This is a genomic window from Arthrobacter crusticola (assembly GCF_004357995.1).
Taxonomy (GTDB): domain Bacteria; phylum Actinomycetota; class Actinomycetes; order Actinomycetales; family Micrococcaceae; genus Arthrobacter_D; species Arthrobacter_D crusticola.
The window spans coordinates 224,508-336,954 of the sequence record NZ_SMTK01000003.1 but is presented as its reverse complement, the minus strand read 5'-3'; the positions used below and the strand labels follow the sequence as shown (position 1 = coordinate 336,954).

Annotated in this window: 105 protein-coding genes, 2 tRNA genes and 2 riboswitches (2 of these 109 only partly in view); of the genes, 51 read left to right on the top strand and 56 right to left on the bottom strand. The window is 69.5% G+C overall.

Annotation, left to right across the window (positions count from 1 at the left end; all coding sequences use genetic code 11):
* The 6 genes from E2F48_RS09310 to E2F48_RS09285 form a co-directional block, all read left to right on the top strand.
* Positions 1-954 carry the 3' portion of a transglycosylase domain-containing protein gene (locus E2F48_RS09310; RefSeq protein WP_246018734.1) on the top strand. It extends 1,344 nt beyond the left edge of the window, so the window shows 954 of its 2,298 coding nt (coding positions 1,345-2,298); its start codon lies beyond the left edge, outside the window; its stop codon occupies positions 952-954.
* Positions 951-1,901: a metallophosphoesterase gene (locus E2F48_RS09305; RefSeq protein ID WP_133403718.1), complete on the top strand. Its 951-nt coding sequence runs from the start codon at positions 951-953 to the stop codon at positions 1,899-1,901. Before E2F48_RS09310 ends, E2F48_RS09305 begins: the two co-directional genes overlap by 4 nt.
* Positions 1,902-2,012: 111 nt before the next feature.
* Positions 2,013-3,824: an ABC transporter ATP-binding protein gene (locus E2F48_RS09300; protein WP_133403717.1), complete on the top strand. Its 1,812-nt coding sequence runs from the start codon at positions 2,013-2,015 to the stop codon at positions 3,822-3,824.
* Positions 3,821-5,695, top strand: a complete 1,875-nt coding sequence (locus tag E2F48_RS09295; RefSeq protein ID WP_133403716.1) for an ABC transporter ATP-binding protein — start codon at positions 3,821-3,823, stop codon at positions 5,693-5,695. The genes E2F48_RS09300 and E2F48_RS09295 overlap by 4 nt, the downstream gene beginning before the upstream one ends.
* Positions 5,696-5,796: 101 nt before the next feature.
* A tRNA-Pro gene (locus E2F48_RS09290) sits at positions 5,797-5,870 on the top strand.
* A 211-nt stretch (positions 5,871-6,081) separates the two neighbouring features.
* Positions 6,082-6,702, top strand: coding sequence for a hypothetical protein (locus tag E2F48_RS09285; protein ID WP_133403715.1), 621 nt, complete (start codon positions 6,082-6,084; stop codon positions 6,700-6,702).
* 54 nt (positions 6,703-6,756) lie between these two features.
* Here E2F48_RS09285 and E2F48_RS09280 read toward each other — a convergent pair whose 3' ends face one another.
* From E2F48_RS09280 to purD, 3 genes are all read right to left on the bottom strand, one after another.
* Complete coding sequence (locus tag E2F48_RS09280; protein ID WP_133403714.1) at positions 6,757-7,059, bottom strand: EthD domain-containing protein; 303 nt, start codon at positions 7,057-7,059, stop codon at positions 6,757-6,759.
* Positions 7,060-7,260: 201 nt separating this feature from the next.
* A complete protein-coding gene (locus E2F48_RS09275) occupies positions 7,261-8,160 on the bottom strand; it encodes a phosphoribosylaminoimidazolesuccinocarboxamide synthase (RefSeq protein ID WP_133403713.1) in 900 nt (299 codons plus the stop codon).
* Complete coding sequence (gene purD, locus E2F48_RS09270; RefSeq protein WP_133403712.1) at positions 8,157-9,455, bottom strand: phosphoribosylamine--glycine ligase; 1,299 nt, start codon at positions 9,453-9,455, stop codon at positions 8,157-8,159. The genes E2F48_RS09275 and purD overlap by 4 nt, the downstream gene beginning before the upstream one ends.
* Positions 9,456-9,559: 104 nt before the next feature.
* Here purD and E2F48_RS09265 point away from each other — a divergent pair, with 104 nt between their 5' ends.
* The 6 genes from E2F48_RS09265 (at position 9,560) to E2F48_RS09240 (ending at position 15,404) form a co-directional block, all read left to right on the top strand.
* Entirely contained in the window at positions 9,560-11,155 is a 1,596-nt protein-coding gene (locus E2F48_RS09265) for a molybdopterin-dependent oxidoreductase (protein WP_133403711.1), read from the top strand.
* Positions 11,156-11,287: 132 nt separating this feature from the next.
* Complete coding sequence (locus E2F48_RS09260) at positions 11,288-12,307, top strand: asparaginase (protein ID WP_133403710.1); 1,020 nt, start codon at positions 11,288-11,290, stop codon at positions 12,305-12,307.
* 43 nt (positions 12,308-12,350) lie between these two features.
* Positions 12,351-12,743 carry a sterol carrier family protein gene (locus E2F48_RS09255; RefSeq protein WP_133403709.1) on the top strand — a complete coding sequence of 131 codons (393 nt, stop codon included), beginning with the start codon at positions 12,351-12,353 and terminating at the stop codon, positions 12,741-12,743.
* Between the two features lie 2 nt (positions 12,744-12,745).
* Positions 12,746-14,221 (top strand): DUF2079 domain-containing protein, encoded by a 1,476-nt coding sequence (locus E2F48_RS09250; RefSeq protein ID WP_133403708.1) that lies wholly within the window; start codon positions 12,746-12,748, stop codon positions 14,219-14,221.
* 19 nt (positions 14,222-14,240) lie between these two features.
* On the top strand, positions 14,241-14,558 hold the full coding sequence (locus E2F48_RS09245) for a hypothetical protein (RefSeq protein ID WP_133403707.1): 318 nt from the start codon (positions 14,241-14,243) through the stop codon (positions 14,556-14,558).
* A gap of 99 nt (positions 14,559-14,657) precedes the next feature.
* Entirely contained in the window at positions 14,658-15,404 is a 747-nt protein-coding gene (locus E2F48_RS09240; protein WP_133403706.1) for a TetR/AcrR family transcriptional regulator C-terminal domain-containing protein, read from the top strand.
* Positions 15,405-15,497: 93 nt separating this feature from the next.
* Here the strand turns inward: E2F48_RS09240 and E2F48_RS09235 are convergent, their stop codons facing one another.
* On the bottom strand, positions 15,498-16,208 hold the full coding sequence (locus E2F48_RS09235; protein WP_133403705.1) for a DUF4386 domain-containing protein: 711 nt from the start codon (positions 16,206-16,208) through the stop codon (positions 15,498-15,500).
* Between the two features lie 165 nt (positions 16,209-16,373).
* On the opposite strand from E2F48_RS09235, the gene purF reads away from it, so the two are divergent.
* Both purF and purM read left to right on the top strand, forming a co-directional pair.
* Positions 16,374-17,924, top strand: coding sequence for an amidophosphoribosyltransferase (purF, locus tag E2F48_RS09230; protein ID WP_133403704.1), 1,551 nt, complete (start codon positions 16,374-16,376; stop codon positions 17,922-17,924).
* Positions 17,921-19,039, top strand: a complete 1,119-nt coding sequence (gene purM / locus E2F48_RS09225) for a phosphoribosylformylglycinamidine cyclo-ligase (RefSeq protein WP_133403703.1) — start codon at positions 17,921-17,923, stop codon at positions 19,037-19,039. The genes purF and purM overlap by 4 nt, the downstream gene beginning before the upstream one ends.
* Positions 19,040-19,153: 114 nt before the next feature.
* Here purM and E2F48_RS09220 read toward each other — a convergent pair whose 3' ends face one another.
* Both E2F48_RS09220 and E2F48_RS09215 read right to left on the bottom strand, forming a co-directional pair.
* The gene (locus E2F48_RS09220; RefSeq protein ID WP_165968735.1) at positions 19,154-22,192 is read right to left on the bottom strand and encodes an endo-1,4-beta-xylanase; all 3,039 of its coding nucleotides are present in this window, start codon (positions 22,190-22,192) and stop codon (positions 19,154-19,156) included.
* Positions 22,193-22,322: 130 nt separating this feature from the next.
* Positions 22,323-23,462, bottom strand: a complete 1,140-nt coding sequence (locus tag E2F48_RS09215; RefSeq protein ID WP_133403701.1) for an endo-1,4-beta-xylanase — start codon at positions 23,460-23,462, stop codon at positions 22,323-22,325.
* Between the two features lie 112 nt (positions 23,463-23,574).
* On the opposite strand from E2F48_RS09215, the gene E2F48_RS09210 reads away from it, so the two are divergent.
* The 3 genes from E2F48_RS09210 (at position 23,575) to E2F48_RS09200 (ending at position 27,497) form a co-directional block, all read left to right on the top strand.
* Positions 23,575-24,660 carry a LacI family DNA-binding transcriptional regulator gene (locus tag E2F48_RS09210; protein ID WP_246018732.1) on the top strand — a complete coding sequence of 362 codons (1,086 nt, stop codon included), beginning with the start codon at positions 23,575-23,577 and terminating at the stop codon, positions 24,658-24,660.
* Positions 24,661-24,815: 155 nt separating this feature from the next.
* Positions 24,816-26,006: a xylose isomerase gene (gene xylA / locus E2F48_RS09205; RefSeq protein ID WP_133403699.1), complete on the top strand. Its 1,191-nt coding sequence runs from the start codon at positions 24,816-24,818 to the stop codon at positions 26,004-26,006.
* A 3-nt stretch (positions 26,007-26,009) separates the two neighbouring features.
* Entirely contained in the window at positions 26,010-27,497 is a 1,488-nt protein-coding gene (locus E2F48_RS09200) for a xylulokinase (protein WP_133403698.1), read from the top strand.
* Between the two features lie 138 nt (positions 27,498-27,635).
* Here the strand turns inward: E2F48_RS09200 and E2F48_RS09195 are convergent, their stop codons facing one another.
* Genes E2F48_RS09195 through E2F48_RS09180 form a run of 4 tightly spaced genes read right to left on the bottom strand, consistent with a single transcriptional unit; the run spans position 27,636 to position 33,059 of the window.
* Complete coding sequence (locus E2F48_RS09195; protein ID WP_133403697.1) at positions 27,636-29,981, bottom strand: beta-xylosidase/alpha-l-arabinosidase; 2,346 nt, start codon at positions 29,979-29,981, stop codon at positions 27,636-27,638.
* Positions 29,982-29,983: 2 nt separating this feature from the next.
* Positions 29,984-30,802 carry a carbohydrate ABC transporter permease gene (locus tag E2F48_RS09190; protein WP_133403696.1) on the bottom strand — a complete coding sequence of 273 codons (819 nt, stop codon included), beginning with the start codon at positions 30,800-30,802 and terminating at the stop codon, positions 29,984-29,986.
* Complete coding sequence (locus tag E2F48_RS09185; protein ID WP_133403695.1) at positions 30,802-31,749, bottom strand: carbohydrate ABC transporter permease; 948 nt, start codon at positions 31,747-31,749, stop codon at positions 30,802-30,804. The genes E2F48_RS09190 and E2F48_RS09185 overlap by 1 nt, the downstream gene beginning before the upstream one ends.
* 8 nt (positions 31,750-31,757) lie before the next feature.
* Positions 31,758-33,059 (bottom strand): ABC transporter substrate-binding protein, encoded by a 1,302-nt coding sequence (locus E2F48_RS09180; protein WP_133403694.1) that lies wholly within the window; start codon positions 33,057-33,059, stop codon positions 31,758-31,760.
* Between the two features lie 162 nt (positions 33,060-33,221).
* On the opposite strand from E2F48_RS09180, the gene E2F48_RS09175 reads away from it, so the two are divergent.
* Positions 33,222-34,280: a LacI family DNA-binding transcriptional regulator gene (locus tag E2F48_RS09175; protein ID WP_133403693.1), complete on the top strand. Its 1,059-nt coding sequence runs from the start codon at positions 33,222-33,224 to the stop codon at positions 34,278-34,280.
* A gap of 87 nt (positions 34,281-34,367) precedes the next feature.
* Positions 34,368-35,528 carry an ROK family transcriptional regulator gene (locus tag E2F48_RS09170; protein ID WP_246018730.1) on the top strand — a complete coding sequence of 387 codons (1,161 nt, stop codon included), beginning with the start codon at positions 34,368-34,370 and terminating at the stop codon, positions 35,526-35,528.
* A 100-nt stretch (positions 35,529-35,628) separates the two neighbouring features.
* Here E2F48_RS09170 and E2F48_RS09165 read toward each other — a convergent pair whose 3' ends face one another.
* Positions 35,629-35,865, bottom strand: a complete 237-nt coding sequence (locus E2F48_RS09165) for a DUF3073 domain-containing protein (RefSeq protein WP_120167653.1) — start codon at positions 35,863-35,865, stop codon at positions 35,629-35,631.
* A 290-nt stretch (positions 35,866-36,155) separates the two neighbouring features.
* On the opposite strand from E2F48_RS09165, the gene E2F48_RS09160 reads away from it, so the two are divergent.
* Positions 36,156-37,664 (top strand): septum formation family protein, encoded by a 1,509-nt coding sequence (locus E2F48_RS09160; RefSeq protein WP_133403692.1) that lies wholly within the window; start codon positions 36,156-36,158, stop codon positions 37,662-37,664.
* A gap of 39 nt (positions 37,665-37,703) precedes the next feature.
* Here the strand turns inward: E2F48_RS09160 and clpB are convergent, their stop codons facing one another.
* A complete protein-coding gene (gene clpB / locus E2F48_RS09155; protein ID WP_133403691.1) occupies positions 37,704-40,316 on the bottom strand; it encodes an ATP-dependent chaperone ClpB in 2,613 nt (870 codons plus the stop codon).
* Positions 40,317-40,513: 197 nt separating this feature from the next.
* Between clpB and E2F48_RS09150 the strand changes: the two genes are divergently transcribed.
* Positions 40,514-42,508: a penicillin-binding transpeptidase domain-containing protein gene (locus tag E2F48_RS09150; protein ID WP_133403690.1), complete on the top strand. Its 1,995-nt coding sequence runs from the start codon at positions 40,514-40,516 to the stop codon at positions 42,506-42,508.
* 197 nt (positions 42,509-42,705) lie between these two features.
* On the opposite strand, the gene E2F48_RS09145 is transcribed toward E2F48_RS09150, so the two are convergent.
* Both E2F48_RS09145 and E2F48_RS09140 read right to left on the bottom strand, forming a co-directional pair.
* Positions 42,706-43,107, bottom strand: coding sequence for a YccF domain-containing protein (locus tag E2F48_RS09145; protein WP_133403689.1), 402 nt, complete (start codon positions 43,105-43,107; stop codon positions 42,706-42,708).
* 328 nt (positions 43,108-43,435) lie between these two features.
* A complete protein-coding gene (locus E2F48_RS09140; protein ID WP_133403688.1) occupies positions 43,436-45,106 on the bottom strand; it encodes a DEAD/DEAH box helicase in 1,671 nt (556 codons plus the stop codon).
* A 332-nt stretch (positions 45,107-45,438) separates the two neighbouring features.
* Here E2F48_RS09140 and E2F48_RS09135 point away from each other — a divergent pair, with 332 nt between their 5' ends.
* Complete coding sequence (locus E2F48_RS09135; protein ID WP_133403687.1) at positions 45,439-46,677, top strand: M20 metallopeptidase family protein; 1,239 nt, start codon at positions 45,439-45,441, stop codon at positions 46,675-46,677.
* Positions 46,678-46,726: 49 nt separating this feature from the next.
* Entirely contained in the window at positions 46,727-47,644 is a 918-nt protein-coding gene (trmB, locus tag E2F48_RS09130; protein ID WP_133403686.1) for a tRNA (guanosine(46)-N7)-methyltransferase TrmB, read from the top strand.
* Positions 47,645-47,687: 43 nt separating this feature from the next.
* Here trmB and E2F48_RS09125 read toward each other — a convergent pair whose 3' ends face one another.
* The gene (locus E2F48_RS09125) at positions 47,688-48,035 is read right to left on the bottom strand and encodes a UBP-type zinc finger domain-containing protein (protein WP_133403685.1); all 348 of its coding nucleotides are present in this window, start codon (positions 48,033-48,035) and stop codon (positions 47,688-47,690) included.
* A gap of 267 nt (positions 48,036-48,302) precedes the next feature.
* Between E2F48_RS09125 and E2F48_RS09120 the strand changes: the two genes are divergently transcribed.
* Positions 48,303-48,911: an NADPH-dependent F420 reductase gene (locus E2F48_RS09120; protein WP_133403684.1), complete on the top strand. Its 609-nt coding sequence runs from the start codon at positions 48,303-48,305 to the stop codon at positions 48,909-48,911.
* A complete protein-coding gene (locus E2F48_RS09115; RefSeq protein WP_221411661.1) occupies positions 48,908-49,840 on the top strand; it encodes a DUF5996 family protein in 933 nt (310 codons plus the stop codon). Before E2F48_RS09120 ends, E2F48_RS09115 begins: the two co-directional genes overlap by 4 nt.
* 21 nt (positions 49,841-49,861) lie before the next feature.
* On the opposite strand, the gene E2F48_RS09110 is transcribed toward E2F48_RS09115, so the two are convergent.
* Positions 49,862-50,542: an SDR family NAD(P)-dependent oxidoreductase gene (locus tag E2F48_RS09110; protein ID WP_133403683.1), complete on the bottom strand. Its 681-nt coding sequence runs from the start codon at positions 50,540-50,542 to the stop codon at positions 49,862-49,864.
* A 51-nt stretch (positions 50,543-50,593) separates the two neighbouring features.
* Between E2F48_RS09110 and E2F48_RS09105 the strand changes: the two genes are divergently transcribed.
* Entirely contained in the window at positions 50,594-51,163 is a 570-nt protein-coding gene (locus E2F48_RS09105; protein WP_133403682.1) for a DUF5655 domain-containing protein, read from the top strand.
* Here E2F48_RS09105 and E2F48_RS09100 read toward each other — a convergent pair.
* The 8 genes from E2F48_RS09100 to E2F48_RS09065 all read right to left on the bottom strand — a co-directional run bounded on the left by E2F48_RS09100 (position 51,135) and on the right by E2F48_RS09065 (position 60,011).
* Positions 51,135-51,833 (bottom strand): PspA/IM30 family protein, encoded by a 699-nt coding sequence (locus E2F48_RS09100; protein WP_133403681.1) that lies wholly within the window; start codon positions 51,831-51,833, stop codon positions 51,135-51,137. The genes E2F48_RS09105 and E2F48_RS09100 overlap by 29 nt on opposite strands.
* A gap of 40 nt (positions 51,834-51,873) precedes the next feature.
* Positions 51,874-52,437, bottom strand: coding sequence for a hypothetical protein (locus E2F48_RS09095; RefSeq protein WP_133403680.1), 564 nt, complete (start codon positions 52,435-52,437; stop codon positions 51,874-51,876).
* A gap of 115 nt (positions 52,438-52,552) precedes the next feature.
* Complete coding sequence (locus E2F48_RS09090) at positions 52,553-52,975, bottom strand: heat shock protein transcriptional repressor HspR (protein WP_133403679.1); 423 nt, start codon at positions 52,973-52,975, stop codon at positions 52,553-52,555.
* Between the two features lie 48 nt (positions 52,976-53,023).
* Positions 53,024-54,001: a DnaJ C-terminal domain-containing protein gene (locus E2F48_RS09085; protein ID WP_133403678.1), complete on the bottom strand. Its 978-nt coding sequence runs from the start codon at positions 53,999-54,001 to the stop codon at positions 53,024-53,026.
* A gap of 163 nt (positions 54,002-54,164) precedes the next feature.
* The gene (locus E2F48_RS09080) at positions 54,165-54,842 is read right to left on the bottom strand and encodes a nucleotide exchange factor GrpE (protein WP_133403677.1); all 678 of its coding nucleotides are present in this window, start codon (positions 54,840-54,842) and stop codon (positions 54,165-54,167) included.
* 2 nt (positions 54,843-54,844) lie between these two features.
* Positions 54,845-56,707, bottom strand: a complete 1,863-nt coding sequence (gene dnaK, locus E2F48_RS09075) for a molecular chaperone DnaK (RefSeq protein WP_133403676.1) — start codon at positions 56,705-56,707, stop codon at positions 54,845-54,847.
* 126 nt (positions 56,708-56,833) lie between these two features.
* Positions 56,834-57,697, bottom strand: coding sequence for an esterase/lipase family protein (locus E2F48_RS09070; protein WP_133404124.1), 864 nt, complete (start codon positions 57,695-57,697; stop codon positions 56,834-56,836).
* 136 nt (positions 57,698-57,833) lie between these two features.
* Entirely contained in the window at positions 57,834-60,011 is a 2,178-nt protein-coding gene (locus tag E2F48_RS09065; RefSeq protein WP_133403675.1) for an MMPL family transporter, read from the bottom strand.
* A 102-nt stretch (positions 60,012-60,113) separates the two neighbouring features.
* On the opposite strand from E2F48_RS09065, the gene E2F48_RS09060 reads away from it, so the two are divergent.
* Genes E2F48_RS09060 through E2F48_RS09040 form a run of 5 tightly spaced genes read left to right on the top strand, consistent with a single transcriptional unit; the run spans position 60,114 to position 65,092 of the window.
* Entirely contained in the window at positions 60,114-60,611 is a 498-nt protein-coding gene (locus E2F48_RS09060) for a MarR family winged helix-turn-helix transcriptional regulator (protein ID WP_133403674.1), read from the top strand.
* A complete protein-coding gene (locus E2F48_RS09055) occupies positions 60,608-61,405 on the top strand; it encodes a methyltransferase domain-containing protein (protein ID WP_133403673.1) in 798 nt (265 codons plus the stop codon). Before E2F48_RS09060 ends, E2F48_RS09055 begins: the two co-directional genes overlap by 4 nt.
* A 50-nt stretch (positions 61,406-61,455) precedes the next feature.
* Positions 61,456-62,073 (top strand): LysE family transporter, encoded by a 618-nt coding sequence (locus E2F48_RS09050; RefSeq protein ID WP_133403672.1) that lies wholly within the window; start codon positions 61,456-61,458, stop codon positions 62,071-62,073.
* Between the two features lie 54 nt (positions 62,074-62,127).
* A complete protein-coding gene (gene pabB, locus E2F48_RS09045) occupies positions 62,128-64,188 on the top strand; it encodes an aminodeoxychorismate synthase component I (RefSeq protein ID WP_133403671.1) in 2,061 nt (686 codons plus the stop codon).
* 28 nt (positions 64,189-64,216) lie between these two features.
* A complete protein-coding gene (locus E2F48_RS09040) occupies positions 64,217-65,092 on the top strand; it encodes an aminodeoxychorismate lyase (RefSeq protein ID WP_133403670.1) in 876 nt (291 codons plus the stop codon).
* A gap of 33 nt (positions 65,093-65,125) precedes the next feature.
* On the opposite strand, the gene E2F48_RS09035 is transcribed toward E2F48_RS09040, so the two are convergent.
* From E2F48_RS09035 to E2F48_RS17625, 3 genes are read right to left on the bottom strand one after another with little or no spacing between them, the layout of a single operon-like run.
* The gene (locus E2F48_RS09035) at positions 65,126-65,923 is read right to left on the bottom strand and encodes an energy-coupling factor transporter transmembrane component T family protein (protein WP_133403669.1); all 798 of its coding nucleotides are present in this window, start codon (positions 65,921-65,923) and stop codon (positions 65,126-65,128) included.
* Positions 65,920-67,413: an ABC transporter ATP-binding protein gene (locus tag E2F48_RS09030; protein ID WP_165968734.1), complete on the bottom strand. Its 1,494-nt coding sequence runs from the start codon at positions 67,411-67,413 to the stop codon at positions 65,920-65,922. Before E2F48_RS09030 ends, E2F48_RS09035 begins: the two co-directional genes overlap by 4 nt.
* Positions 67,410-68,024 (bottom strand): ECF transporter S component, encoded by a 615-nt coding sequence (locus E2F48_RS17625; RefSeq protein ID WP_165968733.1) that lies wholly within the window; start codon positions 68,022-68,024, stop codon positions 67,410-67,412. Before E2F48_RS17625 ends, E2F48_RS09030 begins: the two co-directional genes overlap by 4 nt.
* 66 nt (positions 68,025-68,090) lie before the next feature.
* Positions 68,091-68,223, bottom strand: a riboswitch (TPP riboswitch).
* A 119-nt stretch (positions 68,224-68,342) separates the two neighbouring features.
* On the opposite strand from E2F48_RS17625, the gene E2F48_RS09025 reads away from it, so the two are divergent.
* Both E2F48_RS09025 and E2F48_RS09020 read left to right on the top strand, forming a co-directional pair.
* Positions 68,343-68,603 (top strand): DUF4235 domain-containing protein, encoded by a 261-nt coding sequence (locus tag E2F48_RS09025; protein WP_133403667.1) that lies wholly within the window; start codon positions 68,343-68,345, stop codon positions 68,601-68,603.
* A 101-nt stretch (positions 68,604-68,704) separates the two neighbouring features.
* On the top strand, positions 68,705-70,069 hold the full coding sequence (locus E2F48_RS09020; RefSeq protein ID WP_133404123.1) for an MFS transporter: 1,365 nt from the start codon (positions 68,705-68,707) through the stop codon (positions 70,067-70,069).
* Between the two features lie 212 nt (positions 70,070-70,281).
* Here the strand turns inward: E2F48_RS09020 and E2F48_RS09015 are convergent, their stop codons facing one another.
* The 3 genes from E2F48_RS09015 to E2F48_RS09005 form a co-directional block, all read right to left on the bottom strand.
* Entirely contained in the window at positions 70,282-70,896 is a 615-nt protein-coding gene (locus E2F48_RS09015) for a hypothetical protein (protein WP_133403666.1), read from the bottom strand.
* Between the two features lie 707 nt (positions 70,897-71,603).
* Positions 71,604-72,179 (bottom strand): dCTP deaminase, encoded by a 576-nt coding sequence (gene dcd, locus E2F48_RS09010; RefSeq protein ID WP_120167593.1) that lies wholly within the window; start codon positions 72,177-72,179, stop codon positions 71,604-71,606.
* A gap of 18 nt (positions 72,180-72,197) precedes the next feature.
* Positions 72,198-73,052, bottom strand: a complete 855-nt coding sequence (locus tag E2F48_RS09005; protein ID WP_133403665.1) for a tryptophan 2,3-dioxygenase — start codon at positions 73,050-73,052, stop codon at positions 72,198-72,200.
* Positions 73,053-73,169: 117 nt separating this feature from the next.
* On the opposite strand from E2F48_RS09005, the gene E2F48_RS09000 reads away from it, so the two are divergent.
* From E2F48_RS09000 to E2F48_RS08960, 9 genes are all read left to right on the top strand, one after another.
* Positions 73,170-74,222 carry a M4 family metallopeptidase gene (locus tag E2F48_RS09000; RefSeq protein WP_133403664.1) on the top strand — a complete coding sequence of 351 codons (1,053 nt, stop codon included), beginning with the start codon at positions 73,170-73,172 and terminating at the stop codon, positions 74,220-74,222.
* Positions 74,219-74,497 carry a protealysin inhibitor emfourin gene (locus E2F48_RS08995; protein WP_133403663.1) on the top strand — a complete coding sequence of 93 codons (279 nt, stop codon included), beginning with the start codon at positions 74,219-74,221 and terminating at the stop codon, positions 74,495-74,497. The genes E2F48_RS09000 and E2F48_RS08995 overlap by 4 nt, the downstream gene beginning before the upstream one ends.
* Before the next feature lie 158 nt (positions 74,498-74,655).
* Positions 74,656-74,726 (top strand) — tRNA-Gly (locus tag E2F48_RS08990).
* Positions 74,727-74,821: 95 nt separating this feature from the next.
* Positions 74,822-75,247 carry an aspartate 1-decarboxylase gene (gene panD, locus E2F48_RS08985; protein ID WP_133403662.1) on the top strand — a complete coding sequence of 142 codons (426 nt, stop codon included), beginning with the start codon at positions 74,822-74,824 and terminating at the stop codon, positions 75,245-75,247.
* 236 nt (positions 75,248-75,483) lie between these two features.
* Entirely contained in the window at positions 75,484-76,797 is a 1,314-nt protein-coding gene (locus E2F48_RS08980; protein WP_133403661.1) for an extracellular solute-binding protein, read from the top strand.
* Positions 76,794-77,798 carry a carbohydrate ABC transporter permease gene (locus tag E2F48_RS08975; protein WP_246018728.1) on the top strand — a complete coding sequence of 335 codons (1,005 nt, stop codon included), beginning with the start codon at positions 76,794-76,796 and terminating at the stop codon, positions 77,796-77,798. The genes E2F48_RS08980 and E2F48_RS08975 overlap by 4 nt, the downstream gene beginning before the upstream one ends.
* Positions 77,798-78,640 carry a carbohydrate ABC transporter permease gene (locus E2F48_RS08970; RefSeq protein ID WP_133403660.1) on the top strand — a complete coding sequence of 281 codons (843 nt, stop codon included), beginning with the start codon at positions 77,798-77,800 and terminating at the stop codon, positions 78,638-78,640. Before E2F48_RS08975 ends, E2F48_RS08970 begins: the two co-directional genes overlap by 1 nt.
* Positions 78,641-78,671: 31 nt before the next feature.
* Positions 78,672-80,033: an ABC transporter ATP-binding protein gene (locus E2F48_RS08965; RefSeq protein WP_133403659.1), complete on the top strand. Its 1,362-nt coding sequence runs from the start codon at positions 78,672-78,674 to the stop codon at positions 80,031-80,033.
* 125 nt (positions 80,034-80,158) lie between these two features.
* Positions 80,159-81,139: a hypothetical protein gene (locus E2F48_RS08960; RefSeq protein WP_133403658.1), complete on the top strand. Its 981-nt coding sequence runs from the start codon at positions 80,159-80,161 to the stop codon at positions 81,137-81,139.
* Between the two features lie 39 nt (positions 81,140-81,178).
* On the opposite strand, the gene E2F48_RS08955 is transcribed toward E2F48_RS08960, so the two are convergent.
* From E2F48_RS08955 to E2F48_RS08920, 8 genes are all read right to left on the bottom strand, one after another.
* Complete coding sequence (locus E2F48_RS08955; RefSeq protein WP_133403657.1) at positions 81,179-83,152, bottom strand: NHL domain-containing thioredoxin family protein; 1,974 nt, start codon at positions 83,150-83,152, stop codon at positions 81,179-81,181.
* Positions 83,149-85,302: a bifunctional copper resistance protein CopD/cytochrome c oxidase assembly protein gene (locus tag E2F48_RS08950; protein WP_133403656.1), complete on the bottom strand. Its 2,154-nt coding sequence runs from the start codon at positions 85,300-85,302 to the stop codon at positions 83,149-83,151. The genes E2F48_RS08955 and E2F48_RS08950 overlap by 4 nt, the downstream gene beginning before the upstream one ends.
* 96 nt (positions 85,303-85,398) lie before the next feature.
* Positions 85,399-85,677: an HU family DNA-binding protein gene (locus E2F48_RS08945; RefSeq protein WP_120167571.1), complete on the bottom strand. Its 279-nt coding sequence runs from the start codon at positions 85,675-85,677 to the stop codon at positions 85,399-85,401.
* Between the two features lie 292 nt (positions 85,678-85,969).
* Positions 85,970-86,275 (bottom strand): 30S ribosomal protein S14, encoded by a 306-nt coding sequence (gene rpsN / locus E2F48_RS08940; protein WP_120167570.1) that lies wholly within the window; start codon positions 86,273-86,275, stop codon positions 85,970-85,972.
* A 3-nt stretch (positions 86,276-86,278) separates the two neighbouring features.
* Positions 86,279-86,446, bottom strand: a complete 168-nt coding sequence (rpmG, locus tag E2F48_RS08935; protein WP_019481734.1) for a 50S ribosomal protein L33 — start codon at positions 86,444-86,446, stop codon at positions 86,279-86,281.
* The gene (rpmB, locus tag E2F48_RS08930; RefSeq protein WP_026545364.1) at positions 86,446-86,682 is read right to left on the bottom strand and encodes a 50S ribosomal protein L28; all 237 of its coding nucleotides are present in this window, start codon (positions 86,680-86,682) and stop codon (positions 86,446-86,448) included. The genes rpmG and rpmB overlap by 1 nt, the downstream gene beginning before the upstream one ends.
* Before the next feature lie 356 nt (positions 86,683-87,038).
* Positions 87,039-87,530, bottom strand: a complete 492-nt coding sequence (locus E2F48_RS08925) for a MarR family winged helix-turn-helix transcriptional regulator (RefSeq protein ID WP_133403655.1) — start codon at positions 87,528-87,530, stop codon at positions 87,039-87,041.
* 62 nt (positions 87,531-87,592) lie between these two features.
* On the bottom strand, positions 87,593-88,378 hold the full coding sequence (locus E2F48_RS08920; RefSeq protein ID WP_133403654.1) for an SGNH/GDSL hydrolase family protein: 786 nt from the start codon (positions 88,376-88,378) through the stop codon (positions 87,593-87,595).
* 98 nt (positions 88,379-88,476) lie between these two features.
* Here E2F48_RS08920 and E2F48_RS08915 point away from each other — a divergent pair, with 98 nt between their 5' ends.
* Positions 88,477-89,436: a diacylglycerol/lipid kinase family protein gene (locus E2F48_RS08915; protein ID WP_120167564.1), complete on the top strand. Its 960-nt coding sequence runs from the start codon at positions 88,477-88,479 to the stop codon at positions 89,434-89,436.
* An 87-nt stretch (positions 89,437-89,523) separates the two neighbouring features.
* Here E2F48_RS08915 and E2F48_RS17620 read toward each other — a convergent pair whose 3' ends face one another.
* The 6 genes from E2F48_RS17620 to E2F48_RS08885 form a co-directional block, all read right to left on the bottom strand.
* Positions 89,524-90,411, bottom strand: coding sequence for a M23 family metallopeptidase (locus tag E2F48_RS17620; RefSeq protein WP_246018726.1), 888 nt, complete (start codon positions 90,409-90,411; stop codon positions 89,524-89,526).
* 4 nt (positions 90,412-90,415) lie between these two features.
* Positions 90,416-90,646, bottom strand: a riboswitch (cyclic di-AMP (ydaO/yuaA leader).
* Between the two features lie 124 nt (positions 90,647-90,770).
* On the bottom strand, positions 90,771-91,817 hold the full coding sequence (locus E2F48_RS08905) for a siderophore-interacting protein (RefSeq protein WP_133403653.1): 1,047 nt from the start codon (positions 91,815-91,817) through the stop codon (positions 90,771-90,773).
* Positions 91,814-92,662, bottom strand: a complete 849-nt coding sequence (locus E2F48_RS08900) for an ABC transporter ATP-binding protein (protein ID WP_133403652.1) — start codon at positions 92,660-92,662, stop codon at positions 91,814-91,816. Before E2F48_RS08900 ends, E2F48_RS08905 begins: the two co-directional genes overlap by 4 nt.
* 1 nt (position 92,663) lies before the next feature.
* Positions 92,664-93,674 carry a FecCD family ABC transporter permease gene (locus E2F48_RS08895; RefSeq protein WP_425455773.1) on the bottom strand — a complete coding sequence of 337 codons (1,011 nt, stop codon included), beginning with the start codon at positions 93,672-93,674 and terminating at the stop codon, positions 92,664-92,666.
* Between the two features lie 71 nt (positions 93,675-93,745).
* A complete protein-coding gene (locus E2F48_RS08890) occupies positions 93,746-94,807 on the bottom strand; it encodes a FecCD family ABC transporter permease (protein WP_133403651.1) in 1,062 nt (353 codons plus the stop codon).
* Between the two features lie 111 nt (positions 94,808-94,918).
* Entirely contained in the window at positions 94,919-96,013 is a 1,095-nt protein-coding gene (locus E2F48_RS08885; RefSeq protein ID WP_133403650.1) for a YihY/virulence factor BrkB family protein, read from the bottom strand.
* Positions 96,014-96,160: 147 nt separating this feature from the next.
* Between E2F48_RS08885 and E2F48_RS08880 the strand changes: the two genes are divergently transcribed.
* Positions 96,161-97,234, top strand: a complete 1,074-nt coding sequence (locus E2F48_RS08880) for an NAD-dependent epimerase/dehydratase family protein (RefSeq protein ID WP_133403649.1) — start codon at positions 96,161-96,163, stop codon at positions 97,232-97,234.
* Here E2F48_RS08880 and E2F48_RS08875 read toward each other — a convergent pair.
* Both E2F48_RS08875 and E2F48_RS08870 read right to left on the bottom strand, forming a co-directional pair.
* Positions 97,231-99,258, bottom strand: coding sequence for a sensor histidine kinase (locus E2F48_RS08875; RefSeq protein WP_133403648.1), 2,028 nt, complete (start codon positions 99,256-99,258; stop codon positions 97,231-97,233). The genes E2F48_RS08880 and E2F48_RS08875 overlap by 4 nt on opposite strands.
* A gap of 111 nt (positions 99,259-99,369) precedes the next feature.
* On the bottom strand, positions 99,370-100,191 hold the full coding sequence (locus E2F48_RS08870) for a CPBP family intramembrane glutamic endopeptidase (protein WP_246018720.1): 822 nt from the start codon (positions 100,189-100,191) through the stop codon (positions 99,370-99,372).
* A gap of 104 nt (positions 100,192-100,295) precedes the next feature.
* On the opposite strand from E2F48_RS08870, the gene E2F48_RS08865 reads away from it, so the two are divergent.
* The 5 genes from E2F48_RS08865 to E2F48_RS08845 all read left to right on the top strand — a co-directional run bounded on the left by E2F48_RS08865 (position 100,296) and on the right by E2F48_RS08845 (position 103,927).
* Complete coding sequence (locus E2F48_RS08865) at positions 100,296-101,666, top strand: dihydrolipoyl dehydrogenase family protein (RefSeq protein ID WP_133403647.1); 1,371 nt, start codon at positions 100,296-100,298, stop codon at positions 101,664-101,666.
* 117 nt (positions 101,667-101,783) lie between these two features.
* On the top strand, positions 101,784-102,056 hold the full coding sequence (locus tag E2F48_RS08860; RefSeq protein ID WP_133403646.1) for a hypothetical protein: 273 nt from the start codon (positions 101,784-101,786) through the stop codon (positions 102,054-102,056).
* A 75-nt stretch (positions 102,057-102,131) separates the two neighbouring features.
* Entirely contained in the window at positions 102,132-102,362 is a 231-nt protein-coding gene (locus tag E2F48_RS08855; protein WP_133403645.1) for a DUF6480 family protein, read from the top strand.
* Positions 102,363-102,494: 132 nt separating this feature from the next.
* On the top strand, positions 102,495-103,544 hold the full coding sequence (locus E2F48_RS08850; protein WP_133403644.1) for an iron-siderophore ABC transporter substrate-binding protein: 1,050 nt from the start codon (positions 102,495-102,497) through the stop codon (positions 103,542-103,544).
* 77 nt (positions 103,545-103,621) lie between these two features.
* The gene (locus E2F48_RS08845; RefSeq protein WP_133403643.1) at positions 103,622-103,927 is read left to right on the top strand and encodes a PRC-barrel domain containing protein; all 306 of its coding nucleotides are present in this window, start codon (positions 103,622-103,624) and stop codon (positions 103,925-103,927) included.
* 39 nt (positions 103,928-103,966) lie between these two features.
* On the opposite strand, the gene E2F48_RS08840 is transcribed toward E2F48_RS08845, so the two are convergent.
* Complete coding sequence (locus tag E2F48_RS08840) at positions 103,967-104,398, bottom strand: ChaB family protein (protein ID WP_133403642.1); 432 nt, start codon at positions 104,396-104,398, stop codon at positions 103,967-103,969.
* A 33-nt stretch (positions 104,399-104,431) separates the two neighbouring features.
* Positions 104,432-105,406 (bottom strand): ATP-grasp domain-containing protein, encoded by a 975-nt coding sequence (locus E2F48_RS08835; protein WP_133403641.1) that lies wholly within the window; start codon positions 105,404-105,406, stop codon positions 104,432-104,434.
* A 104-nt stretch (positions 105,407-105,510) separates the two neighbouring features.
* Between E2F48_RS08835 and abc-f the strand changes: the two genes are divergently transcribed.
* Positions 105,511-107,154, top strand: coding sequence for a ribosomal protection-like ABC-F family protein (gene abc-f, locus E2F48_RS08830; RefSeq protein ID WP_133403640.1), 1,644 nt, complete (start codon positions 105,511-105,513; stop codon positions 107,152-107,154).
* Between the two features lie 34 nt (positions 107,155-107,188).
* On the opposite strand, the gene E2F48_RS08825 is transcribed toward abc-f, so the two are convergent.
* Both E2F48_RS08825 and E2F48_RS08820 read right to left on the bottom strand, forming a co-directional pair.
* Entirely contained in the window at positions 107,189-107,527 is a 339-nt protein-coding gene (locus E2F48_RS08825; RefSeq protein ID WP_133403639.1) for a YciI family protein, read from the bottom strand.
* A gap of 193 nt (positions 107,528-107,720) precedes the next feature.
* Positions 107,721-108,275, bottom strand: coding sequence for an AMIN-like domain-containing (lipo)protein (locus E2F48_RS08820; protein WP_133403638.1), 555 nt, complete (start codon positions 108,273-108,275; stop codon positions 107,721-107,723).
* A 105-nt stretch (positions 108,276-108,380) separates the two neighbouring features.
* Between E2F48_RS08820 and E2F48_RS08815 the strand changes: the two genes are divergently transcribed.
* A complete protein-coding gene (locus E2F48_RS08815) occupies positions 108,381-109,073 on the top strand; it encodes an SDR family oxidoreductase (RefSeq protein ID WP_133403637.1) in 693 nt (230 codons plus the stop codon).
* Between the two features lie 63 nt (positions 109,074-109,136).
* Here E2F48_RS08815 and E2F48_RS08810 read toward each other — a convergent pair whose 3' ends face one another.
* The 6 genes from E2F48_RS08810 to E2F48_RS08785 form a co-directional block, all read right to left on the bottom strand.
* The gene (locus E2F48_RS08810) at positions 109,137-109,634 is read right to left on the bottom strand and encodes an SRPBCC family protein (protein WP_133403636.1); all 498 of its coding nucleotides are present in this window, start codon (positions 109,632-109,634) and stop codon (positions 109,137-109,139) included.
* Between the two features lie 4 nt (positions 109,635-109,638).
* Positions 109,639-109,977 carry an ArsR/SmtB family transcription factor gene (locus E2F48_RS08805; protein ID WP_133403635.1) on the bottom strand — a complete coding sequence of 113 codons (339 nt, stop codon included), beginning with the start codon at positions 109,975-109,977 and terminating at the stop codon, positions 109,639-109,641.
* Positions 109,978-109,988: 11 nt separating this feature from the next.
* Positions 109,989-110,816 carry a YqjF family protein gene (locus E2F48_RS08800; RefSeq protein WP_425455772.1) on the bottom strand — a complete coding sequence of 276 codons (828 nt, stop codon included), beginning with the start codon at positions 110,814-110,816 and terminating at the stop codon, positions 109,989-109,991.
* A gap of 82 nt (positions 110,817-110,898) precedes the next feature.
* Complete coding sequence (locus E2F48_RS08795; RefSeq protein ID WP_133403634.1) at positions 110,899-111,093, bottom strand: hypothetical protein; 195 nt, start codon at positions 111,091-111,093, stop codon at positions 110,899-110,901.
* Positions 111,094-111,216: 123 nt separating this feature from the next.
* Positions 111,217-112,281 carry a spore photoproduct lyase family protein gene (locus tag E2F48_RS08790; protein ID WP_133404117.1) on the bottom strand — a complete coding sequence of 355 codons (1,065 nt, stop codon included), beginning with the start codon at positions 112,279-112,281 and terminating at the stop codon, positions 111,217-111,219.
* 110 nt (positions 112,282-112,391) lie between these two features.
* On the bottom strand, positions 112,392-112,447 hold the 3' end of the coding sequence (locus tag E2F48_RS08785; protein WP_246018716.1) for a uracil-DNA glycosylase family protein. Its footprint extends 589 nt past the window's final position; the window shows 56 of its 645 coding nt (coding positions 590-645); its start codon lies off the right edge, out of view; the stop codon is at positions 112,392-112,394.

Genomic DNA, 112,447 nt, shown 5'->3' with positions numbered 1-112,447 from the left:
CGCTACCCGGAAGGCGACCTGTGGAAGGCCAGCTGCCTCGAAGGCGGCAACTACCCCGTGCAGAGCCCGGACGGCGTCAGCGGCTACTTCCCCCAAAACTACGGGGACACCAACTACGGCCCCGCCACCGTGCTGCGCGGCCTGTCCCAGTCCCTGAACACCATCACCATGGCCTCGGCCAAGCAGCTCGACCTCTGCCGCATCCAGGACATCGCCTTCAACATGGGTGTCCACAACGGCAAGAGCAACAAAGGTGAACCCGCACGCCTCGCCGTCTCCCCCTCGGCCCTCATCGGCGGCGACGGCGACGTCGCGCCCCTGTCGATGGTCACCGCCTTCGCCGGATTCGGCAACGAGGGCAGCGTGTGCGATCCCCGCGCCCTGACCGAGGTCACCGCCGCCGACGGCACCAGCTACCCCGTCCCCGCGGTGTCCTGCGAGCAGGTCATCCCGAAGGAAACCGCACGCGGCGTGAACTACGCGACGCAGGAGGTCATGAAGACCGGCTCCGGTTCACAGCTCGAGTACGGCGGCATCCCGATGGCCGGCAAGACCGGCACCAACGACAAGCGCTCGCAGACCTGGTTCATGGGCTACAACTCCGGCCTGGCCACGGCAAGCTGGATCGGCAACTGGAAGGAGGGGAACACCTCCCTCAGCGGCCTGCAGATCGGCGGGCGCGTGTACCCCGAGATCGACGGTTCGCTGATCGCCGGTCCCTCCTGGGCCCGCTTCATGCAGCAGATCCCGGGCCTGTACGTCGGCGAGCGGTTCCAGAACCCGCCGGCCGACATCATCAACGGCCGCCAGAGCGTGCCGTCCTTCGGCAACGGCCAGAACCGCCCCGGTGGGCTTCCCGGCGTTCCCGGTGGCATACTCGGTGGACCGGCCGCACCGGGTGACAACAACGGCGGCGGCAACGGCAACAACGGCGGCGGCGAAGGGGACGACTGAACGTGGAGTCATCGAGGACGAACGGCGTAGGGACAGCGCTCGCATGGAGCACCGGGCTCACAGCACTCGCCGGGGCCGCAACCCTGGGCTACGCCTCGGTGATCGAACGGACCCTCTTCTCGCTCCGTGAGGAGACGGTGCGGATCCTCCCGCCCGGAGCCCGGCCCCTGCGGGTGCTCCAGCTCTCCGACATCCACATGGCACCCCACCAGAAGTCAAAGCGCGACTGGCTGCAGGGCCTGGCCCGGCTTGAACCGGACCTGGTCATCAACACCGGGGACAACCTCAGCCACCGCAAGGCCGTGGGCCCCCTGCTCGAGGCCCTGGGCCCGCTGCTCCGCTTTCCCGGCGTCTTCGTCCCCGGTTCGAATGACTACTATGAGCCGGTCCTGAAGAACCCGCTCCGGTATTTCTCCGGCCCCTCCTCCGCCGGCACGCGCGGGCCCCGCGAGCTGCCCTGGGCTCAGATGTTCAGCGCCTTCGGCACCGCCGGCTGGATTGACCTCACCAACCGGAGCCAGTCCATCGGCATGCGCGGCCTCCGCCTCGACTTCACCGGCGTCGACGATCCGCACCTCGACCGCGACAAGTACGCCGGGTACCCCGCCGGGAGCAGCACCTCCGCCGAGGCCCCGCACGTGCGCATCGCCGTCACCCACGCCCCCTACCAGCGGGTGCTCGACTACTTCACCGACGGTGGCGCCGAGCTGATCCTCGCCGGCCACACCCACGGAGGCCAGGTCTGCGTTCCCGGCTACGGGGCGCTGGTGACGAACTGCGACCTTCCGACCTGGCGTGCCCGCGGGCTCACCGAGTGGGAGCACCGCGGGCGCCGGGTGCCGCTGAACGTCTCGGCGGGCATAGGCACCTCCCGGTTCGCCCCGGTGCGCCTGGCCTGCCGGCCCGAGGCCGTCCTGCTCACCCTGACCGCCCGGGATGCCGCGTAGGAGAAGTTTTCCGCCGCTGTTCGTTCAATGGGGAGCCAGGCCCGCCGGGCTCCGGGGGCCGCCCCGGCCCGTGCCGGATCCAGGACCGACATCGAGCACCGAAGAGGTGGAATGAAACCGGCACCGACGCTGCGCGAGTCGATGAAGCGCCTGTACCCGCACGTGCGTCCCATCGCCCCGCGGCTGCTGCTGGGCCTGCTGTGCGCCCTGGCCGCGAGCGTCATGGCGCTGGCGATCCCGCAGGTGCTGCGCGTCCTCGTCAATGACTCGCTCACGCCCGGCGGCTCCGCCTCGGGGGTCTGGCTGGCCGCCGGGCTGGTGCTCCTGCTCGGCGTCCTCGAGGCGGCGCTGATCGCCCTGCGGCGGCAGTTCGTCATCGGTCCGGCCACCTCCGTGGAGACCGGCATGCGTACCTCTTTCTACCGGCACCTCCAGGAACTCCCGGTGGAGTTCCACGACCGCTGGGGAAGCGGCCAGCTGCTCTCCCGCGCCATGTCGGACCTGAACCTGATGCGCCGCTGGATGGCGTTCGGACTCATCATGCTGGTCGTGACCTCACTGACCGTGGGGATCGGGGTCGTGGTGATGTTCCTGACCAACTGGATCCTCGCCCTGATCTTTCTCGCCGCCGCGGTGCCGATCATGATCTACGGGTTCCGCTTCCGCACCTCCTACAGCCGGGTCTCGCGCAGGAGCCAGGACCAGGCCGGCGACCTTGCCACCGCCGTCGAGGAATCGGTGCACGGCATCCGCGTGCTCAAGGCCTTCGGGCGCAGCGGCGAGGCACTCGATGCGTTCAATGAGCAGGCGGAGCAGCTGCGCCGCACCGAGATCGTCAAGGCAAAATCGCTCGCCAACTTCTCCCTCGTGGTCACCCTGCTCCCGGAGCTGGCGCTGGGAGCCTCCCTTGTCGTCGGCGTGCTGCTGGCCTCCTCGGGGCAGGTGAGCATCGGGGCGCTCGTCGCGTTCTTCGCCACCGCCGCCGTCGTCGCCGGCCCGGTGGAATTCATCGGACCGCTGCTGGCCATGACCTTCACCGCCAAGACCGCCATCGACCGCCACTACGAGGTCATGGAGACCCGGAACCCCATTACGTCCCCCGCCGCACCGGCGAGGCCGTCCGAGCCGCGCGGGGAGCTGGCCTTCGAGGACGTCCACTTCCGCTACCCCGACACCCAGGACGCCGCCGGGGACATCCTCAACGGCGTGGAGCTGCGGCTGCGGGCCGGTGAAACCCTGGCCCTGGTGGGCGTGACCGGCAGCGGCAAGACCACCCTGGTGCAGCTCGTGCCGCGCCTCTACGACGTGACCGGAGGGCGCATCACCCTCGACGGCATCGACCTGCGGGACTTCGACCTGGCCGACCTGCGCACCCTGGTGGCGGTCGCGTTCGAGGACACGACCCTCTTCTCGAGCTCGGTGCGCGACAACGTCCTGATGGGTGCCCGCACCGAAAGCGACGCCGACGCGGAGGCCCTGCTGGCCGAGGCGCTCGAGGTGGCCCAGGCGCAGTTCGTCTACTCCCTCCCCCTCGGGGCCGACACCCTCATCGGCGAGGAGGGACTGAGCCTGTCCGGCGGCCAGCGCCAGCGCCTGGCCCTGGCCCGGGCCATCGCCGCCCAGCCGCGCGTGCTGGTGCTCGACGATCCCCTCTCCGCCCTCGACGTGCGAACCGAGGAGCTCGTTGAGGAGCGGCTCCGGGAGGTGCTGCGCGGCACGACGACGCTCGTGGTCGCCCACCGGCCCTCGACCGTCGCCCTGGCCGACCGGGTCGCGCTGCTTCAGGACGGGCGGATCACCGACGTGGGCACGCATATCGAACTGCTCGCCCGCAACGACCACTACCGCTATGTCATTGCGAGCCTGACCGAGGAACCGGTGGATCTCGACAGCGGGTACGACGACGAAGAGGCCCTGGCATGACAAAGGCTGCACAGCGCCCGCGACGGCGGCCGGGGCGGAAGTCCAGCCCGGAGGCGACGGCGGGGACCGCCCCTGCGGGCGTCAGCAACGAGGACGAGGTCCTGCTGGACCGGGCGCAGAACCGGTCGGTGCGGGCACGCTCCTTCCGCCTGCTCGGGTCGCTGATCCGGCCCAACAGGCGGCAGTTCGTCCTCACCATCGCCCTCGTCGTCGTTTCCCAGGCCGCCCGGGTCGCCGGGCCGGCGATCATCGCCTTCGGCATCGACAGCGCGCTGCCCGCCCTGATCGCCGGGAACCCGGTACAGCTGGCGGCGGCCGGGGGCGCCTACCTCCTCGCCGCCGTCCTCGGTGCCGTGCTCACCGCCGGGTACGTGCGGGCGACGGCGCGGCTGAGCCAGGCCATGCTGCTCGACCTGCGCCTGTGGGTGTTCCGCCACACCCAGCGGCTGAGCCTCGAGTTCCACGAGAAGTACACCTCGGGCCGGATCATCTCCCGGCAGACCTCGGACCTTGAGGCGCTGCGCGAACTCCTCGATTCGGGCGTCAGCTCCCTGGCCTCCGGCGTGATGTTCATGCTCTTCACGGCCGTGACCATCTTCGCCCTCGACTGGCGGACGGGCCTGCTGATCCTCGCGGCAGGGGTTCCGATGTTCCTGCTGGCCCGCTGGTACCAGAAGCACTCGCAGATCGCCTTCCGGTCCTCCCGGGTGGTCTCCGCGAAACTCATCGTCCACTTCATCGAAACGATGACCGGGATCCGCGCCGTCAAGGCGTTCCGCCGGGAACCGGCCAACGCCACCCGGTACGACGAACTGGCCGAGGACTACCGCCAGGCCACCATCCGCTCGATCAACCTCAACGGCGTCTTCCAGCCGGGTCTGGTGCTCATCGGCAACCTCACCGTGGCCGTCGTCCTTGCGGCCGGCGGCTTCCGGGTCCTCGAGGGTTCGCTTGAGGTGGGGGCGCTGCTGGCCCTGCTGCTCTACAGCAAGCGCTTCTTCCAGCCGGTGGACCAGATGGCCCTCTTCTACAACTCCTTCCAGTCCGCCTCGGCGGCGCTTGAGAAGGTCTCGGGGCTGCTTGAGGAGGTTCCGACGGTCCGCCCGCCCCGGAACCCGGTGTCCCTGCCGAAGGCCCGGGGCGCCGTCGAATTCCGGGATGTCGAGTTCCGCTACGCCGACGGCCCGCAGGTCATCCCGCCGCTGAACCTGGCCATCCCGGCGGGCCAGACCGTGGCCCTGGTCGGGCAGACCGGCGCCGGCAAGTCCACGCTCGCCAAGCTGATCGCCCGCTTCTACGACGTCTCCGCCGGGAGCATCACCCTCGACGGGGTGGACCTGCGCGAGGTGGACGCGAAGGACCTCCGGCGCTCGGTGGTCATGGTGACCCAGGAGGCGTTCCTGTTCAGCGGCTCCGTCGCCGAGAATATCGCCCTCGGCCGGCCCGATGCGTCCCGGGAGGAGATCGAGGCGGCCGCGCAGGCCGTCGGCGCCGACGCGTTCATCCGCGAACTGCCCGAGGGCTACGACACCGACGTCAACAAGCGCGGTGGCCGGGTGTCCTCGGGGCAGCGGCAGTTGATCAGCTTCGCCCGGGCCTTCCTGGCCGACCCGGCCGTGCTGATCCTCGACGAGGCGACGTCCTCCCTCGACCTTCCCAGCGAGCGGCTCGTGCAGGAGGGCCTGCAGCGGCTGCTGGGGCAGCGCACCGCCCTGATCATCGCCCACCGGCTGTCCACCGTGGCCATCGCCGACCGGGTGCTGGTGGTGCACGACGGCGAGGTGGTTGAGGACGGGAAACCGGCGGACCTGATCGGTGGAACCGGCCGGTTTGCGGCCCTGCACGCGGCCTGGAAGGACTCGCTGGTGTAGGGACGCCGGCCGTGGCGGGCCGGGGTTTCGCCTCCCGGGCCTTCACGGGGTATTCTTGGAAAGTTGCTTTTGCCGCAGGTCCTGCGGCGGGAACAATTTATCGGGGTGTGGCGCAGCTTGGTAGCGCGCGTCGTTCGGGACGACGAGGCCGCAGGTTCAAATCCTGTCACCCCGACGAAGAAGTGAACTGAAGTTCATGTGATCCAGGCACGGCAGCAGGGGCGTCTCCGCAGCGCGGAGGCGTCCTTTCCTGTTTCCGGACCACATCCGGCGGCGCCCCTGGGTGAATGCGCGCGGCGGGCGCGTGTTGGACCCGGCATCGCCGGGCCGATGCGGTTGGATTAGGAGCAAGCGAAACCCCGAGCGCCGGAAGAGGCACCCGAACAATGCACAACGCGGCGCAGGTCGTCTCCCGGTTCGGCCCCACCCTCGACCGGGTGGCCGGGCTCATCGACACCGCGGCCCAGAAGGCCGTGGTGCACTTCCTGAGCGAGTACCAGCCCGAGGAATTCGTCCGCCGGGAGATCTACCGTCACGCCACCCGCGACCGGGTCTGGAACCTGCTGCTGGGAAACCCGGTCTTCGTCGATACCGGGATCACGGCAGTCCCCAGCAACAAGGGCGGCTACCTTTCAGCCGAGGGCATCGGCAGGATCTCCATCCTGACCCGTCCACCGGGCGTCACCCTCCTTCCGGGCACCGACCCGGAACAGGGTGCCCTCTTCGACCTGCCCGACGCCGGGGACGGCCTCCTGCCCTCCCGGGAGCTGTGGAGCGTCCAGGCCCTGCAGACGGCGATCTACTGGGACCCCACCACCACCGGGTCCCTGCGCCGGGCGACCCTGAGCGTGGGGTACGACCTGGCGAAGATCCACGCCGTCGTGCTGTCCGAAGTCCTCCTGAACCCCCGCGGCCCCGGCGCGCCCGGCCTGCGCTCCCCGGGCCTGGTCGAGGTTCCCCTCGAGGGCTTCGACGACCTCTTCGCGCCCGGAGGCGGAGCGGACTAAGCGCGGGGCCCTCCGCCCGGTCGACGCCGGACACCGGCGTAGGTGCGGCTCCCGCTACTGCTCGACCTCGGAGAAAAGGCCCATGAAGGTGCCTCCCATTCCGCCCAGCTTCTGGAAGAACTGCCCGGCCTGCGGCACGCTGACGGCCTGTGAGGCCGCGTCATAGCTCTCGAAGTAGAAATCGAGGGTGCGGTAGGCGGGCGTCGGCGTCCCGTCTTCCTTCGGCCACACCTTGGCGGACTCGAGGCGGAGCTGGCCGGGCAGTGACTTGGCGATCGTCAGCAGCTCCGGGAAGTCACGCTCGAAGGCCTCGGGATCGGTCGGGTTGTTGATGATGACGGTGATCTTCGTCTGCATTCGGAACTCCTCCTCGGAACGGGCTGCTCAGGGGTCCGGCCGGCACTGCGGCTGCCATCCAACGTCGGAACCAGGGCCGGCTGCGAAATTGTGAGGTGAGTCTAACGCCGGGCCCGCGGCGCTCCACGGGATCGGTCGAAAGTGTCGGCTTCATGACGTACCGCGGAGCCGCGCCGGGGCAGCAGGTACCCGGGGGAACCCTCAGGCGAAGGCGCGGCCGGTCAGGCGCTCGTAGGCCTCGATATAGCGCCCGCGGGTCCGCTCCACGACGTCGGCGGGAAGAGCCGGCGGCGCCGACACCCGGTCCCAGCCGGAGGCGTCCGAGGTGAGCCAGTCGCGCACGAACTGCTTATCGAAGGAGGGCTGGGCGCGGCCCGGGGAATACTGCGAAGCGTCCCAGAAACGCGAGGAATCGGGGGTCAGCACCTCGTCACCCAGGGTGATCCGCCCCGCGAGCGGGTCCAACCCGAACTCCACCTTCGTGTCGGCGAGGATAATCCCGCGCTCCCGGGCGATGGCCTCGGCCCGCGAGTAGATGTCCAGGGTCAGCGAGCGCAGCTGCGCCGCGGCGTCGTCACCCACGGTCATGACGACGGCGTCATAGGTGATGTTCTCGTCGTGCTCGCCCACCTCGGCCTTGGCCGAGGGCGTGAAGAGCGGCGGGTCGAGCCGGGAGCCGTCCTGCAGCCCGGCCGGCAGCGGCAGGGAGCACACGGTGCCCGATGCGTGGTATTCGGCCAGCCCGCTGCCGGTCAGGTAGCCGCGGGCGATGCACTCGATCGGATACATCTCGAGCCGCCGGCAGATCATGGCGCGGCCGGCGACGGCCGCCGGGACCCCGCCGGCCTCGTCCGCGGCCAGCACGTGGTTGGGCACCCCGGTGAGGCGTTCGAACCACCACAGGCTCAGCTGGGTGAGGACCCTGCCCTTGTCCGGAATCTCCGTGGCGAGCACATGGTCGAAGGCGCTGATGCGGTCGCTGGCCACGACGAGGACCCGGTCCGGGTCGCCGTCCTCCGGCTCGTACAGGTCGCGCACCTTCCCCGAGTACACGTGACTCCAGCCGGGCAGCTCCGGGTGCGGGGGTGCGAAGGAGCTCACCGTCCCGCCACCGGCGCGGCGGCCGGCGCGACGTGAATCTCGCCGCGGGCGGCCTTGAGGGCAATGTCGGTGCGGAACTGTCCGCCCTCGAGCTCGATCTCGGCCAGGGCGTCGTAGGCCGTGGCCCGGGCACCGGCAAGGTCGCCGCCCAGCCCCACGACGGCGAGCACGCGGCCGCCGGAGCTGACCACCTTCCCGTCCTTCTCCGCCGTTCCGGCGTGCAGCACCTGCACGTCCTCATGCTGCGCGGCCCGCTTCAGGCCGCGGATCCGCCCGCCGGTCCGGGGCGCTTCGGGGTAGTTCTCCGCGGCGAGCACCACGGCCACCGCGGTCCGGGGGGACCACTGGAGGCCGCTGAGGCGGTCCAGCCCGCCCCTGGCCGCCGCCAGCAGCACCCCGCCGAGGGGGGTCCGCAGGCGGGCCAGCACCGCCTGGGTCTCGGGGTCGCCGAAGCGTGCGTTGAATTCAATGACGCGCATGCCGCGCGAGGTCAGGGCCAGCCCGCAGTACAGCACGCCCACGAAGGGGGTGCCCCGGTTGGCCATCTCGTCGATCACCGGCTGGGCTACGCGCGTCACCACCTCGTCAACGAGGCCGGGAGGCGCCCAGGTCAGGGGCGAGTAGGCGCCCATGCCGCCGGTGTTGGGGCCCACGTCGCCGTCGTGGATGCGCTTGAAGTCCTGGGCCGGGGCGAGCGGGACGACGCTGCATCCGTCGGAGAGCACGAAAAGGGAAACCTCGGGACCATCGAGGAACTCTTCGATGACCACGCTTCCGCCGGCGTCGAAGCAGCTCTGGGCGTGGGCGAGCGCCTCGGCGCGGTCGCCGGTCACCACGACACCCTTGCCCGCGGCCAGGCCGTCGTCCTTGACCACGTAGGGGGCGCCGAAGGTATCGAGTGCCTCCTCGGCCGCGGCGGTGGTCGAGGCGACCCGGGCCATCGCCGTCGGGACGCCGGCCGCGGCCATGACCTGCTTGGCGAAGGCCTTCGAGGCCTCAAGCTGGGCGGCCGCCCGGGAGGGCCCGAAGACGGGGATCCCGGCCTCGGTGAGCACGTCGGCCACGCCGGCGGCCAGGGGCGCCTCGGGGCCGATGACCACCAGGTCCGAGCCGAGCCGCTGCGCCAGCTGCGTCACCTCCGCCGGATCACTGGCGTTGATGCTGTGGGTGGGGACGTCCGCAGCGATGCCGGCGTTGCCGGGGGCCGCGTGGACCTCGCGGACGAACGGATCGTTAAGGAGTGCACGGACGATGGCGTGTTCGCGGCCACCGGGGCCAATCACAAGAACCTTCACAGTAGATCAGCGTACTGGGTGCACCGCACCCCACGAAGCCCGCTCCCGCTGTTACGCCCCGCCCGCCCACCCATACACGGAACGGGCATCTCCGAATACCCGGTATGGACACCCGACGGAAAAGCCCACGAGCAACGACCCTGCTGGCAGCACTGGCAGGGATCGCGGCCGCGGCGCTCGTCCTCGGCGTCGCCGAACTCGCCGCGGCGTTCTTCACCGCCCGCGCCACACCGGTGATCGCCCTCGGATCGACGTTCATCGACTTCACCCCCGGCTGGTTGAAGGACTTCGCCATCGCCACCTTCGGGACCGGGGACAAGGTGGCCCTGTTCGTCGGGATGGGCTTGACCATCATCGCCCTCGCGGCGGTCCTGGGCATCGCCGCGTTCCACCGGTGGGTGCTGGGCGCCCTCGGCGTCACCGCAGCGGGCCTGGTCATCGTGGCAAGTGTCCTGTCCCGGGCCGGCGCGTCCACCTACGATGCCCTCCCCTCACTGATCGGCACGGCCGCCGGGCTGCTGGCGCTCCGGCTGATGATCGCCCGCCTGCCCGCCGCACGGGCGGTACCCTCCGATTCCGCGCCCTCCGATTCCGCGCCTGCCGCCGCGGCGGCGCGGGCCCTGCCCGGCGGGTCCTCGCGGCGGTCGTTCTTCGCCGCCGCCGGGGTCACCTCGGTGGCGGCGGCCGCCGCCGCGGCCGGGGGCCGCGCCCTGGCCGGCGCGCGCAACAGCGTGGAGGCGGCCCGGCGCGGCCTGCGGCTGCCGGCTCCTGCCAGCCCGGCGCCGGCCCTGCCGGCCGGGCTCGAGGCCCCGGTGGACGGCATCACCCCGTGGCTGACTTCAAACCCCGACTTCTACCGCATCGACACCGCACTGAGCGTCCCCCAGCTCGACGTCGACACCTGGGAGCTCCGGGTCCACGGAATGGTCGAGGAGGAGTTCACCCTGACCTTTGATGAGCTCCTCGAGGAGGACCTCATCGAGCGGCACATCACTCTCACCTGCGTCTCCAATCCGGTGGGCGGCAATCTTGTGGGCAACGCCAAGTGGCTGGGCTACCCGCTGCGGGAGCTGCTTCGGCGGGCCCGGCCGCTGCGGGGCGCCGACATGGTCCTGAGCACGAGCAGCGACGGGTTCAGCGCCTCGACCCCGCTGCCGGTGCTTCAGGACGGGCGCGACGCCATGCTGGCGGTCGCCATGAACAACGAGCCGCTGCCCCTTGAACACGGCTATCCGGTGCGGATGGTGGTGCCGGGGCTGTACGGGTACGTGTCGGCCACGAAGTGGGTGGTCGATCTCGAGGTCACCCGTTTCGCCGACCGGACCTCCTACTGGACCGACCGCGGCTGGTCCGAGAAGGGCCCGATCAAGACAATGGCCCGGGTCGAGGTTCCGCGCTCCTTCGGCAAGGTCGCCGCAGGCACTGTCTCGATCGGCGGGACGGCCTGGTCCCAGACCCGCGGCATCACCCGGGTCGAGGTCTCGGTCGACGACGGGCGGTGGGAGGAGGTGACCCTCGCCGCAGAGGCCTCCGTCGACACCTGGCGCCAGTGGTCCCATGAGATCACCGTCGGCGCGGGCTCCCACACGGTGCGCGCCCGCGCCACGGACCCCGCCGACGGGCTCCAGACCGATGAGCGGGCCGACCCCGTCCCCAACGGCGCCTCCGGCTGGCAGTCGGTCCAGTTCACCGCCACCTAGGCCCGTCCACCGGCGCGGGCAGCACGACGCGCTGTGGGAGCCGCGCCCGCCGGAGGCCCATCCCCTCCGGCGGGCGCAGCGCCGGCGGAAAGCCGCCGCGGAAGGAGCCGGCGGATAGGCAATACTTGTTCCATGCTTTCAACTTTCAGCTCGGACGACGCCGTTGATCTCGCCGTCCTTGAGCGCAGCGGCCTGATCGAGTCCCGCCACGTGGGATCCGCCGTCGTCCTCGCCGCCGACGGCTCGGTGGTGACCGCGCTGGGCAATGTCGAGGCGCCGATCTACCCGCGCTCCACCCTCAAGCCCTTCCAGGCCCTGGCCACCATGAAGGCCGGGGTGCCCCTGCGCGGCCCGCAGGTGGCCCTCGCCGCCGCCAGCCACGTGGGCAGCGCCGAACACCTTGACGTGGTGAAGACAATGCTCAATGCCGCCGGCGTGAGCGAAGAGCACCTCCAGTGCCCGGAGGACTGGCCGCAGGACGAGGCCACCCGGACCCAGCTGGTCCTCTCCGGCAAGGGAAAACAGCGCATCGCCTTCAACTGCTCCGGCAAGCACGCAGGATTCCTCTGGGCGTGCACCGAGAACAACTGGGACCACGCAACCTACCTCGACCGGGCGCACCCGCTGCAGCAGAGCATCGCCGAGGTCATCGAGGAGTACACCGGAGAGGCACCGGCGCACTGGGGCGTTGACGGCTGCGGCGCGCCCGTGGCCGCGGTGTCCCTCACCGGCCTGGCCCGGGGCATCGGCAGGATCGCCAAGGCGCCCTCCGACAAGCACGCGGACGCGCGCGCCGCGACCGTGGCCACCGCCATGCTCGACTACCCGTGGGCCGTGCACGGCCGGGGCCAGGACAACTCCGTGGTCATGGAGGAGCTGGGCATCCTCGCCAAGAGCGGCGCCGAGGGCGTGCTGGTCCTGGCCGCACCCACCGGCGCCTCCCTCGCCCTGAAGGTCCTCGACGGCAACCTGCGGGCGGCCACCCTGGTGGGCCTGAGCCTGTTCGCCGCCGCCGGCGCCATCGACGCCGCGGAGGTCGGCGCGGTGCTCGAGCGGGTGGTCCCGCGCGTCCTCGGCGGTGGACGCCCCGTGGGCAGCCTGCGCCTCGCCGCACCCGTGCTGGCCCAACTGGACGCGGGTTCGCTGAGCTGAGGTCCGGGCACCGGAGGGCAGGAACGGCACCGAAAGGGACGGCATGGCACGACGACGCATCAGCACCGAGGACGGACACGCCGCCCTCCGGGCCGCGCCGGGAGGCGGCCGGGCCGAGAAGGCCGCGGCCGTGCGTTTCTGCCTTGAGGAACTCGCCGAACGTGCCCCGGGCAACAGCGTCGAAGTGCGCGTGCCGCCCTTCGGGGTGACGCAGTGCGTCGAAGGGCCGCGCCACACCCGGGGCACCCCGCCCAATGTTGTGGAAACCGATCCGCAGACCTGGCTCGAGCTGGCCACCGGAGCCCTCTCCTGGAGCGGCGCGGTGGCCGCCGGAAGGGTGTCGGCCTCCGGGCAGCGGGCCGACCTCAGCGCCTGGCTGCCGCTGTTCCCCGACGTGCCCGGTCCGTCCGCCGGGCCATCCGTTCCGGGCCGATAGCCATGGCGCATCCAGCACCGGCGCCGCACCGGAGCGCCGGCCGACCGGCACTCCGCCGCACCGGTATGGTCCGGCCCGGTACCCTGGCGGCCGCGGCCGGCGGCGCCCTCCGGCGCCAGCCCACCGGCGCCTGGCTGATCGCCGGTGCGGTCACGGTTCTCTACTGCGCCTACTCCACCGCGCAGTGGCACCGGCTCGAGTCACCGTCGTGGGACCTGGGGATCTTCACCCAGCTCGCCAAGGCCTACGCGGGGTTCGACGCGCCCATCGTTCCGATCAAGGGCGAGTCCTTCAACCTGCTCGGGGATCACTTCCATCCGCTGCTGGTCCTGCTCGGGCCCGTGTACGCACTGTTCCCCTCGGCCTTCGCCCTCCTGGTCGTGCAGAACCTGCTGTTCGGGCTCTCGGTGTTCGTCGTCGCCCGCACCGGGCTGCGGGAACTGGGCCGGGCCGGCGGGACCGCCGTCGGACTGGCCTACGGCCTGTCCTGGGGGCTGCAGGCCGCCGCCGCGGCCCAGTTCCACGAGATCGCCTTCGCCGTCCCGCTGCTCGCCCTCAGCTGCGAAGCGGTGATCCGCCGGCGCCTTGCCGCGGCCGTGGCCTGGGGCGCCCTGCTGGTCTTCGTGAAGGAGGACCTGGGCCTGACGGTGATCGCGCTCGGCCTGGTCAGCGCACTGCGCTTCCGGCACGCGGCCGGGCTCTGGCTTGCGGCATGGGGTGCCCTCTGGCTCCTGCTCTCGGTGCGGGTGATCCTGCCGGGCCTGAACTCCGGTGGATCCTACGACTACGCCGGCCGGGTCGACGCGGCGGCGATGCTGGCCGACCCCATACAGGCGGCGGCCGACTTCTTCTCTGGAGCGCCCAAGTACGAGACGGCGCTCCTGCTCCTGGTGGCCGGCGGGGTGGTCTTCCTGCGCTCACCGCTGGCGCTGGTCCTGGTGCCGACCCTGCTCTGGCGCTTCGCCTCCACCGAGGTGGGCTACTGGGGGCCGGGCTGGCACTACAGCGCCGTGCTCATGCCCGTGCTCTTCCTGGCCCTGATCGACGCCGCGGCCCGGCTTCGGCGCAGCGGGCGCAGACTGCCGCGGATCCTCGCCGGGGCCGGGTGCGCCTGCGCCGCGGCCGCCGCGCTGGCCTTGCTGCCCGGCCAGGCCCTGGCGGAGCTCGCCGACCCCACCACCTACCGGCAGTCCGCGCGCTGGGACGCCGCGCACCGGCTGATCGATGCGGTGCCCCGCGGGGCCACCGTGGAGACCGGAGTGGGGCTGATGGCCTACCTCGTGCCCGGCTCGGAGGTGTACTGGATCGGGAACACCAACCCGGCCCCCGACTTCCTCCTCGTTGACGCCGAGGACTGGAGCTGGGGCACCACTCCCCCGGCCGACGCCGAGGCGCACGCCGAGGAGACCTACCCGGGCACTGCCTACAGCCTGGTGTTCGCCGAGGACGGCTATCAGTTGGTCGAACGGACCGGCTGATCGCCGGTAGCCTTAATTCATGAGCTCCGAGACCCCGCCGTCCGACAGCCCGTCCGGGCGCCCCACCGAGCGCCGCGAGGTGAGCGTGCGCCGCGCCCCGCGGTTCGCCCCGTTCATGCTGCTTGGAGTGGCTGCCGGCTTCATCGCAGCACTGATCATCGCCTACACGAGCCCGCCCGATCCCACCCTGACCCGCGAATCTGTCCTGGGGTTCTTTTTCGTCGTCCTGGCACTGCCCGGGCTGCTGTTTGGTGCCCTCGTGGTCCTGGTGCTTGACCGGCGCAGCGTGCGCCGGGCCCGCCGCCTCTCGGCCGACCCCGTTGACGACGACGCCTGAGCCCGCCCTCCTCCGGGCGGTTCCGGCCGCCGAACCCGAGGCGTACACTGTACTCCTAACGATGCGACCGGGAGTGCGGCACAGGACAAGGCGGCGGCAATGACGGACACCCTTCAGGCCGGGCCGCGCCCGCGCCTGAACCGGGCCCGGGTGCTGGAGGCCGCAGTGGCCCTTGCCGACGAGATCGGCATCGAGTCGCTCAGCATGCGCAGGCTGGCCCAGGAACTGGGGGTCGTGCCGATGGCCCTCTACAAGCACGTCGCCAACAAGGAGGAACTCCTCGACGGCATGGTCGACGTCATCGTCGGCGAGATCGATCCCCCGGCGGCCGATGCCGACTGGAAGAGCGGCGTGCGGTCGAGGATCCTCTCGGCGCGGCACACGCTGCAGCGGCACGCCTGGGCGCGCCGGGCAATCGAGACCCGCACCGCCATGACCCCTCGGGTGCTCGACTACATGGACTCCTTCGTCGGTGTGTTCCTGACCGGCGGATTGTCCCTCGACCTCACCCACCACGCCATGCACGCCCTCGGCGGTCGGGTGTGGGGATTCACCCAGGAACTGTTCGAGGACCCCGCGGCGCCGGCGCCTGCCGTATCGGACGCCGACCGGGCCGAGATGCTGCGGCAGGCGGCCCAGCGTTATCCGAACGTGGTGGCGATCGCGACGTCGGTGACGCACGACGAGGGGTCGGTGGTCGGGCACGGCTGCGACGACCAGTTCGAGTTCGAGTTCGCCCTCGATCTGCTGCTCGACGGCTTCGAGCGGCTGCACGCGCGGGGCTGGACCTCGCGGGGGGCGAAAACCCAACAGTCGAATACCGAGGCGGCAAAAACCGCCCGCTGAGGCACCGGCCGCACCGCCACCGGTGGCGCGTCCGCCCTCCCGCCCGGGCCGTTCCGCCCGCCCGCCGGGATGTCCCGACGGCTTCTCCTCGGACTAGGCGGGTACGCGGTCGCCCGGTGTCTGGGCCGCGTCGAGTGCCGCCACGGCCGGGGAGCGGAAGCCTCGAGCGATCAGGTAGACCGCAAGGCATACCTCCCAGGCGAAGACCGGGAGGGCGGTTACCGCCGCCCACACCGAGACCTGCTCGTAGAGGCCGAACATCTGGGCCGCCCCCGAGGCGAAGACCAGGGGCCCTCCCACCAGTCCCAGCACGGCGATGAACCGCGGCACCAGCCCGGACCGGTAGAGCAGGTAGGCCAGGAGCACGGTGTTCGTTCCACAGAAGAAACTCGGCCCGACGAGGAAGGTCCAGTTGTTAAAGGCGACCAGGGCACTGCCGAGCGCGAGCGTCTCAGGGCCCGCCTGGGGCAGGTCCTGGCGCAGCGTCACAAGCGCGAGGAGGGCGACGACGCCGGCGGTGATCACCGCGGCCTCGAGGGTTCGCAGCGCCACATACCCCAGGGCGATGCCTTCGTTCTGCCGCCGGACCACGGGGTAGAGGGCAACGCCCGTTCCGACGATGGCCACTGCGAGCAGCACGTCGAGGAAGGCGGCCAGGACCACCAGCGACTCCGGCCCCGAGCCGGCGATGTAGTCCGGATTGCCAAGCACCGGAACGTAGAGCAGCCGCGCCGCAACCGACGTGACGTGCGTGATGAGGAAGAGGACGCCGGCGACGGCGGCGGTCCTTCGCAGTGAGGTCATTTTCCACTCTCTCGGGTGTGTGGCGTACGACGTACACCATCAGAACCCCAACGCTAGGTGTACGCCGTATACAAGTCAAGGGGCGGAAGAACTCTTTTCGTTCGCCGCAGGAGCCGGGCGCCGTCACGTTCGGGCACCGGATCCGGCCCGTGAGAGAATGGGTCCATGGTGCGCGGTGATGGAAAACTTACCCACGATCTTCTCCCCAACGAAAAAGGCCCCCAGGATGCCTGCGGCGTTTTCGGCGTCTGGGCCCCCGGGGAAGAGGTGGCCAAGCTGACGTACTACGGCCTGTACGCCCTGCAGCACCGGGGGCAGGAGTCCGCCGGCATCGCCACCAGCGACGGGGCGCGCATCAATGTGTACAAGGACATGGGCCTGGTGTCCCAGGTGTTCGACGAGACCACCCTGAACACCCTCACCGGCCATATCGCCGTCGGCCACTGCCGGTACTCCACCACCGGAGCCTCGCAGTGGGCCAACGCCCAGCCCACCCTGGGCGCCACCGCCGCGGGCACCGTCGCCCTGGCCCACAACGGCAACCTGACCAACTCCGCCGAGCTGTACCAGATGGTCCTTAACCGGCACGGCGTGCCCCGTTCCGGGGAGATCGCCCAGGGCAACACCACCGACACCGCCCTGGTCACCGCACTGCTCGCCGGCGATGAGGGCCGCTCGCTCGAGGAAACGGCGATGGACCTGCTGCCGAACATCCGCGGCGCCTTCTGCTTCGTGTTCATGGACGAGGGAACCCTCTACGCGGCCCGGGACACCTACGGGGTGCGCCCGCTGGTGCTCGGCCGCCTCGAGCGCGGCTGGGTGGTCGCCTCCGAACAGGCCGCGCTGGCCACCGTTGGCGCGAGCTTCATCCGGGAGATCGAGCCCGGGGAGTTCATCGCCATCGACGAGGACGGGGTCCGCTCAAGCCGCTTCGGGACCTCAACGGCAGCCGGCTGCGTTTTCGAGTACGTATATCTGGCCCGCCCCGACGCAGCGATCGCGGGGCGCTCGGTGTACGAATCCCGGGTGGAGATGGGCCGGCAGCTGGCGCGGGAGAACTCCGCCGGGGCCGACATCGTCATCCCGGTGCCCGAATCGGGCACCCCCGCCGCGGTCGGATTCGCCGAGGAGTCGGGCATCCCCTTCGCCCACGGCTTCGTCAAGAACGCCTACGTGGGCCGCACCTTCATCCAGCCCAGCCAGACCCTGCGGCAGCTGGGCATCAAGCTGAAGCTCAACGCCCTCGAATCGGTGATCCGCGGCAAGCGCATCATCGTGGTCGACGACTCGATCGTGCGCGGCAACACGCAGCGCGCAGTGGTGCGGATGCTGCGGGAGGCCGGGGCGGCCGAGGTCCACGTCAAGATCTCCTCCCCGCCGGTCCGCTGGCCGTGCTTCTACGGCATCGACTTCGCATCCCGCGCCGAACTGATCGCCAACGGCGCCGCCGTTGAGGAGATCAGCAAGTCCATCGGCGCCGACAGCCTCGCCTACATCTCCGAGGACGGCATGATCGCCGCCACCCAGCAGCCCCGCGAACGGCTGTGCACGGCCTGCTTCACCGGCAGCTACCCCATCGAGCTCCCCGCCGCCGACCGCCTGGGCAAGAACCTCCTGGAGCGCAACCCGGCCGACGACGCCGACGGGTGCGAGCCCGGGCCGGACACTGAATTCGAAGCTGTACTCACCGACGCAGACAGGAAAGAACGGGTATGACCCCCTCCCCCAACCCCATCACCTACGCCAGTGCAGGAGTGGACGTCGAGGCCGGTGACCGCGCTGTCGAGCTGATGAAGGGCGCGGTGAAGGCCACCCACGGCGCCGAGGTGATCGGGGGCGTCGGAGGCTTCGCCGGCCTGTACGACGTGTCGAAGCTGCTGACCTACCGTCGGCCGCTGCTGGCGACCTCCACCGACGGCGTCGGCACCAAGGTCGCCATCGCCCAGGCCCTGGACATCCACGACACCATCGGCTTCGACCTGGTGGGTATGGTCGTCGACGACATCGTGGTGGTCGGCGCGGAGCCGCTCTACATGACCGACTACATCGCCTGCGGCAGGGTGGTGCCCGAGCGCATCGCCGCTATCGTCCGCGGCATCGCCGCCGCCTGCTCGGTGGCCGGAACCGCCCTGGTGGGCGGGGAGACCGCCGAGCACCCCGGCCTGCTCGGGGAGCACGAGTACGACGTCGCCGGTGCGGCGACCGGCATCGTGGAGGCCGACGGGCTGCTCGGACCGGACCGCGTACGGGAGGGCGACGTCGTGATCGGAATGGCCGCCTCGGGCCTTCACTCCAACGGCTACTCCCTCGTGCGCCGCGTCATCAACTCGGCCGGGTGGGCCCTTGACCGCCAGGTTTCCGAACTGGGCCGCACGCTGGGCGAGGAACTGCTCGAGCCGACGCGCATCTACGCCGCCGACTGCCTCGACCTCGCCCGCTACACCGGCGCCGCCGTGCACGGGTTCAGCCACGTGACCGGCGGCGGGCTCGCCGCGAACCTCGCCCGGGTCCTCCCCCGCGGCATGGAGGCCACCGTGGACCGCTCCACCTGGGCGCTGCCGCCCATCTTCACCCTCGTCTCCGAGCTCGGCAACGTGCCCCTGCCCGACCTTGAGCGCACCCTGAACCTGGGCGTGGGCATGGTGGCCATCGTGGGGGCCGAGGGAGCCGACGCCGCCCTGGCGCGCCTCGCCGGGCGCGGCGTCCCCGCCTGGGCCATGGGCACCGTAGGCTCAGCCACCGGATCGGCCGCAACCGACGGACCAGACTACGTGCAGGGCGCCAAGGGCGTCGACGGCGGAGCGGTCCGGCTGGTGGGCTCCTATGTCTGACCGGATCGGGCCCGCCGTCTGATCGACGCCGGGCAACGCACAAAAGGGAGCCCCTCCTTGGAAGAGGAGGAGCTCCCTTTTTGTTTCAGCCGGTTGAGTCGGCCGGCTGGGCCGTCAGGGCCGGCCGGTCTGCTTACGCGTGACGATGACGTCGAAGGTGCTCGTCCGCGTATTGCCCGCCTCGTCCTTCGCGGTGCAGGTGACTCTCGCGGTTCCCACCGGGAAACGGCTGCCGGGCGCCGGGGCGCAGGTCAGCGGGACTTCGCCGTCCAAAGTGTCGATGGCGGACGGCAGCGCATAGTCCACCTTCGTGCCGCTGGCTCCGTTGGAGACGACGGCGATGTCCGACTGGTCGGCGATCCGCGGCGGCAGCACATCGGCAGGCCGGGCGGGCAACCGGGCCGGGTCGACAATGCCCCAGTAGGCGGGGGTGACCTGCAGGTCGTCGTCGAACGGGAGCGGCTGCTCCCAGGGCCGGGCCATCGGCCAGGTCCGCAGCCAGGTGCGGGCATTGCTGATGCCCCAGAAAGTCACCGAGTCGATCGACGCACCGTTCTCACCCAGCATCGCAAAGAGGTCGCGGTAGTAGTAGCCGACCTCCGCCGCCGCGTCCTCATCATTCTCGAACGCCGGGCTGTACGGGTCGGCCGGGACGCCGCTCACATCCGCCCCCTGATTCTCCGTGGAGGCGTTGACGTCGAGCTCCGTGATGGCCTGCAGGAGTTCCGGGTTGACCGCCTCCACCGCCCGGATCGAGTCCCGGAGCCACTGCACCGGCCGCGCGACGTCGACGTGGGCCTGATGGCCCACACCGTCGATGGGCACGCCGCGGGCCTCGAGCGCCCGGATCAGCTCGAGGTAATCAGCCCGCTTCTCGGGCATCTCGGTGTTGTAGTCATTGATGAACAGCGCGGCTTCCGGGAAGTGCCGGTCGGCCAGGCGGAAGGCCTCGTCGACGAAACCCTCACCGAGGACCTGGAACCAGCGGCTGTCGCGCATGTTGTGCGGGTTCGCCGTCTCGCCGTCGGCGATTACCTCGTTCACCACGTCCCAGGCCCAGATGGGGCTGTCGCCCTCCGGGTACCGTGCGTTGATGTGGTCGGCGATGCCCTTGATGTGCGCTTCCATGCGCGCCTTGAGCAGGGCCTGGTCCGCCGGGCTGTTGGTCAGATCACGCGCGCCGTCCCGGAAGAACCAGGCAGGGGTCTGCGAGTGCCAGGCCAGCACATGGCCGTAGACCTGGATGTCGTTGGCGTCTGCGAAGTCCAGCAGCTGGTCCAGCTGGGCGAAGGAGAACTGGCCCTCAACCGGCTGAACACTCTCGGGTTTGCCTGCGTTCTCGGGGGTGAAGGCGTTGAAGTGTTTGCGGACGAGGTCCGCCGCAGTTCCCGCTGTTTCGCGTGCGTCGATCGCCACGCCCACGTGCTCGATGCCCCGGGCGCCGAGGACGTCCTTCAGCGCGGGCACGTCGGTCTGGATCGGCTGTTCGCCGAACGGTGTGAGGCTGAAGTCATCGAGGCTGAAGTCGATGCCGGCGGGGCCCTCGACGTAGATCTGCACCTTGTCGGCCGCCGCCCCCAGTGTGTAGGTGCCCTTGAGCTGCGTCCAGCCATCGGCCGTGATGGTTGCCGCAGCGCCCGCCACGCCCTCGTAGGCACTTGCGCCGCCGTTGTCGCGCTGCACGGACACCTTGAGGGAGGCGGGCGACTGGCCCGGGGCGAGCTTCGCCCAGACCGATACCTCCACCGCTGACCCGACAGGCAGTGCGGCGGTGACGTCGAGGGCCGCGCCGTGCCAGGGCTGGGTTCGGGTGGTGACGAGCAGGCTGCCGGTCCCGGTCCGGGCATCGCTGCCGGCGCTGACCTGCACGCCGTCACCCCGTGCGGTCCAGCCGTCGGTCCCTGCCTCGAAGCCGTTGGTGACGCCGGTCGTCTGCCCGGTATCCGCACCGCCGCTCGGCAGGGTGAAGGTCCACCCCTCGGCCTGCTTCTCGCTCACGACGGTTGCCACGGCCTTGACGGTGTTCGTCCGGTCTCCGCCGCCGTCGTGCGCGAGCACCACGGCGCCGGGCACGAAGGCCTTGCGGAGGTTCCCGGTGAGCGTGGCCTCGCTGAGGTCGTTGCCGTCCCAGTCGAAGATGACGTTCCCGAGGCCGAGGGGCTGCATCCCGAGCGCCGCGGCAACCTCGCCGGTGGCGCCCCAGCTGCCGTTCGGCGCACGGAAGTACGGGACCTGCAGGTCGGGGTCACCTGCGGCTGCGCGGATGATGCGCAGATTCTCCTTGAGGTCCGCTTCGACCTGCGCCTCCGTCCACGAGCCCATGTCCGCGTAGGACGTGCCGTGGTTGCACAGGGCGTGCCCTTCGGCGACGATACGCCGCAGCAGTTCGGCACCACCGGGTGCCTGGACGTTCTGCCCGATGACGCAGAAGCTGGCCGAAATGCCTTTGTCCCGCAAAAGGTCGAGGACGGCGGTTGTCTCGCCGGGGTTCGGGCCGTCATCGAAGGTGAGCGCGGCGGCATTGCCGGTGCCCCGGGCCGCCGCGATCGGCGTCGGGGTCGGGTTCACGGCGCCGCCGGGAACGAAGGCGGGGTCGGGGGCGGGCTGCCAGGGGCTGTCCGCCGGGCCGGCCGTGCCGGTGATGACGACGTCGTCCACGAGGTAGTCGTAGGGTGCGCCCAGGTCCCCGGTGCCGAGATAGGCACGGAGGGCTGCCGGGTCGGCCCCGCCGGGGGCGTTGAAGGTGCCGGTCACTGTTGTCCAATCATCCGCTGACACCTGAGTGTTTCCCACCCAGTTGTAGGCCGGTTCGACGACGAAGCGCGCCGATGTGGTGGTGCCGGCCGCGGCCGCGAGCCTCATCGAGGCGGAGAACGTGTAGGTTCCGCCCGGCCGCAGCAGATTGGCGGGGGTTTTCACACCGTCGTAGTCGTTCGCCCGCCCCCGCACGAGCAGGGCCTTGTCCCCGTCGGCGTCCACGACGGAGAGCGCCGGACCGCCGTTCTGGGTGAGCGGGCCGATGTTGCCGTCCTCGAAATCCTCGCTCAACAGCACCGCCGGCTCGTCGGCCTGCGCCATGGGCGCTCCCAGCACTCCGGCCCCGGTGATCAGGCCGAGCACCGTCGCGCCCGCAATCAGACGTCCTTGTCTCATGGTTCTCCTTGTCCATTGGCCCGTCCCACACCGGGACGGGCCGCGGCCCCGGACGCTCCGGGGCCGCATGCGCTGCTGGATGTACTGCCGGGAACGCTCCCGCCCCGCCTGCCGGAGGCGGAAGCGGTGCCTAGCGGTTGCCGCGCCCGGGGGACGCCTGCTCCAGCGTCACCTGCAGGGCGTCATAGGCAGGCTTCCGGGTGAAGTCGTTCCACATGACCGTTGCTTCGCCCTCGCCGGCGAAGAACACCGGAACCCAGGAGTACTTGTCGGTGAAGCCCCAGATGGTGAAGGAGTTGCACTCGTCCACGCTGACGCAGGCTTCAAGTGCCCTCTGGTAGTAGCCGGCCTGTTTCTGAAGCTGCGCCGCGGTCGGGGCGGTCCCCGGTGCGACATCCATCCGCACATCGATCTCGGTGATTGCCGTCTCCAGGCCGAGGTCGTCGAAGCGCTGCAGGTTCGCACGCAGGTCGCCCGGGAAGCCGTAGCGGGTGCTGAGGTGTCCCTGGATGGCGAAGCCGTCCACCGGGACCCCTTGCGCCTGCAGTTCCGGGATGAGCCTGAGGTACGCGTTGCTCTTGGCGTTGACGCCCTCGACCCCGTAGTCGTTGAAGAAGAGCTTGGCCTTCGGGTCCGCCTCGTGGGTCCAACGGAAGGCATCGGCGATGATTTCGGGGCCGAGCTCCCGGATCCAGATGTTGTCCGTCGTGCGCAGCGTCCCGTCACCGTTGAAGATTTCGTTCGCTACATCCCACTGCTGGATTTTTCCCGCGTACCGGCCCACGACGGTCTGGATGTGGTCCTTGAGGATGGCCCGGAGCTCGTCTTTGGAAAAGTCGCCCTCTTCCAGCCACGCCGGGTTCTGGCTGTGCCAGAACAGGGTGTGTCCGCGCACCACCTGCTTGTTCTGCTGCGCGAATTCGACGATTGCGTCCATTTCGGCAAAGCGGTAGGTGTTGCGTTCGGGATGGACGAACTCCCACTTCAGCTGGTTTTCAGGTGACACCGAGTTGAACTCGGCGGCGAGGCTCTGCCGGTATTCCTGGTCGTAGGTGAACGGATCGGGGTACGCCTGCGTCTCGTGGTGGCCGCCGCCCGCGACCGCCGTCCCGATCTTCAGGTCCTGGGGCGCTGCCCAGCGCAGGGTGTCCTGCTTCTGAAGCCCGGGAGCCTGAGCTGCGGGGTTCTGCGCTGCGAGCGCCGGGCCCACGGCGGGAAGAAGCATCGCCGAGGTGAGTACTGCGGCGGCAAGGGACGAACGGACCTTCATGAGCTCTCCTTTGAGGTGCGGAACGGCGTCCGAAACTTCGAGACCAATTTTCCGGAAGTTTCCGGAAATGCCGTTGCTGTAGGTTAGGAACACCGCACAGGAAAGGTCAAGGGTGCGGCGCAAAATAGGTTCCGGGTGCTCCATCCCGCCCCGGATCCAGGAGGAGGACAGCGTGCAGGGCAACACCCAACCTGCGGTGACCATCTCGGCCATCGCCTCGGCAGCGGGGGTCTCGGTTCCCACGGTGTCGCGCGTCCTCAACGGGCGCTCGGATGTGGCTCCCGCGACGCGCGAGCGGGTGGAGGCCCTGCTGCGCGAGTACGGCTACCGGCGGCGGGGCACTGCGCAGCCGGCGCCGTCCGGCCTTGTGGATCTGGTCTTCAACGACCTCGACAGCCCATGGGCCGTCGAAATCATCCGCGGCGTCGAGGAAGCCCTCAATGCGGAGGACATGTCGCTTGTCCTTTCCGCCATCCACCGGCGCGGGGGTGCCGACTCGACGCGCCGATGGCTCGACGCCCTCGGCGCCCGGGTCAGTGACGGCGCGATCCTCGTCACCACGGATCTCGACTCCTTCCTGCACGCGGAACTGCAGCGCCTCAATGTGCCCGTCGTCGTTGTCGATCCCGCCGGCGTCCCCGACCTTGAAGTTCCCACGATCGGCGCCACCAACTGGACCGGAGCGGTCACCGCAACCGAGCACCTCATCCAGCAGAACCACCGCCGCATCGGGTTTGTCGCCGGCCGGCCCGGCTTGTGGTGCAGCCGGGCACGCCTTGACGGCTACCGGGCGGGGCTCGACGCCGCCGGCGTCGCCTTCGATCCGGAGCTTGTCATCAACGGCGACTTCGACTATTCCTCCGGGTTCGCCGCCGGAATGGAACTCCTCACCCACCCCGAACCGCCGACGGCGATCTTCGCCGCGAGCGACCAGATGGCGCTCGGCGTCTACGAGGCCGCACGGCAGCGGGGGCTGCGCATCCCCGATGATCTCAGCGTCGTCGGTTTCGACGACCTGCCCGAGGCCGGGTGGGCCTCACCCCCGCTGACGACCGTCCACCAGCCGCTGTCCGCGATGGGTTCCCTGGCAGCTCGGACGCTCGTGCGGCTCATCCGCGGAGAGTCCGTGGAAAGCCCGCGCATCGAGATGTCGACGGCCCTGGTGCAGCGCTCGAGCGTCCGGGCGCTGGGCTCCTGAGGGCGTCGCGCAACCGCCGGCGGCCGCTGCGCTTCTGCAGAAACCGGAGAGCGTGTAAAGGACAAAAATGCGGTCGTCCACCGCTTGACTCTCGCTCCAGACCTAATATGTTTATAGAGACAACATATTAGTCACACCCCCCTTTGGAGCACTCAATGGCGATCGAGCCCACCCGCGATGACAAATTTTCCTTCGGACTCTGGACGGTGGGCTGGGAAGCCCAGGACCAGTTCGGGTCCGCGACCCGCGCTCCACTCGATGTCGTCGACGCCGTCAACCGGCTCAGCGACCTTGGCGCGTACGGCATCACCTTCCACGACGACGACCTCTTCCCCTTCGGGTCAAGTGCCGGCGAGCGCCAGGCGCAGATCGAGCGGCTGAAGGGCGCCCTTAAGTCCACCGGACTGGTGGTCCCCATGGTCACGACGAACCTGTTCAGCCATCCGGTCTTCAAGGACGGAGGCTTCACGAGCAACGACCGCGGCGTCCGCCGTTTCGCCCTGCGCAAGGTGCTCGACAATATCGACCTTGCAGCCGAGCTCGGCGCCCAGACGTTCGTCATGTGGGGCGGGCGCGAAGGCAGTGAGTACGACGCCGCCAAGGACATCCGCGGTGCGCTCGAGCGCTACCGGGAGGCCGTGAACCTCCTCGGTGACTACGTCACCGACAAGGGCTATGACATCCGCTTCGCCATCGAGCCCAAGCCCAACGAACCGCGCGGTGATATCCTCCTCCCGACACTCGGCCACGCGATGGCCTTCATCGAGACCCTGGAGCGCCCGGAGCTCGTGGGCATCAATCCGGAGACGGGCCACGAGCAGATGGCGGGGCTGAACTTCACCCACGGCATCGCGCAGGCGCTCTACCAGGGCAAGCTGTTCCACATCGACCTCAACGGCCAGCGCAGCATCAAGTTCGACCAGGACCTTGTCTTCGGCCACGGCGACCTGCAGAACGCCTTCTCCCTCGTCGACCTGCTCGAAAACGGCGGCCCCGGCGGCGGCCCCTCCTATGACGGACCGCGCCACTTCGATTACAAGCCGAGCCGCACCGAGGACATGGACGGCGTCTGGGACTCGGCGGCGGCGAACATGCAGACCTACCTGCTGCTCAAGGAAAGGGCTGCCGCGTTCCGGGCGGACCCCGAAGTCCAGGCCGCGCTCGCGGCGTCTCGGGTGTCGGAGATCAACGAACCGACCCTCAACGCCGGCGAAGGCTATGAGGACCTGCGGGCCGACCGGTCCGCCTACGAAGAGTTCGACGCCGATGCGTACTTCAACGGCAAGGGCTTCGGCTTCGTGAAGCTGCAGCAGCTCTTCATCGAGCACCTGCTCGGCGCCCGCTGATCCATGGGCCTCGTTACGGGCGTCGACTCGTCCACCCAGAGCTGCAAGGCCGTGGTCGTAGATGCCGAATCCGGGGTGGAGGTCCGCAGCGGCCGGGGCCTCCACCCGGAGGGCACGGAGGTCCACCCCGAGGCGTGGTGGGCGGCCCTGCTGTCCGCCCTCGACGAGGCCGGGGGCCTGGGGGATGACGTCGATGCCCTCTCCATCGCGGGCCAGCAGCACGGAATGGTGCTGCTGGGCCACGACGGCAGGGTCCTGCGCCCGGCACTGCTGTGGAACGACACCCGCTCGGCGGGCGCCGCCTCGGCACTCATCGACGAGGTGGGGCTCGAGGAACTCGTGGCCCGGACCGGATTGGCTCCGGTGGCATCCTTCACCGGCACCAAGGTGCGCTGGGTGCGCGATGCCGAGCCGGAGCTCGTGCCGGAGATCGCCGCCGTCGCACTTCCCCATGACTGGCTGACCTGGCGTTTGCGCGGCTACGGTCCGGAAGGTGAGTCCCCGCTCGGGCCTACCCTCGAGGAACTTGTCACCGACCGTTCGGATGCCAGCGGCACCGGCTACTGGAACCCGGCGACGGGTGAGTACGACGTCGAATTGTTCGAACTGATCCTCGGCCGTCCCGCGCGGGAGGCGCGCGCCTCAGGACGCGGTACGCAGGGCGCGCCAGGGAACGTTCTCCTCCCGCGGGTCCTGTCTCCGAAAGCCTCGGCAGGCACCGTCCACCCTTCCTACAGCCCGTCCGGCAACGGCCGGATCCTGCTCGGAGCGGGTGCGGGCGATAATGCGGGCGCCGCCCTCGGCCTCGGAGCCGAGGAGGGCGATGTCGTCGTGTCCCTGGGCACAAGCGGGACCGTCTTCGCCGTTGCGCCGGCGCCGGTCGCAGATGCCTCGGGTGTCGTCGCCGGTTTCGCCGACGCCGGCGGCTTGTTCCTTCCCTTGGTGGCAACCCTCAATGCCGCCCGCGTGCTGTCCTCCGTGGCAGGCCTCCTCGGCGTCGACCACGACGGGTTCGCCGAACTCGCCGCCGGCGCGGAGCCTGGGTCGGGCGGAGTCGTCCTGGTGCCGTACTTCGAGGGCGAGCGCACCCCCAACCTGCCGACGGCGAAAGCAAGCTTCCACAATCTCAGCATCGCGTCGAGCACCCGGGCCAACCTTGCCCGGGCCGCGGTCGAGGGGATGCTGTGTGGCTTGGCCGACGCGCTCGACGCCGTGCGCAACGCCGGCGTCACGCCCCGGCGGCTGCTGCTGATCGGCGGGGCGGCGCAGAATCCGGCGGTGCAGCAGGTTGCGGCCCAGGTGTTCGACCTGCCCGTACGGGTTCCGGCACCGGGTGAGTATGTTGCCCGCGGCGCTGCGGTCCAGGCGGCGTGGGCATTGAGCGGTTCGCGGCCCGGCTGGCGCATGGAGGCCGAGGAGGACCGGGAGCCGGACCACCGGCCGCTCATCCGCCGGCAGTACCGTGCGGCGGTGGCCGCGGTGACGTTCTAGCTGGCCGGCCCGCAGCACCACACGAGGCACCGACCCGTTCAGGGTTGGTGCCTCGTTTCGTTGTTCTCCCTGCAGCCACTGCCCCGGCAGCACGAAGCCCGCCCCCGGCCGGAACGGGAGCGGGCAACGGGGCCTTTCCTAGAATGTTTCCACCTGCACCGGGCAGTGAAGCCGCCGGGTATGGTCGACCGGCCGGGGCTGCCCCGTCAACGTCAGGGATGACGCGAGGCGGATGTCGCAGCTCGAGGCACCGAGGCGCAGTTCGAGCTCTCCCGGTTCGACGACGCGACGGCCGTCCCGCCCGGTGAACGACGTGACATCGGCGTGGATGGTGAACCGAACCCGCGCCGCGCCGTGCGCCGGAAGGGGCACCCGCGCGTAGGAGATCAGGCGCTGGACCGGCCGCACGACGGACGCCACCGGGTCGTGGAGGTAAAGCTGCACCACTTCCACGCCGTCGCGGTCCCCCGTGTTCTCGACGGTCAGGCTCACTGTCACCTCGCCGTCGGTGTCCGCGGTCGCCGCCGTCGCCTCGAGGTCCCGCCACAGAAACGGGGTGTAGCTGAGCCCGTGGCCGAAGCCGAAGGCCGCCGTCGGATCGATGCTCGAGACGCCGTTGGCCTGGGCCAGCGGCGCCGCAAGGTAGGTGGAAGGCTGTGCGCCAGGGGTTCCCGGGATGCTGACCGGCAGGCGTCCGCTCGGGTTGATCCGGCCGCTGAGCACTCCTGCGACGGCCGCCGCACCCTCCTCCCCGGGGAAGAACCCCTGCACGATGGCGGCGGCGGTCGCCGCTGCGGCACCGAGGGCGTAGGGGCGGCCGGTCAGCAGCACGACAACGACGGGCTTGCCCGTCGCCAGCAGTTCATCGAGCAACTGCTGCTGGACTCCAGGCAGGGCCAACGACTCGACGTCGCAGCCCTCACCGCTCGTACCGCGGCCGAACAGTCCTGCACGGTCCCCCAGAACGGCGATGACGACGTCGGCTCCGCCGGCGACAGCGACCGCCTCATCGAATCCCGTCACGGCGGTGCCGTCGATAGTGCAGCCCGCCGCCACGGTGATGTCGCTGTCGGGGAATTCCCGGTGGAGGGCGTCGGCAACCGTCGGGATGGGCAGGCCCATCTCGATGTGGGGGTGCTGCTCGCCGACATGGGCCGGGAAGGAGTAGCACCCGAGGAAGGCCCGGTGGGTGTCCGCATTGGGGCCGATCAGCGCGATCCGCGGAGCCCGGGTGATCGGCAGGAGGCCGTCATTGCGCACCAGCACAATTGACTGTTCCGCGAGGGTGCCCGCGATCGCGCGGTTTCCAGCGCTGTCGAGGTCGACGACGGGAAGTGAGGACGGCGCGGCGCCGGCGAGGGCCGACGGGATGGGAGACCAGTCGGGATCCAGCAGGCCGAGATCGAGTTTCTGGCGGAGGACGCGCTGGAGCGCGCGGTCGACGAGGTCCTCGCTGAGCCTGCCGCCGTCGATCTCGTTGACCAGGTGCTCGCCGAAGGTGTGAACCGTGGGCAGCTCCACGTCGACCCCTGCGGTGAGGGCAGCAGCAGCCGCCTCACCGAGCGTCGCCGCCACACGGTGGAGTTCCTTGAGGAAGGCGATCCCGAAGTAATCGGCGACGACCGTTCCATCGAAGCCCCAGGTGTCCCTGAGCAGCGTGGTCAGCAGGGAGGCGTCGGCCGCCGTCGGCACGCCGTCGATGTCCGTGTAGGCGTGCATGACCGAGCGCACGCCGGACTCACGGACCGCCATCTCGAACGGGGGCAGGAGTACGTCCGCCCGCTCACGCTCGCCGATGGAGACCGGGGCCAGGTTCCGGCCGGCCTTGGACGCCGAGTAGCCCACAAAGTGTTTGAGCGTAGCGACGATTCCGGCGCGCTCAAGTCCCTGCACGTACGCGGTCGCGAGGGTCCCAATCAGGTAGGGGTCTTCGCCGATTGTCTCTTCGACACGCCCCCAGCGGGCGTCACGCACGACGTCGAGCACCGGCGCGAGGCCCTGGTGGACGCCCACGGACCGCAGGTCCGCCCCGATGGCCGACGCCATGGTGCGCACCAGGTCGGGGTTGAAGGTGGCACCCCAGGCCAGCGGCACGGGGTAGGCAGTCGCCTTCCAGGCGGCGAAGCCGGCCAGGCACTCCTCATGGACGAGTGCTGGGATGCCGAAACGGTTGGCCGCGGCGATCCTCTCCTGGGTGCGCTGCAGCGAAAGGGCGCCAAGTCCGGGTTCCACCGGGGCGGTGCCGAACGGCCGGGTCAGCTGCCCGAGCCCGTGGGGCAGGAGCTCGTCGAGGTCTACCGCCTCGTTCATCTCGTGCTGGTGGGGAGCTACTTCCCCGCCCTCGGTGTTGGCTCCCACCCAGACGCCGACAAGCTGGGCGAGCTTCTCCCGCAGGGTCATGGCCTGGATCAGGGCCTCGACCCTGCCCTCGGGTGGAAGCGCGGGATCCCGCCACGGAGCGTTGTTCAGTGTTGTTTCGGTCATGGCTACTTTCCGCCAGCGCCCATGAGGCCCTGGACAAGTGCGCGGCGCGCGAAGAGGTAGACGAGCAGGACGGGAACCATCGAGAGGGTCACTGCGGCGAGCAGGCCCGGGATGTTGATGCCGTACTGGGTCTGGAAGTTGAACAGGCCGAGGGTCACCACGCGGGTGTTCTCGGACTGGGTCAGGATCAGGGGGAACAGGAAGCCGTTCCACGCCTGGAGCGCCGAGAAGACGGCGATCGTGGAGAGGCCGCCCTTGGACAGCGGCAGCACCAGCCGGAAGAAGGCGCGCGCCGGGCTCGCCCCGTCCATCGCCATGGCCTCGTACAGCTCACCCGTGATGTCGCGCATCGTGCCGCTGAGGATCAGCGTGCAGATGGGCAGTGCGAAGGCCGCCGTCGGCAGGATGACGCCGACCAGGTTGTCGTACAGCCCGACGGTGTTGATGAGGTAGAACACCGGCACGATCACCGCCTGCGCGGGAATGGCCAGGCCCAGGAGGAAGAAGCGGAAGACGAAGGATGCCGCCCTGCTCTGGCTCCGCACGATCGCATAGCTCAGCGGCGGCACGAGCAGGAGGACGATTGCGACGACGCCGACGGTCACGATGACGGTATTGAGGAAGTACCTGCCGAACCCGCTGGCAATGGCGTCCACGTAATTCTGCAGCGTGAAGCTTGTCGGGAAGGCCAGCGGACCGTTGTCGCCGAATTCGGCGCGCGTCTGGAAGGTGCCGGAGATCATCACGTACAGCGGGATCGCCACCACGAGCAGCCAGAGGAAGGAACCGACACCGGCAAGGTAGTTGGGGCGGGTCTTCATCACAGTCCTTCCAGCGAGCTGTTCATCTTGTCGTAGCCCGACACCTTGACCACCACGAGGGAGATCGCGGTGGCGACGATGACGAGCACCAGCGCGATCGCGCTGCCGACACCGAAGTCGAAGCTCTGGAACGCTTCCTGGTACATGTAGAAAGCGGTGATGGTGGTGTCCGTGCCCGGTCCTCCGTTGGTGAGGATCAGCACGGTCTCGAAGGTGGTGAGGCCGCCGACCACCATCAGGATGATGGAGGTGATGGCGGTGTTCCGGAGCTGCGGAAGGGTGATCGCGAAGAACTGGCGCACCCTGCCGGCGCCGTCGATCTCTGCCGCCTGGTAGAGCACGTGCGGAATCCCGCGCGCCGCGCCCTGGTAAATGAGGGTGTGGAAGGGGGTGAACTGCCACATGCCCACGAAGATCAGGACGCCGATGGCACCTGACTGGGTGCCCAGGAGGTTGCCGTCGCCGAAGAGCCATGAGAGCTGGCCCGGAATCCCGAAGTTCGGGTCAAGGAGTGCCCTCCAGAGAACCGAGATCGCGGCCGAGGAAAGCAGCAACGGTATGAAGTAGATGGCGCTGAGCACCGCCCGGTTGCGCTGGTTGCCCGCCGCCCAGACGCCCAGCAGGATGCTGAGCGGCGTTTGGGTGACCACGCCGAGGACGATGAAGAGGAGGCTGAGCCAGAGGCTCTTGAGCATCACGGGATCGGCCATGAGCGTCTCCCAGTTCTCGAACCCCACAAACCGGGGGTCGCCGAGGCCGCTCCACGAGGTGAAGGACAGGACCGCGACCGCCGCGAGCGGCACGAGCGCGAAGAGGGCGAAGAAGATGGTGGCGGGCAGGGCCCAGATGAAGCCCGGGCGTCCCACGGACGAGGCACCGGAGCGGGCCGGGCGGCTCACGGGTGAGCCGCCCGGCGCCGGCCGCCTGCTGGTAGCAAGCACTGTCACGGCGTGTCCTAGAGTCCCTGCATCGCCTTGATGAAACCATCTTCATCAATCTGGCCGCTGAAGAACTGCGACACCGCGGTGTGGATGGTCACGGTCGCCTCGGGCGGATAGGCCTGGTCCCAGGAGAGCTGGAAGTGCGGCGCCTTCTGCACGAGGTCGAACTGGTACTTGGCGTATTCCGGATCGGCAGCCTTATCGAGGAATTTCTCGGTGTTCGTGGTGGTGGGCAGGTTGCCGATGGCGACCTGCTCCTGCACGAACTCGTCCGAGTACATCAGCTTGAGGAACTCGGCGGCCTCCTCGGGGTAACGGGTCTCCTTGTGGATGGAGTAGAAGTTGTTGGTGTTGCCTGCGAGGTTGTGCGGGTCTCCCTCGCCGCCTTCGATGGCGGGGAACTCGCTGTAGCCCAAGACCTCTTCGGCGAAGGCCGGGTCCGAGTCCTGCTGCGTGGCGTACTCCCATGAGCCCATCAGTTCGAAGCCTGCACGGCCGCTGGCCAGCAGGGCCGGGGAACCGCCGTCGGTGAACTTGACGGAGTCGAAATTGGTGCCGAAGGCTCCGGCGTCGATCAGTTCGCGCAGCTTTCCGAGCGCCTCGCGGCTTTCCTCGGAATCCCACACATCGGTATCACCGTCGAGCGCCGCCTGGAACAGGTCCTCGCCGGCGACCCGGTCGAAGACGTACTGGAACCACATTTGAGTGGGCCACTTGTCTCCGCCGCCGAGTGCGATGGGCGTGACGCCGGCGGCCTTCAGCTTCTTGACGTCCTCGAGCAGCTCGTCCCAGGTCGCGGGGGGAGCATCGATGCCGGCCTGCTTGAGCACTTCGGAGTTGTTGAAGAGCATGACGGGCTGCGTCCCGCGCATCGGGACACCGTAGGCTTTGTCGTCGATGACCGCGGTCTCGAAGACTGAGGGAAGGAATGCATCCTTCAGCTGCGGATCCTCCTCGATGAACTCGTCGAGGGGCAGGAGGAGCCCGGCGTCGACGAAGTTCGCGATGCTGCCGCCGCCCCAGTTGAAGAAGATGTCGGGGGCAGAATCGGTGTCGATGATCGTCTGCAGCTTCTTCTGATAATCGGCGCCGGGGATCGTATCAAGCACGATCTTTACGTCGGAGGTCTTGTTGAACTTGTCGACCATGGCCTGCTCGACCGTGTTGCCGGCATCCCCGTAGACGGCGAGGTGAAGTTCGTTCTCCGGGCGGCTGGATGCGTCGCCTCCTCCCCCGGAGCACCCCGCAAGCGTGAGTCCGAGCATCATGACGGCGCCGCCAGCAAGGCTGCGCGACATCCGGGTGCGATTGTTCATCGTTGAACGCCTCTCGAAAGTTTCGAAGATAAAATCGAAAATTAGCTGATGGGTTGAGTGTATGTATCGCTTCTCCGGATGCGCAAGGACCAATGTGCCGGTCGTCACAAAACGCGATAAACAGATCCCGGGGCCCTGCGGCCCCGAGGGTAAGCTGTTCGCATGTCCACTCAGGCAGAAGAACCGCGCACCACCCTCGCCCAGCTCGCGACGGCGGCGGGCGTTTCCCTCTCCACCATCTCCAAAGTGCTCAACGGCCGCACTGACGTGTCTCCGAAAACCCGGGCGAAAGTTGAGGAGCTCCTTGAGGAGCACGGCTACCGGCGGCGGAAATCTTCCGCCACCCGGGCGGGCCTCGTCGAGCTCGTCTTCCACGAACTGGAGAGTGCCTGGGCGCTCGAGCTGATCCGCGGCGTCGAGAATGTGGCGCGCGAGCATGGCCTGAGCGTGGTACTGACCGAAACCGGCAGCCGGCACGCACCGGGACCCGACTGGATCGAGGGCGTGATGTCGCGGCGTCCGGCCGGCGTCGTCCTGGTCTTCTCCGACCTGCCGCAGGATTATCGGCGGAAGCTCGACGCGAGGGCCATCCCCTTCGTCATCATCGATCCGGCCGGTGATCCAGCCCCCGACGTCCCCTCCGTTGGGTCCGCGAACTGGTCCGGCGGCATGATGGCAACCCGGCACCTGATCGACCTTGGGCACACCCGCATCGCCGCCATCAGCGGACCGGAGGACATGATGTGCTCGCTCGCCCGGATTGACGGATACCGGTCGGCGATGAACATGGCGTCCCTGCCCATCGACCCGGAGTTGATCAGGTACGGCAACTTCCACGTCGACGGCGGCCGCGATAACGCACTGATGCTGCTCCGCGGCCCCAACCCGCCAACGGCGATCTTCGCCGGCAGCGACCTCCAGGCACTGGGAGTGCTCGACGCCGCCCGGCAGTTCGGCCTACGGGTCCCCGACGACCTGTCGGTGGTGGGGTACGACGACCTCCAGCTCGCACAGTGGTCAAGCCCTGCACTGACGACTGTGCACCAGCCGCTCATTCAGATGGCGGAGGAGGCCACCCGCATGGTCCTGCACCTGCGTGACGGGGAGCGGCCCAACAACCTGAGGCTGGACCTTGCGACCAGCCTCGTGGTCCGCCAGAGCACGGCCGCCCCCTCCCAGGCTCCACTGGAAACCACGGATCCCCTCCCGCGGCGCGCCTGATTCCCGGGCACCGGGGCCACGTCTGGATACGATGGTGTCCGGCAAGGTGCATCGAAGGCCCTGCGTGACAAAGGAGAACCTACGGCCGTGCAGTCAACTTCCGGCGCGGGGAACGGCATCGAGGGCCTTCGCACCCAGAACCTGTCCCAGATTTTGACGATGGTCCACCGGCAGGGCCCGCTGTCCCGGTCCGAACTGACCCGCCGCACCGGCTTCAACCGGTCGACTGTCGGCGCCCTGGTGTCGGCACTGGCCGAAAAGCGCCTCGTGCGGGAGTCGGAACCGGCCGGAGCCGGCCGGGTGGGCCGGCCCAGCCCGATCGTGCAGGCCAATCCCAATATCGCCGTGATCGCGGTCAATCCGGACATCGATGCCCTGACGGTCGGTGTAGTCGGCCTGGGCGGCCGGGTGCACACGCGGGTGCGCCGTGAAACGCAGGGCGTGCCCTCGCTCGATGACGCCGTACAGCTCAGCTGCGATATCGTTGCCGACCTCGACGGCGTCCTCGCCGGGCTGGAACCGGTGCTGGGCGTCGGCATCGCCCTTCCCGGGCTGGTGAACGCGTCCGCGGGACGCGTGCTCGTCGCGCCGCATCTGGGCTGGCGCGACGCCGACCTCACGGGCCCCTTCGGCGGCGCACTCGGCCTGCCCGCCGTGGCCGCCAATGATGCCGCACTCGGCGCCCTGGCCGAGAGTACCTTCGGCGCTGCGGTCGGGGTGGCCGATGCTGTCTACCTCAATGGCAGTGCCAGCGGTATTGGAGGGGGAATCATCGCCGGCGGTGCGCAGCTGGGCGGCAGCCGCGGCTACGCCGGCGAACTCGGCCATACCCTCGTCCGCGCGGGCGGATCGCCCTGCCACTGCGGGCGGTCCGGATGCCTCGACGCGGAGGTCCGGCTCGAGCGGCTGCTCGACGCCGCCGGCCTGGAGAGTGGGGGGATCGAGGCGCTTGAGGGCGTCCTGTCAGCCGGGCCGGGCCCTGCGGTCCGCGCTGAAGCGGAGCGCCAGCTCGACCTCCTCGCTGTCGCCCTGGTGAATTTCGTCAACATCTTCGATCCGGAGCTGATCGTCCTTGGAGGCTTTCTGGGATCGCTTTTCGATTTTGACGGCCAACGCCTCACCGATCAGGTCGGCACCGGATCACTTGCCGGTGGGGTCGAGCTGCGGCGCGCCGCGCTGGGCCCGGAGCTTCTGCTGGTCGGTGCGGCAGAACTCGCGTTCCGGCCGCTCCTCGCATCACCCTCCTGAGCAGGAGTGCCTTCCGCGGGACGACGGGCAACACGAAATGGCGCATCGTCCCCGAAGGGACTGATGCGCCACGTGACGTCAGCGGGAGGGCGGAGTGGAATCAGCCGATGCGGCGGGAACCGCTCTCCTCGTCGTCGTCGAGGTCATCGGCGTATTTGTCCGCATACTCCGAATAGTCCGGCTCAACCGGTTCGAGAGGTTCACTGCGTCGGTTGGACGCACGACTCCCGGGGCCTGTGAGCTCGCGCTGCAGTGCCGAATAGTCAGTCGCCGGGCTGAAGTACTTCATGTCCCGGGCCTGCTTGGTAGCTTTTGCCTTTTGACGGCCGCGCCCCATGGCGTGACCCCCTTTGTGCGTCGATCCGGAGGTGGTCACTGGGGCACGAAGGCCCAAGGCTGCAGCGAGGCCCCGGAGTAATTGGTCAATTTATCGTAACTATAGGTTACATGCTTTCCCGTGTGTCCGCGTGCCGTTGTGACCAGCATGACGCCCGGGCACCCAATCGCACGGAACGGCCGCGCGCCGGCCGGTGAAGGCGGGGGCCCCGGCGCCGGAAATTTGGATAGAGTTCTGCCCTAAGGGCCCATTTCCGGGCGCAGAACAAAAACCCTCCGAGGAGACAACGGTTGGCTACGAAGAATCGGGAGAGCGCCCAGCGTGGCCCGGAGGATCAGGGGAAGCCGGACGCCGGCGGGCACCAGGGCGCGACCCAGGATGCGCCGCGGGATCCGGACCTGGATACCGACGCCGTCGAGCCCGGGGACGCTACGGAAGCCAGCGCTGCCGGCGCACCGGCGGAGCCTGAACTGTCGGTGACTGCGGAGGACCTGACGCTCGCTGAACCTGTGCTGGCCCCTGCGGCCGTCAGCAGGACCACCGCCGAGGCCGCGGCCCTCGACGACGCGGCGGCGGAGGCTCAGGCAGTGGCGGAGGAGGCCGAGGACGCCGCCCTCCTGGCCGGCCCCCTGCCTGCCGACGCGCCAACTATTGCGGCGGCGCCGTCGGGCACCGCGCCTGCGGGCGGTCCGGCCGGTGATGCGGCGGAAGCCACCCCACGGCCCAGTGAGGCCCCGAGCGGTGGGACCCAGAACAGTGGCCCCCCGTCCGGCGCCTCCGCGACCGGCGGATCAACCGGTTCCTCGATCCAGGACGGAGGGAGCAACCCTTCCGTCGGGGAGTCCACCCCCGGGCCCGCCGGTGAGCCCTCCGCTTCCAACGGCTCCGCGGGGCTCCCCAAAGGCCGTTCCGCCGCGCACCCGTCCGCCCCCGATGCACCCGCGGGCGGTGCCGCCAGAGACACCGGCGCGGATTCCGCGGCCGACAATGCCAAAGATCTCCGCCTCGCCTCCCTTCCTGAACCGGTGGCGGTCGGCTCGGGTTCCGCCCACTCCGGCCTCCTCGCGGGAACCGATCCGGCCGCTCTCGGTGTCGGCCCCGCGGCTTCGACCGGTGCCGCCGGACGGGCCGGCGCGACCGCCGTCTCCCACCGCGCACCCGGTGGACCGGAGGCCGCCGAGCCGTCGGCCGAGTCCGGTGCCCGCCGGTCCACCTGGGCCCCGGCCGGCGAGGCCGGCGAGCCCGTGGGTCCGCGGCGGGCGCGGTCCCGTGAGCGCCGGGAGAAGTCCCGGCGCCCGGTGGCGCTCCTCATTCTCGGTGGCGTCGTGGTCCTGGCCCTGCTCGTCTGGGCGGCCATCAGCCTGGTGCGCGGCCTGACCGGCGCCGGGGACCCCCAGTCACCCGAGGATATCCCGACCGCGGCCGGTGCCGACGGAGTGATTGCCGAAGACGTCCGGCCGTCGGTGCTCACCGCCGGGCACTGCCTCCTCGATTTCACCGACATCGAGAGTGAGGTCACCATCGTGACCTGTTCGACGCCGCACCGGGCCCAGCTGATCGCCTCGGAGTTCTACTCGGATGACGCCGAATTCCCAGGCCGCGGCCAGCTCGGTGCCCGGGCCGACGCGGCCTGTGAAACCGCCCCGATCGACTCAGGCGTCGCGGCCGGAGCCGGCCGGATCGAACTGCTGCGCGTGACGCCCACTGAGGGCACCTGGGCGGACGGCGACCGCCGTGTTGACTGCTTCGCCGTCCTGCAGGACGGCGCGACGCTGAGCCGGAGCCTGCTCACCGAGTAGACTCCGGCCTGCTGGAGGAGAGCTGCGGGGCCTGCGCGCCTAGGCAACGGCGCGCAGGCTCAGCCCCTCCCCCTGGCCGTCGACACCCGCGCCGCCGTCCCGGTCGACCAGGACCCGGTCCCCGTCGGCGATCTCCCCGGCCAGGATGCCCCGGGCGAGCTGGTCGCCGATCTCCCGCTGCACCAGGCGGCGCAGGGGCCGGGCACCGTAGGCGGGATCGAACCCGGTGAGGGCCAGCCACTCGCTGGCCGCCGGCGTGACCTCAAGCGTGAGGCGGCGCTCCTGCAGCCGCTTGCCGAGCGCCTCGACCTGAAGGTCGACGATCTTCGACAGCTCATCGAGGCTGAGCGCGTCGAAGATGATCACGTCGTCGAGCCGGTTGAGGAACTCCGGCCGGAAGCTGGCGTTCACCGTCGCCATCACGGCCTGGCGGCGCGCTGCGTCATCGAGCGAGGGATCCATCAGGAACTGCGAGCCCAGGTTGGAAGTCAGCACCAGGATGACATTGCGGAAATCCACGGTGCGTCCCTGCCCGTCGGTCAGGCGGCCGTCGTCGAGCACCTGCAGGAGGATGTCGAAGACCTCCGGGTGCGCCTTCTCCACCTCGTCGAGCAGCACGACGCTGTAGGGACGGCGCCGCACCGCCTCGGTGAGCTGGCCCCCCTCTTCATAGCCGACGTAACCCGGAGGCGCGCCGACGAGGCGGGCCACCGAGTGCTTCTCGGAGTATTCGGACATGTCGATGCGCACCATCGAACGCTCATCGTCGAACAGGAAGTCCGCCAGCGCCTTCGCGAGTTCGGTCTTGCCCACACCGGTGGGGCCGAGGAACAGGAAGGAGCCGGTGGGCCGGTTCGGGTCGGAAACCCCGGCCCGGGCACGGCGCACCGCATCCGAAACCGACGCGACCGCCTTGGACTGGCCGATCAGCCGGGACCCGATAACCTCCTCCATGTGAAGCAGCTTCTGGCTCTCACCCTGGAGCATGCGGCCGGCCGGGATGCCGGTCCACGCCGAGATGACCTCCGCGATGTCATTGGCCGTCACCTCCTCGGCCACCATCAGCTCCAGGGTCTCTCCGGCCGATTCCTGCTCGGCGGCCTGGGCGGCATCGAGTTCGCGCTGCACCTGCGGAATCTCCCCGTACAGAATCCGCGACGCCGTCTCCAGGTCGCCCTCGCGCTGGGCCTTGTCGGCCTGCGAGCGCAGTTCGTCGAGGGACGCCTTCAGGTCACCGACCCGGTTCAGGCCCGCCTTCTCGGCCTCCCACCGGGCATTGAGCGCCGAGAGCTGCTCCTGCCGGTCCGCCATCACCGCGCGCAGGTCCTCAAGCCGCTCCTGGGAGGCCTCGTCCGTCTCACGCTCCAGCGCGAGCTCCTCCATCCGCATCCGGTCGATCGCGCGGCGCAGCTCGTCGATCTCCACCGGTGCGGAGTCGATCTCCATACGCAGGCGCGACGCGGCCTCGTCAACGAGGTCGATGGCCTTGTCCGGCAGCTGCCGTCCGGAGATGTACCGGTTGGACAGGGTCGCCGCGGCCACCAGGGCGGAGTCGGCGATGGAGACCTTGTGGTGGGCCTCATAGCGTTCCTTGAGACCGCGCAGGATGCCGATGGTGTCCTCCACCGACGGCTCCCCCACATAGACCTGCTGGAAGCGCCGCTCCAGCGCCGGGTCCTTCTCCACGTTCTCGCGGTACTCGTCGAGGGTTGTGGCGCCGATCAGGCGCAGCTCCCCGCGGGCCAGCATGGGCTTGAGCATGTTGCCCGCGTCCATCGAGCCCTCGGAGGCACCGGCTCCGACCACGGTGTGCAGCTCGTCGATGAAGGTGACGACCTGCCCGTTGGAGGACCGGATCTCCTCGAGCACGGCCTTCAGCCGCTCCTCGAATTCGCCCCGGTACTTCGCGCCGGCGATCATCGAGCCGAGGTCGAGGCTGATGAGGGACTTGCCGCGGAGGGACTCCGGGACGTCCCCGGCGACCATGCGCTGTGCGAGGCCTTCCACGACAGCCGTCTTGCCGACGCCGGGCTCACCGATCAGCACCGGGTTGTTCTTGGTACGGCGCGAGAGCACCTGCACGACGCGGCGGATCTCGGAGTCACGTCCGATCACCGGGTCGAGCCTGCCCGCCCGCGCCAGCTCGGTCAGGTCGACGCCGAACTTCTCGAGGGCCTGGAAGGTGTTCTCGGGGTCGGCGGAGGTCACCCTGCGGTCGCCCCGGACCCCGGGGAGCGCGGCCGCGAGCGCGTCGCGGGAGATTCCGGCCTCGCGCAGGATCCTGCCGGCGGGTCCGGCGTCGGCGGCGAGCCCGAGCAGCAGGTGCTCGGTCGAGACGAACTGGTCCCCCAGCGCTTCGGCCTCCTGCTGGGCAGCGGAAATCACCTGCAGGGCGCCCCGGGAAAACTGGGCCTGGGCCACGTTCGACCCCGAGGAGGAGGGCAGGGCACGGATGGCCGTGCTGGCCTGCACGCTGATGTCATCGGGCGAGGCGCCGGCGGCCTTGAGCAGGGCCACCGCGATGCCCTCCCGCTGATCCATCAGCGCCTTAAGGAAGTGCGGCGTTTCGACCTGGGGATTGCCCGCCGTCGAGGCGTTCATCGCCGCAGCCGAAAGAGCCTCCTGGCTCTTGGTGGTGAATTTTGCGTCCATGGACCCATCCTTCGCTATCGACGATGTTCCTGCTCGGAACACCTTCTAAAATCTAAGTTGAGTGTACCCGACTCAACCTTGTCGTGCTGTGTTTTATGCCCGGTTCGCCTCCAGCGAAGCGGGTGCTTACCGCCGGGCCCGCCGGCGTTCTTTCGAGCCCGGTCCGGAGAGGGGCCGCCGTCGGCCATAATGGCCCGATGGGGAAATTTCATCGACTGACCGCTGTCCTGACCACCGCCGTCCTGGCGGCCTCGCTTGCCGCCTGCGCCGACGACCGGCCGACCGCCGCGGATGCCGCGAAGAAGCTCGCCGCGGGCCTGTCGAAGCTCGACGTCGCGGGCTCGGCCTTCACCGTAGTTCGGGCCGAGGACGTCACCACGGACCTGGACACCATCACGGAGGCGCTCGCGCCGCTGAAGCCCAAGGTCGCCGTCGAGGGCGTGGAGTCGACCGGTGAGGACACCGCAACCGCCACCCTGGACTACATTTGGGACGTCGATGCCTCGGACGAGGACTGGACCTATTCGACGGCGGTGGAGCTCACCCGGGAGGAGGACGAGTGGCAGGCCGAGTGGGATCCGGCCATCTTCGTGCCGGAACTGCGCGTCGATGAGCGCCTTGCCCTGCAAAAGGTGCCCGCGGACCGGGGAGACATCACCGGCGCGGACGGCGAGGTGCTCGTCACCGAGCGCCCAGTGATGCGGGTCGGCATCGACAAGACGCTCATTCCCGCAGAGGAACACGATGCCGCCGCGAGGGCGCTCGCTGGAGTCTTGGAGCTCGACCCGGCCCCCTACGCGGAGCAGGTGGCCGCCGCCGGCGCCGAGGCGTTCGTCGAGGCGATCGTGCTGCGCGAGGACTCGCCGCTGGCTGCCGACCGTGCCGCTCTCGACGCCATTCCGGGGGTCGCCACCATGAAAGATTTCCGTGAACTGGCCCCGACCCGGGCGTTCGCCCGTGAGCTGCTGGGCACCGTCGGCGAACCGACGGCCGAGCTGATTGAGCAGTCCGGCGGGAAGCTCGAGGCCGGGGACATCACCGGCCTTTCCGGCCTGCAGCGGCAGCACAACGACCGGCTCGCCGGAACCCCCGGCATTCTAATCACAGGGGTGCTGGGGGAGGGCGAGGCCGCCCAGTCCCAGGGCCTGTTCGAGAAGCCGCCGGTCAACGGAAAGCCTCTCGCCACCACGCTCGACGCGCAACTGCAGACCCTTGCCGAGGAGGTCCTCGCCGAGGAGCCCTCGGCGTCCTCGATCGTCGCCATCCGCCCCAGCACCGGGGAAGTACTGACCGCCGCCAACGGGCCCGGCAGCGAGGGCCTGCCCACCGCGCTGCTCGGGCAGTACCCGCCGGGGTCCACCTTCAAGATCGCCACCACCCTCGCGCTGCTGCGCAAGGGCCTCACGCCCGAGTCCCCCACCGAATGCCCCGCCGAACTCACCGTCGACGGACGCTCCTTCAACAACGCGAGCACCTACCCGGCGCAGTTCACCGGAACGATCCCGCTGCTCCAGAGCTTCGCGCAGTCGTGCAACACCGGGTTCATTTCCAACCGCGACAAGGTCTCCCAGCAGGAACTCGCCTCGGCCGCCGCCGACCTCGGCATCGGGGTCGAAGCCTCCATTGGCACGCCCGCCTTCTTCGGCGTCGTTCCCGTCGAGGCCGAGGGCACCGCGCACGCCGCGTCGATGATCGGGCAGGGCGAGGTCCTCGTCTCGCCGCTGGCGCTGGCGACCATGGCAGCGAGCGTCGGCAAGGGTGCCAGGGTCACCCCGACGGTGCTGGCCACCGGACCGGACGACGCGTCGGCGTCGGCGTCCGCGTCGGCGTCGGCGTCGGCGTCCCCGTCGGCGTCCCCGTCCTCCGGGCCTTCCGTGGATGACTCCGAGTCCACCAGCGCGCCCGCCGAAGCCAGCAAACTGACAGAGGAGGAGGCCGCCACCCTGCGGACCCTGATGCGCGCGGTGGTGACCGAGGGCGGCGCGGGCATGCTCGGCGGCATCCCGGGCGATCCCGTGCATGCGAAGACCGGCACGGCGGAGTTCGGCAGCGAGACCCCGCCGCGCACCCATGCGTGGATCGTCGCTCTGCAGGGCGACCTCGCCGTGGCGGTCTTCGTCGAAGAAGGAGAACTCGGCTCAACCTCGGGCGGACCATTCATGGAGGCGTTCCTCCGCGGAGCCGGTTCCTAGGAGCCACCCCTCCTCCGCCGAAACTGCAGCTCACCACGCTCTGCAGCGACCACCTCCGCCGAAACTGCAGCTCACCACGCTTCAATCCCGCCGAAGCGTGGTGAGCTGCCAACTCGGAAGGGTTTTCGGGGTGCACCTCCCACGTCCCGGTGCACCACCGGCCTCCTGGCACCCCGGGGCACCGCCCGACCCGGGGGTCAGCGGTACTGGGGAATTCGAGTGCCGCGCGTCTCCACGATGACCTTGCCCAGCGGCATCAGCGACACGGGGATGAGTTTGAGGTTGGCAATGCCGAGGGGAATCCCGATGATGCTCACGAACATGGGGATCGCCGTGAGGACGTGCCCGATGGCGATCCAGATCCCCGCGACGAGCAGCCAGATGATGTTGCCCATGGTGGAGAAGAAGGACACCTGCCCGCCGCGGTCCACCACCGTCCGCCCGAACGGCCACAGGGCGTAGAGGCCGATCCGGAATGAGGCGATTCCGAAGGGGATCGTGATGATCAGGACGCAGCACAGAATTCCGGCGGCGAAGTAGCCAAGGGCCAGCCAGATACCGCCGAAGAGCAGCCAGATCACGTTCAGGAGTGTGTTCATTGGCCCATTGTCGCTCATTGCCGGGTGCGGCGTCCGGGGTTCTGCACACCGGCCCCTCGGCCCGTCACCGAAACTGCAGCTCACCACACTCTCACGCCCGCGAAGCGTGGTTAACTGCCCACTCGGCGTAAGCCTTCCGGCACCCACCCAAGCGCCCCTCAACACCTCCCTCGAACCTGCAGTTCACCACGCTTTCACGCCCCCGAAGGGTGGTTAGCTGCCAACTCGGCGGGCCCTGCACAGCAAAAACGCCCCACACAGCTGAAAGGCCCCTTCCCGTGCGGGAAGGGGCCTTTCAGCTGGATCGGCTCTGCTGGATCAGCGGAGCTTAGCGCGTGCGGCGGTCGTTCGACGCCGGAGCACTGGCCCTGCGCGAACCACCGGCGCGACCGGCGCTGGCGGGTCGGCCCGCAGCGGCCGGTGCATGGCTGCGCTGGCCGGAGGACGTTCCGCCGGCGGCCGCCGGACGGCGGGGAGCGACATCCGCGGCGCGCTGGCCCGTTGCGGGACGGCGGCTGCGGGTTCCGGCGGTGTCGGCGGCGGGACGGCCCTCGGCGGAGCGGCGGCGGCCTGCGCCGGCGCCTGCCTCGGTGCCGAAGCGCGGTGCCTGCGGCTGGTCCTTGCGGCGGTCGGCACGGTTGCCCTGGGCGGGCTGCGCCTCGGCCGCGACACGTCCACGGCCGCCCCTGCCGCCGCGTCCGCCGGCGGCGGGTGCTGCGGCGCCGCGGCGGGCGCGCTTGCGCTGGGCGTTGGCGCCGGTGGAGGTGCCCTCGCCGCGGGCGGTGTCGCGCTGGGCGATGAGTGCCGCGCGGGTGCGGGGATCAATCTTTTCCGCGACCTCGCCGATGAGCTTGCCGACCAGAGGAGAGGTTGCCTTGACGTTTTCGAAGGCGACGTCGACGCCGGCGGCGCGCATCAGCTTCTGCACCTCCGACTTCTGCTCCGGCAGGGTGATGGTCACGACGGTGCCCGAGGACCCGGCGCGGGCGGTGCGGCCCGAACGGTGGAGGTATGCCTTGTGCTCGGTGGGCGGGTCGACGTGGACGACGAGTTCGACGTCGTCCACGTGCACACCGCGGGCGGCGACGTCGGTCGCCACGAGGACGCGCACATCGCCGCTGGAGAACTCCGCAAGGTTCCGGTCACGGGCATTCTGCGAGAGGTTGCCGTGGAGGTCGACGGCGGGGATGCCGGCGTCGGTGAGGGTCTTGGCCAGCTTGCGGGCGTGGTGCTTGGTGCGCATGAACAGCAGGCGGCGCCCGGTGCCGGAGGCAAGCTGGACGATCAGCTGCTTCTTCTGGGTCTGGTCGCCGATGAGCAGCACGTGGTGCTCCATGGTGGTCACCGCGGCCTGGGGATCGTCGACCGAGTGGGTGACGGGCTTGCTCAGGTACCGGTTGACGAGCTTGTCCACGCCATTGTCCAGGGTCGCCGAGAACAGCAGGCGCTGCCCCTCGGTGGGCGTGGTGTCCATGATCTTCTTCACGACAGGCAGGAAGCCCAGGTCGGCCATGTGGTCGGCCTCGTCGAGAATGGTGATCTCCACCGATTCAAGGGTGATGAGCTTCTGGCGCATCAGGTCCTCGAGTCGGCCGGGGCAGGCGATGACGATGTCGACGCCGGCCCGCAGGGCCTTCTCCTGGCGCTGCTGGGAAACCCCGCCGTAGATGACGGTGGTGTTCAGTCCCAGCTCGTTGGCCAGCGGCTCGACGGTGTTGTTGATCTGGGTGGCCAGCTCGCGGGTCGGGGCCAGGATCAGGGCCAGGGGGCGTCCGGGCTTGCGCCGGTAGGCGGCCTCCTGCTCGGCGAGCCGGGACACCATGGGAAGGGCAAAAGCGAGGGTCTTTCCCGAGCCGGTGCGGCCGCGGCCGAGGACGTCGCGTCCCGCGAGAGTGTCGGGGAGGGTCTTGACCTGGATGGGGAAAGGTTCGGTGATTCCCTGCGCTGTCAGGTTCGAAACCAGCGCTTTGGGCACACCAAGGGCGGCAAAAGTAGTCATGTATATACACGAACTTTCTTCTCATCTTCCCCGGCGCCGGTTGGCACAGGGGTTCGCCGAAGAAAAGTCAGACAGTGTCCACCGCGCTTCCATACGGGAAGCTGGATGCGGGACAAAAGAAAGCGCTCATCGACGCAGGCTGCGGGTATCGGGGCCGTCTCCGGCCTCCGGGATACGCAGGCATGTCCTTCCACCCTACCAGCCGGAACAGCCCCCGCCTGACACGTACCGCCCCGGGGGCCCCTCACCCCTCCCGTTTTCCGGCACCGTCTGGGAGGGTGTGAGAACCCCCACCAGGGAAACCATCGGCCGAATCCACCGGGAGGACCTCAATGACCGCCACCCCCGCCAGCCTGCTCGAGGAGGCGCGCCAGCTCCATGGCGGCCTAACCGATCTGCGGCACCGCCTCCACCGGGAACCCGAGATCGGGCTGTCGCTGCCGCGGACGCAGCAGAAGGTCCTCGAAGCCCTTGAGGGGCTCCCGTACGAGGTGGCCCTAGGCACGGAGACCACCTCCGTCACCGCCGTGCTGCGCGGCACCGCCGCCTCGGCAGGGCGGCGGCCGACGGTGCTGCTGCGCGGCGACATGGACGCCCTGCCCGTGCAGGAACGCACCGGGATCCCGTTCTCCTCCACCGTCGACGGCGTAATGCACGCCTGCGGGCACGACCTGCACACCTCGATGCTCGCCGGCGCCGCCGGCCTGCTCGCCGCCCACCGGGATGAGCTGGCCGGCGACGTCGTGCTCATGTTGCAGCCCGGTGAGGAGGGGTACGACGGCGCGGCGGTGATGATCCGCGAGGGCATCCTCGAAGCCTCCGGCCGGCTGCCGGATGCGGCCTACGGCCTTCATGTGACCTCCTCGCTGCTGCCCAACGGGATCTTCGCCAGCAGGGGCGGCACGCTGATGTCGGCCTCGGACGGGCTCATGGTGACGGTCCGCGGCGCCGGCGGCCACGGCTCCGCCCCGCACACCGCGAAGGACCCGGTCACCGTGGCCGCCGAAATCGTCACGCAGCTGCAGGTGATGGTGACCCGGCAGTTCAATATGTTCGACCCGGTGGTGATCTCCGTCGGGGTGCTTCGGGCGGGCACGAAGCGGAACATCATTCCCGACACGGCCCGGATCGAGGCCACCGTGCGGACCTTCTCGGCGGAAAACCGGGAGAAGATGGCTGCCATCGCCCCGCGTCTGGTGCGCGGCATCGCCGAGGCGCACGGGCTGGAGGCCGACGTCGACTACGAGACCGAGTACCCGCTGACCGTGACGAACTTCTCGGAGACGCTCCATGCGCAGGAGCAGGTTGCCGCGCTCTTCGGCCCCGGCCGGTACGCGGAGATGCAGCAGCCCCTGAGCGGTTCCGAGGACTTCTCGCGCATCCTGGAGGCGGTCCCCGGCAGCTTCGTCTTCCTCGCCGCCACTCCTCCGGGCGCCGACCCGCAGTCGGCGCCGTTCAACCACTCGCCCCTGGCCGTGTTCGACGACAATGTCCTGGCCGACGGCGCCGCCCTGTACGCACAGCTGGCCCTGTCCCGGCTGGCGTCCCTCGCCGCGGCGGGCATCGGCTAGGCGCCCGGCAGCCGCGCGCCGGGCACACCGGGCGGTAGCCTTGAGGGTGATGAGCACCGAGCCCAACGCCCCGGCAACCACCCCGGCAGATCCCGAAACACCCGAACCGCCCCGCGGCCACCCCGTGTCCTTCGTGCGACGCGGATCCCGGCTCCAGGGCCGCCGGCGCGAGGCGTGGGCCGAGCTCGCCGGGGACTACCTGATCGAAGTGCCGCGCGTGTCCGCCGATACGTCGGTGGACCCGGACTACCGGTTCGATGCCGCCGGGGCCTTCGGCCGGCACGCCCCGCTCGTGGTGGAGGTGGGCTCCGGGCTCGGCGAGGCGATCACCCACGCCGCCGAGCTGAACCCGGACCGCAATTTCCTGGCCCTCGAGGTGTACCGCCCCGGACTGGCCCAGACGATGCTGCGGATCAGCCAGAAAGGCCTGACCAACGTCCGCGTGGCCCAGGTCAACGCCCCCGAGGCTCTGGCGGGAATGCTCGGTCCGGCCTCGCTCAGCGAGCTCTGGGTCTACTTCCCGGACCCCTGGCACAAGGTGCGCCACCGGAAGCGGCGCCTGGTGAAGGAAAGCTTCGTCGAGCTCGCCGCCCGGGTGCTTGAACCCGGCGGACTGTTCAGGCTGGCCACCGACTGGTCCGACTACGCCGTGCAGATGCGCTCTGTCCTCAACGCCTCACCGATGTTCGCCAACCTCCACGCCGGCGAGCGCACCGGAGAGATGAGCCCCCTCACCCAGGTGTGGGAAAGCGGGGTGGAATCGGTCGTCGGCGGCGCCCCGGTCCGGAAGGGCAAGGACCCCGTCAGCACCGGCAATACCGGAATCAATGAGGGCACCGACACCCTGGGCGGCTGGGCTCCGCGGTTCGAGGACCGCCCGCTGACCAGCTTCGAGAACAAGGCGCTGGAGGCCGGGCGCATGGTTTTCGACCTCACCTACCGCCGCACGGGCCTGCCCACCGGGTAGGCCGCCGGTCCGGGCGGAGCGCGGAGTGCTTCCCTGGAGCGGTTCAGTGGAGTTTCGTGACCCAGTCGCGGGGAACGGCCCCTGCCGGCCCCGGCGAGCTCTGCTTCAACGGGCGGTGCTGGGGCGGCGCAAGCTTCATTCCATTCGTGTAGGTTCCGGTCTCATAGTTCCAGAACCAGTCCTCCCCCGGCTCGAAGGAGGCGATGATGGGATGGCCGGTCTCCGCCGCATGCCGGCTCGCATGCTGGTTCGGCGAGGAGTCACAGCATCCGATGTGCCCGCACTGGGCACACCGCCGCAGGTGCAGCCACCACCCATGACTGCCGAGGCACTCGGCGCAGCCGGTGCCCGAGGGCGCCGCCGTGGGAACGATCCCGTGGACATCGCTCATTGCAGTTCCTTCCCGCCGGGCGCTGCGGGCTCCGAGTGTGCGCAGCGATTCCCCGGCGCGTCTAGTTCTACACCCCTGCCGCCGAAGGGGCCATACCTCCGGGGTGCGCCCCGACTGCGGCGCGGTTTTCCGCGCGTAATGATCCGCGCATCCTTTACCGGGCCGGGCATGGAACATAAATTCAGGTCAGCCCTTTAGCTCCTGCCGCCGCGGACACTTCCAATCCCGTCCCGGCCGTCCCTCGATTCCTCCGGGCTAGGAGAACCAATGAAAATTGCAGTACTTGGAACAGGAAATGTCGGCACCGCCCTCGCTGACGGTCTGCTCGATGCGGGCCACGACGTCGTCCTTGGCGCCCGTGACCCCGCGGGGAAGGATGGCTTCGCCCCGAAGGTGGTGGGAATGCAGGAGGCGATTGCATCCGGCGACGTCGTCGTCTCGGCCCTTCCCGGCAATGCGGCCCAGGACATCCTCGGGCCGTTCAGCGACTCCCTCGCCGGAAAACTCCTGATCGACGTCGGCAATGCCCTGACCCCGGCGTTCGAACTCGCTTATCCCAACGCCAGCCTCGGCGCCGCACTTCAGGCCCAGTTCCCCGCCACCCGGGTGGTGAAGACGCTGAACACCATGCCGGTCGCGGCCATGACCGGACCCGAATCGCGGGCCGCGGAAAGCACCGTGTTCCTGTCCGGCAACGACGAAGCGGCGAAGGAGACGGTCGCCGGACTCCTTTCGGACCTCGGCTGGAGCAGGGAGAACCAACTCGACCTCGGCGACATCTCCACCGCCCGCAGCGCCGAGCATTACTCCTTCCTGGCGTTCAACCTGATGTCGTCCCTGAACACCCGGTCCGTCAACATTAAGGTCGTGGCGTGAGCCGCTGGCCGGCGCTGCTGGTGGACGACTGGGATGACACCCGCGCCACCCTCCACATGTGGCTGCAGATCGTCGGCAAGATCCGGATGGCCCACGCTCCGCTGGTCAACCACTGGTGGCAGGTGCCGCTGTATGTGAGCCCGCGGGGCCTGGGCACTTCGACGGTGCCCTGCGGGCAGTCGACCTTCGATATCGAGTTCGACTTCATCACCGACACCCTCCGCGTGCGCCACAGTGGCGGCAGGGAAGGCGTGGTGGCGCTGGAGCCCAAACCCGTGTCGCAGTTCTACAGCGAGCTCACCGCGGTGCTGGCGGAGCTGGGGATCCCCGTGGCGATCCGCGCCGTCCCCAACGAAGTCGATCCGGCGGTCCCCTTCGCTGACGACCACGAGAACCGCTCCTACGATCACGACGCGGTGCACCTGTTCTGGCAGCAGCTCACCCAGGCCGCGAGGGTGCTGCAGTTGTTTCGATCCTCCTTCGCGGGCAAGTCGAGCCCGGTGCACTTCTTCTGGGGCGGGATGGACCTGGCCTGCACCCGGTTCTCGGGCCGGCCGGCTCCCCCGCACCCGGGGGGCGTGCCGAACTGCCCCGACTGGGTCATGGTGGAGGGCTACTCCCACGAACTGTGGAGCAGCGGCTTTTGGGCCGGCGGCTCCCCCGAGGGTTCCTTCTACTCCTATGCGTATCCCGAGCCGGAGGGCTACCCGGCCGTTTCCGCCGGGCCCCCGGAGGCCTCCTACCGGAAGGACCTGGGCCTGTTCCTGCTCCCCTACGACGCCGTGAGGCGCTCGGCGGATCCGGACGCCACCGTCCTTGAATTCCTCAGGTCAACGTACGAAGCGGCCGCCGACGCCGCCGGCTGGGACCGCTCCACCCTCGAGACCGACCCGGGGCGCCTGCCTCCACTGGCGCCCCGTGAGACCTGACCGTCGGCGGCCTCCGGCGGCTTAGAACGCCGTGGAGGCCAGGTCCTTCTCGTCCTCCGCCATGGCGGCGATGATGCGCTCGGCCACGGCCTGCGGGTCCTTGCCCTGCGGCAGCCGCGGGGCGGTGCCCGCGAGGGTCCGTTCGGTCAGGCCGGTCTCCGTGTGCGGGGGACGCACGTCCAGCACCCGGGAGCCCTGGCGGCGCAGTTCGAGGCCGAGCGCCTTGCCGTAGGCGCTCAGTGCCGCCTTGGTGGCGGAGTACGCGGCCATGCCCGCGGTGGGCCGCTCGGCAACGACGGCGCTGAGCTGGACGACGACGGAGTCTTCGGCCAGCCGCGGCGCCAGCTCGCGCATCAGGCGCATGTACCCGAGCAGGTTCACCAGCATCAGCTCATCGAGTGTGTCGTCGTCGACCTCCGCCGCCGGCCCGAAGGCGACGACGCCGGCGGCAAAAATGATGCCGTTCAGCTCCCGGCCGTAGGCGGCCGCCGCGATGTCCGAGGGCGCGCTGAGCCGGCCGAGGTCGGCCGCGACCGTGCCGGCGGCGGCACCGCCCAGCTCACCGGCCAGGGCGGCCAGCTTGGCCTCCGACCGTCCGCTCAGGGTCAGCAGGGCGCCGCGGGCGGCGAGACCGCGCGCGAGCGCGGATCCCAGCACTCCGGTGGCACCGACGACGAGGAAGTGGGATCCGTTCAGCTCCATGCGGCGAGTGTACCAACGCAGCGGAGGGGGCGGTCCGGCTACGCTGGGGCAATGGGCGAGATAAAGACCTGGCAGGCGATGGCCGATACGAATGCCGAACGGCTCCAGCGCACCACGGGCCGCAGCGTCGAGGAGTGGGTGGAGGCGGCCCGCGGCGCCGGCGTCCACTCCCGGGCGGCGCTGGCGGCCTGGCTGAAGCCCCAGGGAGTGACCGGCTACAGCCTGATGAGCGTGGACTGGGCGATGTTCGGCTACCCGGATTTCATCCTCAGCTCGGTCGACGAACTGTATGAGGGCCAGTACGCGGACCGGCAGGCGCTGCGTCCCATCGGCGACCGGCTCCTCGCCTGGGCGCTCGAGGCCGACGGCGTCGAGGTGCAGATGCGCAAGACCTACATCTCACTGCAGACGGCGCGCCGGAAGTTCGCGCAGGTCACCCCGGCGACGAAGTCCGCCGTCGACGTGTTCATGCGCTTCGCGCGCCCGAACGATCCGCGCGCCGAGCCGGCGCGGGCGGCCAAGGATGATCCATTCCGCTGGCGGATCCGCCTAAAGACGGTCGACGATATTGACGACGCGGTGCTGGGGGCCCTTACTGCTGCCCGGGACGAGAGCCTCTAGCCCGCTGTTCCTTGAGCCGGGCCAGCTCCAGGCGTGCGGCGGAGTCGGCCTCAAGCTCCTCGAACGCCTCCTGGACCCGCTGTGAGGACGGATCCGACCAGGCCAGTTCCTCACGGGCGGCGGCGAGTGCCTGCAGGCGGCGCACCTCCCGCTCGGCCTCCCGGGCGGCGAGCTCCCCTCCCCCGATCGGGCCCGCAGAGGAGCGCAGCGCCTCCTGGGCCCGCGCCGAGGCCTCGGCCGCGGCGTGCTGCGCCAGCAGGGCCTGGTGCCGGAGCCAGCTGTCGGACATCCGTTCCTCGAGCCGAGCGACGTCGGCGGCGAGCCGCCGGGCCTGCACATCGATCTCCTGGAGCTGCCCGCTGAGAGTCTGCAGGTGCTTCGCGGCACCCAGCTGGCCGCGCAGGGCCTCCCGGGCGGCGTTGTCATCGCCGCGGGCGACCGCGGCGGCGGCGTGCGCCTCGAAGTGGCGCACCCGCGCGGCGGCCTCACCGGCCAGGATTTCGAGGCGGCGTCGGTGCGCGGCGACATCGGCGGCTCCCCGCCGCGCGGAGTCCAGGGCCGCGTGCTGCGCCCGCTGTGCGTTGGCGGCGGTCACCCGGGGGTCCTCGACGGGCTGGACGGCGGCCTTGTTGGCGCGGACGATCCGCGAGATGCGCCGGGAAAGGGACATCGCTGCCCTGCCGGGGCCTAGGAGCGGCGGAGCGGCGCCGTCATGACGCCCTCCGGACCCCGTAGGCGGTAAGCCACGAATGCATGGCGCTGATCTCCATGCTCAGCCGGGCGCCGCTGCGTTCCAGCTCGAGCCGGTCCATGGAGCCTGAACCCCGCAGCAGGCAGCGCCGGAGGTCAACGGAGAGTCCCTCAAGGGAGCGCACGTAGCGGGCGAGGTCCGCGGTCAGTTCCCGCTTCAGGGCCCGGTTCGGCTCCCGGTCGGCCATGCGCAGGTGGTCCCCGACGGAGGCGGCGGCCCGCTCGAGCTCTTCGGCGGCGGCGGGCAGGTTGCCCACCGGCCAGCCGCGCTGCACGGCTTCGGCGAGGGCCCGCCGGTTGGCCTGGTTGGAGCGGCGGAGCTCAAGGGCCAGCCGGGCAGGCTCCCGGACGGTCCGGTCCATGGCGAGGGAGTGAAGGGTCAGGACGCCGTTGTCGGCCGCGCGCCGCATGAGTCCCGAGCGCCGGATCCGCCGGACGGCCAGCCAGAGCAGCGCGGTGGAGGTCAGGCCCATGAGGAGCAGGATGATGCCGAACACCATCAGCAGCTGAAGGAATCCGTCCATCAGTACAGGGTCCTCGGGGAGCGGGGGCGGGAGCGGAGCATGCCTCTAGTGTGCCCTGCGGGTGCGGCGATTTCCAGATTTTGGCCGCGGGAATCCACCGGGCTGTGCGGTCTGCTCAGTTGCCGGCGAGGTCCGGGCGCCAGACCATGACGGCCTGGCTGCGGGCCCGCGGGCGCTGGCCCCGGGCCAGGGTGACGACGTCGCCGGCCAGCCCGGCGGCGAACACCCGGCTGGGATCGGGCTGGCCGCGGCGCTGCGCCAGTTCGGAGGTCAGTTCCCGGACCCGCTGCTGCAGCGCCGACACCTGGTTCTCGAGTTCGAGGATGCGGCGGATCCCTTCGAGGGAAACCCCTTCCTGGGACAGCCGCTGGATCTCGCGGAGGGTGCTGACGTCCTTCTGGGAGTACCGCCGGGCGCGCCCGGGCGCCCGGCTCGGCGTGACGAGCCCGAGCCGGTCGTATTGGCGCAGCGTCTGCGGGTGCATGTCGGCCAGCTCGGCGGCGACCGAGATGACGTAGATGGGCATCGTGGTATCCATCGTGCGGTTGCCTCCTTCCGGTTCCGCGCGGGGCGGACGGGGTTGCGGTTAGAGCCGGGCCTTGGCCGCCAGCCCGGCGCGGGGGTTGGCGTCGGCGGTCGCGGCGGCGAACGCCTCGACCGCGGCGGCGGCCTCCTTGGAGAGGTTCTGGGGTACGACGACGTCGATGGTCACCAGCAGGTCCCCCGTCACCTTCGGCGTGGACACCCCCCGGCCCTTGAGCCTCAGAGTCCTGCCCGAGGGCGTTCCCGGCGGAACCTTCATCTTGACCAGGTCGCCGGTGATGGTCGGTACCTCGATCTGCGCGCCGAGTGCGGCCTCGGGGAAGGTCACGGGCACGTGGACCTTGATGTTGTCACCGTCGCGCTGGAAGATCGGGTGGTCCTTGACGTTCACAGTGACCATAAGGTCGCCGTTGCCCGCCGGCCCCGACTGGCCGCGCCCGCGCACCCGTACCTTCTGGCCGTCCTTGATGCCGGCGGGGATGCGGACGTCGATGACCTCCCCGGAGGGCTCGCGCAGCCCGATGGTGGTGCCCTTGATGGAGCCGGCGAAGGAGATGGTGGTGCTGGCGGTGCGGTCGGCGCCCTTGCGCGGCGGCGCGTCGAAGCCGCCGCCGAACCCGCCGCCGCCGCCGAAGAGATCGGCGAACTCGGGCGGGAGGTTGCTGTAGCCGTTGCCGCCGCGGGTGCGGGGCCCTGCGCTCTGGCCGAAGAGGTTCCCGAAGATGTCCTCGAAGCCAGCGCTTCCGCCCGGCGCCCCGGCACCGGCGGCGGTGAAGCGGGCGCCGCCGCCCATGGCGCGGATGGCGTCGTACTGCTGGCGCTGCTCGGAGTCGGACAGGACGGAGTAGGCCTCGGAGACGTCCTTGAACATGCGTTCGGACCCGGCGTCGCCCTGGTTCTGGTCAGGGTGGTGCTGGCGGGCGAGTTTGCGGTACGCCTTCTTGATGTCGGCGTCCGTTGCGTCCTTGGAGACACCGAGGATCTTGTAAAAATCCTTATCGACCCAATCCTGACTAGCCAATTGGAGTCTCCTTTCACTGCTTCTTCTTGAAACCTGAAATGTACCGGGTATGGATCGTCCCGGGCGGAGCGGTCTCGTGTAGGGCCTTCAATATTCCACGCGAGCTCTGCGAGCTCTGGAATTTCGTTGGCCCGGCAAGACCGCCCCGCCCGGGACAGTAACGCTACTCCGGTACTGCGACGATCACTTGGGCCGCCCTCAGCACGCGGTCGCCCTTGCGGTACCCGGCGCGGAGGACCTGGCTGACGCTGTCGGCCTGGACGTCCGCGCTGGGCTGCTGGATGAGCGCCTCGTGGATGTTCGGGTCGAAGGCCACACCGGTCTCGTCGATGCGGGTCAGCTCGTACGCCTTCAGGGCGTTTTCGAACTTGCCCGCGATCGCCGCGAACGGCCCGTCGGCGAGGTCGCCGTGCTGGCGCGCGGCGTCGATGTCGTCGAGGACCGGCATCAGGGAGTTGAGGACCCCGATGACGGCCTGGTCGCGGGCAACGTCGCGGTCCCGCTCGACGCGGCGCCGGTAGTTGACGTACTCGGCCTGCAGCCGGAGCAGGTCGTTGCGCAGTTCGGCGATGACCTCCGTCACCGGCGCGTCTTCGCCCTCGCCGGCCTCGTTGAGGATGGCCTCGGCCTGGGCGAGCGCGTCGCCGTCGGCGGGCTCCGCGGCGGACGCCGACGGCGCCTGCTCTCCGGCCGGTTCCCCGGACACCGGCTCGGCCGGTGCCGGGTCGCCGGCGTCGTTCTGCTGCCCACGGACGGCGCCCGTTTCAGGGTCGATCTTGCGGTTGTCCCGGAAGCTCACCGGCTCTGACTGGTGCTCTTCTTCATTTCCGTGGTGCGGCATGGTTACTTCTTCTCTTCGTCGACAACCTCGGCGTCGACGATGTCGTCGTCTTCCGCCGGGGCAGGGCCGGATCCGTCTGCCGATGCACCGGGGCCGCTCTGTCCGTCCTGCTGGGCGGAGGCGTAGATGGCCTCGCCGAGCTTGGACTGGGAAGCCTGCAGTTTCTCGAACGCGGTCTTCACCTCGTCGTCGTTGTCCTGGGACTCGAGCGCCTTCTTGAGGGCGTCGACGTCGGCCTGAACCTCCGTCTTGACCTCTTCGGGCAGCTTGTCCGAGTTGTCGGCGATGAGCTTGTCGACCGAGTAGGCGAGCTGCTCGGCGGCGTTGCGGGTGTCCGCTGCCTCGCGGCGGGCCTTGTCCTCGGCGGCGTGTTCCTCGGCCTCGCGGACCATGCGGTCGATGTCCTCCTTGGAGAGGGAGGATCCACCGGTGATGGTCATGGACTGCTCGGTGCCGGTGCCCTTGTCCTTGGCGGACACGTGCACGATGCCGTTGGCGTCGATGTCGAAGGTGACCTCGACCTGCGGCACTCCGCGCGGGGCCGGCGCGATGCCGGTCAGCTCGAAGGTGCCAAGCGGCTTGTTGTCCCGGGTGAACTCGCGCTCACCCTGGAAGACCTGGATCGCCACGGACGGCTGGTTGTCGTCGGCGGTGGTGAAGGTCTCGGACCGCTTGGTGGGGATGGCGGTGTTGCGCTCGATGAGCTTGGTCATCATGCCGCCCTTGGTCTCGATGCCCAGGGAGAGCGGGGTGACGTCGATCAGCAGGACGTCCTTACGCTCGCCCTTCAGCACACCGGCCTGCAGTGCGGCGCCGACGGCGACGACCTCATCGGGGTTGACGCCCTTGTTGGGCTCCTTGCCGCCGGCGAGTTCCTTGACCAGCTCCGACACCGCGGGCATGCGGGTCGAGCCGCCGACCAGGATGATGTGGTTGATGTCGGAGACCTTGATGCCGGCCTCGGAGATCACGTCGTGGAACGGCTTCTTCGTGCGGTCCAGCAGGTCCTTGGTGAGGTCCTGGAACTTGGCGCGGGAGAGGTGCTCGTCCAGGTGCACCGGGCCTTCCGGGGTGACGGAGAGGTACTGCAGGGAGATGTTCGTGGAGGTGGCCGAGGACAGTTCCTTCTTGGCCTGCTCCGCGGCTTCCTTCAGGCGCTGCAGGGCGATCTTGTCCTTGGACAGGTCGGCACCCTTGGCCTTGGCCTGCGCGAGCAGGAAGTCGACGACGCGCTGGTCCCAGTCGTCGCCGCCGAGGCGGTTGTCACCGGCGGTGGAGCGGACCTGGATGGTGGAGAACTGGTCCTCGTCCTTGCCGACTTCGAGCAGCGAGACGTCGAAGGTTCCGCCGCCGAGGTCGAACACGAGGATGAGCTCGTCTTCCTTGCCCTTGTCCAGGCCGTACGCAAGCGCGGCGGCGGTGGGCTCGTTGACGATGCGCAGCACCTTCAGGCCCGCGATCTCGCCGGCCTCCTTGGTGGCCTGGCGCTCGGCGTCGTTGAAGTACGCGGGAACGGTGATGACGGCGTCGGTCACCTTCTCGCCGAGGTAGGACTCGGCGTCGGTCTTCAGCTTCTGGAGGATGCGGGCCGAGATCTCCTGGGCGGTGTACTTCTTGTCGTCGACGGGGATGGACCAGTCGGTGCCCATGTGGCGCTTGACCGACGCGATGGTGCGGTCGATGTTGTTGACGGCCTGGCGCTTGGCGATCTCACCGACCAGCACCTCACCGGCCTTGGAGAACGCAACGATGGAGGGCGTGGTGCGCGCACCCTCGGCGTTCGCAATAACGGTGGGCTCGCCGCCTTCGAGGACTGAAACAACTGAGTTGGTGGTTCCGAGGTCAATGCCTACTGCACGTGACATGCAAGTTTCCTTTCGACAGCCCGGGAATGTGCTGGCGCTCAACCGCCGGGCTCGTAGATTGAGCGTTCTGCACTCAACTGTACTCCGCCCTCATCGAGAGTCAAACCAAAGTTGAGCCTGCCGTGCTCAACTTCGAAATATTGGGAAACATTCCGGCTGGTACAGGGGGCTCGCGGGCCCCCTGGAGGCCAGGGCGTGGCTGACCAGCTGGTGCACCACCGGGTCGTTGGGCGCCTGGTCGTGCTCGATCGGATCGAGGGGGCACTTGTCCTGGAGGGTGATGTTGGTGACCTGCCGGGCCGGCCCGCTGAGGAACTGGCTCGGATAGGGAGTCACGACCTCGTCGTACTTCGTGGAGAGCACCGTGTAGGACGGCCCGTTGACCGTGTCACCGATCGAGTTCAGCTGCGTGAGGAAGGCCGACCCGGCCTCCTGGTCCGCGCACGCCTGGCAAAGGAAGCCCGAGTCGCCGGTGCCCAGGGGGACCTGGTCCGGCGTCGGCGCGATCACGCCTTCGGTGCCGTGGTTGGACGGGGCAATCCCGACGAGGTGGTTGACCTTCTTCGCTCCGCCGAGGAACCCGAGGTAGTACCGCGGCATCATTCCGCCCTGGCTGTGCCCGACGATGTCCACCTGCTGGGCCCCGGTGGCGCCCAGCACCCCGTCGATGAAAGACGCGAGCTCCCCTGCGGACTCGGCGATGGGGCCGGTGGCGTCGACGCCGTTGGTGGTGCCGTAGTTGAGGGCGAAGACGCAGTAGCCCTCGGCCGCCAGGCGGGGCGAGAGCGTCGACCAGTTCTTCGCCATGCTCTTAAAGGTGCCCGGAACCAGCACCACAGGCCGCGGGTGCTCGGCGCTGGGTTTGCAGGACCAGTCGTTGGCTCCGGGCGGGGCGATGTCCGTAGTGTCGGCCGACGCGGGCGCTCCCCCGGAAAGGCTGGTTGCGGCGAGGGCGACGGCGGCCAGGGCGGTTCGAAAGCGGAAGGACATGGCGGAGGACCTCTTCGTGTCGGCGCGGGCCCGGAAGGGCATGGACTCCGCCAACGCTAAGCCTACTTAGCAGTTTGGGCAATGCCTCCACCCCGCCCCGCCCGCCGGCCGGCCGGCCCGCCGCGGGTGGCCGCGCTCAGGCGCGGTGGGCTGCCACCTCGCGGTGCTCGTGCTCCTCGGCGTCGGGCCCGGCGGCGCGGTGGGCCGGCACCTGGCCCTTGGCCAGCGCGGAGGGCCACCAGATGCGCGGGCCCAGGTCGTAGGCGAGCGCCGGCACCAGCAGCGAGCGCACCAGGATGGTGTCGAGCAGCACGCCGAAGGCGACGATGAAGGCGATCTGCGCGAGGAACAGGATCGGGATGACGCCCAGGGCTGCGAAGGTCGCCGCCAGCACCACCCCCGCGGAGGTGATCACTCCGCCGGTCACGCCCAGCCCGCGCAGGATTCCGGGGCGGGTGCCCAGCCGCAGCGACTCCTCGCGGACCCGGGTCATGAGGAAGATGTTGTAATCCACCCCGAGCGCCACGAGGAACACGAAGCCGAACAGCGGCACGGAGGCGTCGGCTCCTTCGAAGCCGAGCAGGTTGTTGAAGACCAGCGCCGAGACGCCCAGGGCCGTGGCATAGGAGAGAACGACGCTCAGGATCAGCAGCACCGGTGCCACGACCGCGCGCAGCAGAAGCATCAGGACCACCAGGATGACGGCGAGGACGATGGGGATGATCTTGCCAAGGTCGGCCAGCGCCGTGTCGTTGGTGTCGACGGCGATCGCGGTCACGCCTCCGACCAGGGAGTCGGGGCTCTGCTGTTCAAGCTCGGCGCGGAGGTTCCGCACGACGTTCTCGGCGTCCTCGGAATCGGCCTGGAACTGCAGCGTGCCGCTGATCAGCACGCGGCCGTCGTTCACCTCGACGGCTCCCGCGGGGTCGGTGGCGAGGGCCGCCTCGGAGATGCCGGGGGTGTCCCCGACGATGTCGAGCACACGGTCCTGGTCCTCCTCGGGGGCAATCACGGCGATCGGGCTGCCGGCGCCGGCGTCGAAGTGGCGGCCCAGGGCCTCCTGACCGTCGACGGCGTTGGAGGATGTCAGGATCAGTTCCGACTGCGGGACGCCGCTGGCCTGCAGTTGGGTGAGGCCGAGCGCTCCGGCCCCCAGGATGACCAGGGATGCGATCCAGACGGCGCGGTACCGGCGGGCCACCAGGACGGCGACTGCCCGCCACAGCCCGCGCAGGCCCTCGGTGCCCGCGGGGCCGCCGGTCGAGGCGTTCCGGGCGCTGGCTCCCACCTTCGGCCGCAGCGGCCAGAAGGCGGCGCGGCCGAAGATCAGCAGCAGGGCCGGGAGCAGGCTCAGCGCGGCGGCGAGGGAGAAGACGATGCCGATGGCGGCGATGGGCCCGAGGCTGCGGTTCGAGTTGAGGTCGGAGAAGAGAAGGCACAGCAGCCCCAGGATGACCGTGGCCGCGGAGGCCGCAATGGGCTCAACGGATCCGCGGTAGGCCCGCTTCATGGCCTCCCAGGTGGACTGCACCTCCCCCAGGCTCTCCCGGAAACGGGCCACCAACAGCAGGGCGTAGTCGGTCGCGGCGCCGATCACGAGGATGGAGAGGATGCCCTGACTCTGACCGCTGAGCTGGATCCAGTCCCACTTGGCGAAGGCGAACACCACGAGGATCGAGGTGGCCAGGGCGAACACCGAGGTCAGCAGGACAAGGAACGGCAGCACCAGGGAGCGATAGACGCCGAGCAGGATGAGGAACACGCAACCCAGCGCCACGCCGAGCAGGATCCCGTCGATGCCGCCGAAGGCGCTGACCAGGTCCGCGGTGAACCCCGCCGGCCCGGTGACGTAGCCGGTGGCGCCGTCGGGCAGCTCCGCGTTGAGCACCTCCCGCAGCCCGGCGACCACCTCGCCCAGTTCGGCGTCGGCCGAGACGAAGGCGAGGTACTGCACGGCGCGGAGATCCTCCGCCGGGATGGGCCCGACGACGGTGGGGCCGCCGCCGGCCGGAGCCTCGAGGCCCTCGACCTCGGCGAGCTGCCCCGCGACGGCGGCGTAGGCGCCGAGCTCACCGGGCGCGATGTCCTGCGTGGACTCGGCGACGATCACGGCCGGCACCGCATCGGAGTCCCGGAACTGCTCCTCGAACTCGCCGGCGGCCGTGGACTCGGCGCTTGCGGGCAGGAAGGCCGCCTGGTCATTGCTCGAAACCTCCTCGAGCCGGCCGAAGGTGGGACCGCCGAAGCCGGCTCCCACCAGCCAGACCAGGACGATGAGGGCCGGGAGCAGGACGCGCAGCCAGGTGCTTTTCATGATGGGCCTTCCAAAGTGATTATCTCTGCCGTCGAGTATATCCATGATGGAGATAAATGCGGAAGGGGCCTAGAGTAGGAAATAGGGAAGGGAGGGGTAACAGTGGGCAAGGACAACCGGGCGGCCATCCTGAGGCTCCTGCAGCAGTTCACCGCCGAGACCGAACGCTATGTCGACGTGGTCAGCACCAAGGACGCCCTGCATCGGACCGACCTCCACGCCCTGGGTATTCTCGTTGGAGCGGCCCAATCGGGCACGACCGTCACTCCGGGCAGGCTCCGCGAGGAACTGAACCTTAGCTCCCCCGCGACAACGGCCCTGATCGACCGGCTCACCAGCGCCGGGCACGTCACCCGCGCCCGCAGCGACATCGACCGCCGGCAGGTGCATCTGGAGATGACCGAGAAGGCACAGGCGGCCGGGTCACGGCTCTTCGCCCCCCTCGCCGAGCACATCTCGGCGGCGCTCGACGAGTTCAGCGACGACGAGCTCGCCCTGCTCACCACCATGCTGGAGCGCATCACCGCGGCAACGATTACTGCGAAGAATGACGCCGGGAGGCTGCCCGGTCCGGGACCGGGCGCTACCCTCGGACCATGAACAGCGAGGTGTACTCCCATGGCCACCACCCGAGCGTCACCCAGGCACACGCAACCCGCACCCTCGCGGATTCAGGCGCCTACCTGATCGGGCATCTTCGTCCGGGCATGGACGTGCTCGATGTGGGCTGCGGGCCCGGAAGCATCACCGCCGACCTGGCGCGCGCCGTCGCCCCCGGCACCGTGACGGGCCTCGACCGCTCACCGGAGGTGGTGGCCGAGGCCGCCGGCCTCGCCGCGGACCTGCCCAACGTGCGCTTCCAGACCGGAAACGTCTACGACCTCGACTTCCCCGATGAGAGCTTCGACCTGGTGCATGCCCATCAGGTCCTGCACCACCTTGCCGATCCGGTGGCGGCCCTGCGCGAGATGCGCCGGGTCGCCCGCCCCGGCGGGCTCGTGGCGGTGCGCGACGCCGACTACGCCGCCATGAGCTGGTACCCCCGGCTTCCCGAGCTGGACGAGTGGATGGAGCTCTACCAGCGGATCGCCCGCGGCAACGGCGCCGAACCCGACGCCGGACGCCGCCTGCTCGGCTGGGCGCAGGACGCCGGGTTCCAGGACGTCGAGGTCTCCTCCTCGAACTGGCTCTACGCCACCGACGAACGCCGCCGCGCGCACTCGGAGTCCTGGGCCGCACGGGTGCTTCACTCGGCGTTCGCCGACCAGGCGCTGGAAAGGGGACTTGCGGACCGGGACGACCTGGAACGCATCTCGGCCGGGTGGCTTGCCTGGGGGCGCGCGCCGGAGGCCACCTTCCTGATGCCGAGCACGGAGATCCTCGCCCGGCCCTGACCCTGGGCCCGAAGGCGGGGCCGGCAGCGGCCAGGAATTACTATGAACAGGTGAACCCCTCGGTCTGGCTTGCGCTCCTGGGCGCCGGCACCCTCATCAGCTTCACCCCCGGCGCCGGCGCGGTGAACACCATGAGCAACGCGCTCACCGTCGGCTTCCGGCGGGCGATCTGGGGCATCGCCGGCCAGCAGGCCGCACTCCTGATCCACATTCTCGTTGTGGCGGCCGGGCTCGGGCTGCTCGTCGCCAGCTCCCCGGTGGCCTTCAGCATCATCCGCTATGCGGGTTCTGCGTACCTGATCTATCTGGGCGTCCGGAAGTTCCTGGCGGCACCGGAGCCCGAGGAAGCCGCCTCCGCCCGCAGCCTCGAGGGCCCGCTCTCCATGTTCCGGCGCGGGCTGTGGGTGAACCTGCTCAATCCAAAGGCGGTCGTCTTCTTCCTGGCGTTCATCCCGCAGTTCATCGAACCCCAGAAGCCGCTGCTGGGCCAGTACGGCGTGCTGGCGGGAACGGTTGTGGCCATCGACGTGCTGGTGATGTGGTTCTTCTACGCCGCCGCGGCACGCTCCTTCCAGCGCTACACGCGCAGCCACCGCGGGCAGAAGGCCCTCAACCGGGTCTTCGGCTCGCTTTTCGTCACCGTGGGAGTGCTCCTTGCCTTCGCCTGATGCCCCTCCCTTCACCCTCCCCCGCCGGCTCTCCGGCACCCGGTGGAAGTAGCAATGGAAGCCCATTCCGGCCGGGCCGGCGTCCCCCTCATCCTCGCCGTGGACGGGCGTTCCGGCGCGGGCAAGACCACCCTGGCCGTGGAACTCGCGGCGCTGCTGCGCGAACACCACCGCGTGAGCCTGTTCCACCTCGAGGAGATCTACCCCGGCTGGGACGGACTCGCCGGCGGCCTGGCCCGCTACGTCGAGTCGGTCCTGCGGCCCCTGGCCGCCGGGGGCACGGCCACCTGGCACGCCTGGGACTGGGAGCGCGGAACCGACGGTCCGCTGCGGCGCACCGAACCGGCCGAGATCGTTCTGGTGGAGGGGGTCGGGGCCTCCTGCGCCGCCGCCCGGCCCTACCTCGACGCCGCCCTGTGGGTCGAAGCGCCCGACGACGTCCGCCGCACCAGCGCCCTCACCCGGGACGGCGACACCTTCGCCCCGTTCTGGCAGCGCTGGGCCGAGCAGGAACTCGCCTGGCTCGCCCAGGATGACCCGGCCGGCAACGCGGACCTTATCGTCCAGGGCCACCGGGGCCTCGGCACCCCGCACGAGGTCCGGCTGGCCCTGTCCGGGCTGCCGCGGTGGGCGGCCCCCATGTCACCCGAGCGCGCGGGGCGCCGCGGCCTGCAGGTCCATGCCGAGCGCCTCGAGCACGAGCCCTCGACCCCGGAGGTGTTCGCCGGGCTGTATGGCTCCTCGCCCTCGGCGGTGTGGCTCGACAGCTCCGACGCCGCGGAAACCACCGCCCCGGAGCGCAGCCGGTTCACCATCCTGGCCGACGACGGCGGCCGGTACGGCCAGTCGGTCCGCCACCGCGCCGGCCTCACCGAGGTCACCGCGGGCGCCGTCACCGCCCGCATCCCCGGGCAGTTCTTCCGCTGGCTCGACGGTGTCTGGGGCCGCGGCAGCATGCGCGCCCCCGCCGGCTATGAGTGCGGCTTCGCCCTCGGCTGGCTGGGCTACCTCGGCTACGAACTGAAGCGGGAGACCGGAGGGGCGTCCCTGCCGGCGGCTCCGCTTCCCGACGCGGCCCTGATTTTCGCCGGGCGCGCCGTCGTCGTCGACCATCAGCAGCAGTGCACCTTCCTGCTCACCCTCGGCGACGGCACGGCCGACCCGGAGTGCGGACGCTGGCTCGACACCGCCCGGGTCGCGGTGCTCGGCGCCCCGGCGCCGGGAAGCCGCGCCACCCGCAACCCCGCGCCGCCCCGGCCGTCCCCCGTCTTCACCGCCCGCGACACCCGGGCCGGGTATCTCGGCAAGATCAAGGAATCCCAGGCAGAGATCGGGGAGGGCAACACCTATGAAGTCTGCCTGACCACGGCGCTGGAGGCCCGGCTGGAGGGCACCGTCAACCCTTTGCCGCTGTACCTGGCGCTGCGGGAGGCCAACCCCGCGCCCTTCGCCCACCTGCTGCGCTTCCCCGGCGCCGTGCTCGCCAGCACCTCCCCCGAGCGGTTCCTGCGGCTCGACGCCGACGGGTTCCTCCGCGCCGAGCCCATCAAGGGCACCCGGCGCCGCTCCGCCGACCCGGTCGAGGACGAGGCCCTCCGGCGGGACCTCGCCGCGTCGCTGAAGGACCGCGCGGAGAACATCATGATCGTCGACCTGCTGCGCAACGACCTCTCGCACTTCGCCGTCCCGGGCTCCGTGACGGTCAGCCGGCTGTGCGCCATCGAAAGCTACGCCACCGTGCACCAGATGGTCAGCACCATCGACGCCCGGCTGCGGCCGGGATCCTCACGCGCGGAGGCCGTCTCCGCGGCCTTCCCGGCCGGGTCGATGACCGGGGCACCGAAGATCAGCACCATGGCCCTCCTCGACCGCCTCGAAAATGCTCCGCGGGGCGCCTATTCCGGGGCGGCCGGCTACTTCTCCCTGACCGGCGCGGCGGACCTCGCCGTCGTCATCCGCACCCTGGTCCTCGAGGACGACGACGGAGCCACCCGGGTCTCGCTCGGCGTCGGCGGGGCGATCACCGCCGACTCCGTGCCCGCGGAGGAATGGGAGGAAGTGCGCACCAAGGCCTTCGGCGTGCTGTCGGCCCTCGGGTCCCGCTTCCCCGACTGAGGCCGGTCGCGGTCGTTATGCTGGCGGCATGACAGTTCTGGTGTTCCTTGATTCAGCCTTCGAGCAGGGCCGTGTCGTCGATGCGTCCCGGCCCCAGCTCATGGCCACCGACCAGGGGGCGACGCGCGGCGACGGCGTCTTCGAATCCCTGCTCGCCGTCGACGGAGGCGTCCGCAAGGAACAGGCCCACCTTGCACGGCTGGCGTCGTCGGCCGGAGCCCTGCGCCTGGAGATTCCCGACGCGGAAGCGTGGAGCCGGGCCATCCGCACCGCGCTCACCGAGTACGCCGCCTCGACCCCCGACCGGCCCGAGGCCGTGGTGAAGCTGATCGCCACCCGCGGGGTCGAGGGCGCAGGGCCCACGGCCTGGGTCGCCGTCTCCCCCGTCCCGGCCGCCACGCGCCGCCAGCGGGAGACCGGCGTTGCAGTGCTGCTGCTCGACCGCGGCTACGACAGCACCGTCGCCCAGCGGGCGCCCTGGCTGCTGCTGGGCGCCAAGACCCTCTCCTACGCGGTGAACATGGCGGCCATCCGCCATGCGAAGGAACACGGCGCCGACGACGTCATCTTCACCTCCTCGGACGGGAAGGTCCTCGAGGGTCCCACCTCCACGGTGCTGACCGCCCGCCACCGCGGCGGCGTCAAGACGCTCGTGACGCCCCAGCTTGAGAGCGGAATCCTGCCCGGAACTTCCCAGGGGGCGCTGTTCAAGGCGGCTGCCGAGGCCGGCTGGCAGCTCGGCTACGGCCCGCTGGAGCCCAAGGACCTCCTGGAAGCCGACGCCGTCTGGCTGATCTCGAGCATCCGGCTGCTGACGCCGGTGACGGCGATCGACGGTGCGGCCATCCCCACGGCGCCGGAGCTCACCGCCGAACTCGCCGCGCTGGTCGACCGGTTCCTCTGACCCCGGCTTAGGCCTCCTGGCCCCTAGCCGGCGTCAGGTGAGAAGCAGGTTCCAGGTCCCGGCCGCCACCGCGGCGGTCACCGCGGCCGCGGCAAGCGCGGCACCTGCGGTGGCAACCCAGAGATCGACGGCACTGAAGGTGCTCTCCCGCGCCCAGGTCCGCGGCCCGGCACCGAAGCCGCGGGCCTCCATGGCCACGGCCAGCCGGGTGGCCCGGCGGATCGCCTGGACGAGGAGCCCGAAGGACTGCCCAAGGAAGTCCCGCACGCGGGCGATGGGGCTCCCATCCGGTCCGGCGCCGCGGGCGTGGCGGGCCAAACCGAGCATGCGCCACTGATCGAGCAGGAGACCGGCGAGCCGCATCGCGGTCAGCGCGCTCAAGACGAACCGGTGCGGCAGGCGCAGCTTCTGGCCCAGGGCATCGGCGAGGTCGGTCGGGTCGGTGGAGAGCAGGAGGAAAATGCCCGGCAGGGCCACGGCCAGGCCGCGCAGAGCCACCGCGATGCCAGCGCCCACGGAGCCCTCGGTGAAGAGGAAGGGCCCCGCGTCAAGCAGCACGCGTCCCGTCTTCTCGGCCAGCAGCGCCGTGCCATACCCGCCTATCGCCGCCGCGGCCACCAGCGGCCAGATCCGCAGCAGCAGCTTTCGGGGACTGACCCCCAGCAGGGGCATCAGCAGCAGTTCCCCGGAGAGCACGACGGCGGCGCTGACCCAGTCGATGCTGAGAATGACGGCCACCGTCACGATTCCCGCGGCGAACAGCTTCGAGAGCGGGTTGGCCCGCATCAGCACCGCCCCGCTGAGAACGGGCGCCGAGAGGTCCGCGCTCATGCCGCCGCCGTCAGCCCGGCGCTGCCGGCCCGCACTTCGAGGATGCCGCCGCCGAGGGCCCGGGTGAAGTCGTCGTCGTGGGTCACCGAGACCACGCTGCGGCCCTCCGCGACGAGGCCGCGCAGCAGGCCCACGAGTTCGGCCCAGGTCCCGGCGTCCTGGCCGAACGTCGGCTCATCGAGCACCAGGACAGCGGGTCGGGTGGCGAGCACGGTCGCCACCGACAGCCTCCGTTTCTCCCCGCCGGAGAGCGTGAACGGGTTGGCGCGCAGCAGGTGGGTCAGCCGCAGCCGCTCGGCCAGGGCCTCGATCCGGGGACCGTATTCGGCGGCGGGGAGGCGGGCCGAGCGCGGCCCGAACTCAAGCTCCTGCGCGACGGTGCCTGTGAGGAACTGGTGCTCGGGGTCCTGGAAGACGGAACCGATGCGCTGCACCAGCCGGGCGGACTTCCACCGCGCCGGGTCCGCCCCGGCGCCGCGGGCCAGCGTATCGGCGGCCGTGACGGTTCCGGCGCGGGCGCGCAGCAGGCCGGCGAGGGTCAGCGCCAGCGTGGACTTGCCCGACCCGTTCGCCCCGACAATGCTGAGCGCCGAGCCCTCCGGCAGGGACAGCTCGACGCCCTTAAGGACGGCCGGGCCCCGCCGGGTGCGCGCCACGGAGAGCCCGCGGGCGGCCAGCAGTTCCGGTCCGGGCGTCCGTGTTCCTGGTGCCTCCGCCAGCGGTGGACACCAGCCGGGAATCCAGACCCCGGCCGCGGCGAGCACCGAGCGGGTGGCCGGGTCTCCCAGCACCGCTGCGGGCGGGCCGTCGGCGAGGATGCCGCCGCCGGAGCCAAGGACAATCACCCGGTCGACGACGTCCGCCCATACCGCCACCCGGTGTTCGACGACGACCAGGGTCGCGTGCGTGCGATCGAGGATGCGCACGACCGCGTCGCGCACCTCGGTGACGCCCTGCGGGTCGAGGTTGGCCGTCGGCTCGTCGAGGAGCAGCAGCCCCGGGCGCATGGCGAGCACCGCCGCGAGGGCGAGGCGCTGTTTCTGCCCTCCCGAGAGCGCGGAGGTGGAGCGGTCGAGCGGAACATCGAGTCCGACGTCGTCGAGGGTTTCCCGGACGCGCCGCCAGATCTCCGGGGGCGGCACCGAGAGGTTCTCGGCCCCGAAGGCCACCTCGTCGCCGACCCGGGCGAGCACGATCTGGGAGTCCGGGTCCTGCAGCACCAGCCCGGCCCGGCCGCGGCGGGCGGCGGGCGGTTCGCCGTCGAGCAGGATCCTGCCCTCCTGTTCGCCCTCCTCGGCGTCGCCCAGGACTCCGGCTAGCGCGGAGAGCAGAGTCGACTTGCCCGAGCCCGAGGCGCCCAGCAGCAGCACCCGTTCGCCGGGTTCGATGTGCAGGTCGACGCCCCGCACCGCGAAGCCCGGCCGCCCGGCGTGCCGCCACCCCCACCCCTCGGCGGTGGCGGCAACCGGGCGGGTGGAGCCGGCGGTCACCGGTCCGCCGCGCGCCCGGCGGCGAAGGAGGAAAGCACCCCGGTCTTCGCCAGCCCGCGCACGGCAAGCCAGGACAGCAGTCCGGCAACGAGGACGCCCGACACCGAGGCGAACAGCACGTACAACAGCTGGTACTCCACGGACCAGAGGGCGTTGTAGAGGATGTTCTCGCTCACGGCCAGGGCGATGCCGGCACCGAGCCCCGCCAGCAGTGCCACGCCGAGGTTCCACTTCCGGTACAGGAAGAGCAGGAACACCAGTTCCGCCCCGAGGCCCTGAAGGAATCCCGAGAGCAGCACCGACAGCCCGAACTGGGTGCCGAGCAGGGCCGACACCGCGGCGGCGAGGACCTCGCAGTAGATGGCAGCGCCCGGCTTGCGGATGATCAGGCCGCCGAGCACCCCGGCGATCAGCCAGCCGCCGGTGTAGAGGCCGGTGAGCGGCGGGAAGGCGCCGGTCAGCAGTTGGACGCCGCTGTAGCCGGCGGACCAGGCGAAGAAGATGACGCCGACGGCGACGGCGAGGACCGACGCGACGACGATGTCGACGACGCGCCATTGGAAGCGGCGCGGGGACGTGCCCGTGCCGGTGGTGGCCTTGGTGAGAGCCATGGTGAAATCCTCCTGAGGTACAGGAGGGGAGGGCGCTCCGCCCACGGCACGCGTGCCGGTGGCGTTCACCCTGAGAACTCGACTCCCTTCGCCGGTACTAACCGGATCAGGTTCGAGGGTCTGCGGTGGTCCGCACTCTCAGCGCCCGGTTCCGTCGGCAGCCCTGCTGCGTCTGGTCGGCGCTCCCCTGTCGTATGTTTGCGCGACCGAGTCTACACCTGGTCCCGCCGGGGGCGCCCGTGCGGTTCTCCCCCGCGGTGCTGCCCGAGCCCGGCACCGCTAGGCTTGTTTGAGATTCAGTCAACTCAAGGAGATCCAATGCACCTGCTGATTAAACTGCTCGGTACCGGAATGGGCCTCGGCGCTGGGATCGTCGCCAGCAAGCTTGTCGACTTCCTGTGGGAGAAGATCACCGGTGAGGCCTCGCCCAAGGGCACCGAGGGACTTGAGAACACGGTCCGGTCGGCACTGGCTTTCGCCCTGATCTCCGGTGCCATAAGGACCACCATCCAGGTGTTCACCAACCGCACCATGCAGAAGGCGATCGAGCGGTTCGAGAAGACCCGCGACCTCACCTGAGCCGTCACTGAACGGCGCCGAAACGCGCCGAACGCGCCGGCCGGGCGGCGGGTCGGGGCGCCGGTAGCATTCACCCTATGACCAAGGACCAGCAGCTGCCGATGCCCGTAAAGAGTGCTGCTCCCGCGCCGCCGGACCGGCCCACCCGGATCCTCTCCCGGCAGGTCATGTCCTGGGCCTCGTGGGACTGGGGCTCCGCGGCCTTCAACGCGGTGATGACCACCTTCGTGTTCACCGTGTACCTGACCTCCGACGCGTTCGGCGGGGAGGAACGCGCCTCCTCAACGCTGGGCTGGGGCCTCGCCGCCGCCGGCCTGCTGATCGCCCTCCTCGCCCCGGTCACCGGCCAGCGGTCGGACAACGGGGGCCGCCGGAAGCTCTGGCTCGGCGTGAACAGCCTGATCGTGGCCCTGCTCACCGGGCTGTGCTTCTTCGTCTTCCCCCGGCCCGAGCTCCTTCTGCTCGGCGTGGCCCTGATCGCCGCGGCGAATATCTTTTTCGAGTTCGCCGGCGTGAACTACAACGCCATGCTCTCCCAGATTTCCACTCCGTCAAGCGTCGGCCGGATCAGCGGCTTCGGCTGGGCCATGGGGTACGTGGGTGGCATCATCGCCCTGGTCATCGTCCTCGTGGCCTTCGTCCAGCCGGTGGTGGACTGGGCCGGGTCCTCGACCAAGGAAGCCCTCAACATCCGCCTGGTGGCGGTCTTCTCCGCCCTGTGGTTTCTCGCCTTCGCCCTGCCCGTCATGTTCGCTGTACCCGAGGTGCCCCGGCAGCCTAAAGCGGCCCAGCTCGGCTTCTTCGCGTCCTACGGGCTGCTGATCCGGCGCGTGAAGGCCATTTACCGGACCAGCCCACACACCATTTTCTTCCTGCTGGCCAGCGCAGTCTTCCGCGACGGCCTCGCCGCCGTCTTCACCTTCGGCGGGATCATCGCGGCCGGCACCTTCGGCTTCGAGCTGAGCCAGGTGATCGTCTTCGCCATCGCAGGCAACGTGATCGCCGCGCTCGGCGCCGTCGTCGGCGGGTACTTCGATGACCGGGTCGGGCCCAAGCGGGTGATCGCGGCGTCGTTGATCGGCCTGCTCGTCGCCGGCTCCGCGGTCCTGATCCTCGGTGCCGAGACGTATTCCTTCTTCGGCATGGCGTGGACGGGTGCCACCACCTTCTGGGTGTTCGGCCTCCTGCTGACCCTGTTCGTCGGTCCCGCCCAGGCCTCCTCGCGTGCATACCTTGCCCGGCTGGCCCCGGAGGGAGGCGAGGGCGAGCTGTTCGGGCTGTACGCTACGACCGGGCGCGCCGTCAGTTTCCTCGCCCCGACCCTGTTCGCCCTGTCAATCGGCATCTTCGGCGCCCAGCGGTACGGCATCCTGGGGATCCTGGTCGTGCTGCTGGCGGGACTGCTCCTGCTGCTGCCGGTGAAGCCTCCGGCGCAGGTGGCTCCGGCCGTCGTCCCTGCGGCCTGAGGCGCCTGGCGTTCCGGAACCTTCGCTCCCCGCTCCCGGCACCGATACTGCATACCACCTCCTTCCGGCACACCCCTCCGCCGAATCAGCACGTCACCACGCTTTGAGGCGCCCATAACGTGGTGATCCGCCGAATCAACCTGACGACGACGGCGAAGACAGCAACGACAGCGTCGAGCGCCGCCCGTGGAACGGCTGCCGTGGATCTTCACCTACCCGACCAGGCGGCGTCCGTCCCAGCCGTTCCGCATCAGGGCGTCCCGAACCTTCATCACTGCCGCTGCCGAACCGAAAGCGTTCAAGAGGCGCGCGGTGATGATGACCTGTGTCCACCCGGCCCGGACCGTCGCTTCATTGCGCGCAATGTCCAACTCCTGTCGCCCCCGTTCGAAGTGGTGTGCTCCGTCGTACTGGATGGCGACCATGTACTCCGGATAGGCGAGGTCCGGCCATACGGTGTGACCGCCGGCTTCGTCGGCGACGACCCACCCCAGCACGGGTTCTGGAAGGCCCGCCCGGACGAGGGCAAGACGGAGCATGGTCTCGGGTGCTGAGTCACATCCCACGCGGAGCAGCGGCAACGCCGCCCCGGCGGTGCGCACTCCCCGTGACCGTCGGTGGGTCGTCAGCATCTGCGACAACTCTTCGACTGACGCCAGGGCGTCCCGCTTCTCCGCGAAGATCCTGTTGTTCCGGTTCACCACGTGGTCACCAGCCGCCACGAGGGCATCGACCGGGATGAGCTGCGCAAGGTCGAACCAGGTCCAGGCCGGGGTGGTGACCGCAATGTCTTCGAGCGTTGTCGTCTCCCCCGGCACCAGCTTCATTGAATGACCCCGAACGCCCTTTCGGCGAGGGGCGGATGTTCCGCGCGGACAAATGAGATGGACGGCAAAGCAATGCCGAAGATCGCCCGGCAGGGGCATCCCCCACAGGCGTGCAGCCGTCGAAAAACCGACAACCGCCCCCGGTGTCACTGTGAGCAGCGGGCGCAAGGAGTCGGCGAACGCCTGTGCGGCGCCCCACGGCACCCGTATTCCCCGGCTGGGGGTCGTGAGATCGGACGATTCGGTCCGCCGTCGGGAGACACCGGTGACCATCGCCTCCTCCAGGGTGAAGGAGCGGCCGGCGAGGGCCTGCGGCAGGGGTCGTGGAGAGCGCATGCGGCCAGTGTCGGGAAGATGCGGGGCCTTTGGCGCCCGATCCCCACTATGTGGATTCCGGCGGGCAACGCCGGCGCCGGCGCTCTCCACCGAAACTGCAGCTCACCACGTATCGCGCGCCCCGGAAGGTGGTTAGCTGCACACTCGCCGCTTGGCTTTACGCGCCCGACTCGCCCAGCGCCAGTGCTCCACGGCGAAACTGCAGCTCACCACGCTTCACGCACTCGAAAAGGTGGTTAGCTGCACACTCGGCGCTTGGCTTTACGCGCCCGACTCGCCCAGCGCCAGTGCTCCACGGCGAAACTGCAGATCACCACGCTTCACGCACTCGAAAAGGTGGTTAGCTGCACACTCGCCGCTTGGAGGGCGGACTAAATCGAGGTCCTGTGGAAGTTCAGGTGGCTGCGGGAGGCGGTGGGGCCGCGCTGGCCCTGGTACCGGTTGCCGTACTCGCCCGACCCGTACGCGTGCTCCGCCGGGGAGGTCAGCCGGAAGAAGCACAACTGGCCGATCTTCGACCCCGGCCAGAGCTTGATGGGCAGGGTCGCCATATTGGAGAGCTCAAGGGTGACGTGGCCGGAGAACCCCGGATCGATGAACCCGGCCGTGGAGTGGGTGAGCAGACCGAGGCGTCCCAGGGAGGACTTGCCCTCAAGCCGAGCCGCGACGTCGTCGGGAAGGGTCACCGCTTCGTAGGTCGACCCCAGCACGAACTCCCCCGGGTGGAGGATGAACGGCTCATCCGGGGCCACCTCGACGAGCCGGGTCAGGTCCGGCTGGTCCTCGGCCGGGTCGATGTGGGCGTACTTGTGGTTGTCGAACAACCGGAAGTACCGATCGATCCGCACGTCGACGCTGGACGGCTGGACCATCGCCGGGTCGTAGGGATCCAGCTCGATGCGGGAGGCGGAAATTTCGGCACGGATATCACGGTCGGAGAACAGCACGCTACAAAACTACAGGAGTCAGCGGCCGATCTCGGTGCGCACGGCGAACAGCTCCGGGAAGAAGGTCAGCTCGAGCGCCCGCTGCAGGAAGCCGACGCCGGAGGAGCCGCCGGTGCCCTGCTTGAAGCCGATGGTGCGGGCAACGGTCTTCAGGTGCCGGAACCGCCACAGCTGGAAATTGTCCTCGAGGTCCACGAGTTCCTCGCAGGCCTCGTAGACATCCCAGTTGGCCGCCGCGTTCTCGTATACCTCCTTGTACACCTGGACGAGCGCGGGGGTGAAGACGTGGGCGGTGCTCACGTCGCGGTGCAGCAGCTCCTCGGGGACCGCGTAGCCGCGCCGGGCGAGGTAGGCGATGAACTCGTCGTAGATGCTGCTTTCAGCGAGCAGCCCCGCGAGCAGTGAGTGCGCGGCCTCGTCGTCGGCGAACACCGCCAGCATGGCCTCGTTCTTGTTGCCGAGCAGGAACTCCACCGCGCGGTACTGGTAGGACTGGAAACCGCTCGCCGAGCCCAGGTCACCGCGGAACTCGGCGTACTCCGAGGGCGTCAGGGTGGCCAGCACGGACCACTGCTCGGTCAGCGAGCGCTGGATGTGCTTGATCCGGGCGATGCCCTTCATGGCGGCGCGCAGGTCGTCGGCACGCAGGAACCGGCGGACCGCGCCCAGCTCGTGGAGGACGAGCTTGAGCCACAGCTCCGACGTCTGGTGCTGGATGATAAAGAGCATCTCGTCGTGGTGCTCGGGCCGGCTGACCGGCTGCTGCGCGGCCAGCAGCAGGTCAAGGCGCAGGTAGGAGCCATAGCTCATCTTGTCGGCAAAATCGCGTTCGATCCCGGCCTCAAGGCTGCGGGTGTTCTTCTCGACACTCATGGCTCCACAGTACGACCAGCACCACCGCGGTCCACCGCCACGGGAACGGGTGTCGCGGCGGCGTGCCATTGATGGCGTCGGTGCCGGGGTCTAGGTTGGGACCAACCGAGGAGGCCCATGCACCCGCATCCGCACTGCAGCATCGTCCCGCCCCACCTGCTGGCCCACCTGGCGGCGGTCGACGACCCCCGCCATGCGGTGGCCGCCCGCGCCGCCCGCCGGGCCCTCGTGCAGCTCGACCCCCTGCTCGCCGACCGGGCGGAGGCCTTCGCGGCGCCGGTGCCGCCGCGCACCGCGGTGGGCCGGCCGCTGGAGCGGCGGATCTCCGACGCCGGAGGACAGGAAATCCTGCCGGGCACGCTGATCCGGGGCGAGGGCGACGGCGCGACCGGGGACGAGGCCACCGATGAGGCCTACGACGGCCTGGGCGCCACCGATGCCCTCTTCCGCGAGGTGTACGGAAGGGCGTCCATCGACGACGCCGGCCTGCCCCTGGCGGCGACCGTGCACTACGGGCAGCAGTACGACAACGCGTTCTGGGACGGTGAACGCATGGTGTTCGGCGACGGCGACGGCGACGTCTTCGGCCGCTTCACCCGGTCGCTAACGGTGATCAGCCACGAACTGACCCACGGCTTCACCCAGTACTCGACCAACCTGGTGTACGAGGGCCAACCGGGGGCGCTCAATGAATCCCTTTCGGATGTCTTCGGCGTACTCGTCGAACAGCACCACCTCCGGCAGACGGTGGACCAGGCCAGCTGGCTGGTGGGTGAGGGCGTTTTCACGGACCAGGTGCAGGGCCAGGCCCTGAGGTCCCTGGCCGCCCCGGGAACCGCCTACGACGACGACGTGCTGGGCCGGGATCCCCAGCCCGCGACCATGTCGGATTTCGTGATCACCGCTTCCGACAACGGCGGCGTGCACATCAACTCCGGCATCCCCAACCACGCCTTCTATCTCACGGCGCTGCACCTGGGCGGCTATGCCTGGGAGCGGGCGGGCAGGATCTGGTTCGACGCCGCGGTCGGCGGCGGCATCCAGGCCAACAGCGGATTCCGCCTCTTCGCCGATGTGACGCAGGAGGCGGCCCGCGCCCGGTTCGGGCAGGACTCGGAGGAGTACGAAGCGGTGAGGCAGGCGTGGGCGAAGGTGGAGGTGACCGGGTGAGGATCGAGATCTCCCGATCGGGGGGTTTCGCCGGCATGACCCGGACCTGGAGCCTCGAGGTGAGTCCCGCCGAGGCCGAGGAACGCTGGCTCCCGCTGGCGGACCGGGCGGCGGAGGCACCCCGCGGGGAGGAAGCCCGGCTGGAGCGGGACCAGCGCGACCGTTACGTCTATCACATCGTGATCGGGTATCAGGAGGTGACCCTGCCGGAGAGCCGGCTCGATGAGCCGTGGAAGGAACTGATCGAACGCGCCCGGCGAGGGTCGACCGGCTGACCGTCCGGACTCCAGGCCCCGCACGCCCCAGGTACCGCCCGGCACAGCACAGCGTCCGCCCGGTCCCCCGCCGGAACCGGGCCTGCCGCGCCGGAGTGCGGCGGTCGCGGCCGGCCCCGCCGAAATGTTGTAGGGTTATGGAGCGGTTCAACCGCAATGCGGGCGTAGCTCAATGGTAGAGCGCTAGCTTCCCAAGCTCGATACGCGGGTTCGATTCCCGTCGCCCGCTCTCCTTCCCCGCCGCGGCCCTCCGCGGCCCGTTCTCTGTGCGCTGTGAGCGATCCCGTCCTTTGCGCCTCACCGGCGGCAGTATCCTTGATCCTGATGAACCGGACAATGTTTAAATCCAAGATCCACCGGGCGACGGTGACGCACGCCGACCTTCACTACGTCGGCTCGGTCACCGTCGACCTCGATCTGCTCGATGCCGCCGACATCCTCCCCGGCGAGCTCGTATCGATCGTCGACATCACCAACGGTGCACGCCTTGAGACCTATACCATCGCCGGCGAGCGCGGCTCCGGAGTCATCGGCATCAACGGGGCCGCGGCCCATTTGGTTCACCGGGGGGACCTCGTCATCCTCATCACCTACGCATCAATGACGGACGAGGAAGCCCGGTCCTACGTCCCGTCCGTGGTCCACGTCGACGCCGGCAACCGCATTGTCCAGCAGGGCACCGACCCTGCCGAGGCCGTGACCGCGGACCTGCAGCGCCCGCCGCACGCCGTGGACGCAGCCGCCCGCTAGGCCCCGCTTGCAGGGGCCGGCCGCCCCCAAACCGGGCTCTGTCATGCGTTCGTCGTGGACGAGCGCCTTCTGCCTCCCCCGACACGTCCGGCACACGCGCATCTGATTAGTAAGCATCCTGTCTAGCGCATTCTGCGCTCGGGGCTTATGGTCAAAAAGCACGCAGGTTGTCTGGGCTGATGCCTCGCTTGAGGCGTCGGCTGGGTTTTCTACAAAGATGTGGAGGCTCGGTAGGTATGCCGACAAGGAAACGAAATTCCACCCGCAATCGATCGCGCGCCGGCACCGTGGCGTCGGTGCTGGCAGGCACACTGCTCCTGAGCGGATGCGGACCGGCGGACGGCACCAAGACCCTGACCTGGTACATCAACCCGGACGCCGGCGGTCAGGCCGACATCGCGGAGCGTTGCACCGAGGAGGCCGGGGGCGCCTACCGGATCGAGACCTCCCTCCTCCCCAGCGACGCCGCCTCCCAGCGCGAACAACTCGCCCGGCGCCTCGCAGCCGGAGACTCCTCCCTCGACATCATGAGCCTGGACCCGCCGTTCATCCCCGAACTCGCGGAGCCGGGCTTTCTTGCTCCTGTGCCCGACGACGTCGCCGAGAGCACCACGCAGAACGTTGTCGAGGGAGCCCTGGCGGGGGCCACCTGGAAGGACGAGCTGGTCGCCATCCCCTTCTGGGCCAACACGCAGATCCTCTGGTACCGCAAGTCCGTGGCCGAGGCGGCCGGGCTGGACATGTCCAAGCCGGTCACCTGGGATCAGTTGATCGACGCCGCCGCGGAGCAGGACAAGTACCTCGGCGTCCAGGGTGCCCAGGCCGAGTCGATGACCGTGTGGGTGAACGCCCTGGTCGAATCGGGCGGCGAGTCGATCATCGTCGACCCGGAAGCGCCCTCGGACGAAATTGAACTGGCACTCCAGTCCCCCGCGGGGCTCGAAGCGGCCCGGATCGTCTCCACGATCGGCAACGAGGGACTCGGCGGTCCCGGTCTGGCAACCCAGGACGAGAACACCTCGATGATCAACTTTCAGGGGGACAACGGCTCATTCATGGTGAACTGGCCCTTCGTCTGGCCCGCCACCAACGGTGCGGTCGAGGCCGGCACCCTCGATGCCTCATTGATCGAGGACATCGGCTGGGGGGTCTACCCCCAGGTCACCGAGGGCGAGGACTCCGCTCCGCCGCTGGGCGGCATCAGCCTCGGCGTCGGGGCCGCCAGCGACAGCCCGGAGCTCGCCTACGAGGCGATCGAATGCATCGTTTCACCGGAGAACCAGGCCGAATACTTCGTCAGTAACGGCAACCCGCCGGCCAACACCGAGGCCTACGAGGATCCACGGATCGAGGAGGCCTTCCCCATGGCCGACACCATCAGGGAGTCCCTTGAGCAGTCGGCCCCACGTCCGCAGACCCCGTTCTACAACGAGGTCTCAACAGGCATCCAGCAGACCTGGGCGCCCCCAGCACAGGTTGACCCCAAGGGCACGCCCGAAGAGTCGACCGAATTCATCATCTCCGTCCTTCGAGGGGAGCAACTGCTGTGACTTCTGCAATACCGGCAAGGCCCGTCAGCCCCGACCTTGAGCCGGACACAACACCGGGCGTCGGGCCGGGCGGCCCCTCCGATAAGAAGGCCACTGCCCAGTACAGTGACCGCGTCCGCGCCGAGCGCCGGCTCGGTTGGATACTCGCCGGACCGGCGTTCATCGTCATGCTGGCGGTGACCCTGTACCCTATCCTCCAGGCCATCTACGAATCCCTGTTCCAGTTCCGCCTCACCGCACCCGGCGAGCGCGAGTTCATCGGACTGGGCAACTACGCGGTGATCCTCAGTGACGGGGTGTGGTGGTCGGCCCTGTGGACCACCCTCCTGATCACCATCGTCACCGTCGCGGTCGAACTCGTTCTCGGCTTCGCCCTCGCCCTGGTGATGCACAAGGCCCTGAAGGCGGTGCGCGGTCCGCTGCGCACAGCGATTTTGGTGCCCTACGGCATCATCACCGTGGTCTCCGCCTTCGCCTGGTTTTACGCCTTCGACATCAACTCCGGCTACGTGAACAGCTGGTTCGCCTGGCTGCCGGGCATCGACTCCGACCTCAACTGGTTCGCCCAGGGGCCCACAGCACTATTCGTGATCATGGCCTCGGAGATCTGGAAGACGACCCCGTTCATCTCGCTGCTCCTGCTGGCCGGGCTGGCCCAGGTTCCCGATGAGCTGACCGAGGCGGCCAAGGTCGACGGCGCCACCTGGTGGGAGCAGATGCGCAAGGTCATCATCCCGAACATGAAGGCCGCGATCATGGTCGCTGTGCTGTTCCGGGCGTTGGACGCCTTCCGCATCTTCGACAACGTGTTCATCATGACCAACGGCGCATACGGCACCGAGGTGCTCTCCCTGCTCGCCTACCGGCAGTCGATCAGCAGGCTCGAGATCGGCCTCGGGTCGGCGGTCTCGGTCCTGTTGTTCCTGTGCGTGCTGATCATCTGCTTCATCGCCATCAAGCTGTTCAAGGTGGACCTCGCCGGGGCCCAGGGAGGTAAGTGATGACAAGTACAAAATCCAAGGTCCTGTGGGGCATCGTCACCGTGCTCGTCGCTGTCTACGCCCTATTCCCGGTGGCCTCCATCCTCGCCACCTCGTTCAAGGCGCCCAGTGACCTGACCAACCAGAAGTTCCTGCCCTCGCCGGGGCGGGCGACCACGGGGAACTACGAGCAGATCCTGGTCGGCGACGCGCAGGGGCTGTTCCTGACCGCGCTGCGCAATTCGATCGGCATCTGCCTGATCTCGACGTTCATCGCCGTCGTGCTGGCGACCCTGTGCGCCTATGCGATTGCCCGCCTGGACTTCCCGGGCAAGAAGCTCGTGCTGACCACCGCGCTGGCGGTCTCCATCTTCCCGGTCATCTCCATCGTGACGCCCCTGTTCAACCTGTGGCGGTCCATCGGTCTGTACGACACCTGGCCGGGGCTCATCATCCCCTACCTGTCGCTGACCCTTCCAATCTCCATCTGGACGCTCGCCGCGTTCTTCCGGCAGATTCCCTGGGAGCTCGAGCAGGCAGCGCAGGTCGACGGCGCCACGACCTGGCAGGCGTTCCGTAAGGCGATTGTTCCCCTCGCCGCACCCGGCGTGTTCACCACGGCGATCATCGCCTTCTTCATCGCCTGGAACGACTTCGTCTACGGCATCTCACTGACCTCCACCGAAGCGGCCCGTCCGGTGCCGGCGGCCCTGGCCTTCTTCACCGGCGCATCGCAGTTCGAAGCACCGACCGGGGCGATCTCTGCGGCGGCCATCATCGTCACCATCCCCGTCGTCGTGCTGGTGCTGGCGTTCCAGCGTCAAATTGTTTCAGGCCTGACTCAGGGCGCCGTCAAGGGCTGACGCCCCGGTTCAAGAAAAGGATTCCGACAAAATGGCTTCAATTACCCTCAACCACCTCGTCAAGAAGTACGGCGACGGCTTCCCTGCCGTCAACGACGTCAGCATCGACATCGCCGACGGCGAGTTCATCATCCTCGTCGGACCGTCGGGCTGCGGCAAGTCGACGCTGCTGCGCATGATCGTCGGACTCGAGGACATCACCGACGGCGACCTGCTGATCAACGGGACCCGGGTCAACGACAAGGCCCCCCGCGACCGCAACCTGGCAATGGTGTTCCAGAACTACGCCTTGTACCCGCACCTGACCGTCTATGAGAACATCGCTTTCCCGCTGCGGCTTGCCAAGGGGAAGCACAGCGATGAGGAGGTCGACCGCCTCGTCACCGAGGCCGCAGCGACCCTCGAGCTCACCGACCACCTGCAGCGCAAGCCGGCGAACCTCTCGGGCGGCCAGAGGCAGCGTGTGGCCATGGGCCGGGCGATCGTGCGCCAGGCGGACGCGTTCCTCTTCGACGAGCCGCTGTCGAACCTGGACGCCAAGCTGCGCGGGCAGATGCGCTCGGAGATCTCGCAGATGCAGCGTCGGCTCGGGGTGACCTCCGTCTACGTCACGCACGACCAGACCGAAGCGATGACCCTCGGGGACCGCGTAGCCGTCCTCAAAAAGGGCGAACTGCAGCAGATCGCCTCACCGCGGGAGCTCTACGAACAGCCCCGCAACCTGTTCGTGGCCGGGTTCATCGGCTCCCCGTCGATGAACTTCCTGCCCGCCACCATCGAGGGCGGCGTGCTGCGCACCGCGCTCGGTGACATCGCCATCCCCGCGGAGAAGGCGGCGAAGGCGGCCGGCAAGAAGGTGGTGCTGGTTGGAGTGCGTCCTGAGTTCTTCGAGGACGCCAAACTCGTCGAGGAGTCAAAGCGCGGACACGGCTCCACCTTCCGGGCCACCCTCTCCCACACCGAGTGGCTGGGCAACGAGCAGTACGGGTACATCAACTTTGATCCCGCCCCCGAGGTCCGGGAACTGCTCAACAACCTGGCCAAGGACATGGATGCCGACGAACTGCGCCCACAGGTCGTCGTCACCCTCGACGCCGCGAGCCGGATCCGCGGAGGCCGGGAAGCGGAGATCTGGCTCGACACACGCAAGCTGCACCTCTTCGACCCCGAGACCGGAGTCAACCTCACCCGTGACGAAGCCGCCGGAGCGGCCCTGACCGAGGAAGCGAACCAGGAACGGGCCGAGGAGATCGCCAATGCGCAGGGCGACGGGCACAGCACAGCATCCGGCTTCGCCAGCAGCAACACCGGCGGAGGCGCCCCGGCGGGGGCATCCGCCGGAGGCAGCTCCCGCGGCGGTGCCACTGCGGCGGGCGGCAAGCACACCAGTTGAGCTGAGCCGGTCCGGCCGCCGAAGCATGTTAGGACGCCGCCCCGCCACCGGTGGGGCGGCGTCCTGCCGTCCGCAACCCCTTAACCGCCGCAGGGTCCTGCACCGGCACCGGGTAACGTTGTAGCGTGCAAACCCCCCGCGTCGTCCGAGTGCTGGCAGCCTGGCTGCTGGCGCTCCTGCTGACGGTCGTGGGTTTTTTCGTGGCCGTGGTGGTGCTCAACGCCGGGGTGTACGGGCCGCAGCAGCAGGTGAGGGACTACTTCGCGGCGCTCAAGGAGGGCGACGGCGGCCTGGCCCTGGGCATCCTCAACGGGTCGGTGCCCCAGGCCGATGCGGCACTGCTCGACGGCCCGGCCCTGGCCCGCGGCGCGGCGGCGGTGGAGGACGTGCGGGTGCGGGACCCCGAGGAGACCGCGAACGGACATGTCGATGTGCCGGTGACCTACAGCATTGACGGAACCGACCACACCACCCGGTTCACCCTTGAGAAGACCGGAAGGCAGTGGTTCTTCTTTTCCACCTGGGAGTTCGTTCCCTCGACTCTTCCCACCGTCGATTTCTCGGTCGCCAACCTCACCGAGGCCATGCTCAACGGTGCCCGGGTGGCGCTGCCCGAGGGCCGCGGCCGTTTCGCGTCCCTTTACCCGGTGCGGGTCGAGGGCGGCTTCGAGGGCGAGTACTTCACCGCGCCGTCGAAGGCCGTCGCGGTGACCGACCGGTCCGCGGCGCCGAAGCTGGCGCTGCCGGCCGCGGCGACGGAGGAGCTCGTGAAGGCGGTGGACACCGAGATCCGGGCCTTCCTGGACGCCTGCGCGGCCCAGACCGTCTTCCAGCCCACCAACTGCCCGTTCAACTTCCAGACCAGCCAGCGGCTGGCCGGGGAGATTTCCTGGTCGATCACCGACTATCCCGCGGTCCGGATCGACCCGCACGACGGCGAATGGGTCATCGCGCCCCTTGCCGGCTCGGCCACCCTGTCGACCCGGCTGCAGGACCTGTTCACCGGCGCCATCTCCGAGGTGGAGGCCAAGCGTCCGTTCGAGTTCCTGGCCCGGCTGCGGATCGACGGCTCGATGGTCACCGTCACCCCCGAAATCGAGTACTGAGGCCGCCGCCGGGCCGACAGGGCCCGCCGGCGGCTGCGCTCAGTTGACTCCGCGCAGGTCCAGCACCAGTTCGGCGTCACCGGCGGCGTCGAGTACCACCGGAATGCCCCAGTCCTGCTGGTAGAGGTGGCAGGCGGCGTGGTCCGGGATCGTCCCGCCGGGTTCGCCGTCGCACGCGGCCGCCCGGGCACTGATGTGGAGCACCCCTTCGCGGACCTCCTCCGAGAAGCGCAGTTCCCGGGTCAGTCCCGCCGAGGTTCCGGCCCCGGCCACCAGGAGGTTCTCGGGCGAGGCGGAGATCTTCAGCTGGGAGGGATCCCCCCACCGGTCGTCGAGCTTCTGCCCCTTGGGCGCGGCGAAGCGGACGGTGAGCGCCAGCGGTCCGCTGGAGACGGCGGTCTTGGGGCGCTGGCTCTGCGAGGCGCCCTCATTGACGGCCAGGGCCTCCTTGGGGATGGGCAGCCGCACCAGCTGGTGCTTGTTGGACTCGACCACGATCAGCAGCGGCTCGCCCCCGTCGGGGGCGGCGTCGAGAACGACGTCGGACGGTTCGGCCAGCCCGCGGGCGAGGGTGGACACCGTCCCGGTCGCCGGGTCGTACCGGCGCACGGCACCGTTGTAGGTGTCGGCGATGGCCACCGAGCCGTCGGGAAGGGCCGTGACGCCGAGGGGGTGCTGGAGGCGGGCCTGGCCGGCGTCGCCGTCCCGGAACCCGAAGTCGAACAGGCCGGTGCCGATGGGGGTGTCGACCGTGACCCCGGGCCGGCCATCCGTCAGCGAGACGCTCAGCCGGCGCAGGGAGGAGGTTTCCGAGTCGGCCACCCACAGGTTGCCGTCGCGGTCCTCGGCCAGCCCGGAGGACTGGGCAAACCAGGCAGTGGACCCGTCGCCGTCGAGCAGGCCTTCGAGGCCGGTGCCGGCGAGGATGTCGACGCTGGAGGTGTCCGGGTCGAAGGTGAAGATCTGGTGGGTGCCGGCCATCGCGATGACCACCCGGTCCAGAACGCTGGAGTAAACGACGTCCCAGGGGGAGGACAGGGAGATGTTCAGGGCGTCCGTGCCGAGGTGGGCGTCGAGCAGCCGCGGCGTGTCGTCATGGTCCGCTTCGGCCGCCGCGTGCTCCGGGCCCGGCTTGGTGTGGTTTCCGGAGTCGAGGAGCCGCTGCACGCCGTTCCCGGCCAGGGTGCGGACCGTCCCGTCGCTGAGGGAGACACCGCGGAGGCGGTGGTTGACGGTATCGGCGACGACCACGTCGTAGCCGGCGCGCTCCGCAGCGTCCAGGGGCAGGAGGGCCAGGCCCTGCGGTTCGTTGAACTGGGCGGTGTCGGCGTCGCCGTCGGCGGCGCCCCGGGTGCCGGCGCCGATGACGCGGCGCACCGTCGTGAGGTCCGCTTCGAGTTCGACGAGGCGGTGGTGCCCGGTGTCCGCGGCGAGGTAGGTCCCGCTGGCGGGCAGGGGCAGGAGCTTGCCCGGGAATTTCAGGGTACCGGCGGTGCTTTCGGCGGGCACGTAGGGCCCGTCGCCGCGGTGAAGGGTGCCCTTGGCCGTGTGTTCTTCGACGAGTTCACTGACGAGCGAGTCGAGGCCCGCCGCGTGCCCCTCACCGGAGAGGTGGGCGACGATGTAACCCTCGGGGTCGATCACGACGAGGGTGGGCCAGGCGCGGGCCGTGTAGGCCTGCCAGGTGAGCAGGTCCGGGTCGTCGAGGATCGGATGGTGGATGTCGTAGCGCTCAACGGCCGCGGCCAGTGCCACCGGGTCGGCCTCATGCTCGAATTTCGGGGAGTGCACGCCGACCGTGACGAGGACGTCGGAGTAGCGCTCCTCGAGGGGCCGCAGCTCGTCGATGACGTGAAGGCAGTTGATGCAGCAGAAGGTCCAGAAGTCGAGCAGGACGATCTTGCCGCGCAGGTCCTCAAGGCGCAGCTGCCTGCCTCCGGTGTTGAGCCAGTTGCGGCCGGCCAGTTCCGAGGCCCGCACGCGGTAGGAGGTACGGATCGAGGTTTCGGTCATTCAGAGGCTCCTGGCGTCGGTCGGGATGCGGGGCTGTGCGAGGTCGGAGTGGGGGTGCCGGCGGCACGGCCGCCATTATCGCGCGCCGCGAGGTCGGCGAACATACTGTTATAAGCGGCGAGGTCGGCGTCGTTATTCCGGTCGGCCGCCCGGTCCTTGCGCCGGGTGTCGCGCGCATCGGTCCGTGACCACATGATCGCCACGCCGATGGCCAGCAGCAGCGTCGGCACCTCCCCGATGCCCCAGGTCACCGCGCCGCCGATCGCCTGGTCCTCGAGGGCGGAGGGGCCCCAGTCCCGGCCCATGCTGCCGAACCACGACGCTTGGAGCAGCGAGTCCGAGCCCGTGAGCGCGACGCCGAAGAAGGCGTGGAAGGCCATCGTGGCGAACAGGAGCAGCAGGCGCAGCGGGAAGGGCGCCCGCCGGGGCAGGGGGTCGGTACCCACCATCGTCAGGACGAAGATGTACCCGGTGATGAGGAAGTGGGTGATCATCAGCTCATGGCCGACGTGCTCGCGCAGGGCGAATCCGAACAGCGGCGAGTAATAGAAGATCACAATCGATCCGGCGAAGTTCGCCGCGGCGAACAGCGGGTGGGTGATCAGCTGCGAGAAGCGTGAGTGGATCAGGACGAGGATCCACTCCCGGATGCCCCGGCTGCCGTCCCCGCGCGGGGTCAGGGCCTTCAGGGCCAGGGTAACCGGCGACCCGAGCACGAGGAACAGCGGAACCACCATGGTCAGGGCCATGTGGTCGACCATGTGGGCGCTGAAGAGCACCATGCCGTAGACCGCCGGCGCGCCGGAGGTGAAGTAGGTCAGGAGGAGAAGGCCCGTCAGCCAGCAGGCGAGCCGCAGCGCGGACCACCGGTCCCCGCGGCGGCGCAGCTTTGCCATCCCGAGGACGTAGGCCGTGGCGAGGGTGAGGACGACGGCGATCCACAGCCAGTCCGGCCTCCACTCGGTGAACCAGCGGGCCACCGTCGGGGCGGGCGGCAGGTCGTAGCCGGTGAGGATGCGCGCCGGTGAGGCGTTAGGCTCAAGTTCCTCGCCGCGGGGCGGGGCGGTCCGGCCCAGGGCCGCGGCCACGCCGGACACCGCAGCCATGATGAGCAGTTCGACGGTGACCAGCTGCCACAGGACCCGGCGTGCGCTCAGCCGGGAGCCCCCCGAACCCGTCCGGTCCTCGAGCTGCGGGATGACCCACTGCCGGTGCATCCAGCCGATGCCGCCGAGCAGGAGCGTGGCGACGGCCTTGAAGGTGACGAGCAGCCCCCACTGCGAGCTCAGCTGGGACAGTTCGGTGATGCGCAGGCTGGCGTTGACGATCCCGGAGAGGAACACCAGGGCGAAGGCGAACCCGGCCAGCGCCGAGAACCGCTTGAGGACCGGCAGGGTGGAGCCGCCGAGGCGCCCGCCGACGACGGCAAGGACGATGATGCCTCCGAACCACAAGCACACCCCCACGAGGTGCAGGGCGATGGAGTTGACGGCCGCGTTGTGGTCGTCGCCGCTGGCCGCGTGTCCCACGAGCGCCGCCGGAAGCAGCCCGAGCAGCGCCAGGACGGCGGCCACCCCGAGCCCGGCGGAGGAGCGGACGCCGAAGGTCAGCGTTGCCACCACCGCGGCGACAATGGTGGTGATGGTCCAGGCCCGGCCGGCCGCGAAGTCGGTGATGAAGGAGCCAAGGCCCTGGGTGAAGGTCTCTCCGGAGCTCAGCGGGAGCCCTGCGGCGTCGGAGTAGGTGAACACGAGCACCCCGAGGGCACCGAGGGTCCACAGCACCGCCGCGGCCGAGGCGAGTGCCAGGGCCCGGGTGAAGGCGGGGTGTTCGGCCCGGGCGGAGTCGGTGCGGCCGGGACGGCCCCCGCCGAGGGTCCGGGGCAGGATCACGACGGCGAAGACGAGGGCGCCGATGGTTCCGGCGGCTCCGAGGTTGTTCGCCGCCTTGGCGAAGGGCAGTCCCCAACGGGTCAGCGCGCCGGGGTCGCCCAGTGAGCGGGAGGCGGCGGCACCGGAGAACAGCAGCGCGGCCAGCAGGGCCAGGACGACGAGGACTCCGGCCGCCGCAAGGAAGCCCGGGCCGGTCCCGCTCTCCGTGCGCTCCGCGCTCTTCCGGGGGCCCTTCGCAAGTGTTGACACGTGTTCCATTGTCTACCCCCGGTAGAACAAGGGCCAATCGCGGGCCCGGTTAAAACGGAAAGGACCGCTGCCGGTGGTCGGCAGCGGTCCTGAATCCTGCGGAGACTACTTGGCGGAGGCCTTCAGCTTCGAACCCGCGGTCAGCTTCACGCCGTGGCCGGCGGCAATCTGGATGGTTTCGCCGGTCTGGGGGTTGCGGCCGGTGCGGGCGGCGCGGCTCGTGCGCTCGACGGCGAGCCAGCCCGGGATGCTGATCTTCTCGTCCTTGGCAACGGACTCTGCGAAGACGTCGAACAGGGCGTCAAGCACGCTGTTGACTGCAGCCTGGCTGGTGTCAGCCTTGGCAGCTACCTCGGCAACAAGTTCACTACGGTTTTTAGCCAATTTAGGTCCTCCTGGACATGGTTATTGAAACGAGCTTTCGGGGTATTCGGAAAGCCCCTGTCGGAAAACTTACCAGCTTGGGCGGAAAAAACCCGGAACTGCGCCGCTCCTGCGCCTTTATCGGGGGCAATTAGGGGCCATCCGGGCCCGAAAGGCCCCTGCGCGGACCCGTGGGGCCGTCCCCAGGGCGCCCGGCCCCTGCGGGAGGCCCTTCCCGGAATCCCGGGCCCGAACGCAGGAGAAGCCGGCGGCCCGAGGGCCGCCGGCTTCTCCTGCTGATGCTGTGTGCTGGTTACCAGCTGGACTTGGTCACACCGGGCAGTTCGCCGCGGTGGGCCATGTCGCGGAAACGCACACGCGAGATGCCGAACTTCTGGAGCGTTCCGCGGGGGCGGCCGTCGATCTGGTCGCGGTTGCGGAGGCGCACGGGGGAAGCGTTGCGCGGAAGCTTCTGCAGGCCGAGGCGTGCGGCTTCGCGGGCGTCATCCGACGCGTTTTCGTCGACAAGGGTCTTCTTGAGCTCGAGGCGCTTTGCAGCGTAGCGCTCAACGATCAGCTTGCGCTGCTCGTTGCGGGCAATCTTTGACTTCTTTGCCATTCTTTAGCGCTCCTCTCGGAATTCGACGTGCTTGCGGATCTTGGGGTCGTACTTCATCAGGACCATGCGGTCGGGATCATTACGTCGGTTCTTCCGGGTCACGTAGGTGTAACCGGTTCCGGCGGTGGACTTCAGCTTAATGATGGGACGTACGTCCTTATCCTTTGCCATTAGAGCTTCACTCCCCTCGCCTGGATCTCGGCGACGACGGCGTCAATGCCCCGCACGTCAATGGTCTTGATGCCGCGCGCAGAAACCTGCAGCGTGACATTGCGGCGCAGGGACGGAACCCAGTAGCGCTTCTTCTGAATGTTCGGGTCGAACCGGCGCTTCGTGCGGCGGTGCGAGTGCGAAATGCTGTGTCCAAAGCCGGGCTCGGCTCCGGTCACTTGGCAGTGGGCTGCCATAACTCTCCTCCAGTTAGATGATCGTGACGGAATCACTTGTGAAGCGTCCCGCCACCAGTAATGACACCGTTATTACTGCAGCTTTCCGGAGGTGGACCTGGCAGGGTGAGAACCTGCCGAGGCGCCTCGCCGCGGGGAAGACGGTGAAGATTCGGCGCCGCGGGTCGATGTCCCGGCGGCGGCCTAATATTCCAGGTGGTTACGGGTAGCTGTGTCCCTTCCGCCGGGGCGGGAGCGACTCAACCAAACGCCATACCATACTACGTGCCGTCCGGCTCAGCGCCAAACCGGAAGGCGGAGTCGTTTTCCTGCTGTGCGCGTCCCGGGGCCCGGGCGTGCCCGCCCTCCCGGAGGAGTCATTCGGTGCGCCCGTCCTCGCCGAGAATCCAGTGGTCGGCCTGGATGGCGGCGAGGATTTTCCGCCCCACCCGCTCAAGGTCGGCGGTGTCGCGCCTGTCCAGGGACTCGAAGACCAGCTCGCGCACCTTGTCGACGTGCTCTACCGCCAGGCGCTGGACGGCATCCATACCCTCCCCGGTCAGGACCGCGGTGGTGACCCTTCCGTCGTAGGTCGAGGGGCTGCGCGAGAGCCAGCCGCGCGCCTCCAGCTTCTTGGCCACATGGCTGAGGCGGGACAGCGAAGCGTTGGAGCGGGCGGCGAGCTCGCTCATCGGAAGGCTCAAGTCCTCGGACTCGGAGAGCATCGCCAGTACGTGGTAGTCGAACAGGGTGATGCGTGCCTCGCGGAACAGGTGGGCGTCAAGGGTTCCGGGCAGCAGCGTCGAAACAGCGTACAGCGCGAGCCACGCCCGGCGTTCGTCGGGCGTGAGCCATCGGGGCGATGCCATGGGCCTATCCTGACACATGCCGGGGAGCGGACCTGTTCCCGCAGCCGGGGGCGGAACCCGGCTCACCGGACGCTGGCTCCGGACCAGTCGGGCTGGCTCAGCGCGGGGTACTTCGCGGTGAGGTCATCGCCCGAGGAGACACCCCGCAGCCGCCGCCCCACCCACGGGGAGAGGTAGTCGCGTGCCCACTGGGCGTCGGCCCGGAGCTGGTTGAGCCGGGTCAGCGCGGGCCGGGCGTCGAGCTCGGGGAGGTCGATGCTGTGGGAGGCCTTAAGGGTTTCGAGGACCTTCCGGGCCATGAGCAGGTGGCCCGCGGTGGCCATGTGCATCCGGTCGGTGTCCCAGTAGGACCAGTTCCGGAATTCGCGCATCCGCCAGTAGTCGACGATGTCGGCGCCGCGGTGGTCGGCGATCTCGCGGAGCAGCTCGTTGTAGACGGCGGTGCGGCCGCGGGTTGTGGCGAAGACGGCCGAGCCGGAGGAGTCGAATCCGGTGAAGACGACGACCGCCGCGCCGGTGGCGGCGAGCCGGGCGATTCCGGCGTCGTAGTGCTCCATCAGCGCATCGATGTCGACGCGCGGGCGCAGGATGTCATTGGCGCCTGCGTAGATGGTCACGAGGGTCGGCTGCAGCAGTACGGCGGCGTCGATCTGCTCCTCGAGGATCTGGCGCATCCGCTTGCCCCGGATGGCGAGGTTGGCGTAACCCCAGGAGCTGTCGGCCAGGATGAGCTGCTGTGCGACTCGATCGGCCCAGCCGCGCACGCCGTTGGGGCTGCCGGGGTCCGGGTCGCCGACACCTTCGGTGAAGGAATCGCCGAGTGCAACATACCGCTGGGAAAAATCCATCAGCAAAGGCTACCTCGTCTGCCAACGGCGGCACAGCCCGGGTAGGCTCGTGCCAACCCGTGACAGGCGGGCCCCGACAGGCGACTGGAAAGGAATCCATGACGACCACCGACCGTGCCGGCAAGCGGGCCGCGTTGATCCTCAATCCGATCAAGAACACCGGAGCGGACGCCCGGGAGATTGTGGAGCGGGTTTCGTCCGAGGAGGGCTGGGAGGCGCCCCTGGTGCTCGAGACCACGGTGGAGGACCCGGGCCACGGGCAGGCGCAGGAGGCGCTGCGCGCCGGGGTCGATGTCGTCATCGCCGCCGGCGGCGACGGCACCGTGCGGTGCGTGGCCGAGGAACTGTCGGGCACCGGGACCGCGATGGCCCTGGTGCCGCTGGGCACGGGCAACCTGCTGGCGAGGAACCTCGATATTGCCGTGGACAACCCGGAGGAGGCCGTCGATACGGCCTTCCACGGGACCGAGCGGAGGATCGACGTCGTGCACGTCACGGTGGACCGCGCGCAGAAGGCCCACGTCTTCCTCGTCATGGCCGGTCTCGGCTACGACGCCGCCATCATGTCGGACACCCGGGACGACCTCAAGGACAAGGTGGGCTGGCTGGCCTACGTCGATGCCGGAATCCGGAACCTTCCGGGCAAGCCGGCCCGGACCACCATTACGATCGACGGCGGCCGCCCCTTCGACCGCCGGCTGCGCAGCGTGATGGGTGGGAACTGCGGCAAGATCATGGGCGGCCTTGAGATCTTCCCGGGGGCCAAGATCGACGACGGGCTGCTTGACCTGATGACGGTCGCACCGCGGGGGCGTTTCGGCTGGTTGAACGTGGCGGGCAAGCTCTTCGCCAAGGGCAAAGGCAAGGACCCGTCGCTGGAGTACTACCAGTGCAGTCGGGCCGAGGTGCAGCTCCACGAGCCCCTCGAGGTGCAGCTGGACGGCGACCCGCTGGGCAAGGCGACGCACATGTCCTTCGAGATGAAGCCCGAATCGCTCCGGCTCCGCATGCCCTACGGCCGCAAGGACCCGGCGATTCTCAGCAATCCCCTGCCGTAGGCGGTCGGGCATGAGCGGGGCTCGTGCCGGCGGGACACTGTCATGCCGGGCACGTGCCCGGAGCGCCTTTGTGGAGTCGGTCCCGGACTAGAGCCAGGGCAGGGGGTCGACCTTCTCGTCGTTGACGAGTACCTCAAAGTGCAGGTGGCACCCGGTGGAGTTTCCGGTGGTGCCGACAGCGCCGATCTGTGCGCCGCGGGCGATGGTCTGGCCCGTGCTGACGCCGATCGAGCTGAGGTGGTTGTAGGTGGACTTGAGCCCGTCGCCGTGGTCGATCACGATTCGTTGTCCGCCGCCGTAGGCGTGCCAGCCGGCGTCGACGACCACTCCCCCGTCCGAGGCGTTGACGGGGGTTCCGCACGCTCCCGCGTAGTCAATGCCGGTGTGGAGTTCGGGCGCGTAGCCGCCGAGCGGGTTCACGCGGTACCCGAAGGTCGAGGCGACGGTGAGGTTCTCAAGGGGCGCTGCGAGGGTGGGCTTGTCGCCGGTCCGGGTGATCCCGGTCGAAAGGGTCTTGGCCTTGCCGCCGGATTTGGCCATGGCCACGCCAGCCACCTTCTGGCGGCTGAAGTCGAGGTCGGCGGCCGCGTCGGCGGTGACCGGCGGCAATGACACTGCCGGGGCGGCCTGGGCCGTTGCCGTCTTGGTGTCCATTGAGGCCGGCGCGGGGACGGCGCCCATGACCAGGCCCGCGCCGACGGCGGCCAGGCCTACGACGAGGGCTCCGGCGCGCACCCGCGGGAGGAGGCCCGCCGGCTTGGTGTCGACGGCTGCCGTGTGGCGCAGATCACGCCGACGGACCGGCAGTGGCTCGGACCGGCCGACCGGCAGCGCTTCGGGCCGGAGCGAGCGGCGGCTCGGGAAGGCGGGGACGGCGTCCAGCGCGGGCCGAGCGGCGGGAGCCGGTGTTGCTGAAGTGGCGCTGGGGACAGCTGCGGACGCGCGGCGGCGTCCGGGCAGGGCCGGGTTGGTCAAGTTTCATGCCTCTCTGCGACGCCTGCGAAGTTAGCTGTCGGGTTCGAGCAAGAGTCGACTCGGCCCCACTGCACAGGGCCGGCTCCCTGCCTGCCGCGAAACGGGCAGGCGGGCATCCGGTCCACTGTGTGCGGACAGTTCAATGCAGTGAGGCTTCACCCCGAAGACAGCGGTGCGCTGCCGGGAAGTGGGTCCTCCGCCCCTGTCATGAGGTGGGTCAGAGCGGTCCGCTGACAGGGCTGGGCGTACGGACCAGGGGAATACACGGTGTTGAGACTTCACGCAAGCTTACTCTTTTTACTGGAAGTTACAATTCCGTTATGTTCCACTAGGCGTGTCGTCGGCGGCGCGCCGGGCCGCTACGCGGATTCCGCCCGTCCGCGGCGCCAGTAGCCCATGAAGGCAACCTGTTTGCGGTCGATGCCCACGTCGCGGACCAGGTACCGGCGCAGTTCCCTGACCGTCGAGGCCTCCCCCGCGATCCAGGCATAGAACGGCTGGGAGCCCGGAGGGCGTTCGGCGGTCGAGGAGGCCGCGGCGGAAAGCGCCTGGGGGGTTTCCCAGAGGATGGTGCGGTCGACGTCCACCTCCTCGGGTTCGGGGCCGGGGGCACCCTGCCGGTCCGGGGCGGACCCGGCCAGGACGGCCCAGCCGGGCGGGGGAAGGGCGCGGCGCACGGCCTGATTCAGGAGTGCGCCGTGCTCCTGACGTCCGCGCACGAGCCAGGTAGCCTCCACCGAGGAGGGGGTTTCAAGGGGCTGGATGTCCGCCGCGTCGGCGACTTCTAGGAAGGCCTGCCCGCCCAGTTCCGGTGGCAGGGATTCGAGAATGGCGCTGATGGCGGGGACGGCGGTTTCGTCCCCGGCCAGGAGGACCGAGCCGGCCAGTCCGGGCCGCCACTCGATGCCGCCGTACGCTCCGGCGGTCGCACACCGCGCGGCGGCCGCGTTCGGGCCGATCAGGCACAGCGTCGCCCCGGGAGCCGCACCGGCCGCCCAGAGCGCGGCCGGCCCGGCGCTGCCGTCCGCGTCGAAGTGCAGGACGAAGTCCACGTCGATTTCCGGTGAGGGGCCCTGGCAGCGGGACGCCCTGACCGTGTAGGTGCGCATGACCCCGCGCTCGGCCGGGTCAAGGCCGAGCCACCGCTGGTACCAGCCGTCGCCGTCTCCGCGCCGAAGTTCGCCGGAAAGGTCGACCGTGCTGCCGCCGGGGGGAGGGATGATGACCTTGATCCGCAGATCGCAGGTTGGCCCGTTCACGCCGAAGTCCCGCAGGCTGTCTCCGCCGAAGGTGATGCGCTGGAAGTTCGCGCCGATCCTCTCGACCTTCTTCACCTCGACGTCGAAGGCGAGCACCGGGGGAGCCGGCGGCGCCGGCCGGGCGGCGCGCCGGGTGGTTTCCGTCATGACGCCGCCCCGGTGCCGGCCCCGGCGGGGACGGGCGCGGTGTGGTGACGGCCCACCGGGACCACCAGGGGGGTGCCGGCAACGGGGTCGGCGATGACGGTGCAGACCAGGCCGAAGACCTCGCGCACCAGCCCGGGCGTGACGACGGCGGCCGGCGGGCCCTGCGCCGCGAGGCGCCCGTCCTTGAGCACGATCAGATGGTCGGCATAGCGCGCGGCGAGGTTGAGGTCGTGGAGCACCATGGCCACAGTGGTTCCGGAGCCCCGGTTGAGGTCGGTGATCAGGTCGAGCACCTCGACCTGGTGGGCGACGTCGAGGAAGGTGGTCGGCTCATCAAGGAGCAGGATGTCGGTCTGCTGGGCCAGAGCCAGGGCGATCCAGACGCGCTGCCGCTGGCCGCCGGATAGCTCATCGACAGAGCGGTCGGCAAAGGAGAGCGTGTCCGTCACCCGCAGGGCCTCGGCCACGGCGGCGTCGTCCCCGGGGGTCCACCGGCGGAACCAGCCCTGGTGGGGGTAGCGGCCGCGGCCGACGAGTTCCGCGACGGTGATTCCTCCGGGCGGAACGGGCGACTGGGGCAGCAGCCCGATGGTCCGGGCCACGGCACGGGAGGGGAGGGAGCGGAGGTCCTGCCCGTCCAGCAGCACCGACCCGCTCGAGGGCTTGAGCAGCCGGGCCAGACCCCGCAGCAGCGTCGATTTTCCGCTGCCGTTGGCGCCGACGATGACGCTGACCCTGCCCGGAGGCAGCGTCACGGTGAGCCCGTCCACCACCTTCCGCTCGTCATAGCCGAGCGTGATGGAGCGCGCCTCAAGGGTGGAGGGTACTCGCGGGGTATCAGCCATGTCAGCCTCCCTGGCCGGATCGGTTTACGGATATCAGCAGCCAGAGCAGGACCGGCGCCCCGAGGGCACCGGTGAGGACACCCACCGGAAGGGAGGTCCCGGGAATCAGGTTGGCTGCGGCGAAGTCGGCTGCCAGGACGAGCACGGCGCCCACCAGGCCGGCAAGGGCAAGGGAGGGCGGCCCGCCCACGAGGCGCCGGGCGATGGGCCCGCAGAGGAAGGCGACGGCGGCCACCGGGCCGGCCGCGGCGGTGGACACGGCGGCGAGGCAGGCGCCGGTGAGGATCAGGGCGGCCCGGGAGGCCTCCACCCGTACACCGAGTCCGGCGGCGGCGTCGTCGCCGAGCTCAAGGAGCTGCAGGATGCGCGAGAGCACCAGGGCGGCGGGGACGAGGAGCACCAGGGCGCCCCCGAGCAGGACGGCCCGGTCCCAGTTGCTTGAGTTCAGGGATCCGGTGAGCCAGACCAGCGCCTCGGCCGCCGTCCGGAGATCGGCGCGGGTCAGCAGGAAGTTCACCAGGGCATGGAGGACAGCGGCGAAGGCGATGCCCACGAGGATCAGCCGGTACCCGCCGAGGCCGCCTCGGCGGGCGGTCAGGTAGAGGGCGGCGGCCACCGCCAGGCCACCGGCGACCGCGGCGAAGGACACCGCCGCCCCGGAGGCTCCGAAGAGCACGATGGCCGTCACCGCACTCGCGCTCGCCCCGTAGCTGATGCCGATGACGTCGGGGCTGGCCAGGGGGTTGCGGAGCAACGTCTGGAAGATCGTTCCGGCCATGCCGAAGCCGATCCCCACGAGGACGGCCATCAGGGCGCGCGGCAGCTTGTTCTCGAGCACGATGAAGCTGGCTCCGGGGATCTGCGCCCCGCCGAGGATCCGGAAGAAGTCGGGAACGGTGACCGTATAGGAGCCAAGAAGCACCGAAACGGCGAACAGGACGACGACGGCCAGCGCCAGCGCACCGGCCCGCACGCTGTGGGCCCGCCGCCGTGCGGCGCGCCCTGCGGCCAGGGCCCGGGCGGCGGATCCGGCGCTGCGTCCGGAGTCCGCCGTTCCGTCCCGCAGGTACTCGGTGGAGGCGCTCACAGGTCCGCCGCCTTCCGGGTGCGGATCAGCGCCAGGAAGACCGGCGCTCCGACGAGCGCGGTCAGAATGCCCACCTGGATCTCCCCCGGTGGGAGCAGGATCCGGCCCAGGATGTCGGCGCCCAGGAGAAGGACCGGGCCGAGAACCGCGGAGAAGACCAGCACCCACCGGTAATCGGAGCCGACCAGCAGCCGGACGAGGTGCGGGACGACCAGGCCCACGAAGGCGATCGGGCCGGCCACGGCGGTAGCCGCCCCGCACAGGACCACCACGCCGAGTGCCACGCCCGCCCGGGCGAGGGCCACCCGTTGGCCCAGGCCCCGGGCGACGTCGTCGCCGAGGGCGAGCGCATTGAGGACCCGGCCCGTGCCCAGGATCAGGACCAGCCCGGCGGCAAGGAACGGTGCGGCGGTGCCGAGCACCTCGAAGCCGCGGCCGGAGAGGGTACCCACCTGCCAGAAGCGGAACCGGTCGAGGGTTTCCTGCTGCGAGACGAGGATGGCGTTGGTCAGGCTGCCCAGCCCTCCGGCCAGGACGGCTCCGGCGAGGGCGAGCTTGATGGGGGTTGCCCCCTCGCGGCCGAGCGCGGCGACCGCGTAGACCGCTGCCGCCGCGGCGGCGGCGCCGGCGAAGGCGAACCAGAGGTACCCGGCCGGCCCGCTGACGCCGAAGAGGTGGATCCCGGCGACCACCGCGAGGGCGGCCCCGGCATTGATTCCCAGAATGCCTGGGTCGGCCAGGGGGTTGCGTGCCACGCCCTGCATGGCGGCTCCGGCGGCGGCGAGGGCGGCCCCGACGAGCAGTCCGGCGACGGTGCGGGGGACCCGGGATGCCACCACGGCGTGGTCGCCGTTGGCCGGGTCGAAGGCGGTGACCGCCGCCAAAAAGGTGTCAAGCCCGACCGGGCGGGCGCCCAGCGTGAGGGAGGCGATGCCGATCAGGGCGAGTGCTGCAGCAGCGGCAAGGAGCTTTCGCTTCCGCCCGCCCGGCCCGCCGCCCTCCGCGGCGGCGTCCGGGACGGAGAGGCCCCTGGGCAGCGCGGTCGATCGCACTGCCATCTAGGTTCCTCCTCAGCCACGGATCGGTCTGAGGTAAGGCTAGCCTACGCCGGAGGGGATTAGGAAACGGTGCCGTGCCCTAATCCCCTCCGGCCGTTCGGTGATCCGGAGTTACCGGTTTGAAGACTCGCGCTCGTATTTGTCGCGGAGTTCCCGGCCGTCGTTGACCAGCTTCAGGGTCTTTTCTTCCTTCTTCTCGGTGGCCTTGGTGTCGCGCGGCGGCAGCTGGATGGTGTCCTCGGCCTCGATGCCGGCCTGGAGCTGGCGTCCCCGCTCCACCTCGGCGTCGAACTCGGCGCCGAACAGCAGCGACAGGTTGGCGATCCAGAGCCACAGCAGCAGCACGATCACGCCGGCGATGGCGCCGTAGGTCTTGTTGTAGTTGCCGAAGTTCGCGACGTAGAACGAGAAGCCCAGGGTGGTCAGGGCCAGGACGATCAGGGCGATGAAGGCCCCCATGCTCATCCACCGGAACTTGGGCTGCTTCACGTTCGGGGCGCCGTAGTAGAGGATGGCGATCATAATGACGGCGAAGGCCACCATGACCGGCCACTTGGCGATGTTCCAGATGGCCACGGCCGTGGAGCCGAGCCCGATGGTGTTGCCGACGGCCTCCGCGACCGGGCCGGAGAGCACGAGCATCAGGGCCAGGGCGACGATAAGGATCAGCACCGAGACGGTGATGGCGAGCATGATCGGGCGCAGCTTCCAGAAGGGGCGGCCCTCCTGTACCTCGTACACCCGGTTCATGGCGCGGGCGAAGGCACCGACGTAGCCGGAGGCCGACCAGATGGCGCCGAGGATACCGACGACCAGCGTGAGCCCTGCGGCGTTGGAGGAGGTGAGCTGCTCGATGACTGGTTTGATCGTCTCCACCGCCTGGCCCGGCGCGAAGCGTTCAACGAGGCCCAGCACCTGGGTGGTCGTGGCCTCGGCCTGGCCGAAGACGCCGAGCAGGGAGACAAGCGCGAGGATGGCCGGGAAGATCGAGAGCACGGCATAGTAGGTGAGCGCCGCGGCGAGGTCCGTGCACTGGTCCTTGCTGAATTCGCTGAAGGTGCGCTTGAAAATGTATCCCCAGGCCGGCTTGGCCAGTTCGGTAGGGTCGTCGGGCTTGCGCGAGTCGTCAGGGTCGGGGGCGTTCTGCGCCTTGAGGCGGGTCGCCTCCTCCGCCGTCCCCGCCTGGGATGCATTCTTGCTGTTCACTGCTACCTCCACCTACGTGCCTGGCTGCAGACGGACGGCTGGCCGCCGCTGCACTGTCTCCCGTAACTGCACCATAAGCTTACTTACTAGTCCAGTTGGATGAACAGCCACTACGGTGTAACAAAGCGACGAGAAGGAGCGGTCCCTATGCGTATTGCCGTCATCGGAGCCACCGGAAATGTCGGCACCGCCGTGCTTCGACGGCTCCACCGGGCGGCCGCGGACCGGGAGGCGGCGGGGGATTCAGTGCCCGTCTCGATCGTCGGCATCGCCCGGCGGCTTCCCGACGAGTCGGCCCCGCCCTACAGCGGGGTCGAGTGGCACACCGTCGATGTGGGCACCGACGAGGGCCGCCGCCGGCTGCCCAGCGCGCTGGCCGGCGTCGACGCCGTCATCCACCTCGCGTGGGCCATCCAGCCGAACCGGAACGAAGCCGCAATGCACCGGACCAATGTGCTGGGCACCGAGAACGCGCTGCGGGCCGCCGGGGAGGCCGGCGTGCGGCAGTTCGTCTGCGCCTCGTCGGTCGGGGCCTACTCCCCCTCCAGCAAGTCGGTTCGCCGGGACGAGTCCTGGCCCACCGGAGGAATCACCACCTCGCACTACAGCCGGCACAAGGCGGAGCAGGAACGGCTGCTTGACCGCTTCGAACTGAACTATCCGGAGATCCCCGTGGCGAGGCTGCGGCCGGGCCTGATTTTCCAGTCGGGGGCCGGCAGCGAGGTCGGCCGGTACTTCCTCGGTCCGCTCATTCCGAAGGTGTTCCTCGGCCGGGTCGCCCCGCCCGTGGTGCCCATCCCGGACCGGATGGTGTTCCAGGCCGTCCATGCCGACGACGTCGCCGACGCCTACTGGCGCGTGGTGGACCGGCGGGCCTCCGGCGCGTTCAACATCGCGGCCGAACCGGAGCTCACCCCCGCCCGCGTCGGGGGACTCCTGGGCGCCCGACGCGTCCTGAACGTGCCGGTGGCCCTGCTGCGGGCCGCAGTGGGGGCGAGCTGGTCCCTCGGCGTGCAGAGGACAGACCCGGGCTGGGTCGACATGGCGGCGCAGTCGCCGGTGATGAACACGGACCGGGCCGCCGCGGTGCTGGGCTGGAGACCCGAGCACTCCTCGGTCGAGGCGATGGCCGCCATCCTCGCCGGAATGCGGCGCGGCGGGGGCCACCCCGGCTCGCCCGCACTCTATCCGCGGAACGGCCGGCCTCCGGAGGACCGCTAGGAGGCACCCCCGGCGGAAACCCGCGAGCCGGCGGCCTCGGCCCCGATGCCGGCGGGCAGCTGCTCCGAGGTGGCGGGGAGGGTGGCAACGAAAACGGCGCCGCCGGTGGGCGGAGATTCGACCCGGATGTCGCCGCCGTGGCTTTCAACGATCCTGCGGCAGATGGCCAGCCCCAGTCCGGTGCCCGGGGCGCGGGACGCGCCGTTGGCGGACCGGTGGAACTCGGTGAAGATGCGCTCGCGGTCCCCGGCCGGCACCCCGATCCCGTTGTCCGCCACTCGAATCCGCGTCCAGCCGGTCTCCGGGTCCTTCTCGGAGGTCACCGCCACGACGGCCGTGCCGTCGGCGGGCCCGTACTTGACCGCGTTGCCGATCAGGTTTTCCATCAACTGGGTGAACAGCCGCTTGTCGGCGTAGACGTCGCTGCGCAGGTCGAGCCGGAAGTCGACCGGCGGGGCGTCCGCTTCGGCGGGCAGGGCCGCGCGGAGGTCGACGATTGCCGAGACGACGGCGTTCACGTCGACGGGTCCGGGGGTGAGCTTGTCCGCCTTCGCCAGGCTGTAGTCCAGCAGCGCCCGGATCTGGCTGCTCATGCGCAGGCTCGCCCGGCTCAGGCGCCGGACAACGCTTGCGCGTTCCTCCTCGGTGAGCTCCTCTTCCTCAAGGATTTCAAGCCATCCGTCGAAGACCGTCAGCGGAGTGAGCAGGTCGTGGGCCACCACCGCAGCGAAGCGGGCAAGGTCCTGCTGGTGCCGCCGCTCCACCGTGACATTGTGGAAGACGATGACCGCGCCCTGGCCGGCCGGCAGCGGCACGGCGTCGACGGAGAGGTGGCGCACCTCTCCCTCTGGCAGGTGAAGGTCGACACTCTCCCGCTCCACGGTCTCCCCCGCCAGGGCGCGGTTCAGCGGGAGCTCCTCCTCGGTCAGCGGCACGCCCGCCGTCGTCCGGAAGTCATAGCGCGCAGTCCAGGGCACGTCCGAGCGCAGTCCGGACTCCCCCACCCAGCGGGCCCCGGCCGTGTTGTGCACCAGCACCGAGCCGGCGGCGTCGACGGCGATGACGCCGTCGTACATCTTCTCGATCACGACATCGCGGAGCTGGGTGGCGCCCTGCGCTTCCCGGTGGGCCTCGGACAGGCTGGCGATAAGGCGCAGCCGCTCCTCGCCGTTGAGGGCCAGGACCGCCGAAACCGAAAAGGCGACAAAGGTGAACGCCTGGGCCAGATAGGCCGCGGTGTCCGGTGGAAGGCCTGTAAAGGGACCGTGGCCCGAAATGGTCAGCCAGACGAGCAGGGTTCCGCTGGCCAGGCCGTGCGCCATGGCCCAGCCGGTGGTCAGGCGCAGGCCGGCCCAGATGTTCGCGGGAAGGGTGATGAACGCGATCGGCAGGGGATTCGAGGGCACGAAACTGACGAGGTAGAGCAGCGCGGTGGCCCCGGCCAAGGCCGCGTACTCGATCCAGCGACGGGTGGAGTGCCGGGCGGGCGACGGGCCGGGCACTGTGCGGGTGGCCACGAGTGCGACGCTCCCGATGGCGACGAGGGACACGGTGTTGCGGACCACCCAGGGCAGGAAACCCTGGACGACGTTGCCTGCTCCCGTCGCGTAGGCGCCCGCCGCTATCACCGCGCCTCCGACCCCGGTGGCGACGACCGCCGCCGCGGCAAGCCACATGTACTCCCCCACGCTCTGCTGGGTGCGGCCTGGGACGAATCGGGTGAAGAGGAATACAGCGGCGAGCGCCTGCACGGGGTTGCCGATCCCGGTGATCACCGCGACGTCCGGATCCAGCCCGGTGAGCGCGTTGAGCAGGGCCGTCAGCAGGAAGACGCCGGAGAGGGCGACCGCCAGGCCGACCCTGCGCGGCCAGGCCCACAGCACCCAGAGGAAACCCGCGCCGGCCGCCGGCCATGCCAGGGCGTAACCGCTGGTTTCGAGCTGCGTGCCCCGGCCGATGTAGACGGCCGTGACCAGGGCTGCGGCGAAGAGCACATGGAGGACCGCCGGAGGCAGCGCCGCCATCCGTTGCACGGGCCCTGCGAACCGCCCTTCCCGCACCTTGTCCTCCAGAATCGTGTCGCCGGCGGCACGCCGCTGCGAACCGGTGGCATCCAGCCTAACGGCTCACGGCAGTCAGTACAGGAAGATGGGGAACAACCAGCGGTTGTGGGCGTGAAGCAGCACCAGGAACAGCACGAAGTCGAAGAGAAGATGGACGCTGACGATGTAGGACAGCGACTTGGTGCGGGCAAAGATCCAGCCCTGGATCACGGCGAAGGGGTAGATCAGGAAGGGCCCCCAGGCGTGGAAACCGAGATCCCACAGGAACGAGGTGAAGACCACGGCCTGCAGCAGGTTAGCCTGCCACTCCGGCAGGTGCCGGCGCAGCAGCGTAAACACCGTACAGATGAAGAACAGTTCATCCCAGATGCCCAGGACGTTGGTGCCCAGGAAGAGCTTGAAAATGTCCCCGGCGTCGCTGGCCGCCGGCCAGTTCCGGTACACCCCGGTCGGGATCATGTACACGGGCAGGATCAGGTACCCGATCACGACGACGGCGGCAAGATACCACCGTTCGGTCCGGGACCACTTCGAGCCGGTCAGGACGGGGAAGCGGATGGCGTGGTCCCGGAAGACCCAGCGGGAGACGGCGTAGGGCAGCCCGACGGCAAGGACCATCGCTGTCCCCATGACGGCCATGTGGCCGATGCTGATGTCCGTGGTGATCGGGACGGTGCTGATGATGGTGATGCCCAGGGCCGCGAGCCCGACGTCCTTGAGCAGGGGGCGGCTGATCAGGGCGGCGACAGCGACCGCGGCGGCCAGCAGGAGATAGCCCGCCACCCGGTACTCAAGTGCGAAGAGGAGGAAGCCCGACAGGACGGCTGCGGTGGCCGGAACCAAGTTCAGCGCGGAGTGCCGGACGATCGGTTCTGCCGTCGTGGAGGTGCTCACACAACGAGCGTACTCCCGGCGGCCGCGGGAGTCATGGCCTTGAGGTGCGGGGGAATCCGCGACAGGATGGCGGAACATCTGCCGTCCACCCCAGGGAGCGCTCCATGGACTACACCTACGACGTGCTCGTCATTGGAGCGGGGCCGGCGGGTATGGCCGCCGCTGTGCGCGCCGCCGAGCTGGGGGCGCGCACGGCGGTGGTTGAGCGCTCGGCCCTGGGCGGAACCTGCGTGAATTCCGGCTGCGTTCCCACCCGTGTCCTGGCCAAGACGGCCCGACTGTTCCGCGAGGTCCGTACCGCCCACGACTACGGCATCGTCGTCGCTGAACCGCAGGTTGACTGGCCCACCACGGTCGACCGGGTCCGCTCCACTGTTGAGCGGGTCCTCACCGCCAAGGGGTACCCTGCGCTCATCGACCGGCTCGGTATCGACCTGCTCGCGGGGGATGCTTCCTTCACCGGCGAGCACACGGTCTCCGTCGGAGACCGATCGGTCAGCGCCCGGTCGATCATTTTGTGCATCGGGGGCAGTGCGCGGCGCCTTCCCATCCCGGGGGCCGAGGCGGCGGTCCTGCCCCATGAGGTGCTGTCCATGCCGGAGCTTCCGGCATCGGTCGCGGTGATCGGCGGGGGCCATACCGGCGCCCAGCTCACCACGATCTTTCATGCCCTTGGATCGCAGGTGCTGCTCCTCGATGTCGCCCCGCGGATCCTGATGACCGAGGACGCCGACGTCTCGGCGGGGGTCACCGAAGGTTTCATCTCACGGGGCGTCCGGGTCGAGACCGGCATCGACGGGATCGACGCGATCCGACCGTCGGAGGGTGCGCTGCGGTTGTCCTGGCGCAGCGGCGGACAGCCTGAAGAGATCTCCGTGGAGGCCGTGGTGATGGCTGCGGGGTGGCCGGCGAACCTCGACGGGCTGAACCTCGAGGCCGCCTCCGTCGAGTCGACCCGCACCGCCGTGCCGGTCGATGACTACCTCCGCTCCAACGTGCCGCATATCTTTGTTGCCGGTGATGCCAACGGTTCAAGCATGCTCGTGCAGGCGGCCGTGTTCGAGGGAGAGACCGCCGCAGAGAACGCGGTGCTGGGGGCCAACCGCACCACCCCGCATCACCTCCTGCCCGAGGGCGGATTCACCGACCCCGACTACGCGGGCGTCGGCCTCACCGAGGCCCAGGCCCGGGCCCGCGACTCCCAATGCCACGCCGTCGTGCTGCCCTATGCGGCGGTGGAACGCCCCATCATCGACGACCGCGAACAGGGCTTCCTCAAGCTGGTGACCGACCGGCACCGGGAGCTTATCCTCGGCGCCCACTCCGTCGGGGAAAACGCCGTGGAGGTCATCCAGGCGGTGGCCGCGGCGATGGCCGCCGGCACCGACCTCGCAACCCTCGCGCGGGTCAAGTTCGCCTATCCCACCTACAGTGCCGTGATCGGCCACGCCGCCCGCGCGGCGCTGCGGTCCTGAAACCCGGACTTTTCGCAACCGGACGGTTTCCTGCCGCCCGGACGGACCCGCTGATAAAATGGAAACGCTTTCCATCTGAGGGAAGGCCCGTTCTCCACCTCCGGATCAGGGAGAGACATGAACACGACCGGCAGAAAATTCACAGCCACCGAGGAATCGACGAGCAAGCACCCCCAGGACTGGGGCCGCGCCATGGCCGTGGCGATCTGCCGCCTGGGCGATATGGCACGGGAGGCCGGAGACGACTTCGAGCACGAAGCCCTCCTAGGCGAGGACCTTCATCTTTTCGTCAAGGAAACGCACGACGGCGTCAATATCACCATGTCATGGACACCGAAGCGGGAGGCGCAGAAGGAGCGTGTGGAGGAACCGGTACAGCCCGCCGGCTGAAATCCTAAGCAGACTTACCTTTATCGGGGTAGGCTAAGGATGCCCACCATCCGCTGGTCAAACCGGAGGAAAAAGATGTCCGCAGCGAATCCCGACCCGAAGGACGACAACCTCACCGGACTGGAGCCCGGCGGCGGGGTCCCCCCGGGGGAGACTCCCCCCGGCGAGGCGAGCACCTCCGCACAGCAGGGCCACGGCGAGTCCGGGCCCTCGAAGGGTTTCTCGCGCGCCTGGCTTGCCGTCACCGGAGTAATCGTCCTGCTGTTCCTTCTGTTTTTCGTTGGCTACATCATCGACCTGTTCTGACGGTTACTAAAGTCCATCCCGGCGCCGACGGTTTCACATCGGAGCGTTTTCGCAGGGCGCTTAGCTTAGGCTAGCCTTACTTCTGTCCTGATCGAAAGACCCCGAAGGGTCACCCAGAAGTCAAGGAGCCCCATGGCCCCCCTCCGCACGCGCGCCCTCCTGGCGGCCGCTGCCGTCCTGTCCGTCTCGGCCTGCTCCACCGGCCCCGCCTCGGAAAAGTCGGCCGGGTCCGGCGGGAATGAGGCAGGAGCGGCGGATGCCTTCCCCGTCACCATCGAGCATGCCCTCGGCGAGACCGTCCTTGAGGAAAAGCCCGAGCGGGTGGCGACGGTCTCCTGGGTGAACGCCGACGTCTCCCTCGCCCTTGGAGTCGTTCCGGTGGGCATGCCCACCGACACCTACGGCGGGAACGACAAGGGTTCGACCCCGTGGAAGGACGCGAAGCTTGAGGAGCTCGGTGCCCCGATCGGCAGCGAGGACGCCCCCGTCCAGTACTCGGAGACCGACGGCCTGCCCTTCGATGACATCGCGGCAACCGACCCGGACGTCATCCTCGCCGCCTACTCCGGGCTGTCGCAGGAGGACTACGACACGCTCAGCGATATCGCCCCGGTCATTGCCTACCCCGAGACCGCCTACGGCACGGCGTGGCAGGACTCGACCCGCCTCGTGGGAGAGGCGCTCGGCCTCTCCGAGCAGGCCGAGGACCTTGTCGCCGACACCGAGAAGGCCATCGACGATGCTGCAGCGGAGTACCCGCAGCTTGAGGGAAAGAGCTTCATCTACGGCACCCTCGACCCCGCCGGCGCGGAGCCGGTCAGCCTCTATACGGCCAGCGACAACCGCCCCCGGTTCCTGTCCTCGCTGGGCATGAAGGAGGCCGAGGTTATCAGCAGTGCCGCGGAGGGCTCCGACGAATTCTTCATCCCCTGGTCGGCCGAGCGGGCCAACGAACTCGAATCCGATGTCTTTGTTACCTGGGTGCCGGACGAAGCCACGAAGGACGCCATTGCCACCGACCCGCTGCTCGGCCAGATTCCGGCCGTCAGGTCGGGGGCGCTCGTGGCCGACAGCGACAACACCCTCACCCTGTCGATCTCCGCGGCGAGCCCCCTGAGCCTGCCCTGGGCTGTGGAGAAGTTCCTGCCGCTGCTGGGCGATGCGGTGGACAACGCCGGATAGCCGCCGGAGGGCGCCGGGACGGACCATTGCCCATCCCGGCGATCTGGGCTGAAATGGTAAAAACGAACGGAGCAGCCATGGCCCAGCTTGATATCAACGAACTGCAGGACGCGACGGCGTGGGACAGCGAGGGGACCAAACTCGGTGCCGTCAATGAGGTCCACCTTGAGAAGTCCTCGGGAGCGCCGGGCTGGGTCACCGTCTCGCTGGGCCTGCTGAACACCCGGGAGCACTTCGTTCCGCTGGCCGGCTCGCGCTTCGAGGGAGGCGACCTCCACCTCGGGTGGACCCGGGACAAAATCAGCGACGCCCCCGACGTGGCCGGCGACAAGGAACTGTCCGCCGAGGAGGAACGGCTGCTGGGCGACTATTACGGGCTGTAGCGTCCGCCGCGGGCGGCCCGGCCCCCGGTCAGCGCGCCGTCAGCGCGCCTCGGACTCCCGGGCCCTGCGGGTGGAGGCGTCGTTTGCCTTCTGCAGCGCCTCGACGAGTTCGCTCTTGGTCATCCTCGACCGGCCCGGCACGCCGAGCCGTTTCGCCAGGTCGTAGAGGTGGGCCTTGGAGGCGTTCGCGTCGACCCCGCCGGCCGTGTCGCGGGAGGAGCCGGCGCCGCCTTCGGCCCGGGCATCGGAGGGGCCGTTCTTCTCCTTCGGCTCCCAGTGATCGCCCACTTTCTCGTGGGTGTGCTTCAGCGCCGCGAACGCGGTGCGGTGCGCCCGCTCACCGTCGCCGTACTGTTCCTCGGCTGACTCCAGCGTCCGGGCGAACGTGGCCTGGGCGGCGCCGCCCGAGCGCTGCAGCGTGCTGGGCAGCTCGTCCTTCGTGACCCTGCGCTTTCCCTTGTCTCCTGCCATCGGTGTCCCCTCCTCCGGGTGCGTGCCTTAATCCTAGGCCGGTGCCGGCTGCCTGTCCGGGTCGGCGAGCCGGGCGAGGTAGCGGACGAGCTCCCGCGGAGCCGACAGCGGCGCCCCGGCCTCCACCACGGCGTTGTAGTTGGTGTTCGTGTTGACGTCGTAGGTCACCACCCTGCCGTCGACGGTCTCGATGAACTCGATGCCGCACACCTCGAGGTGGTTGCGCCGGGCGAAGTCCGAGTACGCGGCGATGATCGGGGAGTCGAACCCCTCCCTTCGGGAGAACAGCTGCTGGCCGGGTTCCGGCGCGATGGTGGCCCCCGGCGGCATGACCGGCCGGCCCGTCACCGGGTCGATGGCGCAGGCGTCGGCGGGGCAGAGCTGAAATCCCCCGCGCGCGGTGTCGGCCTTGATCGCATAGATAAAGCGCCCGCCGACGAGCTCGACGCGGGTGATGAAGGGCCCGGCGGCCTGCAGGAATTCCTGCACCAGGGTGATGCCGTCCTGGGGGTCCTCGAAATCCGGGGACGCCACGTAGTCGGCCAGTTCCGCGTGCGAGTCGAACTTCCGCACCCCCAGGCCCTTGCCGCCCTGGTTGTGTTTGAGGATGAACGGCGCCTCGAACGTCGCCGCCGCTTCGACGATGCGCTGGCGCCCGATGGCCGCCACCGTCCGGGGAGTGTCGATCCCGGCGGCCCGAAGCGCCGTCAGCTGGTCCACCTTGCTCATCTCCAGCTCGAGCACCCGCCGCCCGTTGACCGTGCGGCGGCCCGAGGCCTCGAGCCAGGACAGCACCGCGCGGGCGTAGTCCTTTGACAGGCCGTGGCCGCGGGTGTGGGCCGAGGCGCTGATCCGGGACCAGAAGATCCCCTCGGGCGGCACGCCGTCCAGGTCGAGCACCCCATCGGTGAGCACCCACTCCACCACCTCGACGCCCTCCTGCTCGAACGCCCGCGCAAAGGGCGGAAACCAGTCCGGGTTCTCGTGGAGCGCATAGATGGTCTTCATGGGTCCTCCCGCAGCGTGGGTGATCGGGTTGCGCCCATCCTAGCCGGGCGCGGTATTCCGCCGGCCCGGCGGGCCCGCGACGGCGGGCCTCCTAGACTTGAACCATGACTGCAACACTCGTGGCCAAGTCCCTCGCCGGCGGCCACGGCCACCGGACCCTGTTCACCGACCTCGACCTGACGGTGTCGCCGGGGGAGGTCGTCGGGGTGGTCGGGGCGAATGGCGCGGGGAAGTCCACGCTCCTGCGGCTGCTGGCCGGCGCCGATGCTCCCGCCGCCGGTTCGGTGCGGACGGCTCCCGCGGACGCCTTTGTCGGCTGGCTGCCCCAGGAGCATGAGCGGATCCCCGGGGAGACCGTCGCCGCCTACTTGGCCCGCCGGACCGGGGCGACCGCCGCGACGGCGGCCATGGAGCAGGCGGCGGAGGCCCTGGGATCGGGCACGCGGCTTGCGGAGGACACCTATGCTGCCGCGCTCGATCACTGGCTTGCCTCCGGAGCCGCGGACCTCGAAGAGCGCATTCCGCCGGTGCTGGCCGACCTCGCGGTGGGTGTGGCTCCGGACGCCCTCATGACCTCCCTGTCCGGCGGCCAGCTTGCCCGTGTCGCCCTGGCGGCGCTGCTGCTCAGCCGCTTCGACCTGGTGCTGCTCGATGAGCCGACCAACGACCTCGACCTTGACGGCCTCGCCCGCCTCGAGTCGTTCATCCAGAACCTCCGCGGCGGCGTCGTGCTCGTCTCCCACGACCGGGAGTTCCTTGCCCGCTGCGTCACCACGGTGGTCGAGCTCGATCTGGCGCAGCACAAGGTGGCCGTGTACGACGGCGGGTACGACGCGTTCCTCGAGGAGCGGGCGGTGGCGCGGCGCCACGCCCGGGAGGCCTACGAGGAGTTCGCTGACCGGAAGTCGGACCTCCTGGCCCGGGCCCGGACCCAGCGGGAGTGGAGCTCCCAGGGGGTGCGCAACGCCATGAAGAAGAACCCGGACAATGACAAGATCCGCCGCCGGGCCAGCATGGAGTCCTCCGAGAAGCAGGCCCAGAAGGTCCGGCAGATGGAATCGCGCATAGCCCGCCTCGATGAGGTGGAGGAACCCCGCAAGGAGTGGCAGCTGCAGTTCAGCATCGGCGCCGCCCCACGGTCCAGTTCGGTTGCGGCGACGCTTAACCAGGCCACCGTCCGGCGCGGCGCCTTCATGCTCGGTCCGGTGTCCCTGCAGGTCAACGGCGGTGAGCGCATCGGTATCACCGGGCCTAACGGTGCCGGGAAATCGACCCTGCTGCGCCTCCTGCTCGGTCACGAGGCCCCTGCCGAGGGCACCGCGGCCCTGGGCGCCAGCGTGGCCGTGGGTGAGATCGACCAGGCCCGCCGCCTGCTGGACGAGGAGTCGCCCCTGGGGGACGCGTTTGAACGCTTGATGCCGCAGCTGAGCCAGGCCGAGGTGCGCACCCTCCTGGCGAAGTTCGGCCTGAAAGCCGACCAGACCGGGGCCCGGGTGGGCTCCCTCTCGCCCGGCGAACGGACCCGGGCGGCGCTGGCGCTGCTTCAGGCCCGCGGGGTCAACCTCCTGGTCCTCGACGAACCGACGAACCACCTCGACCTTCCGGCCATTGAACAGCTCGAATCGGCCCTGGAGGGCTACACCGGGGCCCTGCTCCTTGTCTCACACGACCGCAGGCTGCTGGAGAACGTCCGCCTCGACACCCGGTGGGAGGTCGACGGCGGCCAGGTGCGGGTCCGCCCCGCCTGAGCCGGACCCGAGATACCTCCGAACGCGGGTTCGGTCAGCTCTCCGGGTCATACCCGAACTCGCGGAGCTCCTGCGGGCAACGGCAGGCCACCGCGATCTTCCTGGCCCACTCGAGCGCGTCCCCGCGCGCCGGCAGGTCGAGCACGAGGAACCCGCCCGTGAGCTGAGAACCCGGATAGAGTTCTGTGCCCACCGAGCCGTCGGCGGAGACCAGTACGGGATCGACCTGCTCGTTGATCCCCCCGCCGAAGACGTAGACCCCGGCATCCTTCGCCTCCTGGATCACGGCGTGGGATTCGGCGGAGACGACCGGGAGTTCCTCGGCGCTGACCACCATGGCTTCGCTCGGAAAGGAGATGAGGTATTTGGCCATGTCCCGATGGTGCCGCGCCGGCGGGCCGGCCGGCAATGGCTGGGAGGCAGGTCGAGGACTGCGCCCGATGCGCGACCCTCACCCGGGCCGGAAACATGGCGGAACCCGCAGGGGTGAAGTGCACCGCTGCGGGTTCCGTTGGATGCGCGGGTGTGGCCGGGGGCCGGTCATCGGCCCCGGCCGCACCTCGGGGCTACCACCGGTGGGCCACGTCGACCACGAGCCGCGAGCCGGTCCCCGGCGTGTCAAGTGCAAACACGCGGTAGGGAAGCCGGGCGCGCACGCCCAGCCCGAAGGTGGTCTCGCCTTCAAAGCTGCCTGCGTAGGCGATCTGCCGGAAGGTGCTGTACCCGGCCGTGCTCACCACGTCACTGCGGTTGGCTGGCCGGTAGGTCGCCTGCCCGCGGGCGTTATAGGCGGGAGCCTTGACGCGGATCGAGAGGTCCGCCGCACCGCGGAGCGGTACGCGCGCACCGGACCCGGGCGCATGGACACTCCGGGCATAGCGGATGTCGTAGCCGACCCGCTCCCCCCGCAGGTCAATCACCATCCGGTCAAAGCACGTGTGCCGACCGGCACGCACATTGGTGATCGGCGCCGTCGGTTGCGCAGCGGCCGTCCGGGGCAGCGAACCCCAGGTGATGCCGCAGTTGGCAGCCGACGCCGGCCCAGGAGCTCCGATCCCCAGCCCCGCCGCGAGTGCAAAAACTGCAAGCGCGGAGGACGATTTCTTCTTGAGATTTTTCATTGCATACCATCCAAGGTTGCGGAATAGGTGCAATTATGGTAGCCCCGGCCGGGAGAGAAGGATCCGGCGTCCGGCAGGTTGGCGCCGGATTGTTATTGTGGCTTCATGACCGAACTCCCCGTCGCCCTCGTCACGGGTGCCTCCCGCGGCATCGGCCGTGCCATCGCCGCCGAGCTCGCTCCCACCCACCACGTCCTGCTGGGCGGTCGTGACTCCGGCACCCTCACAGAAATGGCCGCCGGCTTTCCCTCCGCCGGCGTCTTCGCCGCGGACCTTCAGCATCCAGCGGAGGTGGAGCGGGCCTGCGCGGCGGTCGGGCGGCTCGACCTGCTCGTGCACTCGGCAGGCGTCCTGCGGGTTGGCGCCATCGCGGATCTGCCCGACGACGCGTGGCAGGAAAGCTTCGCGGTCAACCTCTTCGCCGTGGTGGGCCTCACCCGGCGCCTTCTTCCGGCCCTGCGCGCTTCGCGCGGCCAGGTGATCGCCATCAATTCGGGCTCCGGCTACACCTCGGGGGCAGGGTCGGCGGCCTACAGCGGCACCAAGTTCGCACTGCGCGCGTTCACCGACGCACTCCGGGAGGAGGAGCGCCGGCACGGGGTGCGGGTCAGTTCGATCCACCCGGGCCGGGTGGCCACCGACATGCAGGAGGAACTGCACCGGCTCGAGGGCAAAAAGTACTCCCCCGAGGCCTGGATCCAGCCGGCCCAGGTGGCCAAGGCCGTGCGGCTCGCCGCCGATGCCTCCCGGGAGGCGACCATCGAGACGCTGAGCATCCGCCCGTCCGGGATGGTCTAGGGCTTCGGCGCCTGCATTCCGCGCCGCCTCCCGGCCGGCCGGGGCCGACCGGGAGACCCCCGCTCAGGCGCGTGCGGGCTCGGCCAGCAGGGCGTCGATCTGACCCATCCCCTCCCGAACCCCTTCCTCCATGCCCATCTCCAGCATCTGCTGCAGCTGCTCGGCACTCTCGAAAACGGTCACCGTGGTCATCCGGGTGCGGCCGTCGACGGCCTCGAGGGTCATGACGCTATGGGTGGCCCCCATCTTGTCGTCCGGCACACCGTTTTCGTCGGCGAATCCGTCGTCGTACTCAAGGCGGCGGGGTGCGTCGATGGCCGTGATCTTCCACCAGCCGTGAAACTTCTCGCCCTCAGGACTGGTCATGTAGTAGCTGGCGGACCCTCCGGGCACAAACTCATGCCGCTGGAAGGTTGCGGGATAGGTCGGCGGACCCCACCAGCGCTCGAGCTGGCGCGGGTCCTCCCAGACCTGCCATACCCGTTCGACGCCGGCATCGAATTCGGCGATGAAGGTGAGGCTGAGGGCCTCCGGGTCCTGATGCGAAGAGATGAATGTCATGGGACTACTCCTTTTCCTCAGCGAGAATGTCAGCGATCCGGTCCACACGCTGCCGCCAGACCAGCTCGTACTCTTCGAGCAGCCGCCGCGCCTTCTGCACACCCTCGAAATCAGGCCGCACGATCTGCTCCCTTCCGCGCTTCTCCTTCGTGACGAGGGAGGCACGCTCCAACACCGCGACATGCTTCTGCACTGCGGCAAAACTCATGGCGTAGTGGGCGGCCAGCCCGGACACCGAGTACTCCCCCGTGATGATCCGCGAGAGGATGTCGCGGCGGGTGGCATCGGCGAACGCCTGGAAAAGGCGGTCCAGCCTGGCTTCCTCGACCTGATCTACAACCATTTGGTTGTAACTTACGCCCGCATCGATCCCCCGTCAAGGGTTTTTCCGGCACCGGGAACCGCGCGCCTCCGCAGGCCCGGCGCCGGAACTCCCGGCCTCCCGAACTGGGTCTGCACCCCCGGCGAAAAGAGCACGGACTCGGGCGGGCCCGAGACCTCGAAGCCCGCCGCCGCAATCAGGTCATCCCGGAGGTGGACCACGTCGGCGGGGTAGAGCCGCCAGGGTTCGTGGGTGTTGGGGATATAGAGCGTGCCTCCGCCGAATCTGGTATGCAGCCCGTACCGGGCGGTCAGTTCCAGCGAGAGGGGATCGGCCGCGGCAGCGGTCCGGTCGGGGCGCACCGAAAACGAGGAGGACGCCCCGCCGCGGTACCGCCGGACGTCGTAGCCGAACCGCTCTCCGCCCGCGGCGCCGGCGGCCCCGATCGTCGGGCGGCAGCGGGACCACACATAGTTGATTCCGAAGGCCCGGGCCGCAAGCACGACGGCGAGGCGCGACGCGTCGAGGGTGACGAAGACGACGCCGCGCACGCCGTCGGGCCCCCGCGAATACAGGCGGACATTGATTTCAGTGAACGACCCAAGATAGGGAACGGGCCTCCCCTGCCCCAGCCCGGCGCCGACCATACGGAAGCCGATCAGGCCGACCCAGGTGGAGCCGTCGATCTCATCGGGCTCCACCCCCGGCGGCAGGTAGCGTGCGGCGGTAGCCACCGGGATCCTCCAGTGCAGGAAGACCGCGTCGGCCCAGCACTGGTCCATGATGAGCGGGCGGGGAAGCGCGGGCGGGTCCGGCCAGGCGCCGGCGGGCGGGGGGATGGACCCGGAATGCTTGGAGATCACCGCGCCGCCCTTCCGCCCGCTGATTTCCCGCCCGCCGCCTGCTCCGGGGAAGTTCCGGAGGAGCCGGCGTGTGTCCGTCTCAGGTGGACGGAGGAGGCGTGCGGCGGTTCGCCCGCGCCCGGTTGGTCAGGCTCTGCATCGCCTGGTGGCGCCGGGCGGAAAGGTCGCGCAGCAGCTTGTTTGACTCGGGGTTCCGCAGTGCCGTGGGCGAGGGTCGCTGGTACCTGCGCCGCCCGGGGGTTTCGGAGCCGCCGGACTCGGGCCGGATCATCATGGAAACGTCCTCTCCCTGAAAATGCCCACCGCGCCGCGCCAGTCGGCGGTTGCGGGGTGAATCGATTGTAGGACCGGGGGTATCCGCCCACAAGGAAAATTGCAACCGTCGTATTTGACCGGACTAGAAGGCGTAGCGGATCCGGCAGTACGGAATGTGGCGCCCCATCAGAGCCCGGAAGTCGTCGAGGTAGCCGCGCTTTTCGGCGGCGGTGTACCGGACGTTGATGAATCCGTTCGACGAGCGTTTCTGTTCCTGGAGCTCGGGCCTCCACAGGATCTCCTCGGCGCGTGGGTGCCAGCCGAGGTTGACCTCGTGGAGCTGCTGGTTGTGGGTGAGGAAGATGACCTCCGCCGCGAGCTGCTCCTTGGCCTGCGGTGTCAGGACGGCGTCGATCTGGGCGAACAGCGAGCGCCACTCCTCCTGCCATCCGGGCGTGACGATCACCGGGGAGAAGTTGAGGTGGACCTCGTACCCGGCCTCCACGAAGTCATTGACCGCGGCAAGGCGCTCAGCGATGGGCGAGGTGCGGACGTCGACGACCCGCGCCAGCCGCTCGGGCATGAGGGAGAACCGAACCCGGCTTCGGCCGCGCGGGTCCCAGTCGAGCAGGTCCCGGTTGACGTACTTCGTGGCAAAGGACAGCTTGGCCGTCGGCAGGCTCCCGAAGAGATCGACGAGGTCCCGGACATTGTCGCTGACCATCGCGTCGACCGAACAGTCGCTGTTCTCGCCGATGTCGTAGACCCACGCTGTGTCATCGCACTGGTTGGGCTCCAGCTTCATGCCCTGGCGCGCCACGTGCCGTTCGAGATAACCGGTGATCTGCTCAATGTTCGCGAAGACCGTGATGGGGTTGCTGTAGCCCTTGTGCCGGGGGACGTAGCAGTAGACGCAGGCCATCGCGCAGCCGTTCGCCGTGGAGGGCGCGATAAAGTCGGCGGAGCGCCCGTTGGGCTTTGCCGCCAGCGACTTCTTGACGCCCACGACGAGCGCCTCGGTCTTGATCCGCACCCAGCGCCGGACGTTCGCTTCATCACCGCTGAGCTCGGGGATGCGCCAGTGGCTCGCCACTTCGACCACCTCGGCCTCCGGCCAGCGTGCCAGCACCTGTCGGCCCCGGGGAAGCACGGCTGCCTCCGGTTCAATGTAGATACGGCTGACCTGGAGGAGTTTGCTTGCCTCAATCATGAATGCCTGGCTCCGGTTCGTGGGGAAATTCCACGCTATCGCGGCGCACCGACACTTCGGCGGTCGACCGGGCTACGGCGGTCCGGGCGTCCGGGGCCCGGGGCGGCCTAGATGGTCTGGCGGACCCGGATGCCGGCGCGGCCCATGGCGTCGGTGTAGGCCG

Bases quoted from the DNA above. Each gene is read 5' to 3' on its own strand.
- E2F48_RS09300 (WP_133403717.1), top strand. From the start codon at position 2,013: ATGAAACCGGCACCGACGCTGCGCGAGTCGATGAAGCGCCTGTACCCG.
- E2F48_RS09295 (WP_133403716.1), top strand. From the start codon at position 3,821: ATGACAAAGGCTGCACAGCGCCCGCGACGGCGGCCGGGGCGGAAGTCC.
- E2F48_RS09285 (WP_133403715.1), top strand. From the start codon at position 6,082: ATGCACAACGCGGCGCAGGTCGTCTCCCGGTTCGGCCCCACCCTCGAC.
- E2F48_RS09280 (WP_133403714.1), bottom strand. From the start codon at position 7,059: ATGCAGACGAAGATCACCGTCATCATCAACAACCCGACCGATCCCGAG.
- E2F48_RS09265 (WP_133403711.1), top strand. From the start codon at position 9,560: ATGGACACCCGACGGAAAAGCCCACGAGCAACGACCCTGCTGGCAGCA.
- E2F48_RS09260 (WP_133403710.1), top strand. From the start codon at position 11,288: ATGCTTTCAACTTTCAGCTCGGACGACGCCGTTGATCTCGCCGTCCTT.
- E2F48_RS09255 (WP_133403709.1), top strand. From the start codon at position 12,351: ATGGCACGACGACGCATCAGCACCGAGGACGGACACGCCGCCCTCCGG.
- E2F48_RS09250 (WP_133403708.1), top strand. From the start codon at position 12,746: ATGGCGCATCCAGCACCGGCGCCGCACCGGAGCGCCGGCCGACCGGCA.
- E2F48_RS09245 (WP_133403707.1), top strand. From the start codon at position 14,241: ATGAGCTCCGAGACCCCGCCGTCCGACAGCCCGTCCGGGCGCCCCACC.
- E2F48_RS09240 (WP_133403706.1), top strand. From the start codon at position 14,658: ATGACGGACACCCTTCAGGCCGGGCCGCGCCCGCGCCTGAACCGGGCC.
- E2F48_RS09235 (WP_133403705.1), bottom strand. From the start codon at position 16,208: ATGACCTCACTGCGAAGGACCGCCGCCGTCGCCGGCGTCCTCTTCCTC.
- purF (WP_133403704.1), top strand. From the start codon at position 16,374: ATGGTGCGCGGTGATGGAAAACTTACCCACGATCTTCTCCCCAACGAA.
- purM (WP_133403703.1), top strand. From the start codon at position 17,921: ATGACCCCCTCCCCCAACCCCATCACCTACGCCAGTGCAGGAGTGGAC.
- E2F48_RS09220 (WP_165968735.1), bottom strand. From the start codon at position 22,192: ATGAGACAAGGACGTCTGATTGCGGGCGCGACGGTGCTCGGCCTGATC.
- E2F48_RS09215 (WP_133403701.1), bottom strand. From the start codon at position 23,462: ATGAAGGTCCGTTCGTCCCTTGCCGCCGCAGTACTCACCTCGGCGATG.
- xylA (WP_133403699.1), top strand. From the start codon at position 24,816: ATGGCGATCGAGCCCACCCGCGATGACAAATTTTCCTTCGGACTCTGG.
- E2F48_RS09200 (WP_133403698.1), top strand. From the start codon at position 26,010: ATGGGCCTCGTTACGGGCGTCGACTCGTCCACCCAGAGCTGCAAGGCC.
- E2F48_RS09195 (WP_133403697.1), bottom strand. From the start codon at position 29,981: ATGACCGAAACAACACTGAACAACGCTCCGTGGCGGGATCCCGCGCTT.
- E2F48_RS09190 (WP_133403696.1), bottom strand. From the start codon at position 30,802: ATGAAGACCCGCCCCAACTACCTTGCCGGTGTCGGTTCCTTCCTCTGG.
- E2F48_RS09180 (WP_133403694.1), bottom strand. From the start codon at position 33,059: ATGAACAATCGCACCCGGATGTCGCGCAGCCTTGCTGGCGGCGCCGTC.
- E2F48_RS09175 (WP_133403693.1), top strand. From the start codon at position 33,222: ATGTCCACTCAGGCAGAAGAACCGCGCACCACCCTCGCCCAGCTCGCG.
- E2F48_RS09165 (WP_120167653.1), bottom strand. From the start codon at position 35,865: ATGGGGCGCGGCCGTCAAAAGGCAAAAGCTACCAAGCAGGCCCGGGAC.
- clpB (WP_133403691.1), bottom strand. From the start codon at position 40,316: ATGGACGCAAAATTCACCACCAAGAGCCAGGAGGCTCTTTCGGCTGCG.
- E2F48_RS09150 (WP_133403690.1), top strand. From the start codon at position 40,514: ATGGGGAAATTTCATCGACTGACCGCTGTCCTGACCACCGCCGTCCTG.
- E2F48_RS09145 (WP_133403689.1), bottom strand. From the start codon at position 43,107: ATGAACACACTCCTGAACGTGATCTGGCTGCTCTTCGGCGGTATCTGG.
- E2F48_RS09140 (WP_133403688.1), bottom strand. From the start codon at position 45,106: ATGACTACTTTTGCCGCCCTTGGTGTGCCCAAAGCGCTGGTTTCGAAC.
- E2F48_RS09135 (WP_133403687.1), top strand. From the start codon at position 45,439: ATGACCGCCACCCCCGCCAGCCTGCTCGAGGAGGCGCGCCAGCTCCAT.
- trmB (WP_133403686.1), top strand. From the start codon at position 46,727: ATGAGCACCGAGCCCAACGCCCCGGCAACCACCCCGGCAGATCCCGAA.
- E2F48_RS09125 (WP_133403685.1), bottom strand. From the start codon at position 48,035: ATGAGCGATGTCCACGGGATCGTTCCCACGGCGGCGCCCTCGGGCACC.
- E2F48_RS09120 (WP_133403684.1), top strand. From the start codon at position 48,303: ATGAAAATTGCAGTACTTGGAACAGGAAATGTCGGCACCGCCCTCGCT.
- E2F48_RS09110 (WP_133403683.1), bottom strand. From the start codon at position 50,542: ATGGAGCTGAACGGATCCCACTTCCTCGTCGTCGGTGCCACCGGAGTG.
- E2F48_RS09105 (WP_133403682.1), top strand. From the start codon at position 50,594: ATGGGCGAGATAAAGACCTGGCAGGCGATGGCCGATACGAATGCCGAA.
- E2F48_RS09100 (WP_133403681.1), bottom strand. From the start codon at position 51,833: ATGTCCCTTTCCCGGCGCATCTCGCGGATCGTCCGCGCCAACAAGGCC.
- E2F48_RS09095 (WP_133403680.1), bottom strand. From the start codon at position 52,437: ATGGACGGATTCCTTCAGCTGCTGATGGTGTTCGGCATCATCCTGCTC.
- E2F48_RS09090 (WP_133403679.1), bottom strand. From the start codon at position 52,975: ATGGATACCACGATGCCCATCTACGTCATCTCGGTCGCCGCCGAGCTG.
- E2F48_RS09080 (WP_133403677.1), bottom strand. From the start codon at position 54,842: ATGCCGCACCACGGAAATGAAGAAGAGCACCAGTCAGAGCCGGTGAGC.
- dnaK (WP_133403676.1), bottom strand. From the start codon at position 56,707: ATGTCACGTGCAGTAGGCATTGACCTCGGAACCACCAACTCAGTTGTT.
- E2F48_RS09070 (WP_133404124.1), bottom strand. From the start codon at position 57,697: ATGTCCTTCCGCTTTCGAACCGCCCTGGCCGCCGTCGCCCTCGCCGCA.
- E2F48_RS09065 (WP_133403675.1), bottom strand. From the start codon at position 60,011: ATGAAAAGCACCTGGCTGCGCGTCCTGCTCCCGGCCCTCATCGTCCTG.
- E2F48_RS09055 (WP_133403673.1), top strand. From the start codon at position 60,608: ATGAACAGCGAGGTGTACTCCCATGGCCACCACCCGAGCGTCACCCAG.
- pabB (WP_133403671.1), top strand. From the start codon at position 62,128: ATGGAAGCCCATTCCGGCCGGGCCGGCGTCCCCCTCATCCTCGCCGTG.
- E2F48_RS09040 (WP_133403670.1), top strand. From the start codon at position 64,217: ATGACAGTTCTGGTGTTCCTTGATTCAGCCTTCGAGCAGGGCCGTGTC.
- E2F48_RS09035 (WP_133403669.1), bottom strand. From the start codon at position 65,923: ATGAGCGCGGACCTCTCGGCGCCCGTTCTCAGCGGGGCGGTGCTGATG.
- E2F48_RS17625 (WP_165968733.1), bottom strand. From the start codon at position 68,024: ATGGCTCTCACCAAGGCCACCACCGGCACGGGCACGTCCCCGCGCCGC.
- E2F48_RS09025 (WP_133403667.1), top strand. From the start codon at position 68,343: ATGCACCTGCTGATTAAACTGCTCGGTACCGGAATGGGCCTCGGCGCT.
- E2F48_RS09020 (WP_133404123.1), top strand. From the start codon at position 68,705: ATGCCCGTAAAGAGTGCTGCTCCCGCGCCGCCGGACCGGCCCACCCGG.
- E2F48_RS09015 (WP_133403666.1), bottom strand. From the start codon at position 70,896: ATGAAGCTGGTGCCGGGGGAGACGACAACGCTCGAAGACATTGCGGTC.
- E2F48_RS09005 (WP_133403665.1), bottom strand. From the start codon at position 73,052: ATGAGTGTCGAGAAGAACACCCGCAGCCTTGAGGCCGGGATCGAACGC.
- E2F48_RS09000 (WP_133403664.1), top strand. From the start codon at position 73,170: ATGCACCCGCATCCGCACTGCAGCATCGTCCCGCCCCACCTGCTGGCC.
- panD (WP_133403662.1), top strand. From the start codon at position 74,822: ATGAACCGGACAATGTTTAAATCCAAGATCCACCGGGCGACGGTGACG.
- E2F48_RS08980 (WP_133403661.1), top strand. From the start codon at position 75,484: ATGCCGACAAGGAAACGAAATTCCACCCGCAATCGATCGCGCGCCGGC.
- E2F48_RS08970 (WP_133403660.1), top strand. From the start codon at position 77,798: ATGACAAGTACAAAATCCAAGGTCCTGTGGGGCATCGTCACCGTGCTC.
- E2F48_RS08965 (WP_133403659.1), top strand. From the start codon at position 78,672: ATGGCTTCAATTACCCTCAACCACCTCGTCAAGAAGTACGGCGACGGC.
- E2F48_RS08955 (WP_133403657.1), bottom strand. From the start codon at position 83,152: ATGACCGAAACCTCGATCCGTACCTCCTACCGCGTGCGGGCCTCGGAA.
- E2F48_RS08950 (WP_133403656.1), bottom strand. From the start codon at position 85,302: ATGGAACACGTGTCAACACTTGCGAAGGGCCCCCGGAAGAGCGCGGAG.
- rpsN (WP_120167570.1), bottom strand. From the start codon at position 86,275: ATGGCAAAGAAGTCAAAGATTGCCCGCAACGAGCAGCGCAAGCTGATC.
- rpmG (WP_019481734.1), bottom strand. From the start codon at position 86,446: ATGGCAAAGGATAAGGACGTACGTCCCATCATTAAGCTGAAGTCCACC.
- rpmB (WP_026545364.1), bottom strand. From the start codon at position 86,682: ATGGCAGCCCACTGCCAAGTGACCGGAGCCGAGCCCGGCTTTGGACAC.
- E2F48_RS08925 (WP_133403655.1), bottom strand. From the start codon at position 87,530: ATGGCATCGCCCCGATGGCTCACGCCCGACGAACGCCGGGCGTGGCTC.
- E2F48_RS08920 (WP_133403654.1), bottom strand. From the start codon at position 88,378: ATGGATTTTTCCCAGCGGTATGTTGCACTCGGCGATTCCTTCACCGAA.
- E2F48_RS08915 (WP_120167564.1), top strand. From the start codon at position 88,477: ATGACGACCACCGACCGTGCCGGCAAGCGGGCCGCGTTGATCCTCAAT.
- E2F48_RS08905 (WP_133403653.1), bottom strand. From the start codon at position 91,817: ATGACGGAAACCACCCGGCGCGCCGCCCGGCCGGCGCCGCCGGCTCCC.
- E2F48_RS08900 (WP_133403652.1), bottom strand. From the start codon at position 92,662: ATGGCTGATACCCCGCGAGTACCCTCCACCCTTGAGGCGCGCTCCATC.
- E2F48_RS08890 (WP_133403651.1), bottom strand. From the start codon at position 94,807: ATGGCAGTGCGATCGACCGCGCTGCCCAGGGGCCTCTCCGTCCCGGAC.
- E2F48_RS08880 (WP_133403649.1), top strand. From the start codon at position 96,161: ATGCGTATTGCCGTCATCGGAGCCACCGGAAATGTCGGCACCGCCGTG.
- E2F48_RS08875 (WP_133403648.1), bottom strand. From the start codon at position 99,258: ATGGCGGCGCTGCCTCCGGCGGTCCTCCATGTGCTCTTCGCCGCAGCC.
- E2F48_RS08865 (WP_133403647.1), top strand. From the start codon at position 100,296: ATGGACTACACCTACGACGTGCTCGTCATTGGAGCGGGGCCGGCGGGT.
- E2F48_RS08860 (WP_133403646.1), top strand. From the start codon at position 101,784: ATGAACACGACCGGCAGAAAATTCACAGCCACCGAGGAATCGACGAGC.
- E2F48_RS08855 (WP_133403645.1), top strand. From the start codon at position 102,132: ATGTCCGCAGCGAATCCCGACCCGAAGGACGACAACCTCACCGGACTG.
- E2F48_RS08850 (WP_133403644.1), top strand. From the start codon at position 102,495: ATGGCCCCCCTCCGCACGCGCGCCCTCCTGGCGGCCGCTGCCGTCCTG.
- E2F48_RS08845 (WP_133403643.1), top strand. From the start codon at position 103,622: ATGGCCCAGCTTGATATCAACGAACTGCAGGACGCGACGGCGTGGGAC.
- E2F48_RS08840 (WP_133403642.1), bottom strand. From the start codon at position 104,398: ATGGCAGGAGACAAGGGAAAGCGCAGGGTCACGAAGGACGAGCTGCCC.
- E2F48_RS08835 (WP_133403641.1), bottom strand. From the start codon at position 105,406: ATGAAGACCATCTATGCGCTCCACGAGAACCCGGACTGGTTTCCGCCC.
- abc-f (WP_133403640.1), top strand. From the start codon at position 105,511: ATGACTGCAACACTCGTGGCCAAGTCCCTCGCCGGCGGCCACGGCCAC.
- E2F48_RS08825 (WP_133403639.1), bottom strand. From the start codon at position 107,527: ATGGCCAAATACCTCATCTCCTTTCCGAGCGAAGCCATGGTGGTCAGC.
- E2F48_RS08820 (WP_133403638.1), bottom strand. From the start codon at position 108,275: ATGAAAAATCTCAAGAAGAAATCGTCCTCCGCGCTTGCAGTTTTTGCA.
- E2F48_RS08815 (WP_133403637.1), top strand. From the start codon at position 108,381: ATGACCGAACTCCCCGTCGCCCTCGTCACGGGTGCCTCCCGCGGCATC.
- E2F48_RS08810 (WP_133403636.1), bottom strand. From the start codon at position 109,634: ATGACATTCATCTCTTCGCATCAGGACCCGGAGGCCCTCAGCCTCACC.
- E2F48_RS08805 (WP_133403635.1), bottom strand. From the start codon at position 109,977: ATGGTTGTAGATCAGGTCGAGGAAGCCAGGCTGGACCGCCTTTTCCAG.
- E2F48_RS08795 (WP_133403634.1), bottom strand. From the start codon at position 111,093: ATGATGATCCGGCCCGAGTCCGGCGGCTCCGAAACCCCCGGGCGGCGC.